The 110,916-nt window shown below is 68.8% G+C and carries 112 protein-coding genes and 1 pseudogene (2 of these 113 cut by a window edge); 46 read left to right on the top strand and 67 right to left on the bottom strand.

The genetic code is table 11. The features are described from left to right. Positions 1 to 411, bottom strand: partial view of a LacI family DNA-binding transcriptional regulator gene (locus BOSE46_RS04215; RefSeq protein ID WP_159538528.1) — the 5' end (the start) only. Its footprint begins 642 nt before the window's first position; 411 of the gene's 1,053 nt are visible here — the first part of the coding sequence; its start codon is at positions 409 to 411; its stop codon lies beyond the left edge, outside the window. Between the two features lie 213 nt (positions 412 to 624). Here BOSE46_RS04215 and BOSE46_RS04210 point away from each other — a divergent pair, with 213 nt between their 5' ends. The 5 genes from BOSE46_RS04210 to rbsD are packed head-to-tail and all read left to right on the top strand — an operon-like array spanning position 625 to position 4,766. Then, on the top strand, positions 625 to 1,659 hold the full coding sequence (locus tag BOSE46_RS04210) for a substrate-binding domain-containing protein (RefSeq protein WP_159538527.1): 1,035 nt from the start codon (positions 625 to 627) through the stop codon (positions 1,657 to 1,659). Positions 1,660 to 1,667: 8 nt separating this feature from the next. Further along, entirely contained in the window at positions 1,668 to 2,663 is a 996-nt protein-coding gene (locus BOSE46_RS04205; RefSeq protein WP_201299518.1) for an ABC transporter permease, read from the top strand. A gap of 8 nt (positions 2,664 to 2,671) precedes the next feature. Then, entirely contained in the window at positions 2,672 to 3,436 is a 765-nt protein-coding gene (locus tag BOSE46_RS04200) for an ATP-binding cassette domain-containing protein (protein ID WP_159538526.1), read from the top strand. Continuing rightward, complete coding sequence (locus tag BOSE46_RS04195) at positions 3,426 to 4,370, top strand: ribokinase (RefSeq protein WP_159538525.1); 945 nt, start codon at positions 3,426 to 3,428, stop codon at positions 4,368 to 4,370. Before BOSE46_RS04200 ends, BOSE46_RS04195 begins: the two co-directional genes overlap by 11 nt. A 9-nt stretch (positions 4,371 to 4,379) precedes the next feature. Continuing rightward, complete coding sequence (gene rbsD, locus BOSE46_RS04190; RefSeq protein WP_159538524.1) at positions 4,380 to 4,766, top strand: D-ribose pyranase; 387 nt, start codon at positions 4,380 to 4,382, stop codon at positions 4,764 to 4,766. A 9-nt stretch (positions 4,767 to 4,775) separates the two neighbouring features. Here rbsD and dprA read toward each other — a convergent pair whose 3' ends face one another. From dprA to BOSE46_RS04175, 3 genes are read right to left on the bottom strand one after another with little or no spacing between them, the layout of a single operon-like run. Beyond that, positions 4,776 to 5,915 carry a DNA-processing protein DprA gene (dprA, locus tag BOSE46_RS04185; RefSeq protein WP_159538523.1) on the bottom strand — a complete coding sequence of 380 codons (1,140 nt, stop codon included), beginning with the start codon at positions 5,913 to 5,915 and terminating at the stop codon, positions 4,776 to 4,778. Continuing rightward, positions 5,912 to 7,492, bottom strand: a complete 1,581-nt coding sequence (locus BOSE46_RS04180; protein WP_201299517.1) for a YifB family Mg chelatase-like AAA ATPase — start codon at positions 7,490 to 7,492, stop codon at positions 5,912 to 5,914. The genes dprA and BOSE46_RS04180 overlap by 4 nt, the downstream gene beginning before the upstream one ends. Further along, entirely contained in the window at positions 7,492 to 7,854 is a 363-nt protein-coding gene (locus BOSE46_RS04175) for a YraN family protein (protein ID WP_159538522.1), read from the bottom strand. The genes BOSE46_RS04180 and BOSE46_RS04175 overlap by 1 nt, the downstream gene beginning before the upstream one ends. 133 nt (positions 7,855 to 7,987) lie before the next feature. On the opposite strand from BOSE46_RS04175, the gene BOSE46_RS04170 reads away from it, so the two are divergent. Together BOSE46_RS04170 and BOSE46_RS04165 are read left to right on the top strand one after the other, a co-directional pair. Continuing rightward, positions 7,988 to 9,724, top strand: a complete 1,737-nt coding sequence (locus BOSE46_RS04170; RefSeq protein ID WP_159538521.1) for a hypothetical protein — start codon at positions 7,988 to 7,990, stop codon at positions 9,722 to 9,724. A 53-nt stretch (positions 9,725 to 9,777) separates the two neighbouring features. Beyond that, complete coding sequence (locus BOSE46_RS04165) at positions 9,778 to 10,338, top strand: hypothetical protein (protein ID WP_159538520.1); 561 nt, start codon at positions 9,778 to 9,780, stop codon at positions 10,336 to 10,338. On the opposite strand, the gene BOSE46_RS04160 is transcribed toward BOSE46_RS04165, so the two are convergent. After that, on the bottom strand, positions 10,319 to 10,930 hold the full coding sequence (locus BOSE46_RS04160; protein ID WP_159538519.1) for a TetR/AcrR family transcriptional regulator: 612 nt from the start codon (positions 10,928 to 10,930) through the stop codon (positions 10,319 to 10,321). The two genes, BOSE46_RS04165 and BOSE46_RS04160, sit on opposite strands and share 20 nt — an antisense overlap. A gap of 68 nt (positions 10,931 to 10,998) precedes the next feature. On the opposite strand from BOSE46_RS04160, the gene BOSE46_RS04155 reads away from it, so the two are divergent. Both BOSE46_RS04155 and BOSE46_RS04150 read left to right on the top strand, forming a co-directional pair. Next, a complete protein-coding gene (locus BOSE46_RS04155; RefSeq protein WP_159538518.1) occupies positions 10,999 to 11,490 on the top strand; it encodes a cupin domain-containing protein in 492 nt (163 codons plus the stop codon). A 30-nt stretch (positions 11,491 to 11,520) separates the two neighbouring features. Then, entirely contained in the window at positions 11,521 to 12,120 is a 600-nt protein-coding gene (locus BOSE46_RS04150; protein ID WP_159538517.1) for a GNAT family N-acetyltransferase, read from the top strand. Here BOSE46_RS04150 and BOSE46_RS04145 read toward each other — a convergent pair. From BOSE46_RS04145 to BOSE46_RS04110, 8 genes and pseudogenes are all read right to left on the bottom strand, one after another. Beyond that, positions 12,095 to 12,409, bottom strand: coding sequence for a DUF2469 domain-containing protein (locus tag BOSE46_RS04145; RefSeq protein WP_056215024.1), 315 nt, complete (start codon positions 12,407 to 12,409; stop codon positions 12,095 to 12,097). The genes BOSE46_RS04150 and BOSE46_RS04145 overlap by 26 nt on opposite strands. Next, positions 12,399 to 13,055 carry a ribonuclease HII gene (locus tag BOSE46_RS04140; RefSeq protein ID WP_159538516.1) on the bottom strand — a complete coding sequence of 219 codons (657 nt, stop codon included), beginning with the start codon at positions 13,053 to 13,055 and terminating at the stop codon, positions 12,399 to 12,401. The genes BOSE46_RS04145 and BOSE46_RS04140 overlap by 11 nt, the downstream gene beginning before the upstream one ends. A 52-nt stretch (positions 13,056 to 13,107) precedes the next feature. Then, the gene (rplS, locus tag BOSE46_RS04135; RefSeq protein ID WP_159538515.1) at positions 13,108 to 13,458 is read right to left on the bottom strand and encodes a 50S ribosomal protein L19; all 351 of its coding nucleotides are present in this window, start codon (positions 13,456 to 13,458) and stop codon (positions 13,108 to 13,110) included. A gap of 149 nt (positions 13,459 to 13,607) precedes the next feature. Continuing rightward, positions 13,608 to 14,288 (bottom strand): tRNA (guanosine(37)-N1)-methyltransferase TrmD, encoded by a 681-nt coding sequence (gene trmD, locus BOSE46_RS04130; protein WP_159538514.1) that lies wholly within the window; start codon positions 14,286 to 14,288, stop codon positions 13,608 to 13,610. 1 nt (position 14,289) lies between these two features. Then, positions 14,290 to 14,823 carry a ribosome maturation factor RimM gene (gene rimM / locus BOSE46_RS04125; RefSeq protein WP_159538513.1) on the bottom strand — a complete coding sequence of 178 codons (534 nt, stop codon included), beginning with the start codon at positions 14,821 to 14,823 and terminating at the stop codon, positions 14,290 to 14,292. A gap of 5 nt (positions 14,824 to 14,828) precedes the next feature. Next, on the bottom strand, positions 14,829 to 15,068 hold the full coding sequence (locus tag BOSE46_RS04120) for an RNA-binding protein (RefSeq protein WP_159539368.1): 240 nt from the start codon (positions 15,066 to 15,068) through the stop codon (positions 14,829 to 14,831). A gap of 137 nt (positions 15,069 to 15,205) precedes the next feature. Continuing rightward, a pseudogene (rpsP, locus tag BOSE46_RS04115) lies at positions 15,206 to 15,637 on the bottom strand (30S ribosomal protein S16); the annotation flags it as partial. A gap of 187 nt (positions 15,638 to 15,824) precedes the next feature. Next, the gene (locus tag BOSE46_RS04110; protein WP_159538511.1) at positions 15,825 to 16,595 is read right to left on the bottom strand and encodes a crotonase/enoyl-CoA hydratase family protein; all 771 of its coding nucleotides are present in this window, start codon (positions 16,593 to 16,595) and stop codon (positions 15,825 to 15,827) included. 102 nt (positions 16,596 to 16,697) lie between these two features. Here BOSE46_RS04110 and BOSE46_RS04105 point away from each other — a divergent pair, with 102 nt between their 5' ends. Both BOSE46_RS04105 and BOSE46_RS04100 read left to right on the top strand, forming a co-directional pair. Continuing rightward, entirely contained in the window at positions 16,698 to 17,171 is a 474-nt protein-coding gene (locus tag BOSE46_RS04105; protein WP_159538510.1) for a hypothetical protein, read from the top strand. Beyond that, positions 17,168 to 17,467, top strand: coding sequence for a transcriptional regulator (locus tag BOSE46_RS04100; RefSeq protein WP_159538509.1), 300 nt, complete (start codon positions 17,168 to 17,170; stop codon positions 17,465 to 17,467). The genes BOSE46_RS04105 and BOSE46_RS04100 overlap by 4 nt, the downstream gene beginning before the upstream one ends. 3 nt (positions 17,468 to 17,470) lie before the next feature. Here BOSE46_RS04100 and BOSE46_RS04095 read toward each other — a convergent pair whose 3' ends face one another. Further along, positions 17,471 to 18,382, bottom strand: coding sequence for a sterol desaturase family protein (locus BOSE46_RS04095; protein WP_159538508.1), 912 nt, complete (start codon positions 18,380 to 18,382; stop codon positions 17,471 to 17,473). Positions 18,383 to 18,477: 95 nt separating this feature from the next. Here BOSE46_RS04095 and BOSE46_RS04090 point away from each other — a divergent pair, with 95 nt between their 5' ends. From BOSE46_RS04090 to BOSE46_RS04080, 3 genes are all read left to right on the top strand, one after another. Beyond that, on the top strand, positions 18,478 to 19,203 hold the full coding sequence (locus tag BOSE46_RS04090; RefSeq protein WP_159538507.1) for a septum formation family protein: 726 nt from the start codon (positions 18,478 to 18,480) through the stop codon (positions 19,201 to 19,203). A gap of 35 nt (positions 19,204 to 19,238) precedes the next feature. Further along, positions 19,239 to 19,595, top strand: a complete 357-nt coding sequence (locus BOSE46_RS04085; protein WP_159538506.1) for an ArsC/Spx/MgsR family protein — start codon at positions 19,239 to 19,241, stop codon at positions 19,593 to 19,595. A gap of 79 nt (positions 19,596 to 19,674) precedes the next feature. Continuing rightward, the gene (locus BOSE46_RS04080; RefSeq protein ID WP_159538504.1) at positions 19,675 to 20,418 is read left to right on the top strand and encodes a DUF4190 domain-containing protein; all 744 of its coding nucleotides are present in this window, start codon (positions 19,675 to 19,677) and stop codon (positions 20,416 to 20,418) included. Here BOSE46_RS04080 and BOSE46_RS04075 read toward each other — a convergent pair. The 4 genes from BOSE46_RS04075 to BOSE46_RS04060 form a co-directional block, all read right to left on the bottom strand. Then, the gene (locus tag BOSE46_RS04075) at positions 20,395 to 22,335 is read right to left on the bottom strand and encodes an ABC transporter ATP-binding protein (RefSeq protein ID WP_201299516.1); all 1,941 of its coding nucleotides are present in this window, start codon (positions 22,333 to 22,335) and stop codon (positions 20,395 to 20,397) included. The genes BOSE46_RS04080 and BOSE46_RS04075 overlap by 24 nt on opposite strands. A 76-nt stretch (positions 22,336 to 22,411) precedes the next feature. Beyond that, positions 22,412 to 24,145 (bottom strand): ABC transporter ATP-binding protein, encoded by a 1,734-nt coding sequence (locus BOSE46_RS04070; protein WP_159538502.1) that lies wholly within the window; start codon positions 24,143 to 24,145, stop codon positions 22,412 to 22,414. Positions 24,146 to 24,351: 206 nt separating this feature from the next. Then, a complete protein-coding gene (locus BOSE46_RS04065) occupies positions 24,352 to 25,737 on the bottom strand; it encodes a gluconate:H+ symporter (RefSeq protein WP_159538500.1) in 1,386 nt (461 codons plus the stop codon). Then, positions 25,734 to 26,249: a gluconokinase gene (locus BOSE46_RS04060; protein ID WP_159538498.1), complete on the bottom strand. Its 516-nt coding sequence runs from the start codon at positions 26,247 to 26,249 to the stop codon at positions 25,734 to 25,736. Before BOSE46_RS04060 ends, BOSE46_RS04065 begins: the two co-directional genes overlap by 4 nt. A 120-nt stretch (positions 26,250 to 26,369) precedes the next feature. Between BOSE46_RS04060 and BOSE46_RS04055 the strand changes: the two genes are divergently transcribed. Then, positions 26,370 to 27,338 (top strand): hypothetical protein, encoded by a 969-nt coding sequence (locus tag BOSE46_RS04055; RefSeq protein WP_159538496.1) that lies wholly within the window; start codon positions 26,370 to 26,372, stop codon positions 27,336 to 27,338. Here the strand turns inward: BOSE46_RS04055 and ffh are convergent. The 12 genes from ffh to nagA all read right to left on the bottom strand — a co-directional run bounded on the left by ffh (position 27,335) and on the right by nagA (position 41,240). Then, on the bottom strand, positions 27,335 to 28,870 hold the full coding sequence (gene ffh, locus BOSE46_RS04050; RefSeq protein WP_159538494.1) for a signal recognition particle protein: 1,536 nt from the start codon (positions 28,868 to 28,870) through the stop codon (positions 27,335 to 27,337). The two genes, BOSE46_RS04055 and ffh, sit on opposite strands and share 4 nt — an antisense overlap. Positions 28,871 to 29,039: 169 nt before the next feature. Next, positions 29,040 to 31,328 carry a [protein-PII] uridylyltransferase gene (locus BOSE46_RS04045; RefSeq protein WP_159538492.1) on the bottom strand — a complete coding sequence of 763 codons (2,289 nt, stop codon included), beginning with the start codon at positions 31,326 to 31,328 and terminating at the stop codon, positions 29,040 to 29,042. 111 nt (positions 31,329 to 31,439) lie between these two features. Next, the gene (locus BOSE46_RS04040) at positions 31,440 to 31,778 is read right to left on the bottom strand and encodes a P-II family nitrogen regulator (protein WP_056397808.1); all 339 of its coding nucleotides are present in this window, start codon (positions 31,776 to 31,778) and stop codon (positions 31,440 to 31,442) included. Positions 31,779 to 31,780: 2 nt separating this feature from the next. Next, positions 31,781 to 33,043 carry an ammonium transporter gene (locus BOSE46_RS04035; RefSeq protein WP_159538490.1) on the bottom strand — a complete coding sequence of 421 codons (1,263 nt, stop codon included), beginning with the start codon at positions 33,041 to 33,043 and terminating at the stop codon, positions 31,781 to 31,783. A gap of 185 nt (positions 33,044 to 33,228) precedes the next feature. Next, a complete protein-coding gene (gene ftsY / locus BOSE46_RS04030; RefSeq protein WP_159539366.1) occupies positions 33,229 to 34,314 on the bottom strand; it encodes a signal recognition particle-docking protein FtsY in 1,086 nt (361 codons plus the stop codon). Between the two features lie 100 nt (positions 34,315 to 34,414). Next, positions 34,415 to 34,972, bottom strand: a complete 558-nt coding sequence (locus BOSE46_RS04025) for an NYN domain-containing protein (RefSeq protein ID WP_159538488.1) — start codon at positions 34,970 to 34,972, stop codon at positions 34,415 to 34,417. A gap of 26 nt (positions 34,973 to 34,998) precedes the next feature. After that, positions 34,999 to 35,436 (bottom strand): thioesterase family protein, encoded by a 438-nt coding sequence (locus tag BOSE46_RS04020; protein WP_159538486.1) that lies wholly within the window; start codon positions 35,434 to 35,436, stop codon positions 34,999 to 35,001. Continuing rightward, positions 35,433 to 38,987, bottom strand: coding sequence for a chromosome segregation protein SMC (smc, locus tag BOSE46_RS04015; protein WP_159538484.1), 3,555 nt, complete (start codon positions 38,985 to 38,987; stop codon positions 35,433 to 35,435). The genes BOSE46_RS04020 and smc overlap by 4 nt, the downstream gene beginning before the upstream one ends. Before the next feature lie 52 nt (positions 38,988 to 39,039). Beyond that, entirely contained in the window at positions 39,040 to 39,240 is a 201-nt protein-coding gene (locus BOSE46_RS04010; RefSeq protein WP_056207586.1) for a hypothetical protein, read from the bottom strand. Positions 39,241 to 39,353: 113 nt separating this feature from the next. Next, a complete protein-coding gene (locus BOSE46_RS04005) occupies positions 39,354 to 39,800 on the bottom strand; it encodes a PTS glucose transporter subunit IIA (protein ID WP_159538482.1) in 447 nt (148 codons plus the stop codon). Further along, entirely contained in the window at positions 39,797 to 40,027 is a 231-nt protein-coding gene (locus tag BOSE46_RS04000; protein ID WP_159538480.1) for a glucose PTS transporter subunit EIIB, read from the bottom strand. The genes BOSE46_RS04005 and BOSE46_RS04000 overlap by 4 nt, the downstream gene beginning before the upstream one ends. A gap of 10 nt (positions 40,028 to 40,037) precedes the next feature. Beyond that, positions 40,038 to 41,240, bottom strand: coding sequence for an N-acetylglucosamine-6-phosphate deacetylase (gene nagA, locus BOSE46_RS03995; protein WP_159538478.1), 1,203 nt, complete (start codon positions 41,238 to 41,240; stop codon positions 40,038 to 40,040). 117 nt (positions 41,241 to 41,357) lie between these two features. Between nagA and BOSE46_RS03990 the strand changes: the two genes are divergently transcribed. The 4 genes from BOSE46_RS03990 to BOSE46_RS03975 are packed head-to-tail and all read left to right on the top strand — an operon-like array spanning position 41,358 to position 45,272. After that, positions 41,358 to 42,083 (top strand): GntR family transcriptional regulator, encoded by a 726-nt coding sequence (locus BOSE46_RS03990; RefSeq protein ID WP_201299515.1) that lies wholly within the window; start codon positions 41,358 to 41,360, stop codon positions 42,081 to 42,083. 35 nt (positions 42,084 to 42,118) lie between these two features. After that, the gene (locus BOSE46_RS03985; protein ID WP_159538476.1) at positions 42,119 to 43,423 is read left to right on the top strand and encodes a PTS transporter subunit EIIC; all 1,305 of its coding nucleotides are present in this window, start codon (positions 42,119 to 42,121) and stop codon (positions 43,421 to 43,423) included. 57 nt (positions 43,424 to 43,480) lie between these two features. Further along, positions 43,481 to 43,972, top strand: a complete 492-nt coding sequence (locus BOSE46_RS03980; protein ID WP_201299514.1) for a PH domain-containing protein — start codon at positions 43,481 to 43,483, stop codon at positions 43,970 to 43,972. Beyond that, positions 43,965 to 45,272, top strand: coding sequence for a PH domain-containing protein (locus BOSE46_RS03975; protein ID WP_236551609.1), 1,308 nt, complete (start codon positions 43,965 to 43,967; stop codon positions 45,270 to 45,272). The genes BOSE46_RS03980 and BOSE46_RS03975 overlap by 8 nt, the downstream gene beginning before the upstream one ends. Positions 45,273 to 45,347: 75 nt before the next feature. Here the strand turns inward: BOSE46_RS03975 and dusB are convergent, their stop codons facing one another. From dusB to BOSE46_RS03940, 7 genes are all read right to left on the bottom strand, one after another. Beyond that, positions 45,348 to 46,499 (bottom strand): tRNA dihydrouridine synthase DusB, encoded by a 1,152-nt coding sequence (dusB, locus tag BOSE46_RS03970; protein ID WP_159538463.1) that lies wholly within the window; start codon positions 46,497 to 46,499, stop codon positions 45,348 to 45,350. Positions 46,500 to 46,616: 117 nt separating this feature from the next. Further along, a complete protein-coding gene (locus tag BOSE46_RS03965) occupies positions 46,617 to 47,231 on the bottom strand; it encodes a response regulator transcription factor (RefSeq protein WP_159538461.1) in 615 nt (204 codons plus the stop codon). After that, positions 47,228 to 48,328 carry a sensor histidine kinase gene (locus BOSE46_RS03960; RefSeq protein WP_201299513.1) on the bottom strand — a complete coding sequence of 367 codons (1,101 nt, stop codon included), beginning with the start codon at positions 48,326 to 48,328 and terminating at the stop codon, positions 47,228 to 47,230. The genes BOSE46_RS03965 and BOSE46_RS03960 overlap by 4 nt, the downstream gene beginning before the upstream one ends. Positions 48,329 to 48,345: 17 nt before the next feature. Further along, entirely contained in the window at positions 48,346 to 49,125 is a 780-nt protein-coding gene (locus BOSE46_RS03955) for an ABC transporter permease (protein WP_159538457.1), read from the bottom strand. Beyond that, entirely contained in the window at positions 49,122 to 50,045 is a 924-nt protein-coding gene (locus BOSE46_RS03950) for an ABC transporter ATP-binding protein (protein WP_159538455.1), read from the bottom strand. The genes BOSE46_RS03955 and BOSE46_RS03950 overlap by 4 nt, the downstream gene beginning before the upstream one ends. A 331-nt stretch (positions 50,046 to 50,376) precedes the next feature. After that, positions 50,377 to 50,964: a hypothetical protein gene (locus BOSE46_RS03945; RefSeq protein WP_159538453.1), complete on the bottom strand. Its 588-nt coding sequence runs from the start codon at positions 50,962 to 50,964 to the stop codon at positions 50,377 to 50,379. 25 nt (positions 50,965 to 50,989) lie between these two features. Continuing rightward, positions 50,990 to 52,375, bottom strand: coding sequence for a glycine--tRNA ligase (locus BOSE46_RS03940; protein WP_159538451.1), 1,386 nt, complete (start codon positions 52,373 to 52,375; stop codon positions 50,990 to 50,992). A gap of 190 nt (positions 52,376 to 52,565) precedes the next feature. On the opposite strand from BOSE46_RS03940, the gene BOSE46_RS03935 reads away from it, so the two are divergent. The 7 genes from BOSE46_RS03935 (at position 52,566) to nagB (ending at position 60,004) form a co-directional block, all read left to right on the top strand. Beyond that, positions 52,566 to 53,684, top strand: coding sequence for an ROK family transcriptional regulator (locus BOSE46_RS03935; protein WP_236551607.1), 1,119 nt, complete (start codon positions 52,566 to 52,568; stop codon positions 53,682 to 53,684). 66 nt (positions 53,685 to 53,750) lie between these two features. Beyond that, positions 53,751 to 55,004 (top strand): extracellular solute-binding protein, encoded by a 1,254-nt coding sequence (locus BOSE46_RS03930; protein ID WP_159538449.1) that lies wholly within the window; start codon positions 53,751 to 53,753, stop codon positions 55,002 to 55,004. A 162-nt stretch (positions 55,005 to 55,166) separates the two neighbouring features. After that, positions 55,167 to 56,069 carry a carbohydrate ABC transporter permease gene (locus tag BOSE46_RS03925; RefSeq protein WP_159538447.1) on the top strand — a complete coding sequence of 301 codons (903 nt, stop codon included), beginning with the start codon at positions 55,167 to 55,169 and terminating at the stop codon, positions 56,067 to 56,069. Continuing rightward, complete coding sequence (locus tag BOSE46_RS03920; RefSeq protein ID WP_159538445.1) at positions 56,066 to 56,884, top strand: carbohydrate ABC transporter permease; 819 nt, start codon at positions 56,066 to 56,068, stop codon at positions 56,882 to 56,884. Before BOSE46_RS03925 ends, BOSE46_RS03920 begins: the two co-directional genes overlap by 4 nt. Further along, entirely contained in the window at positions 56,881 to 58,317 is a 1,437-nt protein-coding gene (locus BOSE46_RS03915; protein WP_159538443.1) for a glycoside hydrolase family 3 N-terminal domain-containing protein, read from the top strand. Before BOSE46_RS03920 ends, BOSE46_RS03915 begins: the two co-directional genes overlap by 4 nt. Then, on the top strand, positions 58,314 to 59,246 hold the full coding sequence (locus tag BOSE46_RS03910) for an ROK family protein (RefSeq protein WP_159538441.1): 933 nt from the start codon (positions 58,314 to 58,316) through the stop codon (positions 59,244 to 59,246). The genes BOSE46_RS03915 and BOSE46_RS03910 overlap by 4 nt, the downstream gene beginning before the upstream one ends. Continuing rightward, on the top strand, positions 59,234 to 60,004 hold the full coding sequence (gene nagB, locus BOSE46_RS03905) for a glucosamine-6-phosphate deaminase (RefSeq protein ID WP_159538439.1): 771 nt from the start codon (positions 59,234 to 59,236) through the stop codon (positions 60,002 to 60,004). Before BOSE46_RS03910 ends, nagB begins: the two co-directional genes overlap by 13 nt. 75 nt (positions 60,005 to 60,079) lie before the next feature. Here the strand turns inward: nagB and BOSE46_RS03900 are convergent, their stop codons facing one another. Continuing rightward, the gene (locus BOSE46_RS03900; RefSeq protein ID WP_159538437.1) at positions 60,080 to 61,156 is read right to left on the bottom strand and encodes an ABC transporter ATP-binding protein; all 1,077 of its coding nucleotides are present in this window, start codon (positions 61,154 to 61,156) and stop codon (positions 60,080 to 60,082) included. A gap of 152 nt (positions 61,157 to 61,308) precedes the next feature. Here BOSE46_RS03900 and BOSE46_RS03895 point away from each other — a divergent pair, with 152 nt between their 5' ends. The 4 genes from BOSE46_RS03895 to BOSE46_RS03880 all read left to right on the top strand — a co-directional run bounded on the left by BOSE46_RS03895 (position 61,309) and on the right by BOSE46_RS03880 (position 64,337). Next, positions 61,309 to 62,229 (top strand): metal ABC transporter substrate-binding protein, encoded by a 921-nt coding sequence (locus BOSE46_RS03895; RefSeq protein ID WP_159538435.1) that lies wholly within the window; start codon positions 61,309 to 61,311, stop codon positions 62,227 to 62,229. Continuing rightward, a complete protein-coding gene (locus BOSE46_RS03890; protein WP_159538434.1) occupies positions 62,226 to 63,002 on the top strand; it encodes a metal ABC transporter ATP-binding protein in 777 nt (258 codons plus the stop codon). The genes BOSE46_RS03895 and BOSE46_RS03890 overlap by 4 nt, the downstream gene beginning before the upstream one ends. A gap of 85 nt (positions 63,003 to 63,087) precedes the next feature. Next, complete coding sequence (locus tag BOSE46_RS03885) at positions 63,088 to 63,939, top strand: metal ABC transporter permease (protein ID WP_159538432.1); 852 nt, start codon at positions 63,088 to 63,090, stop codon at positions 63,937 to 63,939. Next, on the top strand, positions 63,939 to 64,337 hold the full coding sequence (locus BOSE46_RS03880) for a Fur family transcriptional regulator (RefSeq protein ID WP_159538430.1): 399 nt from the start codon (positions 63,939 to 63,941) through the stop codon (positions 64,335 to 64,337). Before BOSE46_RS03885 ends, BOSE46_RS03880 begins: the two co-directional genes overlap by 1 nt. 1 nt (position 64,338) lies before the next feature. Here the strand turns inward: BOSE46_RS03880 and BOSE46_RS03875 are convergent, their stop codons facing one another. Further along, on the bottom strand, positions 64,339 to 64,905 hold the full coding sequence (locus BOSE46_RS03875; protein ID WP_159538428.1) for a protein-L-isoaspartate O-methyltransferase: 567 nt from the start codon (positions 64,903 to 64,905) through the stop codon (positions 64,339 to 64,341). Between the two features lie 28 nt (positions 64,906 to 64,933). On the opposite strand from BOSE46_RS03875, the gene BOSE46_RS03870 reads away from it, so the two are divergent. Next, complete coding sequence (locus BOSE46_RS03870; protein WP_159538426.1) at positions 64,934 to 65,368, top strand: GNAT family N-acetyltransferase; 435 nt, start codon at positions 64,934 to 64,936, stop codon at positions 65,366 to 65,368. On the opposite strand, the gene BOSE46_RS03865 is transcribed toward BOSE46_RS03870, so the two are convergent. From BOSE46_RS03865 to cimA, 3 genes are read right to left on the bottom strand one after another with little or no spacing between them, the layout of a single operon-like run. Continuing rightward, entirely contained in the window at positions 65,346 to 66,134 is a 789-nt protein-coding gene (locus BOSE46_RS03865) for a transmembrane domain-containing protein (RefSeq protein WP_159538424.1), read from the bottom strand. The two genes, BOSE46_RS03870 and BOSE46_RS03865, sit on opposite strands and share 23 nt — an antisense overlap. Positions 66,135 to 66,161: 27 nt before the next feature. Beyond that, positions 66,162 to 66,920: a hypothetical protein gene (locus tag BOSE46_RS03860; RefSeq protein ID WP_159538422.1), complete on the bottom strand. Its 759-nt coding sequence runs from the start codon at positions 66,918 to 66,920 to the stop codon at positions 66,162 to 66,164. 39 nt (positions 66,921 to 66,959) lie between these two features. Then, complete coding sequence (gene cimA / locus BOSE46_RS03855; RefSeq protein WP_256366693.1) at positions 66,960 to 68,567, bottom strand: citramalate synthase; 1,608 nt, start codon at positions 68,565 to 68,567, stop codon at positions 66,960 to 66,962. Positions 68,568 to 68,734: 167 nt separating this feature from the next. Here cimA and BOSE46_RS03850 point away from each other — a divergent pair, with 167 nt between their 5' ends. Beyond that, positions 68,735 to 69,430, top strand: a complete 696-nt coding sequence (locus tag BOSE46_RS03850; RefSeq protein ID WP_159538420.1) for a hypothetical protein — start codon at positions 68,735 to 68,737, stop codon at positions 69,428 to 69,430. A 2-nt stretch (positions 69,431 to 69,432) separates the two neighbouring features. Here the strand turns inward: BOSE46_RS03850 and BOSE46_RS03845 are convergent, their stop codons facing one another. The 3 genes from BOSE46_RS03845 to BOSE46_RS03835 all read right to left on the bottom strand — a co-directional run bounded on the left by BOSE46_RS03845 (position 69,433) and on the right by BOSE46_RS03835 (position 73,182). Continuing rightward, positions 69,433 to 70,854 (bottom strand): aspartate ammonia-lyase, encoded by a 1,422-nt coding sequence (locus tag BOSE46_RS03845; protein ID WP_159538418.1) that lies wholly within the window; start codon positions 70,852 to 70,854, stop codon positions 69,433 to 69,435. A gap of 125 nt (positions 70,855 to 70,979) precedes the next feature. Next, positions 70,980 to 72,080, bottom strand: coding sequence for a branched-chain amino acid aminotransferase (locus tag BOSE46_RS03840; protein WP_159538416.1), 1,101 nt, complete (start codon positions 72,078 to 72,080; stop codon positions 70,980 to 70,982). 43 nt (positions 72,081 to 72,123) lie between these two features. Beyond that, positions 72,124 to 73,182, bottom strand: a complete 1,059-nt coding sequence (locus BOSE46_RS03835; RefSeq protein WP_159538414.1) for a 3-isopropylmalate dehydrogenase — start codon at positions 73,180 to 73,182, stop codon at positions 72,124 to 72,126. Positions 73,183 to 73,669: 487 nt separating this feature from the next. Here BOSE46_RS03835 and BOSE46_RS03830 point away from each other — a divergent pair, with 487 nt between their 5' ends. Then, positions 73,670 to 74,233, top strand: coding sequence for an O-methyltransferase (locus tag BOSE46_RS03830; RefSeq protein WP_159538412.1), 564 nt, complete (start codon positions 73,670 to 73,672; stop codon positions 74,231 to 74,233). Here BOSE46_RS03830 and BOSE46_RS03825 read toward each other — a convergent pair. Continuing rightward, on the bottom strand, positions 74,230 to 75,783 hold the full coding sequence (locus tag BOSE46_RS03825; protein WP_159538410.1) for an amino acid permease: 1,554 nt from the start codon (positions 75,781 to 75,783) through the stop codon (positions 74,230 to 74,232). The two genes, BOSE46_RS03830 and BOSE46_RS03825, sit on opposite strands and share 4 nt — an antisense overlap. Positions 75,784 to 75,989: 206 nt before the next feature. On the opposite strand from BOSE46_RS03825, the gene BOSE46_RS03820 reads away from it, so the two are divergent. Further along, positions 75,990 to 78,236, top strand: a complete 2,247-nt coding sequence (locus BOSE46_RS03820; RefSeq protein WP_159538408.1) for a bifunctional diguanylate cyclase/phosphodiesterase — start codon at positions 75,990 to 75,992, stop codon at positions 78,234 to 78,236. Here BOSE46_RS03820 and BOSE46_RS03815 read toward each other — a convergent pair. Both BOSE46_RS03815 and BOSE46_RS03810 read right to left on the bottom strand, forming a co-directional pair. Beyond that, positions 78,143 to 78,838, bottom strand: coding sequence for a YitT family protein (locus BOSE46_RS03815; RefSeq protein ID WP_201299512.1), 696 nt, complete (start codon positions 78,836 to 78,838; stop codon positions 78,143 to 78,145). The genes BOSE46_RS03820 and BOSE46_RS03815 overlap by 94 nt on opposite strands. Further along, positions 78,838 to 78,999: a hypothetical protein gene (locus tag BOSE46_RS03810; protein WP_159538406.1), complete on the bottom strand. Its 162-nt coding sequence runs from the start codon at positions 78,997 to 78,999 to the stop codon at positions 78,838 to 78,840. The genes BOSE46_RS03815 and BOSE46_RS03810 overlap by 1 nt, the downstream gene beginning before the upstream one ends. Before the next feature lie 60 nt (positions 79,000 to 79,059). Between BOSE46_RS03810 and BOSE46_RS03805 the strand changes: the two genes are divergently transcribed. Next, positions 79,060 to 80,508 (top strand): PLP-dependent aminotransferase family protein, encoded by a 1,449-nt coding sequence (locus BOSE46_RS03805; RefSeq protein ID WP_159538404.1) that lies wholly within the window; start codon positions 79,060 to 79,062, stop codon positions 80,506 to 80,508. A gap of 45 nt (positions 80,509 to 80,553) precedes the next feature. Here BOSE46_RS03805 and BOSE46_RS03800 read toward each other — a convergent pair whose 3' ends face one another. The 4 genes from BOSE46_RS03800 to BOSE46_RS03785 all read right to left on the bottom strand — a co-directional run bounded on the left by BOSE46_RS03800 (position 80,554) and on the right by BOSE46_RS03785 (position 85,291). Beyond that, a complete protein-coding gene (locus tag BOSE46_RS03800; RefSeq protein WP_159538401.1) occupies positions 80,554 to 81,801 on the bottom strand; it encodes an esterase-like activity of phytase family protein in 1,248 nt (415 codons plus the stop codon). Between the two features lie 143 nt (positions 81,802 to 81,944). Then, positions 81,945 to 82,970, bottom strand: coding sequence for a ketol-acid reductoisomerase (gene ilvC, locus BOSE46_RS03795; protein WP_159538399.1), 1,026 nt, complete (start codon positions 82,968 to 82,970; stop codon positions 81,945 to 81,947). Between the two features lie 22 nt (positions 82,971 to 82,992). Beyond that, the gene (gene ilvN, locus BOSE46_RS03790; RefSeq protein WP_056207708.1) at positions 82,993 to 83,523 is read right to left on the bottom strand and encodes an acetolactate synthase small subunit; all 531 of its coding nucleotides are present in this window, start codon (positions 83,521 to 83,523) and stop codon (positions 82,993 to 82,995) included. 1 nt (position 83,524) lies between these two features. Beyond that, on the bottom strand, positions 83,525 to 85,291 hold the full coding sequence (locus BOSE46_RS03785) for an acetolactate synthase large subunit (RefSeq protein ID WP_236551606.1): 1,767 nt from the start codon (positions 85,289 to 85,291) through the stop codon (positions 83,525 to 83,527). Positions 85,292 to 85,643: 352 nt separating this feature from the next. Here BOSE46_RS03785 and BOSE46_RS03780 point away from each other — a divergent pair, with 352 nt between their 5' ends. Next, positions 85,644 to 85,949, top strand: a complete 306-nt coding sequence (locus BOSE46_RS03780) for a hypothetical protein (protein WP_159538397.1) — start codon at positions 85,644 to 85,646, stop codon at positions 85,947 to 85,949. 51 nt (positions 85,950 to 86,000) lie between these two features. On the opposite strand, the gene BOSE46_RS03775 is transcribed toward BOSE46_RS03780, so the two are convergent. Genes BOSE46_RS03775 through BOSE46_RS21605 form a run of 3 tightly spaced genes read right to left on the bottom strand, consistent with a single transcriptional unit; the run spans position 86,001 to position 89,453 of the window. Beyond that, entirely contained in the window at positions 86,001 to 86,627 is a 627-nt protein-coding gene (locus BOSE46_RS03775; RefSeq protein WP_159538395.1) for a maleylpyruvate isomerase N-terminal domain-containing protein, read from the bottom strand. After that, the gene (locus BOSE46_RS03770) at positions 86,621 to 88,084 is read right to left on the bottom strand and encodes an SDR family oxidoreductase (protein WP_159538393.1); all 1,464 of its coding nucleotides are present in this window, start codon (positions 88,082 to 88,084) and stop codon (positions 86,621 to 86,623) included. Before BOSE46_RS03770 ends, BOSE46_RS03775 begins: the two co-directional genes overlap by 7 nt. Before the next feature lie 43 nt (positions 88,085 to 88,127). Beyond that, positions 88,128 to 89,453 carry a carboxypeptidase regulatory-like domain-containing protein gene (locus tag BOSE46_RS21605; RefSeq protein WP_159538391.1) on the bottom strand — a complete coding sequence of 442 codons (1,326 nt, stop codon included), beginning with the start codon at positions 89,451 to 89,453 and terminating at the stop codon, positions 88,128 to 88,130. 162 nt (positions 89,454 to 89,615) lie between these two features. Between BOSE46_RS21605 and BOSE46_RS03760 the strand changes: the two genes are divergently transcribed. Continuing rightward, positions 89,616 to 90,932, top strand: coding sequence for an alpha/beta hydrolase (locus tag BOSE46_RS03760; RefSeq protein ID WP_159538389.1), 1,317 nt, complete (start codon positions 89,616 to 89,618; stop codon positions 90,930 to 90,932). A gap of 1 nt (position 90,933) precedes the next feature. On the opposite strand, the gene BOSE46_RS03755 is transcribed toward BOSE46_RS03760, so the two are convergent. Genes BOSE46_RS03755 through BOSE46_RS03740 form a run of 4 tightly spaced genes read right to left on the bottom strand, consistent with a single transcriptional unit; the run spans position 90,934 to position 95,014 of the window. After that, entirely contained in the window at positions 90,934 to 92,166 is a 1,233-nt protein-coding gene (locus BOSE46_RS03755; RefSeq protein WP_159538387.1) for an endonuclease/exonuclease/phosphatase family protein, read from the bottom strand. Between the two features lie 5 nt (positions 92,167 to 92,171). Further along, positions 92,172 to 93,857, bottom strand: coding sequence for a dihydroxy-acid dehydratase (gene ilvD, locus BOSE46_RS03750; RefSeq protein WP_159538385.1), 1,686 nt, complete (start codon positions 93,855 to 93,857; stop codon positions 92,172 to 92,174). Between the two features lie 42 nt (positions 93,858 to 93,899). After that, positions 93,900 to 94,445 (bottom strand): hypothetical protein, encoded by a 546-nt coding sequence (locus tag BOSE46_RS03745; RefSeq protein ID WP_159538383.1) that lies wholly within the window; start codon positions 94,443 to 94,445, stop codon positions 93,900 to 93,902. Next, on the bottom strand, positions 94,442 to 95,014 hold the full coding sequence (locus BOSE46_RS03740) for a hypothetical protein (RefSeq protein WP_159538381.1): 573 nt from the start codon (positions 95,012 to 95,014) through the stop codon (positions 94,442 to 94,444). The genes BOSE46_RS03745 and BOSE46_RS03740 overlap by 4 nt, the downstream gene beginning before the upstream one ends. Positions 95,015 to 95,136: 122 nt before the next feature. On the opposite strand from BOSE46_RS03740, the gene BOSE46_RS03735 reads away from it, so the two are divergent. Then, on the top strand, positions 95,137 to 95,988 hold the full coding sequence (locus tag BOSE46_RS03735) for a RimK family alpha-L-glutamate ligase (RefSeq protein WP_201299510.1): 852 nt from the start codon (positions 95,137 to 95,139) through the stop codon (positions 95,986 to 95,988). Between the two features lie 46 nt (positions 95,989 to 96,034). After that, positions 96,035 to 96,934: an alpha/beta fold hydrolase gene (locus tag BOSE46_RS03730; RefSeq protein ID WP_159538377.1), complete on the top strand. Its 900-nt coding sequence runs from the start codon at positions 96,035 to 96,037 to the stop codon at positions 96,932 to 96,934. Between the two features lie 55 nt (positions 96,935 to 96,989). Here BOSE46_RS03730 and gatB read toward each other — a convergent pair whose 3' ends face one another. Genes gatB through BOSE46_RS03710 form a run of 4 tightly spaced genes read right to left on the bottom strand, consistent with a single transcriptional unit; the run spans position 96,990 to position 101,112 of the window. Beyond that, positions 96,990 to 98,486, bottom strand: a complete 1,497-nt coding sequence (gene gatB, locus BOSE46_RS03725; RefSeq protein ID WP_159538375.1) for an Asp-tRNA(Asn)/Glu-tRNA(Gln) amidotransferase subunit GatB — start codon at positions 98,484 to 98,486, stop codon at positions 96,990 to 96,992. Beyond that, a complete protein-coding gene (gene gatA, locus BOSE46_RS03720) occupies positions 98,483 to 99,994 on the bottom strand; it encodes an Asp-tRNA(Asn)/Glu-tRNA(Gln) amidotransferase subunit GatA (protein WP_159538373.1) in 1,512 nt (503 codons plus the stop codon). The genes gatB and gatA overlap by 4 nt, the downstream gene beginning before the upstream one ends. After that, the gene (gatC, locus tag BOSE46_RS03715) at positions 99,994 to 100,302 is read right to left on the bottom strand and encodes an Asp-tRNA(Asn)/Glu-tRNA(Gln) amidotransferase subunit GatC (RefSeq protein WP_159538371.1); all 309 of its coding nucleotides are present in this window, start codon (positions 100,300 to 100,302) and stop codon (positions 99,994 to 99,996) included. Before gatC ends, gatA begins: the two co-directional genes overlap by 1 nt. Positions 100,303 to 100,362: 60 nt before the next feature. Next, on the bottom strand, positions 100,363 to 101,112 hold the full coding sequence (locus tag BOSE46_RS03710) for a TetR/AcrR family transcriptional regulator (RefSeq protein WP_159538369.1): 750 nt from the start codon (positions 101,110 to 101,112) through the stop codon (positions 100,363 to 100,365). Between the two features lie 61 nt (positions 101,113 to 101,173). Between BOSE46_RS03710 and BOSE46_RS03705 the strand changes: the two genes are divergently transcribed. The 4 genes from BOSE46_RS03705 to BOSE46_RS03690 are packed head-to-tail and all read left to right on the top strand — an operon-like array spanning position 101,174 to position 104,114. Continuing rightward, positions 101,174 to 102,100, top strand: coding sequence for an ATP-binding cassette domain-containing protein (locus BOSE46_RS03705; RefSeq protein ID WP_159538367.1), 927 nt, complete (start codon positions 101,174 to 101,176; stop codon positions 102,098 to 102,100). Between the two features lie 29 nt (positions 102,101 to 102,129). Next, on the top strand, positions 102,130 to 102,894 hold the full coding sequence (locus BOSE46_RS03700) for an ABC transporter permease (protein WP_201299509.1): 765 nt from the start codon (positions 102,130 to 102,132) through the stop codon (positions 102,892 to 102,894). A 25-nt stretch (positions 102,895 to 102,919) separates the two neighbouring features. Then, positions 102,920 to 103,756 (top strand): alpha/beta fold hydrolase, encoded by an 837-nt coding sequence (locus BOSE46_RS03695; protein WP_159538365.1) that lies wholly within the window; start codon positions 102,920 to 102,922, stop codon positions 103,754 to 103,756. Between the two features lie 10 nt (positions 103,757 to 103,766). Then, entirely contained in the window at positions 103,767 to 104,114 is a 348-nt protein-coding gene (locus BOSE46_RS03690) for a YrdB family protein (protein WP_159538363.1), read from the top strand. Positions 104,115 to 104,120: 6 nt separating this feature from the next. Here BOSE46_RS03690 and BOSE46_RS03685 read toward each other — a convergent pair whose 3' ends face one another. Next, the gene (locus BOSE46_RS03685; RefSeq protein ID WP_201299547.1) at positions 104,121 to 104,933 is read right to left on the bottom strand and encodes a pseudouridine synthase; all 813 of its coding nucleotides are present in this window, start codon (positions 104,931 to 104,933) and stop codon (positions 104,121 to 104,123) included. Positions 104,934 to 105,137: 204 nt separating this feature from the next. On the opposite strand from BOSE46_RS03685, the gene BOSE46_RS03680 reads away from it, so the two are divergent. Continuing rightward, positions 105,138 to 105,584 (top strand): iron chaperone, encoded by a 447-nt coding sequence (locus tag BOSE46_RS03680; RefSeq protein ID WP_159538359.1) that lies wholly within the window; start codon positions 105,138 to 105,140, stop codon positions 105,582 to 105,584. Between the two features lie 66 nt (positions 105,585 to 105,650). After that, positions 105,651 to 106,988, top strand: a complete 1,338-nt coding sequence (locus BOSE46_RS03675; RefSeq protein WP_159538357.1) for an FAD-binding oxidoreductase — start codon at positions 105,651 to 105,653, stop codon at positions 106,986 to 106,988. Positions 106,989 to 107,068: 80 nt separating this feature from the next. On the opposite strand, the gene BOSE46_RS03670 is transcribed toward BOSE46_RS03675, so the two are convergent. Beyond that, on the bottom strand, positions 107,069 to 107,452 hold the full coding sequence (locus BOSE46_RS03670) for a VOC family protein (RefSeq protein ID WP_159538355.1): 384 nt from the start codon (positions 107,450 to 107,452) through the stop codon (positions 107,069 to 107,071). Position 107,453: 1 nt separating this feature from the next. Beyond that, complete coding sequence (ligA, locus tag BOSE46_RS03665; RefSeq protein WP_159538353.1) at positions 107,454 to 109,568, bottom strand: NAD-dependent DNA ligase LigA; 2,115 nt, start codon at positions 109,566 to 109,568, stop codon at positions 107,454 to 107,456. A 70-nt stretch (positions 109,569 to 109,638) separates the two neighbouring features. On the opposite strand from ligA, the gene BOSE46_RS03660 reads away from it, so the two are divergent. Continuing rightward, positions 109,639 to 109,995 carry a DUF4381 domain-containing protein gene (locus BOSE46_RS03660; protein ID WP_159538351.1) on the top strand — a complete coding sequence of 119 codons (357 nt, stop codon included), beginning with the start codon at positions 109,639 to 109,641 and terminating at the stop codon, positions 109,993 to 109,995. A 6-nt stretch (positions 109,996 to 110,001) separates the two neighbouring features. On the opposite strand, the gene BOSE46_RS03655 is transcribed toward BOSE46_RS03660, so the two are convergent. Continuing rightward, a protein-coding gene (locus tag BOSE46_RS03655; protein WP_159538349.1) for a methionine synthase crosses the window boundary here: on the bottom strand, positions 110,002 to 110,916 show its 3' portion. The gene runs 51 nt beyond the window's last position; the window shows 915 of its 966 coding nt (coding positions 52-966); the start codon falls outside the window, past its right edge; its stop codon occupies positions 110,002 to 110,004.

The raw sequence follows: 110,916 nt of genomic DNA, 5'->3' as shown, positions 1-110,916 counted from the left end.
GGCGAACTCCTCCTCCAGCACCTCGTCCTCGGCTGTCGGGATCACGAGGATGCCCTCGACCTGACGGTCGACGAAGGCGTGGAGATAGCCGATCTCGCGCTCACTGGTGTCGGCCGCGTTGCCGACGAGCAACGGGTATCCGTGCCGGTAGGCCACCTCCTCGACGGCTCGCGCCAGCAGGGCGAAGTAGGGGTTCGAGCTGTCGGGCAGGATCAGGCCGAGCGAGTGTCCTCGGGCCATGCGAAGCGACCTCGCGACGGCATTGGGACGGTAGCCGAGCTCCTTGATCGCCAGAAGGATTCTCTCCTCGGTCGCCGGTGCGACCTTCCGCGGACCACCGTTGAGGACATAGCTCACGAGGGCTGGCGAGGTGCCCGCTCGACGTGCGACATCTGCCCTGGTCACGGCCATCTGGGTGCACCTTCCTCCGCCTGGTTGTCCTGCCGGACAACCGCCACGCTAGCGGGCGCAACGTCCTGTCCCCGGTAACGAACAAATTTCCGAAAGTTCACTGTGAGGTCTTGACGTGACCCCGATCACCCATGCAGAGTACCCAATCAACACGTGTTGATTGGCGTCATCGCAACGATCAACAGCCCCTGAGCACAACCCGAAAAGGACATCATGACCACTTCAATCCGGCGCACCGCCATGATCGGAATCGTCGCCGCGACGAGCCTCACGATGCTTGCCGCCTGCGGCCGCGGAGGCAGCGACTCGAGCTCGGCGGCCAAGAGCGACTTCACGATCGCGATCGCCACCCGCAACTTCACGAACCCCTACTGGGCGGCACTCCGCGACGGCGCGATCGCCGAGGGCAAGGCCCAGGGCGTCAAGGTCAACGTGCAGGCCGGAAGCAGCGAGACCGACGCCGACGGCGAGAACGCCAAGATCTCGACGCTGGCCACGCAGGGCTACGACTGCTTCGGCGTGGTCCCGGTCAACGCGACCAACGTCATCACGCCCCTCGTGCCGGTCGCGCGGAAGAAGACCCCCATCCTCAACCTCGACACCCAGATCGATGCGGCCGCCTCGAAGAAGGCCGGCGTCTCGTACGCCTCGTTCATCGGCTCGGACAACCTGCAGGCCGGCCAGATCGCCGGCCAGAAGATGCTCGAGGCTCTCGGCGGCAAGGGCAAGGTCGCGATCCTGCAGGGCATCGCCGGCGAGCAGAACGGCATCAACCGCAACAAGGGCTTCAGCGACACCGTCAAGGGCAAGCTCGACATCGTCCAGCGCACCCCCGCCGACTACGAGCAGGACAAGGCGCTGCAGGTGACCGAGGCGCTGCTGAAGGCACACCCGGACATCACCGGCATCTTCGCCGCGAACGACACCATGGGGCTCGGCGCAGCGCAGGCCATCAAGAACGCCGGCAAGGCCGGCAAGATCAAGGTCATCTCGGTCGACGGCATCCAGGACGCGTTGAAGGCCGTCGCGAACGGAACGCTGTACGGGACGATCACCCAGTACCCGTACGCCGAGGGCCAGCTCGCCGTCCAGGCGTGCCTCGCGCTGCACCAGGGCAGGAAGATCCCGGCCCGCGTCGTCGCCCCGATCGCCTTCATCGACAAGGCGAACGCCGCGAAGCAGATCTCCGCGTTCCCCAAGCCGATCGAGCCCTTCGACAACCCGATCGAGAAGCTGATCTCGAAGTGAACCTGCTGATGAGCCGGGCGTCGACTGGGCGCCCGGCAGCTGACCCCGACTCGACCGATGACGGCGGCAAGCAGTCGCGCCGCATCGACGCATCGATGCTGGCCGAGCTCGCCGCACCGCTCGCACTCGTGCTGGTCTGGCTCGCGTTCTTCATCGCGACGCCGGACTTCCTGACGACCGACAACATCAGCGACCTGCTCGTCGCGTCATCGATCCTCGTGGTCCTGGCGCTCGGTCAGCAGTTCGCCGTGGTCGTCGCCGGCATCGACCTGTCCGTCGGCGCCAACCTGCCCTGGGCGGCGGCGCTGCTCGGCTACACCGTGAGCCACGGTCACTCGATGGCCATCGGCGTCGCCGCTGCACTGCTCGGTGGCCTCCTCGTCGGGCTGGTCAACGGCTTCCTGATCGGCTACCTCGGGATGGTCGACTTCATCGTCACGCTCGGGACGCTCAGCGTCGTCAGCGGCATCACGCTGCTCCTGACGCAGGGCAACACCGTCGCGGTGTCCTCGAACTTCCTGCAGTCGATCGCCCTCGACGGAGCGGGACCGGTGCGCTGGTTCTGGCTGATCGCACTCGTCGGAGCCCTTGGTACGGCCTTCCTGCTGTTCCGCATGCGCATCGGCACGCACCTGCTCGCTGTCGGCGGCAACGCTGAGGGTGCTCGCGGCACGGGGATCCCGGCTCGCCGGGTCCGGATGTACGCCTACGCGGGCTCCGGACTCCTCTGCGGCCTCGCCGGCGTGATGCTGGTGGCCCGCAACGGCGGCGCCGACCCGAGCCTGCAGACCAACTACCTGCTGAGCTCGATCGCGGCGGTCGTCCTGGGCGGATCTTCGCTCTTCGGCGGCAAGGCCTCGGTCCTGGGATCGGTCACGGGAGCCGTCCTGCTGACCAGTCTGGTCAACGGCTTCACGATCCTCGGGATCTCGCAGTACTACCAGCCGATCGCGGTGGGAGCCGTGGTCCTGATGTCTGCCCTGCTCGCGCGGGTCAGGGAGTGAGGACGACCATGACGACCACGACAACTGCGCCCATGCTGGAGGCGCGCCACCTCGTCAAGACCTTCAACGCCGTACGCGCGCTCGACGACCTGTCGATCACGATCGCAGCCGGCGAGGTCACCGCGATCGTGGGCGACAACGGCGCCGGGAAGTCGACGCTGGTGCGGTGCCTGACCGGCGTCCACTCCCCCGACGACGGCGAGATCCTGTTCAAGGGCGAGCCCGCGAAGCTCAGCTCACCCGAGGACGCGCGCTCGTTCGGCGTGGAGACGGTCTACCAGGAGCTCGGCCTCGTGGAGGACCTCACGGTGTGGCAGAACCTCTACCTCAACCGCGAGCTCACCAAGCCGATCCCGCTCCTGGGCATCCTGGATCGCAAGGGGATGATCGACAAGAGCTCGGAGATCCTCGAGCGACTCGACGTCAACGTGCCGTCCGTACGTACGACAGTGCGGCGGATGTCGGGCGGTCAGCGCCAGTCGATCGCGATCGCTCGCGCCGTGACCTGGGGCGAGTCGCTCGTCATCATGGACGAGCCGACCGCAGCTCTCGGTGTCCGCGAGACCGCGGCCGTCGAGCGGCTCATCCACTCGCTGCGCGACCAGGGCGTCACGGTGCTGCTCATCAGCCACGACCTCGACCAGGTCATGCGGGTCTCGGACACCGTCGTCGCGCTCAGGCGGGGTCGCGCAGTCGCGCATCGTGCGGTGGGCGACGTGAACGGTGACCAGCTGGTCGGCCTCATCACGGGGACGATCTCCGGTGACGACTGACCCGTCGCGCCCGGCCATCGTGGTGGTCGGGTCGATCAACCTCGACGTGGTCGTCGAGCTGTCGCACCTTCCCGTGCCGGGAGAGACCATCATCGCCGACCACGTCCGGCGCAATGTCGGTGGCAAGGGAGCCAACCAGGCCGTCGCGGCCCAGCTCGCCGGCGCTGACGTCGAGTTCGTCGGCCGGGTCGGCGGTGACCCCGATGCCGAGATCCTGAGGAGCGGTCTCGAGACGTACGGGGTCGGCCATCAGCACCTCCACGTCGTGGAGGGGACCGAGAGCGGCGTGGCGTACATCAACGTCGCCGACCACGACAACACGATCGTCGTGGTCGGCGGCGCCAACTGGTCGTGGCACGACTCGCACGAGGAGTCGGACCACCTGGTGGCCGCCGCTGACGTCGTGATCTGCCAGCTCGAGGTGCCGGACGAGACGATCGAGAGGACCGCGCAGCTCACGGCGGGCCGTTTCGTCCTCAACGCCGCCCCGGCGCGCGACGTCTCCGACGCGGTGCTCCAACGTTGCGATCCGCTCGTGGTCAACGAGCACGAGCTCGCCCACCTGAGCGGCCGTGAGATCGGCAACCCGTCAGATGCGTTGGTCGCGCAGGCCGAGCTGGTACGGCGAGGAGCCCGCAGTGTCGTGACGACGTTGGGGCCTGACGGTGCAGTCTGGACGACGTCCGACGAGCAAGGGACCCAGCCTGCGCCGCAGGTCGAGGTCCGGGACACCACCGGTGCCGGCGACGTCTTCATCGGCCACCTCGCCACCCGGCTGGGCTCGGGGGCGACTCTGTCGCAGGCTGTCAGCTGGGCCACCGCAGCGGCTTCGCGTTCGGTGCAGGCGGCCGGCACCCACAGCTCGTACCCCGATCTCGCCGAGGCAGCTGAGGCTTTGCACCTGCTGCCAGAGCCGACATCCACCCCCCGATAGGAGACTCACGTGCAGTTGTCAGGACTCATCCACGCCGACCTGGTGGGTGCCCTCGCCGGCCTCCGGCACACGGACCTCTTCGCGATCAGCGACTCCGGGCTGCCGGTGCAACCTGGTGTGCCGGTCATCGATCTCGGGGTGGTCTACGGCCTGCCGGGCTTCGTCTCGGTGCTGCGGCCCGTGCTGGCCACGGTCGATGTCGAGGCCGCTTGGGTCTCCAAGGACATCGAGTCCCAGAACCCCGACATCCTCCGCGTCCTGGAGGAGCACGTGTCGCCCGAGCGGCTCGATCACGATGACTTCAAGAGCCGTATCGCGGACTGCCGGTTCGTCGTGCGTACGGGCGAGGCGACGCCGTATGCCAACGTCATCCTGCGCTCTGGAGTGCCCTGGTAGGCCGGCGGCTCAGCCCACGTCAGCACGGCGAGCGAGCAGCCACTCGGCTCCGGCCCGAAGCACCAGGCCACGTCGTTCGAGCAGGTCGAGGGCGGCCCTGACCTCTCGCGTGCCCAGTCGCACCGTGGAGGCGATCTCGGTGACGGTGCGCGCTGCGGCCCAGTCGAGGCCGTCCAACGTGGACCGGGCGGCCGGCGGCAGCCGGTCGAACTCGGTGAGCGGCAGGGACGGCTGCTCCTCGGCGACAGCACCCAAGCCCGACAGCTCCGCGATGATCTCGCGGCCACGCGTCACGACGACCGCCTTGCCGGCCCGGATCGCGGCGTGCACCCCCAGCGACTGCTTCGAGGTCACCGGGCCAGGGAGCGCCATCGTGGTGCGCCCGAGCTGATCGGCCCAGTTGAGCGTGTTGAGCGAGCCACTGCGCTCCGCCGCCTCGATCACGACCGTCCCCTGCGTCAGGGCGGCGATGAGGCGGTTGCGGGACAGGAAGCGGTTCTTGAGCGGCTTCTCCCCCGGCGCCTGCTCGCTGATGACCACGCCGACCTCGGCAATCCGGGCGATGAGCGCGCCGTGGGACTTCGGGTAGTCGAGGTCGGCGCCACACGCCAGGACCCCGGCGGTCGGTGCGTTCATCATGAACGCACCTCGGTGCGCGCAGCCGTCGACACCGTAGGCCGCTCCGCTGATCACGGTCCACCCCGCGTCGGCGCAGTCGGCCGCCAGGTCGGAAGCGCACTCCGCGCCGTACGTCGTGCACTCGCGGGCGCCGACGATCGCGACACTCTGCTCACACAGCTCGGCGAGATGGCCGACTCCGCGCAGCCACAACCCGACGGGCGCTCCGGTCGCGCCGTGCAGGGGCTCGACGTGGTCGAGGTCCGACAGCGCCATCGGCCACTCCTTGTCGCCAGGGGTGACCCAGCGCAGCCCTGCGGCCTTGGCTCTCGCGGCGGCAATCTCGGCCGTGCGATCGAGTGCGCGGCCTCGTTCGGCCCACGCGTCGGGGATCCGGATCTCGCCAAGCCGATGCCGGCCCAGGATCGCGGCGAGGATCTCCGCGGGCTCGTACGTCAGCAGGAGGTTGCGCAGTCGAGGATCGCCGGGCTCGACGACGAGGCTCAGCCCGAGCCTGTCCTGCCGCGTCATGACGCCTGCACCATGTCGCGAAGGGCGCTGCCCAGCGGGGTGCCGCGCCGGAGGGACAGCGCCGTGTCGACGTCGTCGCCTGTTGGGACGGCGTGCCCGTGCAGGTCGGCGACGCTCCACGACAGCCGCAAGATGCGGTCAGCGGACCTGGCATTGAGCTTGTTGGTGCGCAGCTGCTGGTCGACCAGGACCCGGCCTTGATCACTGACGGGCCAGTGCTTGCGCAGCTCGACACCCGGGACCTCACTGTTCAGCCGCCACGTCGTCTCACGCAGTCGGTGTGCCTGACGCTCCCTCGCCTCCGCGACGCTGGCTGCGAGCTCGGCCGTCGTCCGGCCGCCCGCCAGCGCGTTGGTGAGCTCCGGTCTCGACAGGGCGGAGAGTGAGCGGTGGATGTCGATGCGATCCCGGATCGGCCCGGAGAGCCGGTCGGAATAGCGGCGCCGCATCAACGGGGTGCACCGGCACTGGTCACTGACGGCGGAGCTGAGACCGCACGGGCACGGGTTGGCGGCGAGCAGCAGCTGGAATCGTGCCGGGTACGCCGCTGTCTGGGCCGCACGGGACACAACCACGTGACCGCTCTCCAACGGTTGCCGCAACGCCTCGAGCACGTTGCTGGCGAACTCAGGTGCTTCATCGAGGAACAGCACTCCGTGATGTGCCAACGACAGCGCGCCGGGACGAATCACCTTGCTGCCACCGCCGACGATCGACACGGCGCTCGCGGTGTGGTGCGGGTCGAGGAAGGGCGGCCGTCGCAGCAGCGGAGCATCGCTCGGCAGCACGCCGGCGACCGAGTGGACGGCGCTGACCGCCAGCGACTGCTCGTGCGTGAGATCGGGCAGCAGGCCGGGCAGGCGCTGGGCCAGCATCGTCTTGCCGATGCCGGGCGGCCCCGTCATCAACAGGTGGTGGCCGCCGGCCGCGGCCACGACAAGAGCCATCCGTGAGTCCTCCTGGCCTGCGATGTCCGCTAGGTCGAGGTGGGACAGCCGGTCCGCCGACGTCCACGACATGCCGGGGATCTCGTCCAGCGCCGGCACCGGCGGGTCGTCGGGTTCCTCACCTCCCGTCAGCAGGGCAACGGTCTGCCGCAACGAGCGGACGCCAACCACCGAGATGCCCCGGACGAGCTCGGCCTCTGGCACGTTGACCTCGGGCACGAACACCCGGTCGAAGCCCGCTTCGAGAGCGGCGAGCGTCGCCGGCAGCACTCCGCGTATGGCCCGCAGCCGCCCGTCGAGAGCGAGCTCGCCGAGGAACACCGCATCAGCGAGACGCTCAGCCGGCACGAGCGACTTGGCGGCGAACACCGCCAGGGCGATCGCCAGGTCGTAGTGCGAACCCGTCTTGGGCAGGGTCGACGGTGCCAGGTTGATCGTCACGCGTTGGTCGGGCCACGTCGTGCCGGAGTTGGAGACCGCCGAACGGCATCGGTCGCGCGCCTCGTTGACCATCGTGTCGGCGAGCCCGACCAGCACGGTGGCAGGCATCCCGCCCGAGATGTCGACCTCGACCTCGATCGGCCGCCCGGACAAGCCGTCGAGCGTGACCGAGTGCGTCGCCGCGGCCATCAGGCGACCCCGGCGATGCGATCGACGACGGGTGCACCGCGGGGCGGGACCACCACCGAGACGATGTCGATGCGCAGGCTCGGCGGTTGGACGTCGTTCACCTCGAGCCAGTGCATCGCGAGCCGACGCAGCCGCGTCGCCTTGTGGCCGGTGATCGCCTCGAACGGCCCGCCGTGATGGTTGCTCGTGCGGGTCTTGACCTCGCAGATCACGAGCGTCGACCCGTCGCGGGCGACGATGTCGATCTCGCCGAACCGGCACGTCCAGTTGCGGGCCAGCACGACCATGCCGAGTGCCTCGAGATGATCAGCGGCGACTCGTTCGCCGTAGGTGCCGAGGGCCTTGTTGCGCGCGTACGTCATCAAGCCAGCCTCACCGGGTCGGCCGACTGTTGGAGGACTCGCTGCGACTCCCTGTGGACGGCCGGAGGCGCGGCCGGGCCTGTGGACGGGCTCGGGTCGCGGGACGACTGCGGTTTCGGGCACACTGTCACCCATGGGGGGACCGTTCGAGAACTACGCCGAGCTCTATGGCGGCACGACGCCGGCCGCCATCGACGACTCGATGGAGACGCCGGCAATCAACGCCAGTCGCCTGACGGCGCTGGCCACGGAGCTGCACTCCGACGCCAGTCAGGCCGGCTCGCACACTGAGGGCAGCATCACCGGCGCCGTCATCGGCCAGGTCGTGCCGGGCCAGCAAGTCGCTGCCCGCCTCGCGAGCCATGCCTTGGTCGCGATCGGAGCGATCCGTGGCTTCGCCGCCGATGCCACCACGTTCGACGCGACCGTCAAGACGCTCAACGACGAGTACGCCACGAGGGTCTCAGCCGCCAACCGTGAGCGCCACGACCCCGACCACACCGGTCCCGATCCCGCCTCCAACAGCGCGATCGAGGCAGATCTGCGTCCGCGCTACCGCACCGCGCTCCGCAAGCTGGACGACGATGCCCATCACGCCGCCCACCTGCTCAGGAACCCCTCCGACGCCGACATCCGGCGGATGTTCGCCGACGGCCTGCTTCCTCTCGAGGCGTTGGTGCTCTACCCCACGATCACCCTCACCCGCGACGAAGCCGCACGCGCGCTCAGGCTCTTCGATCCCCCAGAGCTCGGAACCCCGCTCGAGGTGCTCCAGCTGCGTCTCGACCTCGCCCGATCGCTCGGCCTCGACCCACGCGACTACGCCCAGCTGCTGCAGGTCTACTGGCAGTCCAAGGCGTTGAAGGAAGCCGGGATCAACATCGACGACTGGGACATCACCCGGGGTGCGCCGGCGCTCAGCGACATCATCGAGAAGGTCTACGACTACTACGGCGAGCTGTTCAAGAAGAACCCCAACATGGAGTGGGCCGGACTCGCCAACCTCGTCGGACCGTCCTTCGCGGCCGGGTTCCTCGACCTCGGCACGATGCGCGAGATCCTGCAGAAGTACCAGGACGCCTCGGGCAAGATCCCCGACTGGGTGCCCCTTCCGTACCCGCTGACCCGCGAAGCCGCGGAGCAGCTGGCGAACCTCGGCGAGGACGAGGTGACGTGGTTCGAGCAGAAGTTCCTGTCGATGCAGCAGCAGATCTTCCTCGACATGGGCTCGATGAACCAGGCGTACGCCGACGGGGGTATGCCGGCCATCCAGGAGATGGCGGACGCCGGCCTGTTCGAGAAGACCACCAACCCGTACGCGACGGACGACATGCTCGACTCCTGGCGCGTCATCAACGACCCGACCTCGACGCCCGAGGAGCTGCACGAGGCCGCCTACAAGATGGCCTACCGCGAGCAGCACGACATCATCCAGGACGACTACGACGACATGCGCAACCACCCCGGCACCGGCGAGCTGGTCACCAAGATGTTCTCGACCGTCGGCCAGGTCTCGGTGCCCGGCGCGCACACCATGGGCCAGTACTCGCCGACGGAGTTCGGCGCCTCTGTCACCGTGGACCCGTGGGGTCCTGGCAAGGTCACCACATCGGTCGACGTGTCGATCCCCATCCCGACCGGCAACGTCGCCGACTGGGAGGATCGCTGGGACTACTTCACCAACGACACGCTGCCGGCCTACGTCGACCTGCTCGATCGGCCCGGTGGGCGCGAGGAACTTGCCGACATCATGGACCGTGACATGGGTGACCGCATCGACGAGTTCCGCATCCACCACCGCATCGACGATCTCGCCGAGGTGTTCGTCGAGGGCACCGACGTCGATGTCGAGGTGAAGGCGGGATGGTGAGACGGGCGATCGTGATGACGCTGGTCGGACTTCTGACGACGACAGGATGCACAGTGAGCTTCAACGGCGACGACAAGGACCCCAGTGGCAAGGAGACCCCGCACGCGACGGCGCCGACCGATGACAAGGGGGTCGAGGTGTGGGACCTGCGGACTCCTCCCTCGGCTGACGACGTCGGCTTGCGTTCCGGCAAGGACTACGTGGGCTACGAGACGAGGAAGCCGCGGCGCGTCCGCTTCCTGCTGCCGGACGATCACGAGCTGACGATCGACGCCACGCTCGTGGTGTTCGACCGGGTCATGCACAAGGATCCTGCCGATCCCACTCGCCCGACAGGCATGGACTTCCGCATGGCGCCGATGCCGCTCGAGACGGCCTACAAGGTCATGAGTACGTCCCTGAAGGCGTTCGGCATGGGCACCGAACCGGTCGACCAATGGCGGCAAGACATCGAGAACCGGCCGACCTCAGGCGTCGAGGCCAATCATCGGGTCGAAGGCGGCGGCAACACCAAGATCGGCTACCTGACCGTCGGCGTGGGCGGCGTGTTCGACCCGGTGAACCGCGACGGCTCGGCGATCATCAAGTACCACGTCAACCTGTACGAGAAGTAGCGCCGAGGGCGGCCTGCAGCATCGACTGGGCGGACCACCGCATCAGCTCGACTGCCGCCTCGCGGGACAGCCCGCCGATGTCGGTGAGCCAGACCAGCGCCTCGATCCCGGTGGCGCTGCGGATCGCCAGCACCAGCCGGTGCAGCTCGTCGTCCGACAGCTGATCGCGTAGGGGGTCTAGCGCCTCGGTGATCCAGCCGATGGCGCGTCCTTGGCGCAGTGGCTGCCCGCCGCGCGCCTCCGGGTCGTCCTCGAGCGAGAGTCGCAGCATGGTTCGCTGCTGCGCCTCGGTCTCCAGGATCACGGCGGTGAACCGGGCAATGACCTCGTCGAGCCGCTTCGCCGGATCTGTCGACGGGTTGTCCCCCAGCATGGACTCGGCCCCCGTCTCCGGATGTGCGGCCGCCAGGAGCGTGCGCTGGTTGGGGAAGTAGCGGTACGCCGTGGTGCGCGAGATCCCCGCCGCATCAGCGGTTTCAGGGACGCTCGGTGCGAGCCCGCGAGAGACCATCTCGCGCGCTGCAGTCACGAGCGCCGTGCGCGTACGGCTCTTCTGCTCGACGCGGCCACTGGCCTCGTACGGTGTTGACATACACAAGATGGTACTGCAGTCTCGTTATGGGACTGGTGTCCCACGACACGGATCAAGGAGAAGGCGTCATGAACAACACAGCCGCACCCACATCCATCGTCAAGGCCGCGACCGAGGGCGAACGTCGCTGGTTCGCCGGCGGCGGTGTGCACACGTGGAAAGTTCGGGCCAAGGACTCGGACGGCGCGTTCTTGATGTTCGAGGACCGCATGGAGCAGGGCAAGGTCACGCCCCTGCACTTCCACCCGGAGACCGATGAGATGTTCATGGTGCTCGAAGGTGAAATCCTGATGCACCTCGACGGCACCGAGCAGAGCATCGCCGAGGGCGGCATGATGCTCGCCACCCGCGGGCTCCCCCACGCGTTCATGGTCACGTCGCCGTTCGCTCGCATGCTGTGCCTGCAGACGCCCGGCAACATCGAGTCGTTCTTCTGGGACGCGAGCGATCCGATCGCCGACGACGTGAGCACCGGCGAGGTCGACTTCGACCGGATCGCCGCGTCAGGTCAGCGCAACGGCGGCATGGTGCTGCTCGGGCCACCGCCGTTCGCGCACTGACACTGTCGGGCGACATTCGTACGATGGGGCATGCCCACGATCCGCATCGAGCCGGCGACGGAGGCCCCCTGGTCCGACGTCGAGCACACCCTGACCGGCGGCGGCGACGGAGCGAGCTGTTCGTGCCAGTGGTTCATCATCCGGCGCAAGGACTTCGACGCCAGCAGCAGCGACGACAAGCGCGCCCTGCTCCGGCGTGAGCTCAAGCAGGCCGAGTCTGCTCCGGCCCTCATCGCGTACGTCGATGACGTCCCTGCCGCCTGGGTCCGGGTCGGTCCTCGACCCTCGCAGCCGGCACTGGCCCGCTCACGCATCGTCAAGGCGAGCGCCGAGCCGATCGATGACGCCGACGTCTGGGCGATCACGTGCTTCGTCGTACGCCGGGACCATCGCGGCCAAGGGCTCGCCACAGCGCTGACGGCCGCAGCGGTCGATCACGCCGCGGCTCACGGCGCGCGGGTCGTCGAGGCGTATCCGATCGACACCGACCGGCGGAAGGCGAGCAGCAACGAGCTGTTCCACGGCTCCGTGCGCCTGTTCGGCGACGCGGGCTTCCGCGAGGTCGCCCGGCCGACGGACGCGCGCGCGGTGCTGGCTCTCGACGTCAGTCGTCGGCGCCGGGCACCTTGAAGTCCGAGCCCTGCAGCTCCTCGACGTTGACGTCCTTGAACGTCAGCACCTTGACGTTCTTGGCGAAGCGAGCGGGGCGATAGATGTCCCAGACCCACGCGTCGTTCATCGAGACCTCGAAGTAGGCGTCGCCGGTCTCGGAGCGCACCTTCACGTCGACCTGGTTGCACAGGTAGAAGCGGCGGTCGGTCTCCACGACGTACTTGAAGATCGTCACGACGTCGCGGTACTCCCGGTAGAGCGCGAGCTCCATCTCCGACTCGTACCGCTCGAGATCCTCAGAGCTCATTCGTGACGCCTTCCATTGCTGCTCGTACGTTGACGTATCTGCGCCGGTGCTCGGCGCACGGCCCATGCAGCTTCAGCGCCTCCTGGTGGGTCGACGTGCTGTAGCCCTTGTGCGTGGCGAAATCGTATGCCGGATAGTCCTCGTGCATCTGGACCATCAGGCGATCGCGGGTGACCTTGGCGATGACCGATGCCGCCGCGATCGACGCCGCGACACGGTCGCCCTTCCACATCGCCAGGCCGGGAGCGCCCAGGCCGTCGACCGGGAAGCCGTCCGTGAGGACGTAGCCGGGTCGCACCGCGAGACGAGCCAGGGCCCGGCGCAGTGCCGCGATGTTGGCGACGTGCAGGCCCATGCGGTCGCACTCGGCCGCCGGGATGACGACGACCGACACGTCGACCGCGCGCTCCATGATCAGGTCGAAGCAGGCCTCACGGCGCTTCTCGGTGAGCAGCTTGGAGTCGGCGAGTCCCTTGATGGGTCGCTCGAGGACCACGGCAGACGCCACGAGAGGGCCGGCGCACGCGCCGCGGCCCGCCTCGTCCACACCCGCGACGGGGTGCAGACCCTGGCGGGCCAGCGCGCGTTCGAAGCCGTAGAGCCCGGCATCGCGCCGGATCGTTGCTCCCTTGGCCAGACGTGTCACGCAGTGAGCCTAACCCGCACCATCAACGGCGCGGCAGGCAACTCACCGGTGCTCAGACGTCGCGCTTTTCCTTGATCTTGGCAGCCTTGCCGCGCAGGTTGCGGAGGTAGTAGAGCTTGGCCCGGCGGACGTCGCCGCGCGTGGCGACCTCGATCTTCTCGATGACCGGGGTGTGCAGCGGGAACGTACGCTCCACGCCGACGCCGAAGCTGACCTTGCGGACCGTGAACGTGCGGCCGATGCCCGAGCCCTGCACCTTGATGCAGACGCCCTTGAACACCTGGATGCGCGAGCGGCTGCCCTCGATGACCTTGACGTGCACGTCGAGCGTGTCGCCGGGGCGGAAGTCAGGGAGGTCGGTGCGCAGCGATGCGCTGGCGACCTGATCGACGATGTTGGTCATGATCTACTCCTCGCCGGTGCCACAGGTCACCCACGGATAGCGTACGAATGCGGAAGTTTTGATGCGGCGGTGAACACGATTCCCCTGAGGCAGAACCGTCGGCGCCAAGGGTCAATGTTGCCACATGCGCATGCCCCGAAGGAAATCGGCTATGCGAGCAGGTCGGGCCGGCGCTGCCGCGTACGCTCGAGCGCCTGCTCGCGTCGCCATGCGGCGATCGCTGCGTGGTTGCCGGACAGCAGGATCTCTGGCACGTCGAGGCCCCGCCAGTTGGCCGGCTTGGTGTAGACGGGGTACTCCAGCAGGCCGTCGTCACCGTGCGACTCCTCGACGAGCGACTCCGGATTGCCCATGAAGCCGGGGATCAGGCGAACGACGGCCTCGATCATCGCGAGCGCGGCGACCTCCCCGCCGTTGAGCACGAAGTCGCCGAGGGAGACCTCCTCGACGCGCCACCGGCCGGCGGCGTGGTCAATGACCCGCTGGTCGATGCCTTCGTAGCGCCCGCAGGCGAACACGAGATGCTCCTCGGCGCTGAGCCGCTCAGCCATCCGCTGTGTGAACGGCGTGCCCGACGGCGTCGGCACGACGATGACGGCCGAGTCGGTGGCCAACGCGTCGAGCGCCTCGCCCCACGGCTCGGCCTTCATGACCATGCCCGCTCCCCCGCCATAGGGGGTGTCGTCGACGCTGCGGTGCTTGTCGGTGGTGAAGTCGCGCAGGTCGTGCGTCGTGACCTGAAGCAGACCGGCAACCTGCGCCTTGCCGGCGAGCGAGAGCTGCAGCGCGTCGAGGTAGGCCGGGAAGATGGAGACGACGTCGATCTGCACGTCAGTCGACCGCCACGTCCGAGGCGGCATTCTCGGCCTCGGCCGGGTCGAGCAGTCCCGCGATCTCGTTGATCGTCACGAAGCCGCCCGTGACGTCGACGACGGGCACGATCTCGGTGACGAACGGGATGAACACCTCGCGGCCGTCGATCTTGATCGCCAGCGTGTCCTGGTAGGGGCCATGCACGATGCCGGTCACGGTGCCGACGACCGCGTCGCCCGTACGCGCTTCAAGCCCGACCAGCTGGTGGTCGTAGAACTCGTCGGGATCGCCCGGGAGCTCGAGCGGGTCGATGTCGGCCTCGATGATCCGGCCGTGCAACGCCTCGGCGGCGGTGCGGTCGGGGACCTCCTCGAACGACACGACCAGGCGTCCGCTGTGGTGCCGGGCGCGCGCGATCGTGAGCGTACGGTCGCCGCAAACGACCGACGAGCCCGGGGCGAAACGCCGTTCGGGCTCGTCGGTTCGGATGTCGACGTTCAGCTCACCACGGATGCCGTGGGCCCGGCCGATGCGGCCGATGACGACCTGCATGGTTGTCAGTTGCGACGGTCGACGTCCACGAAGTCGATGCGCGCGCCGCCACGTCCGGCGATTGCGCCCGCGACCTTGCGGATGGCGGTGGCCGTGCGGCCTTGGCGACCGATGACCTTGCCGAGGTCGTCCGGGTTGACCCGGACCTCGAACAGCTCGCCGTTGCGCGTCTGCTTGGCGCGCACGTTGACATCGTCAGGGCTGTCGACGATGCCGGCGACGAGGTGCTCGATGACCTCGATCATGGGGGCTGCCACGATCAGGCCTTGGCCTCGTCGGCGGGCGCAGCGTCGGCAGGTGCCTCGTCGGCCTTGGGCTCTTCAGCCTTGGCCTCCTCGGCGGGTGCCTCTTCGGCCTTGGCCTCGTCGGCGGGCGCTTCGTCAGCCTTGGGCTCTTCAGCCTTGGCCTCCTCGGCGGGCGCTTCGTCAGCCTTGGCGGCAGCCTTCTTGGCAGCAGCGGCCTTCTTGGTCGTCGCGTCGGCCTTGGGCTCGTTGTGGAGCTCCTTGAGCGCTTCCTGGAAGATGTCTTCCTTGCTGCGCTTCTCGTCCGCGAACTTCATGGTGTTCTTGCCACCGATGTCGCCCGTGATCTTGAGCAGGGCTGCGACGGCCTCGGTCGGCTGGGCGCCGACGCCGAGCCAGTACTGGGCGCGGTCGCCGTCGACCTTGATGATCGACGGGTCTGCCTTGGGGTTGTAGGTGCCGATCTCCTCGATGACGCGTCCGTCACGCTTGGTGCGCGAGTCGGCGACGACGATGCGGTAGAACGGCGTGCGGATCTTGCCCATACGCTTCAGGCGAATCTTGACTGCCACGAGTGTGGTGTCTCCTCAGATGTGTGTTTGTGGTGACCTGCCGGAGCCGCGTGGGGACACGGCCGACGAAATCGGTGAGCCGGCGCTTGAAGATGAGAGGGTCTCCACGCGTACCGGACGCAAGGGCCCATTCTGCCAGAACACGGGCCACGGCTCCAATTCGGCCGCGCCCCAGGACTTCCCCGCCTCAGAACTCGCCGTGGCGGCCTTCGCCGCCGGCGAACCGGGCGGCTCCGGCGGCGCCTTCCTGCATCACGACCGGTACGCCGTTGGCGCCTTCGGAACGCAGCGCGGCATCGAGGGGCAGGTCCCACTGGCGATAGGCGGAGGCGCGGTCGGCCTTCATGCACTCGGCCGGGAACGCGGCGATCTGCTCGGCGAGATCGTGCGCAACGGTCAGCGACTCCCCCACCGGGACGACGCGGTTGGCCAACCCCATCTGCAGCGCCTCGTGGGCACCGACGGGACGGCCGGTGAGGATCATGTCCAGCGCCCGGCCCTGGCCGATGATCCGCGGCAGGCGCACCGTGCCGCCGTCGATCAGGGGCACACCCCAGCGCCGGCAGAACACGCCGAACACCGCGTCCTCCTCGACCACCCGCAGGTCGGCGAGCAGGGCGAGCTCCAGTCCGCCCGCGACGGCGTGACCGGAGACCGCCGCGATGACGGGCTTGGTCAGCTCCAGGCGACTGGGCCCCATGGGACCTCCGCCGAGGCCCTCGGGATCGAGCTCGTTGCGGCGCTCCGGGTCGTCGACCGCCGAGAGGTCGGCGCCCGCGCAGAACGTGCCGCCGGCACCGGTGAGCACGGCGACGGCCAGCGACTCGTCCTCCTCGAACTGCTGGAACGCCTCGCGCAGGTCGGCGGCCATCGGGCCGTCCACGGCGTTGCGCACCTCGGGCCGGTCCATCGTGATCGTGCAGATGTTCTCGTCGACGTCATACCGAACGTGATCCATGGACCCATTCTTTCCACACGACTGGTCACCCGCGATACGCGACGTTGACTTTCCCACCAGGAAACCGTAGCCTCACTTTCCTGACAGGAAAGTGGGTACGACATGACAGACGAGATCAGCGAGGCCGAGGCCCGGCTCGCACTCAAGGTGATCGCCGACCGGGAGCAGGAGGTCATCGCGCAGATCGGCATTCCGGCCTGGTACTGGTGCGGGCTCGCAGCCGGCTGGGTCGCACTCGGCGTGGCCAGCGACCTCGGCAATGCCTGGGTGATCAGCGGCGCGACCCTGGTCTTCGGTGCGGTGCACGCGGCGGTGGCGCAGCGCGTGCTGTCGGGGCGGCGGCGGTCGTCGAGTCTCACGATCCGGGCGGATGTCGTCGATCGGCACCTGCCGATCGTGCTGTTCGCCTGCATCGTGGCGCTCGGCGTCATCACCGTGGCGCTCGGCTTCCTCGCTGACGCCGACGGGGCCCGCCACGCATCGACGATGGCCAGCATCGCCCCTGCCGTCGCGATCGTGTGCGGTGGGCCCGGCCTGGTGGCCTTCCTCGCCCGGCGCTCGGCTCGGCGCGGATGAGCTCACAGCCGCAGTTCGACGAGCTGATCCACCCCGCCACGCGCCTGTCGATCGTGGCGCTCCTCGCCTCGGCGGACTGGATCGACTTCGCCTTCGTACGCGATCGGCTGAATCTTTCCGACTCAGCCCTGTCCAAGCAGTTCGCGACGCTCGAGGGTGCCGGCTACATCAGCATCGAGCGACCCCTCGAGGACCGTCGGCGACGGGTGCGCGTACGTCTGACGCCGGTCGGTCGCAAGGCGTTCGACGGCCACGTCGCCGCTCTTCGCGCCGTCATCGACCCGGCCGGCACCTGACCGTCAGGACGGGCTGACGAAGTCACGCGGCGCCGGCTGCGGCGGCTGCCAGCCGGGCGGCCCGAAGACGTACGCCAACCGGTCCCTCCATCGTGGTGCCCGCCTGACGTCGTGCCAGATCTTGACGTACTCGCCGTACTGCAGCTGCCACACGTTGTAGGTGCCGACCGGATACGTGAGCCCGTACGTCGGCCGGTGCAGCTCAGCCTGGAACGACCTGAACAGGCGGTCCCACACGATGAGGATGCCGCCGTAGTTGCGGTCGAGGTAGATCGGGTCCGAACCGTGGTGCACACGGTGGTGCGACGGGGTGTTGAACACGGCCTCCCAGCACCGGGGGAACCGGTCGATCTTCTCGGTGTGCAGGTGGAACTGCCAGATCAGGTTGATCGAGAACGTGAAGTAGATCATCCACGGCGGGACTCCCAGCAGCGGGAGCGGCAGCCAGATCAGCACCTCGAACCACTGGTTCCACTTCTGCCGCAGCGCGGTCGAGAAGTTGAAGTAGACGCTCGAGTGGTGGGCCTGGTGGCCCGCCCAGCCGAGGCGTACGCGGTGCGAGAACCGGTGGTAGGTGTACCAGAGCAGGTCGACGCCGAGCAGCACGCCGACCCACGTCCACGGGTTCCTGGCCGAGAGGTGCCACGGCGCCAGGTGGACGTAGAGGACGGTGTAGAGCAGGAATGCCGCGGTGCGGAAGATCGCCGAGAACGCGATCGAGCCGACGAACATCGTCAGGCTCGCGCGGGTGTCCTCCCTGAGGTAGCCCATCCCCCGCGGCGCCTCGCCCGCGAGCTCGCGATCCTCGCGATCCTCGCGCCTGACTGCAGCCATTTCGATGAGCATGAAGAGCAGGAAGAACGGCACGGCGGCGCCGGCCGGGTCCTTCAGGTTGTGCGAAAACGCTTCCCACATCCGGTCATGCTCGCATGCGGGCGTTCCACGGACAGCCGAATCGAACCGCGATAGCCTGTCGCAGCCATTCCCGTCACGCGACGCCCGAGGACACCATGAGCGACCAGGTTCCACCACCGACCGAGCCCCCGGCCGGTCAGCCGTACGCTCCCGCCTTCCCGAGCTACCCGACAGGCGGACCGCAGTCGTACGACCCTCGGCGCTCCATGCCGCCGCCGTCCAAGACCAAGGCCGGGTGGGCGTTGGGGCTCGCCTGCTTCCCGGGGCTCATCACCTGGATCATCTCGTTGATCCTCGCGATCCAGGTCATCAGCGACTCCAAGCACCGCCCCGGCAATGGCAAGGGCATGGCGATCGCGGCACTGGTCATCATCCCGTTGTGGATCGTCCTGATCGTCGCGGTCCTCATCGGCGATGCCGCCGACGACGCCGACCGTGACGTGTCCGGGGCGGTCACGCGGAGCGGCGAGGTCCTGGTCACCGAAGTACGGACGGGAGACTGCATCGTCAACGGATTCGACGACAAGGTGATGTACACGGTCGACGTCACGCCCTGCGCCGAACCGCACGCCCTGGAGACGTACGCCACCTTCGACCTGGAGCGCGGAGACTATCCGGGCGACAAGGAGGTCGAACGACTCACCACGATCGGTTGCGTCGACCGCTTCGGGGCATTCGTCGGGGTCGAAGCCGCTAAGTCCGAGCTCGACATCGCCTACATCCTGCCGGCCGAAAGAAGCTGGGAGAAGAACCGCAATGTCGCCTGCATGGTGTCCGTGGGCAAGCCAAGCACCGGCACCCTGAAGAACTCCCGCCGCTGAGTCCGTCTCCCGACTGACGGTCGTATGCTCGCGACATGTCTGACGTGACGATCCTGCACAACACGGCTTGCTCGACCTCGCGCCACGCGCTCGACGAAGCGTCGTCGGCCGGCGTCGAGACGGAGGTCGTCCAGTACCTCAAGAAGCCGCTCGACCATGCTGAGCTGCTCGACCTGCTGGGCAAGCTCGAGGACCCGCCGGCCGAGCTCGTGCGCAAGGACGGCTTCTTCAAGGCGCAGGGCCTCGAAGCCGACGACTACGTGACGGCCGAGGCCGTGGCGGACCTGCTCGTCGACCATCCGCGCCTGATGCAGCGGCCCGTGCTCATCCGTGGCGACCGGGCGATCATCGGCCGCCCCAAGGACCGGGTCGCGGAGTTCCTGGCGCACTGATCACCGTTTCGCCATGGAGCGGCTCCCGCTGGGTTAGCCTGTCGCGTCGGCGTACGCAGCGCCGCCTGAGGGGATTCTCATGACCGAGCAGCAGCCGCCACGTGACCCGCTCCAGCCGCCTTGGCCGGCGGCGGGACAGCCATATCCCCAGCAGCCCTATCCCGGTCAGGCGTACTCCGCACCCCAGGGCGCCTACCCCCCGCCGTCCGCAGCACCGTCGAAGGCCATGGCGATCACGGCGCTCGTGCTGGCGATCTTCGGATTCTTCGTCCTGACCCTGATCGCGGCGGTGATCCTCGCGATCATCGTGCTCGTCCGGTCGAAGGACGGTCGTCCTCATGGCAAGGGCATGGCGATCTCAGCACTCATCATCAGCGTGCTGTGGGTCGCGGGCTTCGTCATCGCGATCGTGGCCATCGTCAGCAGCCAGCCCGAACGCGACTCCTCGGGGCAGGTCGTCGAAGGTGGCCACGTGCTCGTGGGCAACATCCGCACCGGTGACTGCCTCACCAAGGAGCCGAGCGCCTCGACCCAGCTCACGGTCGAGCTCACCCCGTGCAGCAAGCCGCACCGCGAAGAGGCCTTCGCCAACTTCGATCTCGGCGACGGGGACTTCCCCGGCCAGCCCGAGGTCGACCGGCTCGCCGAGGCGGGCTGCGTGCAGCGGTACGAGGACTACGTCGGGGTGCCGGCTGACAGCACCGAGCTCGTCATCGCCTACCTGCGACCGTTCAAGGACTCCTGGAAGGTGGATCCCGAGGTCACCTGCCTCGTCTCCGAGGGTGGCACCAGCACGGGCTCACTCAAGGGCGCCAACCGCTGAGTCGGTCGCCGGGGCGGCGAACTGGGCCGAGTAGAGGCGCTCGTACGCTCCCCCGGCCGCCCGCAACGAGTCGTGGTTTCCCTGTTCGACGATCTGGCCGTCCTCCATCACGACGATGTGGTCGGCGTCGCGGATCGTGGAGAGCCGGTGCGCGATGACGAATGACGTACGGCCCGAGCGCAGCTGCTCCATCGCGCCCTGGACCAGCGATTCCGTGCGGGTGTCGACCGAGCTGGTGGCCTCGTCGAGCACGAGGATCGCCGGATCGGCGAGGAATGCCCGCGCGATCGTCAGCAGCTGGCGCTGACCGGCGCTGACGTTGGTGCCCTCGTCCTCGATCACGGTGTCGTAGCCGTCGGGCAGGGTGCGCACGAAGTGGTCGACGAACGCCGCCTCGGCCGCCGCGAGGATCTGCTCCTCCGACGCGCGGTGTGCGCCGTAGGCGATGTTGTCGCGGATCGCGCCCTTGAACAGCCAGGTGTCCTGCAGCACGACGCCGAAGTTGTCGCGCAGCAGCCCACGGTCCATCCGGGCGATGTCGACGCCGTCGAGCGTGATGCGGCCGCCCTGGATGTCGTAGAACCGGAGGACGAGGTTGGTCAGCGTCGTCTTGCCGGCGCCGGTCGGGCCGACGATCGCGACGGTCTGGCCCGGCTCGGCCGTCAGGTCGAGGTGCTCGATCAGCGGCTCGTCTGGCTGGTAGGAGAACGACACGTCGTCGAAGACGACCCGGCCGCGTATGGGGTCGGGGAACGGCGCGTCGGCCTCGTCCGGCCGCTCCTCGGGCTCGTCGAGCAGGGCGAACACCCGCTCGGCGGAGGCGACACCCGACTGCAGCAGGTTGATCATCGAGGCGACCTGCGTCAGCGGCTGGGTGAACTGCCGGGAGTACTGGATGAACGCCTGCACGTCGCCGATGCTGAGGGTGCCCGACGCGACCCGCAGGCCGCCGATGACAGCCACGAGCACGTAGTTGATGTTGGACACGAACATCATGACCGGCTGGATCACGCCGGAGATGAACTGCGCCTTGAACGACGCGGCGAACACCGCGTCGTTGCGGGTGTCGAACTCGTCGCGGGCTTCCTGCTGACGACCAAACACCTTGACCACCTCGTGGCCCGTGAAGACCTCCTCGATGTGGCCGTTGAGGCGCCCGGTGCTGGCCCACTGCTTCATGAACTCCGGCTGCGACCTCTTGGTCACCGCCTTGGTGATGGCGAACGCCAGCGGCAGCGTCAGCAGTGCGACGAGCGACAGCAACGGCGAGATGACCAGCATCATGACGAGCGTGCCGATGACCATGAGGATCGAGGTCAACAGCTGGCTCATGGTCTGCTGGAACGACTGGGCGATGTTGTCGATGTCGTTGGTGGTGCGCGAGAGCACCTCTCCGCGGTCCGTACGGTCGAAGTAGGACAGCGGGAGCCGGTTGATCTTGGCCTCGACGTCGTCGCGCAGGTCGGTGATGGTCTTCTGCACGACCGTCGTGGTGAAGACCCCCTGGAACCACTGCAGCACCGACGCGAGGACGTAGAGGACCAGCACTCCCGAGAGCACCAGCCCGAGGCCGTGGAAGTCGATGCCGGCGCCGGGCTGGAGGTCGACGGACGACACCAAGGAGGCGAGCTTGTCGTTGCCCTCGTTGCGCAGCTGCGCAACGACCTCCGTCTTGGTGGCTCCGTCAGGGAACTGGCCGTTGAGGTAGCCGGTGAACACGATGTCGGTCGCGTGTCCCAGCACCTTGGGTCCGATGACCGCCATCGTGGTGGCCACGACGCCGAACCCGACGATGCCCCAGACCATGATGCGCTGACGCAGCAGCCGGTCGATGAGGCGCCGCAGCGAGCCCTTGAAGTCCTTGGCCCGCGCCGGCGGCATCCCCATGCCCGCGAGCGCGGGGCCTCTACCGCTCATGCCGTCACCTGCAGAGAAAGGGCAAGGATCGCAGGCGACGGCCTGAGCACTCTTTCGTTTCGCTCGCTTCGCTCGCTCATGCGGCCTCCTCCTCGGTCAGCTGGGACAGCACGATCTCGCGGTAGACCTCGCAGGACTGCATCAGCTCGTGGTGCGTCCCGGTGCCGACGACCCGGCCCTCGTCGAGGACGACGATGCGGTCGGCGTCGCGGATCGTGGACACCCGCTGGGCGACGATCACGACGGTCGCCTCGGCGGTGGCCGTACGCATGGCGGCCCGCAGCGCGGCATCCGTCCCATAATCGAGCGCGGAGAACGAGTCGTCGAACAGGTAGATCGGCGGCCGCTTGACGATGGCCCGGGCGATCGCGAGCCGCTGGCGCTGCCCGCCGGAGACGTTGGTGCCGCCCTGGGAGATCGGGGCGTTGAGCTGCTCGGGCATACGCTCGACGAAGTCCTTGGCCTGCGCGATCTCGAGCGCGTCCCACAGTTCCTCATCGGTGGCGTCGGGTCGGCCGTAGCGCAGGTTGGACGCCACGGTGCCGCTGAAGAGGAACGGCCGCTGAGGCACGAGGCCGATCGACGACCAGACGTTCTCCGGGTGCAGCGAGCGTATGTCGTGACCGTCGATGCTGACCGAGCCGGCCGTGGCGTCGAACAGCCTCGGGATCAGTCCCAGCAACGTCGACTTGCCACTGCCGGTCGAGCCGATGATCGCGGTCGTCTCACCCGGCCGCGCCACCAGGTCGATCTCGTGCAGCACGTCGTGCTCGGCACCGGGGAAGGCGAAGGACGCGCCCTGGATGTCGAGCTGGCCGCGATCGAGGGTCACCTGCACCGCGTCGTCCGGCGCGAGCACGCTCGGCTCGGTGTCGAGCACCTCGGTGATCCGCTCGGCGGCGACCTCGGCGCGCGGCCACAGCATCAGCATGAACGTCGCCATCATGACCGACATCAGGATCTGGACGAGGTAGTTCTGGAACGCCGTCAGCGTGCCGACCTGCAGCTCACCGCTGCCGATGCGGTAGCCACCGAACCACGTGGCCAGGACGACCGACACGTTCATGATCAGCATGACGATCGGGAACATCATCGACGTCAGGCGACCGACGGCGATCGCGACCTCCATCGTCTCGCGGTTGGCGTCGCCGAACCGCTTCGCCTCGTAGCGCTCCTTGACGAACGCGCGGATCACGCGAATGCCCATGATCTGCTCACGCATGATGCCGTTGATGCCGTCGATCTTGACCTGCATGACCCGGAACAGCGGTCTCATCTGCCGGATGACCAGGCCAATGCTGATGATCAGCGCCGGCAGGACCAGCAGCAACAACCCGGACAGCTCGACGTCCTGGCGCAGCGCCATGAAGATGCCGCCGAAGCACATGATCGGTGCTGCCACCAGCAGCGTGAGGGCCAGGAACACGATGAGCTGGACCTGCTGGACGTCGTTGGTCGAACGGGTGATGAGCGTGGGCGCCCCGAGCTGTGCCATCTCGCGCGCGGCGAACGTCTCGACCTTGCTGAACACGCCTGCGCGCAGGTCACGGCCGAGCGCCATCGCGGTGCGGGCACCGAAGTAGACCGCGACGATCGTGCACACGACCTGGATCACGGTGACCATCAGCATCATCCCGCCGGTGCGGACGATGTAGCCGGTGTCGCCCTGGACGACGCCCTTGTCGATGATGTCGGCGTTGAGTCCGGGCAGCCAGAGGTTGGCGAGGGTCTGGATCAGCTGGAAGGTCAGGACGAGTGCGATCGGCCTCTTGTAAGGCGCAAGGTACGTCCGCAGGAGCGGAATGAGCATTGCCTCAGGGTATCTCGCCGCCCTGTCACAAATTCATGACAGATGTCCTGAGTTGAGCGAGCTCTGCGAGCGAACGCTCAGGGCAGGTTGAGCGCGTCACGCCGAAGGCGTCAGATGACGAAACCCGGTGAGATGAAGTCCCGGCGCAATCAAGGTGGTTTCGAGGCTTCGGCCGCGGGCGGCCTCCGCGCCTCAACCACCGGGACTCACACCACCAGGTTCAGGCCCAGCACGACGACGAGGCCCGTCACCGACAGGATCGTCTCCATGATCGACCAGCTCTTGATCGTCTGGACGACCGACAGCCCGAAGAACTCCTTGACCAGCCAGAAGCCGGCGTCGTTGACGTGCGAGAAGAACACCGACCCCGCACCGATCGCCAGCACGAGCAGCGACACCTCGGTACTGCCGAGGTCCTGGGCGATCGGCGACATGATGCCGGCGGCGGTGATCGTCGCCACCGTTGCGGAACCCGTCGCCACACGGATCAGCACCGCGACGAGCCACGCCAGCAGGAGGACCGAGACACCGCTGTCCTCGACGAAGTCGGCGACCACCTCGGCGATGCCGGTGTCGATCAGGGTCTGCTTGAACCCGCCGCCGGCGCCGACGATCAGGAGGATGCCGGCGATCGGGGGCAACGACTTGTTGAGGACGTCGCTGATGTCGTCCTTGTCCATCCCCGACGCCCGGCCGAGAGTGAAGATCGCGACGATCACCGAGATCAGCAGGGCGACGAACGGCTCACCGATGAAGTCGAGGACCTTGCGTGGTCCGGTCCCCTCGTCGAGGGCGATGTCGGAGTACGCCTTGCCCATCATCAGCACGACCGGCAGCAGCACCGTGGCCAGCGTGATCCCGAAGCTGGGCCGGACCTCGCGCTTCTCGGTGGTCGCGTCGTAGAGGTCGCCCGCCGGCACCGGCACCCAACGCTCGGCGAACCGGGCGAACAGCGGACCCGCGACGACGATCGTGGGGATCGCGACCAGGATGCCGAGGGCCAACGTACGTCCGAGGTCGGCGTCGACGGCCTGGATGGCCGCCAGCGGCCCGGGGTGCGGAGGTACGAACCCGTGCATCGCGGAGAGTCCGGCGAGCGCCGGAATGCCGAGCGCGATGATCGACCGCTCGGCGCGCTTGGCGACGAGGAAGATGACCGGCATCAGCAGGACCAACCCGATCTCGAAGAACATCGGCAGCCCGATGATGGCGCCGATCGCGGCCATCGACCACGGCAGCATGCGTTGGCTGGACCTCCCGACGATCGTGTCGACGATCTGGTCCGCACCGCCGGAGTCCGCGAGCAGCTTGCCGAACATCGCGCCCAGGGCGATCAGGATGCCGACACCCTTGACCGTGTCGCCGACGCCGGTGCTGAAGCTGCCCACGACGTCGAGCATGTTGCGACCGGCGATCGCGCCGACCGTGAGCGAGCCGAGGATCAGGGCGAGGAACGGGTGCAGCTTGAAGAACGTGATCAGCACGACAAGCACCGCGACACCGACGAGTGCCGCGGTGATGAGCTGGCCCGTGCCGGCCACGGCCTTGACCGGCTCGGGCGGCGCCGCGGCGATGAGCGTACTGGTGATCATGCGGTGTCCTCCTGGTCGAGGCCGGCGCGGGCGGCGAAGGCGTCCACGATCTCGGCGGGTGACGGGGTGATGTCGAAGGCCCAGCCGTTCTCGTCGTCCTGCAGCGGCTCGAGCGTCTTCTCCTGCGACTCCAGCAGCGAGGCGGGCATGAAGTGGTCGCGGTGCTCCATGCGCGACTTGATCAGGTCGTGGTCGCCGGTGAGGTGCAGGAAGTACGTACGTGGGGCGGCGTCGACGAGGACGTCACGGTAGGCGCGCTTGAGCGCCGAGCAGCTGATGACCCCGCCATCGGCGTCGTGCTCGTGCAGCCACACCCCGATGTCGGCCAGCCAGGGCCAGCGGTCCTCGTCGGTCAACGGTGTGCCGGCCGACATCTTGGCGATGTTGGCCTCGGAGTGGAAGTCGTCGCCGTCCGCGTAGTCGAGCGAGAACCGGTCAGCGAGCTCGTGCCCCACGGCAGACTTGCCGACACCCGAGATGCCCATGACCACGACGAGCGGTGGTTTCCCCATGCCCCCAACGTATGGCCGCCGGGGCCTGGGCGCACCCGCGGGAGATGTCCGACCTTCGGCGGGCCGGCGCTAGACCTCCGGCCGATGCGTGCCGGGCGATGAGATCCATACGCTCTGGCCATGCAGCCACCATCGACCCGCTGGGCACCTGTCCTCGCCCTGATGGTGATCGCCCCGTGGATGGCGGAGATGTCCTGGGGCGGCATCCCGTTCACCGAGATGCTCTGGGTCGTGCTGTTCCTGGGACCGATGTACGGCGGAGCGGCCGTGCTGATCCGCGAGGTCGCGCGCCGATCCGGCCGGGGCTGGCCGACGATCCTGCTCCTCGCCGCTGCGTTCGGGGCCTTCCAGGCCGGCGTCGTCGACCAGTCCCTGTTCAACCCTGACTACGCCCGCTACGACTTCCAGCACCCGGTCCACATCGACGGTGTCGACGTGAGCCTCTACTACCTGGTCGCATTCGTGACCGGACACGTCGTCGTCAGCATCTCGGTGCCCATCGTGATCGCCGAGGCGTGGTCCCGCCGGTCGGCTGGGCCCTGGCTCGGTCGTCGCGGCCTCTGGATCGTGGGCGTGCTGTACGTCCTGGCGACGATCGTCAACCACTTCGGCGTCAAGGACGAGGATGGGCACGGCTTCCAGGCGGCACCGCACCAGGTCGTCGTAGCGTTGGGCGTGGTCGCGCTGCTGGTCGCAGTCGCGCTGTCGTGGCAGCGGCGACCCACCACGCATCTCGCCGTCCCGCCGATCTGGCTGCTGGCTGGCCTCGGGTTCATCGCCTTCCTGTTCTACCTGCCGGCCGAGAACGGCGCGTCGCTCCTCGTTGCGGCGGCCGTGATCACCGCGGTCGTGCTGGGCGTTGGCAGGTGGTCACGCAGCAGCCGGTGGACGGCGGCCCATGCGTTCTGGCTCGCCATGGGGCCGGCACTCAACGGCGTCGTCGTGCCGTTCGTCGCCGCACCCTACGACGACGAGGTCAGTGCCCGCGCCGAGCTGCTGGCCGACTCGGTCGCCGCCGCCACGTGCCTGCTCATCGTCGCCCTCACGACATACCGCCGCTTGAGGACCAGAGCGATGCATCCTGCCTAGAGCAGGTCCTTGAGCTCCTTGGGCAGCTCGAACTCGTCGTTGCCACCAGCCGGGAAGCCGAACGCGCTCGCGCCGTCCTTCTTGGTGGCGCCTGCGGCCTCGGCAGCGCGCTTGGCGGGGTTGCCCGACACGCGCTTGCCCTTCTTCTTCTGCTGCGGCTTCTGCTTCGCACCCGCGCGCTTGCCGGCACCGGGGAGCCCCGGCATGCCGGGCATACCGGGCATGCCGCCGCCGCCCTTGGCCATCTGCTGCATCATCTTGCGGGCATCGAAGAACCGGTCGACGAGCTGGTTGACGTCCTTGACCTCGGTGCCGGAACCCTTGGAGATGCGGCTGCGACGGGAGCCGTCGATCATCTTGGGGTTGTTGCGCTCGGCCGGCGTCATCGAGCGGATGATCGCCTTGATCTTGTCGACCTCGCGCTCGTCGAAGTTGGCGAGCTGCTCCTTCATGGCGCCCATGCCCGGCAGCATCCCGACGAGCTTGGACATCGAGCCCATCTTGGAGATGGCCTCCATCTGCGCGAGGAAGTCATCGAGCGTGAACGAGCCGCCCATGAGCTTCTCGGCGGCCTTCTCGGCCTCCTGGGTGTCGATGACCTTCTCGGCCTGCTCGATCAGGGTGAGCATGTCGCCCATGTCGAGGATGCGCGACGCCATGCGGTCGGGGTGGAACGCGTCGAAGTCGGTGAGCTTCTCACCGGTCGACGCGAACATGATGGGCCGGCCGGTGATCGAGCGTACGGAGAGCGCCGCGCCACCACGGGCATCGCCGTCGAGCTTGGTCAGCACGACGCCGGTGAAGTCGACGCCCTCGAGGAACGCCTCGGCGGTGACCACGGCGTCCTGGCCGATCATCGCGTCGATGACGAACAGCACCTCGTCGGGATCGACCGCGGCACGGATGTCGGCGGCCTGCTGCATCAGCTCTTCGTCGATGCCGAGGCGGCCGGCGGTGTCGACGATGACGACGTCGTGGAGGGTGCGGCGGGCCTCGGCGAGGCCGTCGGTCGCAACCTTGACCGGGTCACCGATGCCGTTGCCGGGCTCGGGGGCGAAGACCTTGACGCCGGCCTGCTCACCGACGACCTGGAGCTGGTTGACGGCGTTGGGCCGCTGGAGGTCGGCCGCGATGAGCATCGGCGACTTGCCCTGGCCCTTGAGCCAGAGGCCGAGCTTGCCCGCAAGGGTCGTCTTGCCGGCACCCTGGAGGCCGGCGAGCATGATGACGGTCGGCGGGTTCTTGGCGTAGCGGATGCGTCGCGTCTCGCCGCCGAGGATCGTGACGAGCTCGTCGTTGACGATCTTGATGACCTGCTGGGCGGGGTTGAGCGCCTGGCTCACCTCGGCGCCGCGGGCCCGCTCCTTGACGTTGGCGATGAAGTCGCGGACCACCGGCACGGCGACATCCGCGTCGAGCAGCGCGACGCGGATCTCGCGCGCGACGGCGTCGATGTCAGCTTCGGAGAGTCGACCCTTGCCGCGCAGGTTCTTGAACGCTGACTGCAGGCGGTCTTGCAGGGTGTCGAACATACGTCGGTCGTCATCCTCGAATGGAGAGAAAGGGGTTCGGTCAACTCTAACCGAGACCCCGTGGCCCCTCCCCCTCGTGGGCGGTGACTTAGCGCCCACCGAGGCGCCGCACGTGGGCCCTGAGCCACCGCTGCTGGACGCAAGTGGGCCCTCACTCACCGCCCCAGGGTCAGGTGAGGGCCGTCGCGAGGCCGTCGCGCAGGGTCGTCGCGGTGGCATCGTCGAGGGGGTGGCCCTCGCCGTCGACGACGTAGAACACGTCGCGGACCTCGTCGCCGTACGTCGACATGTGTGCCGAGCGGATCGAGAGGCCGAGCGAGGCGATCTGGTCACAGACGGTCCACACCAGCCCTCGGCGGTCCTGCGCGCGCACCTCCACGAGCGTCGCGGTCTCCGAGAGCCGGTCGAGCAGGCGCACGCGCGCGTCGGGTGCGTCGTGGATCGACGAGAGCTCGAGGCGACCTGCCAGGTCGAGCTCTCCTGCCATCGCGGGGCGCAACCGATCGGTCAGCCGCGCCGGGTCGATGTCGGACCGCGACACCTCCCAGAGCGACACCGCAGCGCCGCCGAGCGTGACGGTGCGCGCCGACCGGATCGCCAGCCCCGCAAGCGCTAAGCCACCGGCGAGGTCGGCCATGACGCCCTGCCGGTCGGCGGTGACGATCGTCAGCAGCGAACCACCCTGGTGACCCTCGACCGTGAGCGCGAAGTCGGCCGGTCCCATGGCCCCGTGCTCGGGGATCGGCACGTCGGCGGGCCAGCCCTCGTAGTCGCCGGCGGTCGGCGTCGTGATGGTCTCGTCGAGCACCTCACGCACCTTCTCGACGAGCCCGTCGGTCAGGCCCTGCCGCCACGGCGACCATGCGGCCGGGCTGGTGGCCTGCGCGTCGGACGCGGTGAGGGCGGCCAGCAGATCGAGGAAGTCCTCGGTCTCCACGATCTCGGCGACATTGGCTGCCGTCGACGGGTCCTCGATGTCACGACGCGTGGCGATCGTCGGCAGCAGGAGGTGCCAGCGCACGAGCTTGCCGACGACGGCAGCGTCCTCGTCGCTGAAGCCCCAGCGTTGCGCGATGCGTACGGCCATCGGCTCGCCGGCCTCGGAGTGGTCGCCCTCGACGCCCTTGCCGATGTCGTGCAGCAGGGCAGCGACGGCGAGCAGGTCGGGGCGGGCCACGTCGCGCTTGACCTTGGCGGCGTACACGCAGGTCTCGAGGCTGTGCCGGTCGACGGTGAACCGGTGCACCGGCGACGAGGACCCACGCAGGCGTATCGCGACCCATTCGGGCAGCAGCAGGTCGATGACGCCGGCGAAGTCGAGCTCGTCCCACACGCGTACGAGGCCTCGGCCCGAGCTGAGCAGGTCGACCATGAGCCGGGACGACGACGGCGACCACGGATCGGGCAGCTCGCCCATCGACTGAGCGAGGCGCACGGCCGAGCCCGGACCCAGCGGGAGGCCTGCGCGCGCGGCCGCCGCAGCGGCGCGCAGGGCAACCTCGGGATCCGTCGTCGGATCGGCCTTCCCGGTCACGATGACCTCGCCGTCGAGGACGCCGACGCCCTCGGCCAGCGGTGTCACGGCCGGCCCGGTCGGGGTGATGCTGCGCTTGGCCGGCGGTGCCAGGGCGGCGTCGATCTTGTGCCACGACAGCGACGCGAGGTGGGCGATGCGGCGGCCGAGCTGACGCGTGTGCAGGTCGAGCTCCTCCGCGCCCATGCCGAGGAAGCGCGCGACGTCCGGGATGACCTCGGCGTCGAGTCGCTCGACCCGGCGACCGACCGTCTGGTGCAGCGCGTCGCGTACGTCGAGCAGGTCGGATCGCAACGCCTCGGACTCCCCGTGGGGCACGTCGATCAGCCAGGTAGCGACCAGCGCACGCAGGATCACGCTGTCGCGCAGCCCTCCCCCGGACTCCTTGAGGTCGGGCACGGCAGCGTGGGCGAGCCAGCCGGAACGCTCGATGCGGGAGTTGCGTGCGTCGCGCACCTCCTCGACCCGCGTACGCGCGTCGCGGCGCCAGTCGGCGAGCACCTGGGAGCGCAACGTCAGGACGAGTCCCGAGTCGCCGGCCACCGTACGTGCGTCGAGCATGCCCATCGCGGCGCGATGATCCGTCGCGGCAGCGGCGCGCATCTGGACCGTGTCACGCACGGAGTGGTCGAGGGCGACCCCGTCGTTCCAGAGCGGATACCAGATCGCCTCGGCGACCTCGCGGACGACGGACTCGTCGACGGACGGATCGTGGAGCAGCACGACGTCGAGGTCACTGAACGGGGAGAGCTCGGAGCGGCCGTAGCCGCCGACCGCGACCAGCGCCATGCCCGGCCCTTCGCGCGGGTCTGTGCCGTCCGCCGGCACCGCCGCGGCGAACAGCTGCCGCAGCCGGCGATCGGCCTCGAGCGCCCGGTCGCTCCGCTGCTGCGCGAGGGCGGCCTTGTCGAACTCGTGGGTCACGGTGGTGATCGTACGCAGGGGCCCGCGTGACGCAGGCGCCGGACACACAGCACAGAGCCGCCGCAGCACCCGGTCAGGTGCTGCGGCGGCTCCGTTGATGGTCGTTCAGCCCTAGAGAGCTGCCTCGTCCGTCTCGCCCGTGCGAACGCGCACGACCGAGTCGACCGGGATGACCCAGACCTTGCCGTCACCGATCTTGCCGGTCTGCGCCGAACCGGTGATCGTGCTGACCACGCTCTCGACGTCGGCGTCGTCGACGACGACCTCGAGGCGGATCTTGGGGACCAGCGAGACGTCGTACTCAGCACCGCGGTAGACCTCGGTGTGTCCCTTCTGCTGGCCATAGCCGCTCGCCTCGGTCACCGTCATGCCGGCGACGCCCGCAGCAGCGAGGGCCTCGCGGACCTCTTCCCACTTGTGCGGCTTGATGACCGCTGTAACCAGCTTCATGTTCAGACTCCCGTCTTCAGAGCGGACCCGCCGATGATTCCGGCTTCGTCGTACGCGGTCTCCAGGTGCTCGACCTGGTCGATGCCGAGAACCTCATCCTCTTCGCTGATGCGGAACCCGATCGTCACGTCGATCAACTTACCGATGATGAACGTGAGGACGAACGAATAGGCGAGGACGACGAACGCGGCGACCGCCTGCTTGCCGAACTGCTCGAAGTGACCGCCGTAGAAGATGCTGCCGATGCCGCCCGTGTTGCCCTTCGTCGCGAAGAAGCCGATCAGGAGCGTGCCGACGATGCCGCCGACCAGGTGGACACCGACGACATCGAGCGAGTCGTCGTAGCCGAACTTGTACTTCAGTCCGACAGCCAGCGCACAGAGGATGCCGGCGATGACGCCGATCGCGATCGAGCCGAGCGGCGAGACCGTGCCACAGGCGGGGGTGATCGCGACGAGCCCGGCCACGGCACCTGAGGCGCCACCGAGGCTCGTGGCCTTCTTGTCACGGACGACCTCGACGAGCAGCCAGCCGACCATGGCCGCAGCCGTGGCGACCGCGGTGTTGACGAATGCCAGGCCGGCGAGACCGTTGGCGCCCACGGCGGATCCGGCGTTGAAGCCGAACCAGCCGAACCACAGCAGACCGGCACCGAGCAGGACGAACGGCAGGTTGTGCGGACGCATCGGGTCGCGCTTCCAGCCGACGCGCTTGCCGAGCACCAGCGCGAGGGCGAGTCCGGCGGCACCAGCGTTGATGTGGACCGCCGTACCACCGGCGAAGTCGAACGCCTTGAGCTTGGTCGCGATCCAGCCACCGTTCTCGCCGAAGTCGAAGACCCAGTGCGCGACCGGGAAGTAGACGACCGTCATCCAGATCACGATGAACAGCGCCCAGGCGCCGAACTTGGCGCGGTCGGCGATCGCACCGCTGATCAGCGCGACCGTGATGATCGCGAACATCAGCTGGAAGGCCACGAAGACGTACTCGGGGATCGTGCCGTAGGCCGTGCCCACGCTGACGTGGTCGAGGCCGAGCCGCTTGAAGCCACCGAGGAACTGGTTGCCGTCAGGGCTGAACGAGAGGGAGTAGCCGTAGAGGACCCACAGCACCGGCACGATTGCCAGGGCGAGGAAGCTCATCATCATCATGTTGAGCACGGTCTTGGAGCGGACCATGCCGCCGTAGAAGAACGCCAGTCCTGGCGTCATGAGCAGGACCAGGGCCGAGCTGGCCAGAATCCACGCGGTATCGCCGGTATCCATGAAACCTCCGAAAGAAGTGTGTGCAGCAGCAGGACGAGGGACGAACTGCTGCCGAACAGACTGGCGTCGGAGGGTTTCGGTATTCGCCCACCCATGTTGCATCCGGATCACGAATGCGGGCGCTGTGTAAACACCGTGTTACGTCGAGCGTGAGCCCCCGATCGGAGGCGTGTGAGATCTTTCGGTCAGGACAGCAGCGCGTCGACGAACTCTTCGGCGTCGAACGGGGCCAGGTCGTCCGCGCCCTCGCCGAGGCCGACGAACTTGACCGGCACGCCGAGCTCGCGCTGCACCGCGATGACGATGCCGCCCTTGGCGGTGCCGTCGAGCTTGGTCAGCACGATGCCCGTGACGTCGACGACCTCGCCGAACACCCGCGCCTGCGTCAGGCCGTTCTGGCCCGTCGTGGCGTCGATGACGAGCAGCACCTCGGTCACGGGAGCCTGCTTCTCGATGACGCGCTTGACCTTGCCGAGCTCGTCCATCAGCCCGGCCTTGGTGTGCAAACGACCGGCCGTGTCGACCAGCACGACGTCGGTGCCGTCGGCGATGCCACGCTGAACGGTCTCGAAGCCGACGCTCGCCGGGTCGCCACCCTCGGGGCCGCGGACGGTCGGGACGCCGACGCGCTCCCCCCACGTCTGCAGCTGGTCGGCGGCGGCAGCGCGGAACGTGTCGGCGGCACCGAGCACGACGGTCTTCTCCTCTGCGACGAGGACGCGCGCCAGCCGGCCAACGGTCGTGGTCTTGCCGGTGCCGTTGACGCCGACGACCAGCACGACGCCGGGCTTGCCGTCAGCGCCGGTCGAGTCGAGCGTTCGGTCGTACGAGGGGTCGATCAGTGCCACGAGCTCTTCGCGAAGCGCGGCCTTGGCGGCCGCGGGGTCGTCGATGCCCTCGACGCGTACGCGAGTCTTCAGGTTGGCGACGAGCTCGTCCGTGGCAGTGACGCCGACATCGGCAGCGAGCAGCGTGTCCTCGACCTCCTCCCACGCATCGTCGTCGAGCGTCGAACGGCTGAGCACCACCAGCAGCCCCTTGCCGAGGGTGCCCTGCGATCGGGCGAGCCGGGCGCGAAGACGTACGAGACGACCTTGAGGCGCCTCCGGCCGCTCGATCGTGTCGACGGCGGCAGCGGGCTCCTCGTCCTCGAGGTGCGGCTCGGGGTGCTCCGGATGGTCGATGACCTCCTCGGTGACCCGATCGAGCTCCGACGGAGGCGGGAGCTCCTTGCGACCGCGGCCCATCACGAGGCTGATGCCGACGCCCATCAGGACGATGACGGCGAGGATGATCAGGAGCAGCACAGGCAGGGTCACGCAACGATCCTATGCAGAAGCGCCGCGGTTGCCATCAGGGCGCGGCGAGGACTCAGAGGAACTCGTTGGGGTCGAACTCATCGATCGGGATGATGCGGATGCGTGGCAGCCGGTCGTTGAACGCCTTGACGTCGTACTCCAGGTCGTGGAATTCCAACCCCCGCTCGAACAGGGGCACGAAGCCGGCGTTGCGGAACTCGCGGAACGCGAGCAGGGCCGTACGCCGATCGGTCCCGACCAGCGGCTCGAGCTCCTCGATGAAGTCGCCGTCGTTGCTCGCCAGCATGACGTCGGCGTCACGGTGCGACAGCTCGGCGAGGGTGCGCTGGATCGCGATGTCGACGACCTTGTCGTCAGCGTCGCCCGACAACGCGATCGGGCGGAAGCCGATCGCGGTCAGCGCCTGCACGAACGGCATCGGCAGCTCACCGTTGGCGGCGAGGAAGAACAGGCCCGTCGCCGGCTGGCCCCACGTGTCCTCGGCGAACTGCAGGAGCCGGTCCCATCGCGGGCGCTCGTGCGGGTTGGGCCGGCGGCCGAGGATCGACTGCCCCAGGGTCGCGTCGATGTTCTCGCCGTCGACGAGGACGTACGTGGTCCGGTCGCTCATGCTCGGACCCTACGCCTCGAGAACCCTCATGCAGTGACCAGCGGGGTGACTGCTGCGCGGATCGCGTCGGGCACCGGCGTGACCTTGCGCGTGATCGCATCGACGTAGACGTGGACGAAGCGACCGATCGCGGCCGGCTCGTCAGAGCTCCCCTGGAACAGGCCGATGCGGTAGACGATGCTCGACGTGCCCAGCCGGGTGACGGCGAGCCCGGCCTGCACGTCGCCCGGGAAGCCGAGCTCGCGCAGGAACTCGCACTGCGTCTCGGCGACCAGGCCGACGGCGTCGAGCGTACGGATGTCGGTGCCGGTCGCCTCGATCAGGAAGCCATTGACCGCGGTGTCGAAGAACGAGTAGTAGACGACGTTGTTGACGTGACCGTAGACGTCCTCGTCCTCCCACCGCGTCGTGATCGTGCGCAGGACCGTGAAGTCCGAACGCAGCCGCGGACCCTCTTCGGTCAAGAGGCCGTTTCTTCCTCGCGCAGGCGCTGGCTGATGACCGCCGAGACCCCGTCACCGCGCATTGAGACGCCGTAGAGCGCGTCGGCGACCTCCATCGTGCGCTTCTGGTGCGTGATGACGACGAGCTGGGAGTTGGCCCGCAGCTCTTCGTAGAGCTCGAGGAGACGACCGAGGTTGGCGTCGTCGAGCGCCGCCTCGACCTCATCGAGGATGTAGAACGGGCTGGGCCGCGCCTTGAACAGCGCCACGAGGAACGCGACCGCGACCAGGGACCGCTCGCCACCGGACAGCAGTGACAGGCGCTTGACCTTCTTGCCCGCCGGGCGGGCCTCGACGTCGATGCCGGTCGTCAGCATGTTCTGCGGGTCGGTGAGGATCAGCGCGCCCTCGCCGCCGGGGAACAGCCGGCTGAAGACGTGCTGGAACGCGCTCTCGACGTCGTACCAGGCCTCGGTGAAGACCTGCTCGACCTTGGCGTCGACCTCCTCGACGATCTCGAGCAGGTCCTGACGGGTCTTGCGCAGGTCGTCGAGCTGCTCGGAGAGGAACTGGTGCCGCTCCTCGAGGGCAGTGAACTCCTCGAGCGCGAGCGGGTTGACCTTGCCGAGCATGGCCATCGACCGTTCGGCGTTGCGCAGGCGCTTGACCTGCGCCTCGCGCTCGTAGGGCACCGCCTCGGCCGGCAGGGAGTCGTCCTCGCCCTCGACCGTGATGGGTGGCACGAGCTGGTCGGGGCCGTAGTCGGCGACGAGAGTCTCGACCTCGAGGCCGAGCTCCTCGAGCGCGCGCCCTTCGAGACCTTCGAGGCGCAGCCGCATCTCGGCGCGCGCCATCTCGTCCTTGTGCACCGAGTCGGTCAGGCCGTCGAGCTCGGCGATCTGCTCGCGCAGCTGAACGCGTACGCCTCGCAGTGTCTCCTCACGCCCCGTGCGGGATGCCTCGATCTCGGTGCGCAGCGTCGACGCCTGCGCGATCGACTGCTCGAGACGGGCCAGCACCAGGTCGCTGGCATAGATCACGGCCTTGGCGGTCTCGGCCTCGCGGAGCTGGCGCTCACGCCGCTCCTTGGCCTTGATGCGTGCCTCGCGCTCGGCCTCGGCGGCCTCGAACAGCGCCGTGACCTGGCCCTCGAGCGCGCGGGCCCGCTCCTCGTTGGTACGCAGCGCGAGTCGTGCATCGGTCTCGGCGCGGCGGGCGCCCGACGCCTTGTCGGCCAGCTCCTCGAGCAGGGCCGTGTCGGGCTCCTCCTCGGGCGCGGCCTCAGCCTGAGCCAGCCGATCCTCGAGCTCGGCGAGCCCGGACAGGTCGCCGGCCTGTGACTCCTCGGCCTTGGTGATCGCGGCAGCGAGGCGGTCCGCCTCGCCTCGTGCGGCTCGCGCGGTGGCTCCGAGGTGACCGAGGTTCTCGGCGACTGCGGCCATCGTGGCGTCCGACTCGTGCAGCCGGCCGAGAGCCGCGTCGACCCGCTCCTGGGCGGCAGCGCGCTTGGTGTCGGCGGCCTCGTGCTCGAAACGCAGCCGCTCGAGCGTGTGCTGTGCGCGCGTCAGGTCCTCGTCGGCCTGCGAGATCGCAGCCTTGACCTCGATCAGGCTCTGCTTGGAGGTCGAGCCACCGGCCGCGAAGTGCGCGCCCAGGACGTCGCCGTCATGCGTCACGGCCGTGACGTCGGGTGCGTGGCGGATCAGGTCCTGCGACTGCTCGAGGCTGTCGACGACCGCGACCTTGAACAGCAGCCGACGCAGCGCGCCCTGCAGCGAGGCAGGCCCGTCGACCACGTCGATCGCGTACGTCGCGTAGTCGGGCAGTCCCGGCCACGTGGAGTCGTCGACCTCGCCGCCACCCAGAAGCATGCCGGCCCGGCCGAGGTCCTCGGACTTGAGCTTCTCCATCGCCGACACCGCGGTGTCGAGGTGGTCGACGGCGACCGCATCGGCAGCCGAGCCGAGCGCAGAGGCGATCGCGGTCTCGAACCCGGCGCGTACGGTCAGGAGTGCGGCGACCGAGCCCAGCAGACCGCTGATCTCGTCGGTCGCGGCCAGCAAAGCACCGGCGCCGTCCTTGCGGGCCAGGCCCAGCTCGAGCGCCTCCTTGCGGGCGGCGAACGCAGCCTGCTGGCGCTCGGCCTCCTGCGACTGCGCCGTCAGAGAGGCGAGGTGCTCGGTGATCTCGGCGAGCCCGTCCTCGGCCGCCTCGAGCTCCTCGTCGAGCCCCGACTCCCCGGCGTTGAGGCCGGCGATCTGGTTCTCGAGGTTGGTGAACTCGCGGTGCGCCTCGACGGCGCGGTTCTCGGCCTCGTCGCGAGCAGCGGTGAGCCGGCCGATCTCCTCGCCCGCGGCGGTGGCCCGGCTCTTGAGCGCGTTGACCTGGCCGTGGAGCCTCGCGAGGCCCTCACGCTGGTCTGCGGCGGCCCGCAGCAGGCCTGCAACCCGGCGCTCCTCGGCCGTGTAGGCCACCTCGGCCTCGTTGCGCTCGGCGATGACGGCCTCGAGCGACTCGGTCGCCTGCTGCACACCGGCGCTGAGCTGCTCGAGCTGCTCCTGGGCACGACGGGCGTCGGCCTCCAGCTCCTCGGGCTCGCGGCCGACGCGGCGGTCCTCGGCCTCGACGGCGGCCAGGCGTACGCGCTCGTTGGCCAGCCCCGCGGTGCCCCGGATGCGCTCGCGCAGGCCCGAGAGGCTGTACCAGGTCTCCTGCGCGGCGGACAGCCGTGGCGAGTCCTCGCGCAGCTGGTCCTCGAGCTCGGTCTCCTGCTCGCGGGCTGCGGCGATCGTCTGCTCGACGGCCTGGCGGCGCTCCTTGAGCGCGGTCTCGTCGGCGAGCTCCTCGGCGATGACGGTTCGGGCGCTCACGATGTCGTCGGCCAGGATGCGAGCCCTCGCGTCACGGACCTCCGCCTGGATCACCGCGGCGCGGCGGGCCACCTCGGCCTGCCGGCCCAGCGGCTTGAGCTGGCGACGCAGCTCGGTGAGCACGTCGTTGAGCCGGGTCAGGTTGCCCTGGGTGGCGTCGAGCTTGCGGAGCGCCTTCTCCTTGCGCTTGCGGTGCTTGAGGACGCCTGCGGCCTCCTCGATGAAGCCACGGCGCTCCTCGGGGGTCGCCCGCAGCACGCTGTCGAGCTGGCCCTGGCCGACGATGACGTGCATCTCGCGGCCGATGCCGGAGTCGCTCAGCAGCTCCTGGACGTCGAGGAGACGGCAGGTGTTGCCGTTGATGGCGTACTCGGACCCGCCGTTGCGGAACATCGTCCGCGAGATCGTGACCTCGGTGTACTCGATCGGGAGCGCGCCGTCGGTGTTGTCGATCGTGAGGACGACCTCAGCGCGACCCAGCGGCGGACGGCCGGACGTACCGGCGAAGATGACGTCCTCCATCTTGCCGCCGCGCAGCGACTTGGCGCCCTGCTCGCCCATGACCCACGACAAGGCGTCGACGACGTTGGACTTGCCGGAGCCGTTGGGACCGACGACGCACGTGATGCCGGGCTCGAGCTGAAGGGTCGTCGAGGACGCAAAGGACTTGAACCCACGCAACGTGAGGCTCTTGAGGTACAACGCTGACTCCTACGACGGCAACTGATTGAGGTCAGCGTAGACCGCTGGGACTTCAGTGAGCGGCAGGCTCCATCAAGTCGCCGGCGGTGACGTTGTCGACGCGCTCACGGATTGTCCGGAGCAAGCCGTCGTTCTCGACCTTGAGGCGCATGATCTCGGCCTCGAGGTCGGCGATGCGACGGTGGAGTGCGGCGGTTTCGCGCAGCTGATCGGAGGTCGGGCCTCCGATGTAGCCGATGAGTGCTTTGGCCATGAAGAATCTCCGCGGAATGGAACTGAGGGGAAGGGGCAGATGAGGCTGATCTGCGTCTGCCAGTCTCCCACCGCAGCCGATTCGGGTCAACTTCCAGACAGGCTGCTCGCTCGTCAGAGCGTGAAGATCTCGTCCCCCACGCGTACCGCGCCGGTGACGTCCGAGTGAACGCTGTCGGGTGCCGTGTCCATCACGACGACGGGCACGATCGGCGACCGTCCGCCGGCCTCGATCGCCACCGGGTCCCAACGGACGATCGAGGTGCCGGCCGTCACCTCGTCACCCTCTGCGACGAGCAGCTCGAACCCCTCGCCCTCGAGCTGCACCGTGTCGATGCCGAGGTGCACCAGCAAGCCCTTGCCGGCGGCGGTGAGCAGCACGAACGCGTGCGGGTGGAGCTTGAGCAGCTTGCCGTCCGCAGGCGCCACGACGGTCGACTCGGCGCGCTCGGGGTCGATCGCGATGCCCGAGCCCACGATCTGCTGGGCGAACACCGGATCAGGCACGTCCGCGAGCGCGACGACCGTGCCCGCGACGGGGGCGACCACCACGGTGGTCAATCGAGGTCCTCGATGTCGCTCGCCAGCGTGTCGGCGACCGGACCGACGACGACCTGCACGACGTTGCCAGAGATCACCACGCCGTACGCGCCGGCAGCCTTGAGCGCGGCCTGGTCGACGAGCGACGCGTCCTCGACCTCGGTGCGCAGCCGCGTGATGCACGGCTCGATCTCGACGATGTTGTCGCGGCCACCAAGTCCCGCGACGATCTCTTCAGCTGTGACCATGGGATTCCTCCTAGAACGTCCCGGAGGCCACGGTGGCTCCCGGTCCTTCGTGCATCGTGTCATCGGCCGACCAGACCCGGACACCGCCGAGCCAGGTCGTGCGGGCGCGCAGGTCATCGCCCAGCAGCACGAGGTCGGCCCGAGCGCCCGGCTCGATCCGGCCGAGGTCGGTCAACCCCAGGGCGTCGGCGGGCGTACGTGTTGCCGCGCGGATCGCCTCGACCAGGTCGATGCCGAAGCTCGTGGCGTGACCGAGATCGGCGTCGAGGGTCTCGGCAGCTCCGGCGATCGTGCCGTCAGCACGGAAGGCGGGCTGGCCGGCGGTCACCTCGAGCTGGTCGCCGCCCAGCTCGTAGACACCGGGGGGCATGCCCAGCGCGGCCACGGCGTCCGTCACGAGCATGATCCGGCCGGGCGCCGCCGCGAAGGCCAGGCGTACGGCCGTCGGTTCGACATGATGCCCGTCCACGATCATCCCGACAGTCAGCCGCGGGTCGGTGAGCGCTGCGCCCACGACACCGGGCGCCCGGTGATGGAACGGGCTCTGCGCGTTGTAGAGGTGCGTGACGAGCGTGGCTCCGGCGTCGGCAGCGAGACGGACCTGGTCGTCGGTGGCGTCGCTGTGCCCGACGGCGACCCGGATGCCCGCGGCGACGAACGCCCTGATCGCCTCGAGCGCACCCTCGCGCTCGGGCGCCAGCGTCACGTACGAGATCGCGTCGCTCAGCTCGATCAGCGGCGCGATGTGTTCGGGTGTCGGATCGACAAGCAGCGCCTCGCGGTGGGCACCGCGTCGCCTCGGTGAGAGGAACGGACCCTCGACGTGGGCAGGCAGGAGCCGCGTCGCCGATCCGGCCGTGTTGCTGGCCCGGCGAGCTGCGCCGTAGCGGCTGACCTGCTCGACGAGCTGCTCCACCGTCGCGGTGATGAAGGTCGGCACCATGGCCGTGACGCCGGTCGACAGCATGCGCTCGGCAACCGTGCGGACCTCGTCGGCGTCCGCGTCGGCGAAGTCGATCGAGAACGCACCGTTGATCTGCGCGTCGACGAGACCCGGTGCCAGCACGCCATCGGCGAGGGCGACATCGGGCGTACGAGGTGGTGCTCCGCGCCCGGCGTCGCTGATCCGGTCTCCGGCGACCTCGAGCCAGCCCTGACCCGACTCGTCGTCAGGCAGCCCCACGAGTCGCCGGGCCTCCACGAGTGTTGTCACCGTCTGGGCCTCGATTCGTGTGCGTAGGGGTTGACATGCCGGGCGATTCGCGTCCATCCTCACTGGTACGTACCGGATCGTACCAGCGGTTCGGGCACCCGTCGAGAGGAGCTGATCGTGCTGAACGACAGCCTGCTGCCGAAGCACGCGCAGCTTCGCGCCGCCCTGCTGAAGACGATCGACGAGGAGCTCCAGCCCGGCGCGATGATCCCGTCCGAGCGCGACCTGACGACGCGCTACGACGTCAGCCGGGCGACGGTCCGCGCCGCGATCAGCAGCCTCGTCAACGAAGGGCGACTGACGACGGTGCCGGGCCGCGGGACCGTCGTCACCCGGCCGCGTGTCGAGAGCAACCTGCACCTCGCATCGTTCACGCAGGACATGCGACAGCGCGGCCACCGGCCCAGCACCGAGGTGCTCTCGTGTGCCGTCGTCGCGGCCGGCGAGGCGACCGCCAAGGTGCTCGGCCGGAGTCCCGGCGACCAGCTCTGGGAGATCGAGCGCCTGCGCCTGGCCGACGACGAGCCGATGGCGCACGAGATCAGCTGGTACCCACACGACCTGTTCCCGGCGCTCGGCGACGAGGACCTGAGCGGCTCGATCTACGCGGTCCTCGAGGCGACGTACGGCCTCGTGATCACCGACGCCCAGCAGACCGCGTGGGCCGAGCAGGCCGGCCATACGTACGCCCACCTGCTCGAGGTCGCCGAGACCGCGCCCGTCATGGTCTTCGACCGCGTCGCGTCGTCGACGAACGGTCCCGTCGAACAGACGATCAGCCGCTATCGCGGCGATCGCTACCAGTTGTCGATGAGCCTCCAACGAGGCCCGTCCGCACGTTGAGTCCGCAGCACCACCAACACCGAGGGGAAATCAAGATGACCAGCACGACAGCGGGAAGGCGAGGCTTCAACCTCGCGCCCCTACAGAAGTTCGGTCGCAGCCTCATGCTGCCGATCGCCGCCCTGCCAGCAGCGGCCTTGTTGCTCCGCCTCGGACAACCGGACCTGCTCGGTGCTGACGGCTGGGGCTGGGTCAAGGTCGCCGCCGTGATGGGCGCAGCCGGCAACGCACTCTTCGCCAACCTGCCGCTGCTCTTCGCGGTCGGCGTGGCGATCGGCCTGGCGAAGAAGGCCGACGGCTCCACCGCACTCGCAGCCGTCGTCGGCTACCTCGTGTTCAAGGGCGTCGGCGACGCGATGTCGCCGTTCGTCCTGGACCCGCCGGCCAAGGGCGGCACCCAGGAGCTGGTCAACTACGGCGTCCTGGGCGGCATCGTCATGGGCATCACCGCAGGTCTGTTGTGGCAGCGCTACTACCGGATCAAGCTGCCCGACTACCTGGCGTTCTTCGGAGGGCGGCGTTTCGTCCCCATGATCACGGCGCTCGCGGCGATCATCATCTCGGTCCTGTTCAGCCTGATCTACCCGGCGTTCAACGAAGGCCTCAAGAACGTCTCCGACTGGGTTGCCGACAACGACGTCATCGGTGGCTTCGTCTACGGCACGCTCAACCGGCTGCTGATCCCGTTGGGCCTGCACCACATCCTCAACTCCGGACCGTGGTTCCTGTTCGGCGAGTACAAGACCGGCGGGGTCACGTACGCCGGCGACATCCAGCGGTTCCTCCACGGCGACCCGGAGGCCGGATCGTTCATGACCGGCTTCTTCCCGATCATGATGTTCGCCCTGCCGGCCGCCGCCCTGGCGATCTGGCAGGAGGCCAAGCCCGCGCAGAAGAAGGCCGTCGGCGGCATCATGATCGGCGCCGCGCTGACCAGCTTCCTGACCGGCGTGACCGAGCCGCTCGAGTTCTCGTTCATGTTCGTCGCCTGGCCGCTGTACGTCATTCACGCCGTGCTGACCGGCACGTCGATCGCCCTGACCAACGCGCTGGACATCCACGACGGGTTCGGATTCTCCGCAGGCCTGTTCGACTTCCTGCTCAACTGGAACATCGCGACCAAACCGGGTCTCTTGATACTGATCGGCCTCGGATACGCCGCGATCTACTACTTCTTGTTCCGGTTCGTGATCCGCAAGTGGAACCTGCGGACACCAGGCCGCGACGAGGACGGGGACAACTCGTCGATGGAGGGTCTCATCGACCAGCCGATGGACACCCCGGCAACCGCGACGAGCGCGGCCTCGCCGGACCCGACTCCACCACCAGCGACAACCTGATCGACCGGAGCGCCCGCCGTGCACACGTACGGCGGGCGCTCCGCGTAAGGTCGCGACGTGGACGAACTCTTCACTCCCCCGTCAGGCACCTGGCAGCGCGTCTCGCCCAAGCTCGCGACGATCCGGCGCATCCTGATCCTGATCCCGGTCAGCGTGATCGCCCTTGCCGGCGTCCTGCTGCTCCTCATGCTCTCCGACCTCCGGTGGATCGGCGCACTGCTGATCGCGCTCGCGCTCGTCGGCGCGGTGTGGGGTTGGGCGTGGGCGGGTCGCAACCAGCGCAGCTGGGGCTACACGGAGAACGACGACGACCTGCTCGTGACGAGCGGCGTGATGTTCAAGCGCCTCGTCGCGATCCCCTATGGACGCATGCAGTTCGTCGACGTCGAGGCCGGGCCGCTCGCCCGGGCGTACGGCGTCGCCACCGTCACGCTGCACACCGCGAGCGCCGAGACCGCGGCGGACATACCGGGCCTGCCGGCAGCCGAGGCGACGCGGCTGCGCAACCGCTTGACGGAGCTCGGCGAGGCCCATGGTGCCGGTGTCTGACGTCCAGCCGGAGGCCGTCGGCGTCCGTACGCATCCACTGACGTCGGTCGTCCAGGGCGCACTGTGGGCCGCCGCAGCGTCGTTCGGCCTGATCAGCTCGATCTTCACCGGCGACGGCTGGGGCGACATGAGCGCGGTGCTCAGCCTGGTGATTTCCCTCGGCGGTGGGCTCGTCGTCGGGATGCTGGTCGGCTACTTGAGCTGGCGTTTCACCCGCTACGTCATCGACGGCACCGAGCTGCGCATCAACAGCGGCATCGTCACCAAGGCGTCACGCCGCATCCCGTACGAACGCATCCAGTCCGTCGACATCGCCGAGCCACTCGTCGCCCGCGTCTTCGGCCTCGCCGAGCTGCGGATCGAGATGGCCGGCGGCAAGGACTCGCGTACGTCGTTGCGCTTCCTCGCCCTCGCCGATGCGCGCGACCTGCGCCGGGTGCTGCTGGCGCGAGCACACGGTGAGACGCACGAGGGCGAAGCGGTCGAGGAGCAGCGCACGATCATCACGGTGGTGCCGCCCGAGCGCGTCATGATCGGCACGGTGCTCTCGCTGGACTTCCTCTTCGCTGCCATCGGCTCGATCGTGCTGATCGTCGGCGCGATCTGGTTCGGCGAGTTCGTCGTCGCGCTTGGCGGCATCATCCCGCTCGGCACGTGGCTCGCGCAGATCATCGCGAAGCGGATCCTGCAGCAGTGGGACTTCACCCTGTCCCGCGGTCAAGGTGGTCTGCGCATCGAGCGTGGGCTGCTGTCGCGTACGTCCCAGACCATCCCGTTCTCGCGGGTCCAAGGCATCGCGATCAAGGAGCCGTTCGTGTGGCGCAGGTTCGGCTGGCTGCGGCTCGAGGTCGACATCGCCGGCTATGCCGCGCACGGTGACGACGAAGGGGTCGACTCGTCGTCGATCCTGCTGCCGATCTCCGACCGGATCCTGGCCGATGCCGTGATCGCCGAGCTCATCCCGGGATCGGCCGTCGACGACGTGCCGCAGACCGCGGCGCCCAAGCGTTCGCGCATGTTCGCCCCGATCGGCTGGCGCTATCGATGGGTCGGCGCCAACGAGCGTACGTTCGTGGCCCGCGAGGGCTGGATCGAGCGCACGACCAGCATCGTCCCGCACCACAAGACGCAGTCCGTCGAGCTGCGGCAGGGACCACTGCAGCGCCGCCGACGACTCGCGACGATCGAGGTGCACACGCCACAGGGCCCCGTCGATGCCGACGGCCGCAACCTCGACGAGCGCGACGCCCGAGCGATCGTGCTGGCCCAGCTCGACCGCGCTCGCGCAGCTCGGGCCTAACGCACCGAGATTTGGATCGCGATGCACCACGCGAACAGCTTCGGTGGTGCATCTGACTCCAAATCTCGGGGAGACTCAGCCGCCTGAGGTGCCGTCCTCGGCGTCGGGATCCATCGGCACGACGATGTCTCGCGAGTCGAGCCAGCCGTCAGGCACCGACACCTTCTTGGGCGTGCCCTGCCTGCCGCGGGGCGTGCCGAGCTCGTGGAGCGGGTAGGACTCCGTCGGGTCGAGCCGGCCGAGGAGGTCGTCGAGGTCGGCGTACGACGACACCATGCCGAGCCGGCTGCGTACGTCCTTGCCGGCAGCAAATCCCTTGAGGTACCAAGCAATGTGCTTGCGGAACTCGATGCAGCCGCGCTCCTCGCCCATCAGGTCGCCGAGCAGCTCGGCGTGCCGGCGCATGACCCCGGCGACCTCGCCCAGCGTCGGCAGCTCCACGACCTGCTCGCCGGCGAACGCCGCGGCGAGGTCACGGAACAGCCAGGGACGGCCGAGGCAGCCACGCCCCACCACGACACCGTCGCAACCGGTCTCCTCGACCATGCGGATCGCGTCGGCGGCCTCCCAGATGTCACCGTTGCCGAGCACGGGGATGTCGACCGCAGCCTTGAGCTCGGCGATCGACTGCCAGTCGGCGCGGCCCGAGTAGTGCTGCACCGCGGTACGCCCGTGCAGCGCGATCGCGGCGCACCCGGTGTCCTGCGCGATGCGACCGGCATCGAGGTAGGTCAGGTGGTCGTCGTCGATGCCCTTTCGGGTCTTCATCGTGACCGGCACGCCGTACGGGCTCGCGGCCTTCACCGAGGCTGTGAGGATCTCGCCGAGGAGGGTGTCCTTCCAGGGCAGTGCGGCTCCCCCGCCCTTGCGCGTCACCTTGGGGACCGGGCAGCCGAAGTTGAGGTCGACGTGGTCGACGCCGTGGTCGGCGCACAGGATCTCGACGGCCCGGCCGATCGTGTGCGGGTCGATGCCGTAGAGCTGCACCGATCGGAAGGTCTCGTTGGCGGCGAAGGTGAGCATCGCGAGGCTCGTCTTGTCGCCCTCGACGATGCCTCGAGAGGTGATCATCTCGCAGACGTACAGGCCGGCGCCCTGCTCGGCGCACAGCTGACGGAACGCCGCATTCGTCACACCCGCCATGGGCGCGAGCACGACCGGGTTGGGGACCTCGAGGTCCCCGAGCCGGAGCGTGCGCGGCAGCGTGGCGGTGGACATGCCACCCATTGTCTCAGGCCTCCTCCTAACCCCGAAGCGGTGACTTAGGGCCCACCTGCGCCGACCTCTTGGGCCCTAAGTCACCGCCCCTCGATCTGCTTGGGCGCTAGGTCACCGCCCGACGGGTCAGTGCGGGAGGAGCCAGCCGTTGTCGACGGCGACGCGTACGGCTTCGGCGCGCGTACGGGCGCCGGTCTTGCCGATCGCGCTGGACAGGTGGTTGCGCACCGTGCCCTCGGACAGGAACAGCGTCTTGGCGATCACGGCGACCGTGCCACCGCTCCGTGCGGCCTGCAGCACGTCAGCCTCACGCTCGGTCAACGGCGAGTCGCCCTGGGTCAGCGACTCGGCGGCGAGTGTCGGGTCGACGACCCGCAGTCCGCTGTGCACCCTGCGGACCGCGTCGGCGAGCTGCCTGGCCGGGGTGTCCTTGACGACGAATCCACTCGCGCCCGCCGACATCGCCTGCTTGAGGTAGCCCGGCCGCCCGAACGTCGTCACCATCAGGACGCGGCACGTCGGCACGGCATCCCGCAGCAGGCGTGCTGCCGCGAGACCGTCGATGCCGGGCATCTCGACATCGAGCAGCGCGACATCAGGTGTGCTCTCGCGAGCCGCGTCGACGACCTCGTCGCCGCGGGACACCTCGGCCACGACCTCGAGGTCGTCCTCGAGCTGGAGCAACGCTGCGAGGGCACCGCGCACGAGTGCCTGGTCGTCGGCCAGCAGCAGGCGGATCATGCCGGCACCGTCACCGTCAACGAGAAGCCGCGTTCACCAGGGCCGGCGCTGGTCGTCACAGTCGCCCCGGCGAGCCGGGCACGCTGTCGCAACCCCTCGAGACCGTTGCCGCTGCCGTCGTCGGGGCAGGGTCCGCGACCGTCGTCGGTCACGCGGATGCGATCGGCGTCGAGCTCGACCTCGCACGTCGACGCCTCGCTGTGCCGGATGACGTTGGTGACGCCCTCGCGCAATGTCCAGGCGAACAGCTCGCGCCACCTCGACGGCACCTCGTCGGCAACGGTCGGCAGCAGCGGCTCGATCCCGGCCGACTCCAGCGCCATGCGTGCGGACGCGATCTCACCCGGCAACGAGATGCCGCGGATGCCCTGGGCGGTCGAACGTACGTCGGCCAGTGCGTCGCGGGAGAGCCGCTGCAGGTCCTCGAGCTCCGCCTTCGCGCGTACGGGATCGTCGTCGAACAGCCGCTCGGCGAGCTCGGCCTTGACCGAGATGACCGTCAGGGAGTGGCCCAGGATGTCGTGCAGGTCTCGGGCGATGCGGGCGCGCTCCTCCTCGACGGCCAGCTCGGAAAGATCGCGCTCGGCCGCCATGAGCTTGGCCTGGCGCTGCCAGGCGAGGCGGAACGACCACACAGCCGCTGCGGCCAGGAGCACCGCGAAGTTGTTGCCGTGCGCCGACCAGCCGTCGACCCAGAAGCCGGCCGCGGTGATCGCCGCGAACGTCACGACGACCACCCCGCCCGCCTGCCACTTGGGCAGGATCGCCACAGCCAAGGCCGAGATGAACACCAGGCACGTCATCGACTGGTCGCCGGCGCCGGGAATCGTGACGGCGAAGCAGGCCAGCAGCACCGAGACGTACGTCCAGGCGGCGAGGTACCTGCGCTCGATGTGGAACCGCGGGATCTGGCCCAGACCGTAGAGGTAGACCGGGACGAACACGACCAGAGCGACGACACCGCTGTAGCGCTCGAGCTGGTTGTCGTTCCGGAACAGGGCCCCCAACGGGTTGCCGAGGAAGAACAGCCAGATACCGGCCCCCAGGAGGCGCCCGAAGCGGGCGCGGTCCTGGGGGTCGGTGTCGTGTGTGGCCACGGGGCCAAGGCTAGTCATCAGACTCGCTTCGTGTCCTTGCTCATCCGCCACGCCGCACCGCCGACGAAGATCGCGACCCAGGCCAGGACGTTGACGACGGCGAGAGCGACGTTGCCGTCGTGCTCCATCGGCCAGCGGGCGATGACACCGACGCCGTACGCGGGGGTGAACTTGGCGATGTCGGCGAAGACGTCGCTCATCTGGTTGAGCGGCACGAACAACCCGCCGGCGAAGGACAGCAGCGCCAATGAAGGACCGAGCAGCTGCATGACGTTCTCGCTCGGCAGCAGGTAGCCCATGAACAGCCCGAACGCCGCGAACACCAGCGTGCACAGCCAGCCGAGCACGCCGCACAGCAAGAGCCTTCCGAACGGCAGCTCGGCGCCTGAGAGGTCACCGACGATGAACACGGCGACGATCGCCGCCAGGCCCATCGTCATCGCGACCGCGACCTTGACCGCGACGTACGCCACCGGCTGCAACGGGGTCAGCCGCAGCTGACGACTCCAGCCGAGAGCGCGCTCCGTCGCGACCATCGCGCCGCCGCTGGTCGTCGCGATCATCGCTCCGTACACAGCCATGCTGACCATCACGTACGCGGTGACGTTGCCGTGGCCCGCCGACTCGGTCTTGTACTTGCCGTCGGTGCCGAACAGCAGGAAGAACGCGCTCGGCATGATCAAGGTGAAGATCACCGACCGGCGGTTGCGCAGCATGCGGCGGAACTCCAGGCGCAGGAACGCCGGTGAGAAGCCGCCGAGCGGCGGGATCGTACGCGTGGTTGCCATGGTGGTCATGCGAGTGCTCCTTCGGGGGTCCGGACCTCGGCGCCGTCGCCGGTCAGGGCGATGAAGGCGTCTTCGAGGTTGCGCGACGTGATCTCCAGGTCGCGCGCTGTGGTGTGGTTGAGCAGGTAGCGCGCGATCGCGTCGCTGTCGGATCCGTGGACCAGGACCGAGTCACCGCGTACGTCGACCGAGTCGACGCCAGCGACCTTCGCCAACGCGTCGGTGTCGGCTCCCTCGAGGGTCGCCCTGACCGTACGCCCGGCGGCCAGCGCCTTGATCTCGGCAGCCGTGCCGTCCGCGACGATCTTGCCCTTGCGGACCAGGACGATGCGGTCGGCGTAGGCGTCGGCCTCCTCGAGGTAGTGCGTCGCGAACACGGTCGTACGACCGCCAGCGGCGTCCGAACGGATCGCGTTCCAGAACTCACGGCGCCCCTGCACGTCCATGCCGGTCGTGGGCTCGTCGAGTATCAGCAGGTCGGGGTCGGACAGCAGCGCGAGCGCGAATCGCAGCCGCTGCTGCTGGCCTCCTGACGCCTTGCCGACCATGCGGTCCGCGACGTCGAGGATGCCGGCGCGGTCGAGCACCTCGTCGACCGGCCGGGACGGCCTGAACAGCGAGGCGGTGAGCTCGACGGTCTCGCGAATCGTGAAGTCCTTGAGCAGGCCGCCGGTCTGCATCACGGCGGCGACCCGGCCCAGGGCCACGGCCTTGCGTGCGTCGCCGCCGAAGATCTGGACCGAACCCTCGGTCGGGGTGGACAGGCCCAGGATCATGTCGACCGTCGTGGTCTTGCCGGCGCCGTTGGGGCCGAGGAAGGCCACGACCTCGCCGGGCTGGATCTGCAGGCTCAGGCCGTCAACCGCAGTGACCGCGCCGAACCTCTTGACGACGCCGTCGATGCTGACGGCAGGAATGGAAGAGTTCATGCCTTCACTGTCTGCGGTTTCGAGGCCTCGACCCTCGACCTTCGGTCACGAGTCCCCCATGACAGGTGTCATGCGATTCGGTGGTTCGGCCTCCCGGCGTTCGCGCCTTCACCTCACGGCGCCAGGCGCTCACCAGCGCTCACGGGTCAGTTATCGCCCATCGACAAGCGTCGCAACGTCGTCGTCTCGCGCCGCGTCGCCGGCTCGTCGACGGGCCATAACGGACCCCTGAGCTCGGCGCCCTCCCGCAGCAGGCTCAACACCTCACCGCGATGGCACCAGCAAGCCTGCATCCCTCACCGCGTCCTTCCGCAGCGAGTCCAGCACGGTCCTATGGCGTCCAGGTGATGGCGTCCTTGGCTGAACCGGTCTGCAGGTCGACCGATTGCAGGGCCTTGCCCTTGGGGACCAGGTAGACGAGGCAGAGCTTGGCAGTGGAGCCGGGCAGGAAGGTCTTGGGCAGCGTCGGGCGGGGGCACGGGTTGAACGTGCCGACGATCTGGTTGGCCGGCAGGTTGGTGTTGCTGGAGTCGTGCGCGTAGATCGGGAGCGCCGCACCACCGAGCCCCGCGGGGCCCTCGTTCTTGACCGTGATGTCGACGTAGAACGGGCTCGATGCCTTGCTCTCGTCGTCGAGGGAGAAGAACGCGAAGTCTCGCTTGATCGAGCCTTTGCGCACCGACGACACGGTCACCGTGATCGCGCTGGCCGCCTTGTCGCCGACCTGGTAGATCACGCTCGCCGGCTTGTCCTCGGTCAGCGTCGTGCCGCCCTTGGTCAGCGTGACCCCAGCAGGCAGGTCGAAGCCCTTGGGCACCGGCACGGCGTCGGACTTCTTGTCACCGCCGTCCGACGACCCCGAGCAGCCTGCGACGAGCAGGACTGACGCAACGGCAGCAACGATCTTGGTTGGCGACACGTGCCGATTGTCGCTCACCAGCGGATCAGCAACCGGGCAGGCGCGCCGCGAGCCACGAGGTGACCTGGTCCAGCGCGATGCGCTCCTGCGTCATCGAGTCGCGCTCACGAATCGTGACGGCCTGGTCGTCGAGCGTCTCGAAGTCGACCGTGATGCAGTACGGCGTACCGATCTCGTCCTGCCGGCGATAGCGCTTGCCGATGGCCTGCGCATCGTCGAAGTCGACGTTCCAGAAGCCACGGAGCTCGGCCGCGAGGGCCCGCGCCTTGGGCGAGAGATCCTCGTTGCGGGACAGCGGCAGCACCGCGGCCTTGACCGGCGCGAGGCGCTTGTCGAGCTTCAGCACGGCGCGCTTGTCGGTGCCCCCCTTGGCGTTGGGCACATCCTCCTCGACGTAAGCGTCGATCAGGAACGCCATCATCGAACGGTTGACGCCCGCTGCGGGCTCGATGACGTACGGCGTCCAGCGCTCGTTGTTGGGCTGGTCGAAGTACTGCAGGTCCTTGCCCGAGTGCTCGCTGTGCGTCTTGAGGTCGAAGTCGGTGCGGTTGGCGATGCCCTCGAGCTCGCCCCAGGTCGAACCGGCGAACTCGAAGCGGTACTCGATGTCGACCGTGCGCTTGGAGTAGTGCGAGAGCTTCTCCTGCGCGTGCTCGTAGAGGCGCAGGTTGTCAGGATCGATGCCGAGCCCTACGTACCAATCAAATCGTTCCTTGATCCAGTACTCGTGGAAGTCCTCATCGGTCCCAGGGGCTACGAAATATTCCATCTCCATCTGCTCGAACTCGCGGGTGCGGAAGATGAAGTTGCCCGGCGTGATCTCGTTGCGGAAGCTCTTGCCGATCTGGCCGATGCCGAACGGCGGCTTCTTGCGCGACGTAGTCATGACCTGCGCGAAGTTGATGAAGATGCCCTGTGCCGTCTCGGGACGCAGGTAGTGCAGCCCCTCCTCGGACTCGACCGGGCCGAGGTACGTCTTGAGGAGCCCGTTGAACATGCGGGGCTCGGTCCACTCTCCGCGCGTGCCGCAGTTGGCGCACACGATGAGGTCCATGCCGACCTCGTCGGGATCGGCGAGGCCCTTCTTCTCGGCGTACGCCTCCTGCAGGTGGTCCTGGCGGTAGCGCTTGTGGCAGTTGCGGCACTCGACCAACGGGTCGACGAACGCCGACAGGTGGCCCGAGGCCTTCCAGACGTCGGTCGGCAGGATGACCGACGAGTCGAGACCGACGACGTCGTCACGGCCCTGCACCATCGAGCGCCACCACTGGCGCTTGATGTTGTCCTTGAGCTCGACACCGAGCGGGCCGTAGTCCCAGGCGGACTTGGTGCCGCCGTAGATCTCCCCGCACTGGTAGACGAAGCCGCGGCGCTTGCTGAGACTGATGACGTTGTCGACGGTCGATGCCATGGGGAGGTGTTTCCAATCCGGCTGGGTGTCGGCGGGCCTGTGCAGTCATCGTGATGACGTACGCCCGAGGGTTCGACCCACTTTAGTCGGCCGGGAAATCACGCCCAGCGGCGGGCGCTGCTGAGGCATTCCCCGCTTTTCTTGCCGGAATCCCTTGACCCCGACTTTGTTAGTACGCTTTATTAACTATGTGACCCAGATCAATGAGGCCCGAACGCGCAGCACTGCCGGCCGTCGACCCGTCGGCAAGGTACGCCCCGCCGACACCCGGCGGCATCACCGCGCGCTGATCCTCCAGCAGCTCGTCGACGACGGCGCGCGGAGCCGTGCCGACCTCGCCCGCGAGACGTCCCTGACGCGGGTCACGATCTCCGACCTGGTGGCCGAGCTCATCGACGAAGGGTTCATCAGTGAGCTGGGCACCAGGCCCGGCACCCACATGGGCAAGCCCGCAACGCTGGTCGGGCTCTCGGGGGACGCCCCCGTCACGATCGCGCTCGACCTGTCCGCCGACGGCCAGCTGTCCGGCGGTGTGGTCGACCTCGACGGCAACATCCTGGCTCGCGAGCAGGTCCCCTTCGTCCGCGGCGACGACCTCTCGGTGATCGCCGATCTCGCGATCCGCCTGCGCGACGCGACGAGCCGCCGGATCCTCGGCGTCGGCATCGGCACGCCGGGCATCGTGGACGGCGACGGCACCGTCGTCCTGGCACCCAACCTGGGCTGGACCGACCTCGACCTCACCGGCGAGCTCTCCACCCGCATCGGCCTTCCCGTGCACGCAGGAAACGACGCCAACGTCGCAGCGGTCGCCGAGAGCGCGTTCGGCGCGGGTGACGACGGCGGACTGCTGCTGCTCACGATCGGCCAGGGCGTCGGCGGCGGCGTCATGATCGACGGCCGCGCGCTCTCGGGTCCCCTGCAGTCGGCCGGCGAGATCGGCCACGTCGTGGTCGACCCCGAGGGTCGCCAGTGCGCGTGCGGCAACCGCGGGTGCCTCGAGACGTTCCTCGCCGCACCTGCCCTGCGCCAGCTCGACAGCGACGCCGCGCGGGCCGACGTCGGCACCCGGCTCGCCTCGGTGCTGACCCCGGTCGTCACGACCCTCGGGATCGCCGACGTGGTGCTCTACGGTCCCGCCGAGCTGCTCGAGGGCCCGCTCCTCGACGCCGTACGCAGCGCGCTCGCCCACCAGACCCTTCCTTTCGTCGCCCAGCGCGTCCAGATCCGCCTGGCCCCGCTCGCCGACGAGCTCGTGCTCACGGGCGCGGCCGCGCTCGTGCGCTACCGCGAGCTAGGGGTGGTGTGACCTGCACCCACAGTCCGGCCCAACTCCACGACGTACGACCAGGAACGACCCGAAAGAGGACAACTCATGAAGTTCACCAAGATCGCGGCAGCGACGGCGGCAACAGCCCTCGCCCTGACCGCACTCGCCGCCTGTGGTGGCAGCAGTGACGGCGACAAGGCAGAGGGCGGCTCGGACACCGTGACCCTGTGGCTCGCCGGCAAGGAGGACACCCCCAAGAAGGTGGAGGACTGGCTCGTCAAGGAGTTCGCCGCGCAGCACAAGGGCAAGAACCTCAAGGTGCAGCACATCGACTGGGGTGAGCTCATCCCCCGCCTCAACACCGCTCTCCAGAGCGACAAGACGCCCGACGTCGTCGAGGTCGGCAACACCCAGGCCGCGACGTTCACGAGCGTCGGCGCGTTCACCGACCTGACCGACAAGCTCGAAGACCTCGGCAGCAACATCGGTCCCAAGAGCTTCGTCGAGGCCGGCACGTACGACGGCAAGGTCTCCGCAGTCCCCTACTACTGGGGCTCGCGCTACATCTTCTACAGCAAGAAGGCGTTCAAGGACGCCGGCATCGAGGTGCCGACGACGCTCGAGGGCTTCAACAAGGCCGCGACCCAGCTCAAGTCCGAGGGCAACTCGAAGTTCTCCGGCTTCTGGCTCCCGGGGCAGGACTGGCGCAACGGCATCAGCTGGATCTTCGCCAACGGCGGTGACATCGCCAAGCAGGAGGACGGCAAGTGGGTCGCCACCCTGTCGTCGCCCGAGAGCATCAAGGGCCTGACCGAGCTGCAGGGTCTGTACGAGAAGGCGACCACAGCACCCAAGGACGGCAAGGACGCCGAGCCCTGGACCGCCTACAACAACGGCGAGGCCGCGATGTTCATGGCGCCGAGCTGGGCGCGGTGGAGTGTCGACGAGAAGCTGGCCAAGGACCTCGGCGGCTTCCCGCTCCCGGGTGTCGACGGCGGCGCCGCTCCGGTGTTCGCCGGCGGCTCCAACCTGGGCATCTCGGCGAAGTCCAAGAACCAGGACCTCTCGTTCGACCTGCTCAAGCTGATCTACAGCGACGAGTTCCAGGAGCAGCTGGCCAAGAACGGCCTCGGCCCGGCCAACGACTCGTTCACCGGCCTGATGGGCGACGACGAGTTCGCCAAGGCTGCCGTCGCAGCGGCGAGCAACTCCAAGCTGACCCCGGCATCGCCGGAGTGGGCATCGGTCGAGAGCGCCAGCGTCATGGAGGAGTTCTTCGGCAAGATCGCCAGTGGCGATGACGTCGCCTCGGCGGCCAAGGCCACCGACGACAAGCTCAACGCAGCACTCAACAAGTAGGACATGGTTTCGAGGCTCCGCTCGCAGAGCTCGCTTCGCACCTCAACCAGCGGTGGTTGAGGTGCGGAGGCCGCCCGCGGCCGGTGGGGGCACCCCCACGAGCTCTGCGAGTAGGGGGACTCGAAACCACGTCACGACGATGATCAGGAAGGGAGGGACCGCATGAGCAGCACACGTCTGAGGCGCAAGGCCGGACCGTACGCCCTGCTGGTCCCGGCCATCCTCGTGCTGGTCGTCGGCATGGCCTACCCCCTGGGCCGGCAGCTCGTCCTGTCGTTCCACGAGTTCGGTCGCGCCCAGCAGTTCGGCCAGCCCGCCCCGTGGGTCGGCCTCGACAACTATCGCGAGCTCGTCACCGACCGCACGATGTGGACCGTCATCGCCCGGTCCCTGGCGTTCTGCCTCGTCAACGCCTCGATCACGATGGTCGTCGGCATCCTCGTGGCACTCCTCATGAAGCGGGTGGCGACGGCGCCCCGGCTGATCCTGCAGGTCAGCATGCTGCTGGCCTGGGCCATGCCGGTCATTGCCGCGATGACGGCCTGGCAGTGGCTGTTCGACACCCGCTACGGCCTGGTCAACTGGTCGCTGCGCAAGCTCGGCTTCGCCAGCTTCGACGGCCACAACTGGCTCATCGACCCGCTCTCGTTCTTCTTCGTCGCGAGCGTCATCATCATCTGGATGAGCGTGCCGTTCGTCGCCTTCACGGCGTACGCGGCGCTGACGCAGGTCTCGGACGAGACGATCGAGGCGAGCCACCTCGACGGAGCGACCGCGATCCAGCGGTTCCGCCACATCGTCTACCCCACGATCAAGCCCGTGCTCACGATCGTCATGCTGCTGCAGCTCGTGTGGGACCTGCGCGTGTTCGCGCAGATCAACTTCCTGCAGAACGTCGGCGGCACCCCGAGCGAGACGCACCTGCTGGGCACCTACATCTACTCGATCGGCATTGGCCAGAACGACTACGGCTCCGCGTCCGCGATGGCCATGTTCGTCCTGGTGCTGACGCTCGCGCTGACCTTCCGCTACGTGCGGTCCCTGCTCAAGGAGGAACCCCGATGAACGCCCGAGCCCGCCTGTGGGGCGCCGTCGCGATCGTCCTCGCGCTCATCTGGGCGTTCCCGGTCTACTGGATCGCCAACAGCGCGTTCCAGCCCGTTAAGGCGCTCCGCTCCCCCAACCCGTCGTTCCTGCCCGACTTCAGCGCGTCCGGCTTCGGCCGGGTGTTCGACGAGTCGTTCGTCGACTCGCTCAAGCTGAGCCTGACCGTGACCCTGCTGGCGATCGTCGCCGCGGTGCTCTGCGGGTTCGTCGCCGCGGTCGCGATCTCCAGGTTCAGGTTCCGCGGCCGGCGCTCGTTCATCTTCACGGTGCTCGCGATCCAGATGATCCCGCCCGAGGCCCTGTTCATCTCCCAGTACAAGATGCTCAACGACTGGGGCCTGCTCAACAGCGTCGTGGGCCTCGGCCTGCTCTACACCGCGCTCATCCTGCCGTTCACGGTGTGGATCCTGCGCGGGTTCGTCGACGGCATCCCGATCGACCTGGAGGAGGCCGCGATGACGGACGGCTGCAGCCGTACGCGCGCGTTCTTCACGATCACGTTCCCGCTGCTGGCCCCCGGCCTCGTCGCGAGCAGCGTCTACGGCTTCCTGCAGGCCTGGAACGAGTACACCCTCGCGGTCGTCGTGATGGACCCGTCCAACCGCACCCTGCCGCTGTGGCTCAAGGGCCTGACCGACGTCTCCAACGAGGCAGTCGACTGGCCCGCCGTGATGGCCGGCGCCACGCTCGTCGCGGCACCCGTCATCATCTTGTTCATGATCGTGCAGAACCGGATGACCTCGGGCATGGTCGGCGGGGCGGTCAAGGGATGAGCCAGCTGCGAAGGCTCGCGTACGGTGTGATGCTCGGCGCGTTCGCCGGTCCGGAGGTGCCCGACTGGCTGCCCACGGCGTACGCCGAGGGTCTCGCCGGGATCTGCCTCTATGGCAACAACATGGCACCGTCGTCGGACCTCGCCGACCTCGCTCGCGCTGTGCGGCGGGTCGACCCGACCGCGGTGCTCGCGCTCGACGAGGAGGGCGGCGACGTCACGCGCCTGCACGCCCGCGAGGGCAGCCCCTACCCCGGCAATGCCGCCCTCGGCGCGTACGACGACGTCGACACCACGCACGTGATCGCCGCCGGGATCGGCGCCGAGCTGGCACGGGCCGGGGTGTGGCTCGACCTCGCCCCGAGCGCCGACATCAACAGCAACCCCGCCAATCCCGTGATCGGCACGCGGAGCTTCGGCGCCGATCCGGCACTCGTCGCCCGGCACACCGTCGCGTACGTCGAAGGGCTCGCCTCGCAGGGCGTCGCGGCATCGGTCAAGCACTTCCCCGGTCACGGCGACACCAGCGCCGACTCGCACCTGGGCCTCCCCCGCGTCAGCGCCTCGGCCGAGTTGCTCCGCTCCCGCGAGCTCGTACCGTTCGCCGCGGTGGTCGACACCGCCGCCACCGTCATGACGTCGCACGTGCTGCTGGAGGCGTTCGACGACCACGAACCCGCGACGCTCAGTCGCGCCGTGCTGACCGGGCTGCTGCGTGACGAGCTCTGCTTCGGTGGCGTGATCGTCACCGACGCGCTCGACATGGCCGGAGCGAGCGCCGTGCACGGCATCGGAGGTGCGGCGGTGCTCGCGCTCGCCGCCGGGGCCGACCTGCTGTGCCTCGGTCCTGAGCAGACCGACTCGCCGCGCGCCATCGAGGAAGCCGTCGAGGCGGTGTGCCGGGCGGTCGATGCCGGCGAGCTGCCGCTGAGCCGGCTCGCCGAAGCGGCGAAGCGCGTCGACGTCCTTCGCGAGACGTGGAGCAGCATCACCGTGCCGGACGACTCCGAGGAGGTCGTCACCGCGGCCCGCAAGGCGGCCGAACAGGTCGCCGCAGGCCTGGTCGCCGGCGCGCCCCGCCTCGACGGCCCGGCGACGGTCGTCCGCATCGACACCGGCACCAACCTCGCGGTCGGCGAGACGACGTGGGGCCTACTGGAGCTCGGTGGTGATCTCCTCGACCTGACCGCCGACGACGTCATCCACACCGGCGTGCTCGACGGCGAGGTCGCCGTCGTCGTCCGCCGCGCCACCGCAGTCCCGGAGGTCTGGGACTGGATCCGGCAGCAGCTCGCCACCAATCCACGTACCGTCCTGGTGGAGCTCGGCTGGCCCGATCCGGCGCTCGACGCGTACGACCGTGTGGTGCGTACGTACGGGTCGGCCACCGTGCTCACCGATGCACTGGCCATGACGATGCGGGGAGAGCGATGAAGATCCGGCTCGGCCTCGACATCGGCGGCACGACGGTTCACGGCATCGCCGTCACTGCGCACGAGCCGCACGACATCGTCACGGAGGCCACGCACCCGACCCGCAAGGGCGCGGACGGCGTCGTGGCCGTCGCGCTCGACATGGTGACGGCGTTGCGGTCAGCGCTGCCGGCCGACGCCGAGATCGTCAGCATCGGGCTCGGCGTGCCCGGCATCGTCCACGGCGGCGCCGTGACGCATGCGGTCAACCTGGGCCTCGACGGCAACCCCCTCGAGCTCGCGGCCGCCGTCTCCGCCGGGACCGGTGGCACACCGACCACCGTGGAGAACGACGTCAAGGCCGCGACGCTGGGCGGTTTGCAGTGGCTCCGAGAGCACGGATCGGACGTCGACGACCTCGCCCTGCTCAACGTGGGCACCGGGATCGCCGCCGGGCTCCTGCTCGACGGCCGCCTGCGGCACGGATCGCGCGGCATGGCCGGAGAGATCGGGCATCTCGTGCACGACCCGACCGGGCCATTGTGCCCGTGCGGGCGCCGAGGCTGCCTCGAGCTGTATGCGTCAGGCAGTGGCGTACGCCGGCAGTGGGCCGGCACCGCGGCCGAGCTGTTCGACGCCGCTGATGCCGGCGACCTCGACGCCGTGCGGATCCGCGACGAGCTGACGTCTGGGATCGCGCAGGCCATCAGCCTGCTGGCCTACAGCGTCGACGTCACCTGCGTCCTGGTGACCGGAGGCGTGGTGTCGGCGACTCCTGCGTTGCGCGACGCCATCCTGCACAAGCTCCGCAGCGACGAGAACACGTCGTTGGGACGCCTCGCCGGCATCGCCGAACGCGTACGGTGGTTGCCGGCCGGACATCCGGCCGGTGCACTGGGCGCCGCACTGTTGGGTGCGGGAGACGAGGAGGCTGGCTCGTGGAGGTCGTGATCGTCCCGGACCCGGACGCGGCAGGGGTTCTCGTCGCCGACATCGTGGTCTCGCACGTACGTCCGGGCGCCGTCCTCGGCCTGGCCACGGGCTCGTCGCCGCTCCCCGCGTACCGGGAGCTGGTGCGCCGCCGCCGTGAGGGCGCGCTCAGCCTGGCCGAGTGCCGGGCGTTCTTGCTCGACGAGTACGTCGGACTCCCCCGTACGCACCCGGAGTCCTACCACTCGGTCATCCGTCGCGAGTTCACCGACGAGGCAGGTCTGGACCGGGTCGACGGCCCCGACGGCGAGGCGCAGGACATCCCCGCGGAGGCGGCTCGCTACGAAGCGGCCATCGCCGATGCAGGCGGGGTCGACGTCCAGCTGCTCGGCATCGGCACCGACGGCCACCTCGGGTTCAACGAGCCCGGCTCGTCCCTGGCGTCGCGCACCCGGGTCAAGACCCTGACACGCCAGACTCGCGAGGACAACGCCCGCTTCTTCGACTCGATGGACGACGTGCCCCGGCACGTCCTGACGCAGGGCCTGGGCACGATCCTCGGCGCCGGGCATCTCGTGCTCATCGCCACCGGGTCTGGCAAGGCCAGTGCGGTCGCGACGGCCGTCGAGGGCCCGGTGTCAGCGTTCTGCCCGGCCTCGATCCTGCAGCTGCACCCCCGGGCCACCGTCGTGATCGACGAGGCCGCAGCGACCGAGCTGCGGCTGGCCGACTACTACCGCGAGGCCTGGGACAACAAGCCCGACTGGCAACGATTCTGAGCCGAAGCTGCTTGGGCGGACTCGGTCCTTGAGCTTGTCGAAAGGACCTTCCGACAAGCTCAAGGACCAGAGGCGTCAGCTCAGGCGCTGGCCCGAGTCAGTGGCGAAGACGTGGACCGCGGACACGTCGTCCGGAGCGAGGAAGATCGTCTCGCCCTTGGCCGGCGGCTTGCGCCAGTCGGCCCGGGCCACGATGGTGCGCTCGGAGCCACCGACGTTCGCACGCCCATAGACGTACGCGTCGGCGCCGAGCTCCTCGACGACGTCTACCTCGAGCTTGAGGCCGCTGTCGCTGACGACGAGGTTCTCCGGCCGGATGCCCAGCGTCACGCTGGCCGCATCAGCGGTCGCGAGGGTGTCGCGGGCGACCGGCACGACGAGGTCACCGAAGCTCACCCCGCCGTCGACGACCGGCAGCTCCATCAGGTTCATGCTCGGTGAGCCCATGAAGCCGGCGACGAACAGGTTGGCCGGGCGGTCGTACATCTCGCGCGGCGCGGCGCACTGCTGCAGGACGCCGTCCTTGAGCACCGCCACGCGGTCACCCATCGTCATGGCCTCGACCTGGTCGTGCGTGACGTAGACCGTCGTCGTGCCGAGCCGGCGCTGCAGCTGGGCGATCTGCGTGCGGGTCTGGACGCGCAACTTGGCGTCGAGGTTGGACAGCGGCTCGTCCATCAGGAAGACGCGGGGCGAGCGCACGATGGCGCGGCCCATGGCGACGCGCTGCCGCTGACCACCCGACAGGGCCTTGGGCTTGCGGCCGAGGTAGTCGGTGATGTCGAGCATCGCGGCCGCCTCGGCGACGCGCTTGCTGATGTCCGACTTGTTGGCGCCGGCGATCTTGAGCGCGAAGCCCATGTTCTCGGCGACCGTCATGTGCGGGTAGAGCGCGTAGTTCTGGAAGACCATCGCGATGTCGCGGGCCTTGGGCGGCAGATCGGTGACGTCCTGGTCACCGATGAGCAGGCGACCTTCGTCGACTTCCTCGAGGCCCGCCAACATGCGCAGGGAGGTGGACTTGCCGCAGCCGGAGGGGCCGACCAGGACGAGGAACTCACCGTCCTCGACGTGGAGGTCGAGCTCATTGACCGCTGGGCGGTCCTGACCCGCGAAGACGCGAGTGGCTTTTTCGAACGTTACTGAAGACATGCTGATGTTTCCCTTCACCGGCAGGTACGTGCCGGACGATCCGAGTGATGGGTGAATTACGTGGTGCCCGGACAGCATACCGTGACCCACGTCACGCCGGGTCTCCCCGTCGTCAGTTGACAATGATTCCCAACTACTTGAGAATCGTTCTCATGAAGAAGCCCCTCGCCCTGCTCGGCGCGCTGCCCCTCGTCCTCCTCCTTGCCGCGTGTGGCAGCTCCGCGAAGGGCAACGACGGCACGACCAGCGTGGTCGCGTCGTTCTACCCGTTCGCGTACGTCGCCGAGCAGGTCGGGGGCACCCATGTGGACGTCGCCAACCTGACGTCGCCGGGCGTCGAGCCGCACGACCTGGAGCTCAAGCCCAAGCAGGTCGGCGCCGTCCAGGGTGCCGATCTCGTGATCTACGAGAAGCACTTCCAGGCCGCCGTCGACGACGCCGTGAAGCAGGCCGACCGCTCCCCGAAGGACACGGTCGACGTCGCCTCCGTCATCAAGCTCAAGCCGCTCCAGGCCGGCGCCGAGGAGGAGGGTCACGGTCACGACCACGATGACATCGATCCGCACACGTGGCTGGACCCGGAGAACATGGTCGCCGTGACCAGGGCAGTCGAGGCCAAGCTGTCGGCCGTCGACCCCGATCACGCGTCCGACTACGCCGCCAATGCCTCGAAGCTGGTCTCCGACCTGCAGACGCTCGGCACGGACTTCGCCACCGGGCTCAAGACCTGCAAGACGCGCACGATCGTCACGAGCCATGCTGCGTTCCAGTACCTCGCGGCCCGCTACGACCTGACCCAGGTGCCGATCGCCGGCATCGACCCCTCCAACGAGCCGTCGCCGGCACAGCTCGCCGACATCACGGACCTCGTCCGCAAGGAGAAGATCACCACGATCTTCACCGAAGAGCTGGTCAGCCCGGCGATCGCCGACACGATCGCCAAGGAGACCGGCGCGACGACCGCTACGCTCGATCCCATCGAGGGGCTGTCCGACGCGACCAAGGACCAGACCTACCTGACGCTCATGCGCAAGAACCTCGAGACCCTGAGGAAGGCGAACTCCTGTTCATGAGCACTGACAGCACGCAGCCGCTGAAGGCACGCGGCGTGAGCGTGGCACTCGATGGTCGGCCCGTCCTGCGACAGGTCGACCTCGACGTGTCCGCCGGCGAGTTCGTGGCCCTGCTGGGCGCCAACGGTTCAGGCAAGTCGACGTTCGTCCGCGCGGCCACCGGCCTGGTCCCGATGAGCAACGGCACGGTCGAGCTGTTCGGCACGCCGCTCGACCGCTTCCACGACCGGCACCGCCTCGGGTATGTCCCGCAGCGCTCACGTGCCGTCGCTGGCGTGCCCGCGACCGTCCATGAGGTCGTGATGAGCGGCCGGCTCGCCCACCGCCGGCTCTTCGGTTGGAGCACCAAAGCCGACGCCGCAGCGGTCGACGCCGCGATCTCGCGAGTGGGACTGCCGGACCGTCATCGCTCGTCGCTCAGCGAGCTCTCGGGTGGCCAGCAACAGCGGGTGCTGATCGCCCGCGCCCTCGCCTCGCAGGCAGAGCTGCTGATCATGGATGAGCCGACGGCCGGGGTGGACCATGACAACCAGGAGTCCCTCGCCGAGCTGCTCGGTGGTCTCGTGCACGAGGGCACGTCGGTGCTGCTCGTCGCCCACGAGCTCGGCCCCCTGCGCCCACTGATCGATCGCGCCATCGTGCTGCATGCGGGCGAGGTCGCGTACGAGGGTCCGTGCGAGGGCCTCGTCGGGGAGGACCACGCCCACGTCCACGCGCACACGGGACAGCCGCCCATCCCCGAGGGGCTCACGGGCGAAGGGGTCTGGAGGTGAGGGACGTGAGCGGAGCTTGCGAAGCGAACCGACAGGCACTCATGCCGTCGCCGCGCTACCGTGCCCTTTTCTGCGAGGCGGCGGCATGACCGAGATGCTGAGCTACGAATTCATGCAACGAGCGTTGATCGCTGCGGTGTTCACGGGCCTCGCGGCTCCCGCGATCGGCACGTTCCTCGTGCAGCGCCGCCTCGCCCTGCTCGGTGACGGCATCGGTCACGTGGCACTGACCGGCGTCGCGCTGGGCCTGCTCACCGGCATCGCGCCGGTGCTGACCGCTGTCGCTGTCGCGATCGTCGGCGCCGTGGTGATCGAGCTGCTGCGCATGTTCGGTCGCACGAGCGGCGACGTGGCCCTCGCGATCCTGTTCTACGGCGGGCTCTCCGGCGGCGTCCTGCTGACGAACCTCGCCGGCGAGAGCGCGGCTTCTCTCAACACCTACCTGTTCGGCTCGATCACGACGGTGTCGGACGGCGACCTCAAGATCGTCGCGATCCTCGCGGTGCTCGTCATCAGCCTCGCCGTCGGTCTCTCGCCGCAGCTGTTCGCGGTGTGCCAGGACGAGGAGCACGCGCGGGTCAGCGGCGTCCCCGTACGCGTCTACAGCATCCTCATCGCCGTGCTCGCGGCCGTGACGATCACCGTCGCGATGCGCACCGTGGGGTTGCTGCTGGTCTCGGCACTGATGGTCGTACCCGTCGCCGCGTCGCAGCAGCTGACCCGCAGCTTCCGTACGACACATGCTGCGGCGATGGCGATCGGCCTGGTCGCGGCTCTCGGCGGCGTCGTGTCGAGCTATGAGATCAACACCCAGCCCGGGCCGACGATCGTCATGCTCGCCCTTGCCGTGTTCGCCGTGGCCGCCTTGTTCGGCGCAGCCACGAGGCGGGTCCGGAGTCGGCGCCACCCAGTAGATTTCGGACGAGGAGACATCTGATGGTCGAAGCACCCCGCAACACCCGCCAGCGCCGCGCCGTCGTCGCGATCCTCGAGGACCTCGACGGCTTCGCCAGCGCTCAGGAGATCCACGACATCCTCAAGCAGCGCGGCGAGTCCGTCGGCCTGTCGACGGTCTACCGCAGCCTGCAGGTGCTCGCCGACGCGGCCGAGGTCGACGCGTTGCGCAACGACGACGGCGAGGTGCTCTACCGCCAGTGCAGCGCCGGGCACCACCACCATCTCGTGTGCCGGTCCTGCGGACGTACGGTCGAGGTCGAGGGGCCGACCGTTGAGCGCTGGGCCGACAAGATCGCCGAGGAGAACGGCTTCCAGGACGTCGCGCACACGCTGGAGATCTTCGGCACGTGCAACACCTGCGTGGCCGCCCGCGCCTGACTCAGCGGATCAGCGGGACGAAACGATAGGTCCCGTGCCTGCTGATCCTCGGCACGCCGGCCGGGTCGACGACCACACGCGTCATCGAGCCCGCCACCGGGATGACCAGGATCCCGCCCGGCGCGACCTGCTCCACGAGCTCGTACGGAAGGCTGTCGCTCATCGCCGAGACCAGGATCCGGTCGTAGGGTGCGTTCTCAGGTCGGCCGAGCGTGCCGTGCTCGGCGGCCTCGATGCGCGTCCAGCGCATGTCCTCACCCGCGAGGTTGTCCCGTCCCCGCTCGACGAGCTCGGGCACGATCTCACACCCGATGACGCAGCCATCCGGCCCGACCAGGTGCCCCAACAGGGCCGTCGTCCAGCCGGTGCCCGAGCCGACGTCCAGCACCCGCATGCTCGGCTGCACGTCGAGCAGCTGCAACATGTCTGCGACGGTCGATGGCTGGGAACAGGTCTGCCCGTGCCCGACCTCGAGCGCCTGGTCGAGGTCGGCAGAACGGTGCTGCTCCGGCGGCAGGAAGTGCTCGCGCGGCACGGCGCGCATCGCCTCGTCCACCGACGTCCTCATCTGATGAAGGTACTTCTACGCTGGGGTCATGGGCCTGCGTTGCGTGACCGGTGATGCGCTGACAGCGCAGGACGTCTACGACATCTGGAAGATCCGCGACGCCGTCTTCGCCGTCGAGCAGCAGGTCGAGGAGGAGGACGTCGACGGCCGCGACCTGCAGCCCACGACGACCCACCTGTGGTTCGCGGATGCCGACGGTCCGACGAGCTATCTGCGGGTCTACGTCGGTGACGACGGCGTACGCCACATCGGCCGCGTGTGCACCCGCAAGGACCAACGCGGCCGCGGGCTGTCCGGTCAGCTCATGGCCGAGGTGTCGCGCCTCTGGGGTGACGGCGAGCTGCAGCTCAACGCCCAGTCGTACCTCGAGCGCTGGTACGAGATCTTCGGCTACGTGCGCTCCGGCGACGACTACTACGAGGCCGGCATCCTGCACACACCTATGTCGAGGACTGGCCGCTGACGACCGAAGCGGCTTTCTGGATCGCCGACTCGAGACGCGACTCCAGCGAACGCTCGTACGTCAGCACGGCTGAGCTGGCCGCGATGTACTCCGACCGCGCGTTGATCAGGGTGCTCCGGCCCGCATCGAGCTCGGCCGCAGCCTTCTTGCCGTCCGTGATGATGCCGTTGAGGGCCGCATCCACCTTGCGCGCGACCGACTCGCGACCCTTGGGGACCGGGACCTTGTCGAACTTCGCCATGACCTTCTTGAAACCCGGCACCAGCTTGTTGCGGAACACCGAGCCGTTGTAGAAGTACTTGCCCTTGCCGACGTAGTCGTTGATCTGCACCTTGAGCGCGGTCTTCGCAGCCTTGACGAAGGGCTGGCCGACGACCGCCTCGTCGAGCACCTTCGCGACGTCGTCGTAGGGCTCCTTGAGGGTCTTCTGGGACTTGACCGCCGCCCGGTACGACTTGGAGTGCGTCTTGCCCCACTCGGGCGCGTCGCCGAGCTCGGGGGTCTTGACGACGGCCTTGTCGAACGCGACCTTGATCTGCTGGGCGTCATCGAGCTGCCGGGTGTTGAGCGCCTGCTCGACCGACGAGCGGTAGTCCGCGACCTTCTTGTTGAAGGCCGTGGCGACACGTGCCGCCTCGGCGACGTCGTCCTGGCGGTGCTGGTTGCGCACGACGAAGAACGCCGTCGTCCCGATCACCGCCACGACCAGCAGGCTGGCGGCGACGATGCTGGCGATGATGACGTTGCGTTTCCCCCGGGAGTCCATGCGGCAACGCTATCGAAGACCGGTTGTCTACGCGTCGGCGGTCACGCCCGCGACGGCTTCGGCGATGTCGCCCTTGACCTGGGTGGCATAGTCGCTCACCGCGTCGGCCACCGCCTGGAACTCCTCGCGATAGCTGAACGAGAAGTTCTGCCGGTTCTCGATCCGTTCGGCGAGCAGCGTCGCCTGGTCGATGACGTACTGCGCGGCATCGTGCACCTTCTTCGCCAGCTCCGCCTTGCCCTTCGGCACCGGAGCACGGTCGAACTCGTCGCGCGCCCGCACGAACGCCGGGATGAGCTCGGCCCTGACCCTCGCGCTGGTCGTGATGAACCCGTAGCCGACGTAGTCGGTCGCCCGGAGCTCCAGCACCTTGCGCGCCGCCTCGATGAACGCCAACGCATCGTCGGCCTCGCGAAGCGTCGCGCTGAGCCGTCTGAAGGGCCGGAGCACGGTCGCCTCGGTCTGCGCGGCCTCGGCGTACGACGTGGAGTGCTCGCGACCGTACGCCGGCGCGTCGCCGAGGTGCGGCGGCCGGGCGATCGCCCGATCGACGACCTTGCTCAGCGCTCCCGGGTCTCCGGCGTCGGCCGCCTCCACCTTGGCGATCACCGAGGAGCGGAACTTCGCGACGTTGGCGAGGTAGTCCTGCGCGACCGTCTCGGCCTCCGACACCTGCGCCGACTGTCGCTGGTCCTGCACGACGACCAGGGCACCGATGGCGATCGCGATCACGACCGTCAGGACGACCGGCAGGGCAACCACGAGCCGGCGCGTGGGCACGTTCACCCCCACACCGTCCCAGCGCCGGGAGACCGGGTCAATCCGTCAGCCGTTGGTGCGTGACGCCACGCCGTGTCGGCGCAGGCCGTACGTCAGCGCGTCGACCAGGGCCTCCCACGACGCCTCGATGATGTTGGCGCCGACGCCGACCGTGACCCACGAGTCCTTGCCGTCGGAGGTCTCGATCAGGACCCGGGTGACGGCATCGGTGCCGTGGCCCTGGTCGAGGATGCGGACCCGGAAGTCGATCAGGTGGAACCTCGCGACGTCCGGATAGACCTGCTCGATCGCCTGGCGCAACGCGTGGTCGAGCGCGTTGACAGGACCGTTGCCCTCGCCGATGACGGCCAGGCGTACGCCACCGGCGACCAGCTTGACCGTGGCCTCGGCGACGGCGTCGTCGCCACGAGCGGACTCCGCCAGGACGCGCCACGACTCGACGTCGAAGTACGACGGGCGTACGCCGTCGATCTCCTCGGCGAGGAGCAGCTCGAACGAGGCGTCAGCGGCCTCGAACGTGTAGCCGGCCTGCTCCATGGCCTTGACCCGGTCGGTGACGCGGGCCAGGCGAACCGGATCGTCCGCGAGGTCGAAGCCCAGCTCCTTGCCCTTGAGCTCGATCGTCGCCCGACCGGCCATCTCCGACACCAACAGGCGCATGTCGTTGCCGACCAGCGCCGGGTCGATGTGTTGGTAGAGGTTGGGGTCGACCCGGATCGCGCTCGCGTGCAGGCCGGCCTTGTGCGCGAACGCCGAGACGCCGGTGTAGGGCTGGCGGGCGGACGGCGGATAGTTCGTGATCTCCGCGATCGCGTGCGAGATCCGTGACGCGTCGGCCAGCGAGCCCTCCGGGAGGACCGTCATGCCGAGCTTGAGCTCGAGGTTGGCGACGCACGTGATGAGGTCGGCGTTGCCCGTGCGCTCGCCGTAGCCGTTGACGCAGCCCTGCACGTGGGTCGCGCCGGCCTGGACGGCGGCCATCGAGTTGGCGACGGCACAGCCCGTGTCGTTGTGGGCGTGGATGCCCAGGCGTACGCCGGTCTGCGCGACGTCCGTGACGATCTCGGTGACCCAGTGCGGCAGCATGCCGCCGTTGGTGTCGCACAGGATGACGACTTCGGCACCGGCGTCACCCGCAGCGCGTACGACCTCGAGGGCGTAGTCACGATTGGCGCGATAGCCGTCGAAGAAGTGCTCGAGGTCGACGAAGACGCGCTGCCCCTCCTCGCGGAGGTAGGTCACGGTGTCGCGCACCATCGCGAGGTTCTCCTCGAGCGTCGTGCGCAGGGCTTCGGTGACGTGACGGTCGTGGCTCTTGGCGACAAGCGTCACGACCGACGCGCCGGAGTCGCGCAGCGCCTGGATCAGCGGATCCTCCGAGGCCTGGACGCCGGCGCGGCGAGTCGCACCGAACGCGGCCAGCGTCGCGTGCTTGAGGTCGAGCTCCTTGGCCGCGAGGGCGAAGAACTCGGTGTCCTTGGGGTTCGAGCCTGGCCAGCCGCCCTCGATGTAGCCGACACCGAGGTCGTCGAGGTGGCGCGCGATGTGCATCTTGTCCTGCACGGAGAGGTTGAGGCCCTCCTGCTGGGCGCCGTCGCGCATCGTCGTGTCGTAGACGTGGAAGTCGCTCACGCTCTGGTGTCCTGCGTTCACTGCGGTGTCCTTCGGTCCGGTCGGCGTCTCGGTCTGGCTGTGCTGACATAAAAAATGCCCCCCAGAACATGGGAGGCAGCGCGTCGGGGGCTTATTTCAGTGCCCGGCGCGCCTGTCGATAATGATCGAGATGCTCTGCATGCGGCTCAGTCTAGACTGATCGACCTATGACCGCCAGACCCGTCCCACTCGATGTGGAGCCGAGCGTCATGTACGCCGTCATGACCACGGAGCCCCTCGAGTCCGAGGACCTGATCGCCCCGCCCTCCCCCGAGCTGCTGCGGCACTACGGCTCGTCCGAGGTCGCGATGCGCCGCCTGCGCTCGCGGCCGCACCAGCAGCTGATCCTGCGTCAGACGACCCTCGAGGACGCCGCGTTCGCGATCCGCGACGCCCGGATCGACGCGCTCCTGCTCGCCGAGGAGAACGACGGTGTCGTGATCGACCTGAGCATCCCGCGCGTCGTCGAGCTGCGCTCCGACGAGGTCTCCCTCGCGCACGCGACGCAGTGGTACACCGTCGACTACCAGGACCTGGCCGACGGTCGGTTCCGCACCGTCGGCCTCCGGTCGTTCGGCCTGCCCGAGATCGTCCTCGATGGCGTCGACGAGTCCGCTCACGCGATGTACAGCGCGGTCCTCGCCGGCCTGGTCCATCGCCTGCTCGCCGAGTGGCCCGCCAACGATCCGGTCGGCGAGGCCACCGTCACCCTTCGCGACATCGCGTACGGCCTCGGTGATGCCCAGGCCGCCACGACGCCCAAGGGGCGATCGATCGACGTCGACATCACGTACGACGCCGACGACCAGGTCCTCGTCGTCACGCTCGACGGTGACCCCGCCGAGTCGCTGTTCGCGCCCTGACGTCAGTCCTCGCGCTTGCTCCGCTTGGGGGCCAGGTGGGCCAAGGTCTCCGGTCGCAGGATCGCCTCGAGCTTCTCGGGCGGCAGCAGCCCACGCTCGAGGACGATCTCGGCGACTCCACGACCTGTGGCGAGAGCCTCCTGAGCGACGTCGGTGGCCGCGGCGTACCCGATGTAGGGGTTGAGGGCGGTCACCAGGCCGATCGAGTTCTCGACCTCGCTGCGCAACAGCTCGACGTTGGCGGTGATGCCGTCGACGCAGCGGGTCGCGAGCACCAGGATCGCCTCACGCAACCGGGAGATGCCGGCCGACAACGAGTAGCAGATGACCGGCTCGAACGCGTTGAGCTGGAGCTGACCGCCCTCGGCGGCCATCGTGACCGTCATGTCATGGCCGATGACCTGGAACGCGACCTGGTTGACGACCTCGGGGATCACCGGGTTGACCTTGCCGGGCATGATGCTCGACCCGGCCTGCACGGCGGGGAGGTTGATCTCGTTGAAGCCGGCGCGCGGGCCGGACGACAGCAGCCGGAGGTCGTTGCAGATCTTGGACAGCTTGACCGCGACACGCTTGAGCGTGCCCGAGAGCTGCACGAAGGCGCCGCAGTCCTGCGTCGCCTCGATCAGGTCGACCGCACTCTCGAGCGGGAGGCGGGTGATCCTCGACAGGTGCTCGCACGCCGAGGGCACGTAGCCCTCCGGCGCGTTCAGCTGCGTGCCGATCGCCGTCGCGCCGAGGTTGATCTCGTGGAGCAGCAGCACAGCCTCGGACAGCCGGCTCCGGTCCTCGGAGATCATCAGCGAGTACGTCCGGAACTCCTGGCCCAGCGTCATGGGCACGGCGTCCTGCAGCTGGGTGCGACCCATCTTGAGGACGTCGTGGAACTCGTCGGCCTTGGCCGCGAACGAGTCCTCCAGGATGGCCATCGCATCGAGCAGGGCGTGCGTCGCCAGGATGATCGCGATCTTGACCGCCGTCGGGTAGACGTCGTTGGTCGACTGGCTCAGGTTGACGTGCTCGTTGGGGTGGATGACGTGATAGTCACCCTTCTTGTGCCCCATCAGCTCGAGGGCGCGGTTGGCGATGACCTCGTTGGCGTTCATGTTGGTCGACGTACCGGCACCGCCCTGGATCACGTCGACGATGAACTCGTCGTGCAGCTCTCCGCTGCGGATCTCCTCGCAGGCATCCCGGATCGCGGCGAAGCGCTCGTCGTCGAGCAGGCCCAGATCATGGTTGGCGCTCGCCGCGGCCTCCTTGACGGCCGCCAGCGCCTCGACGAGGAACGGACTCGTGCCGATCGGGATGCCGGTGATGGGGAAGTTCTCGAGCGCGCGGAGTGTGTGCACTCCCCAATAGGCCTCGAGCGGGACGTCACGGTCGCCGATCAGATCGTGTTCGGAACGCGTGGCAATGGTCATGTGCAGCCTCCAGTACGGGGCGCGTCGTTGAGCCCCACATGGCGACCATAGAGCAACCCGGTGCTCACATGCGGAAGGGGATGACTGTACTCACCGGTACAGTCATCCCCTTCGCGGGAAAGGCGTCAGGCAGGCGCGATCTGCGTCAGCCAGCCGTGCCGGTCGGCCGCGCGGCCGTACTGGATGTCGACGAGTGCCGAGCGGATGTCGGTCGTGACCTTGCCGGTCTCGCCGTCGCCGCTGACGGCCTCGCCGCCGTCCCACTTGAGCGAGCTGATCGGCGTCACGACCGCGGCCGTGCCGCACGCGAACACCTCGGTGATCGAGCCGTCGGCCGTCCCGTCGCGCCACTCGTCGATGCTCACGCGTCGCTCGATCACGTCGTAGCCGAGGTCGCGGGCGATCTGCATGATCGAGTCCCGCGTGACGCCCTCGAGGATCGAGCCGGACAGCTCCGGGGTGACGATCGAGCCGTCGGCGTGCACGAAGAACAGGTTCATGCCGCCGAGCTCCTCGACCCACGTGTGCTCCGTGGAGTCCAGGAACGCCACCTGGGCGCACCCGTGCTGGGCGGCCTCCTGCTGCGGCAGCAGGCTGGCGGCGTAGTTGCCGCCGCACTTGGCCGCGCCGGTGCCGCCGGCACCGGCGCGCGAGTACTCGGACGACAACCAGATCGACACCGCCTCGACCCCACCGGGGAAGTAGGCGCCGGCCGGCGACGCGATGACCGAGTAGGTCACGTGCTGGCTCGGGCGCACACCGAGGAAGACCTCGGAGGCGAACATGAACGGCCGCAGGTAGAGGCTCTTCTCCCCTCCTGACGGCACCCACGCGCGATCGGCGGCGACGATCTCGCGGATCGAGCCGAGGAACCAGTCGAGCGGCAGCTCCGGTAGGGCCAGGCGGTGCGCCGAGCGCTGCATGCGCTCGCCGTTGGCCTCGGGGCGGAACAGCCAGACCGAGCCGTCGTCGTGGACGTACGCCTTGAGGCCCTCGAAGATCTCCTGTGCGTAGTGCAGCACGGCGGTCGCCGGGTCGAGCATGAGCGGGCCGTAGGGCACGACGCGGGCATCGGCCCAACCCGTGTCGGGCGTCCACTCGGCCAGGAACATGTGGTCGGTGAAGTGGTTGCCGAAGCCGGGGTTGGCAAGGATGGCCTCGCGCTCGGCGTCGGACTTCGCGGCGGGGTTGGGCTCGAACCTGCTCGCGAAAAGGTTGGAAGTCATAGTAATCACGTTAGTACTTTCTGGGGTCAAAGGTAAGCGGTCATTAACCGACCGCTACGCCCTCGGCCACACGTGATGCGATGGCCTCTCCCACCTCCTCGGTGCTGCGGGGAGCAGCGCCGCGATCGGCGATGTCCGCCTCGACGGCCGAGCTGATGCGCGCGGCCGCCTCGGGAACGCCGAGGTGCTCGAGCAGGAGGGCGCCGGAGAGGATCGCGGCGGTGGGATCGGCCTTGTGCTGGCCGGCGATGTCAGGCGCCGAGCCGTGGACCGGCTCGAACATGCTGGGCGCCGTGCGGTCGGGGTTGACGTTGCCGCTGGCGGCCAGCCCGATGCCGCCGGTGATCGCCGCGGCGAGGTCGGTGAGGATGTCGCCGAAGAGGTTGTCGGTGACGATGACGTCGAACCGGCCGGGGTCGGTGACGAGGAAGATCGTCGCGGCGTCGACGTGCAGGTAGTCGACCGAGACGTCGGGGAACTCAGGCCCGATGGCGTCGACCGTGCGCGTCCAGAGGTGACCGGCGTGGACCAGCACGTTGTTCTTGTGGACCAGCGTCAGCTTCTTGCGCGGGCGGGCCTGCGCGCGGGCGAAGGCGTCACGGACGACGCGCTCGACGCCATAGGCCGTGTTGATGCTGACCTCGGTCGCGAGCTCGTGCGGCGTGCCGACACGGATCGCGCCGCCGTTGCCGACATAGGGACCCTCGGTGCCTTCGCGAACGACGACGAAGTCGATTGCGCCGGGGTTGGCAAGCGGCGTCGGGACGCCGGCGAACAGCTTGGAGGGCCGCAGGTTGACGTAGTGGTCGAGCGCGAAGCGCAGCTTGAGCAGCAGGCCGCGCTCGAGGACGCCGGACGGGACGCTCGGATCGCCCACGGCGCCGAGCAGGATCGCGTCGTGGCCGCGGATCTCCTCGAGGACCGAGTCGGGCAGGGTCTCCCCCGTCGCGTGCCAGCGCTTGGCGCCGAGGTCGTACTCGGTGCTGATGAACGCGGTGTCGTGATCCGCGGCGACGAGGTTGAGGACCTGGAGAGCCTGTGCGGTCACTTCGGGTCCGATGCCGTCTCCGGGCACCACTGCAAGGGAAAACGAGCGAGTCATGGGCGTCATTCTAGGCAGGCAAGTCTCAGGATATGAAACCCGCGTCTTGGTATGTGGTCAGTTGTCGTCGGGTCGTTCGGACGACTCGAAGTCGGGGGTCGAGGCCTCGTCGCGCAGGTGCGCGGGGCCCCACTCCATCAGCTGGGGTTCCATGGCGATCTCCTTCGGTGTGGACGGGAGCGGGGTCCGGCGGGGGTCCGCCGTTCCACCAGACACATGTCCGGAGATCATCCGAGGAGAGTACGAAAGCGAGCGATCAGATCATGATCAGCAACCCTGCGGCGGAACGGCGGGCCAACGCCGAAACTCCGCGGCAGGGTGTAGCCCTAAGAGGCCCTGCCGCGGCAAGCGATTACTACGAGCTGCTTCCGCATGATTTGGCCAGTCTAGGGGCGCATCACCGTCGTGTCCGGGAAACGTGGTCGGCGTCTCAACGCCCGAGACGAGGCGGGCGTGCTCCGTCCGTGGATCGTGACAGACTGGCCACGTGAGTGCACCCGCTGAAGTCCCCGCGCTTGTCTCGAGCACTCTCGACCTGTCCCGCCAACGCGGGTTCATCACGTCGATCCGCAACGAGACCGGCCGACTGCTGGCCTCGCTCGCCGCCTCACGCACCGGAACGCTGGCCGAGCTCGGCACGGGTTGCGGGGTCGGCTCCGCCTGGCTCTCCAGCGGCGCGCCCAAGGACGCCCGGGTCGTCAGTGCCGAGCTCGATCCGGCCCTCGCCGGCGACGTGCAGAAGATCTTCGCCGACACCGACAACGTCGACGTGATCGCCGGGGACTGGTCGACCCTCGAGCAGTACGCCCCGTTCTCGCTGCTGTTCGTCGACGTCCGCGAGGTCATGCAGGACATCGACGTCATCGCCGACCTGCTCGAGCCGGGCGGCATCGCGGTGCTCGACGATTTCGTGCCGTCAGCGTTCTGGCCGCCGATCGTCGAGGGCCGGGTCGACACGGTCCGCGAGCAGTGGCTCACCGACGAGCGGTTCGCCGCCGTCGAGATGCTGATCGACGTCGACGCCTCGCTGATCATCGCGACGCGGCGCTAGCGATATCCGGCTCGGTGGGCGCCGGGCGGTCGTGAGCCCGGTGGCCCTGGCTCCGGCTCGGGTGGAGCCGCAGGCGGCTCCTCACGATTGCCCAGGGCGCTGTGACGTCGCCCGTACGCGAAGTAGAGGACGAGCCCGGCCACCATCCAGATCGCGAAGTCGCGCCACGTGTTCGCGGCCAGGTTGAGCGACAGCCACAGCGTGGCCAGCACCGACACGATCGGGATGAAGGGAACCAGAGGGACCCGGAAACCGCGTTCCAGGTCGGGTTGTGACTTGCGCAGCCGGATGACCCCGACGGCACAGAAGGCGAACGCGAACAAGGTGCCGAGCACCAGCAGGTCCGCACGCTTGACCGTGCCGGGATCCAGGGCCAACGCGGCCGCCACGATGCCGGCAACCAGAGCCGCCCGTGACGGTGACGAGCCAGCACCGACGTGCGCGAGTCCGCGGGGCAGCAGCCCGTCACGCCCCATCGCGAACAGCACGCGGCTCTGCGCGATGAGCACCACCAGCACGACCGTCGTCAGTCCGAACAACGCGCCGATGTTGATGACGTTGGCGCTCCAGCCCGGCGATCCCGCAGCACGCAGAGCGTCCGAGACCGGCGCGGCGGTGTTGAGCTCGCCATAGGGACGGAGCCCGACGAGGACGGCACCCATCGCGACGTACAGGACCGTGACGATCCCGATCGATGCCAGCATTGCGCGAGGGATCGACCGGCGGGGGTCCTTGGCGTCCTCCGCCGCGGTGGCGATCAGGTCGAAGCCGATGAACGAGAAGACGATCGCGCCGGCAGCCGTGAAGATGCCCATCACGCCGAACGCGTCCCCCGCTCCCCCGAGCAGGCTCTGCAGGACGGTTCCGCTGGCACCGGCGCCCTCCTTGACGTCAGGCACGAACGGCGAGTAGTTGGCCTTGTCGACGTGGCGGGCGCCGACCGCGATGACCAGCACCACCGCGACGAGCTTGGCCGCGACGATCATCGCCAGCACGCGCCCCGTGAGCTTGGCCCCTGTCATCACCAGGAGCATGAGGACGACGACGAGTGCCGCCGCGATCCAGCCCGTCCCCTTGTCGACCTGCGAGTGGTCCGCCAGGAACGTCGGGATGCCGATGTCGAACCCGTCGAGCGTGGCGGTGAAGTAGGCCGCCCAGATGCGCGACACGACGGCTGCTGCCACGACGAGCTCCAGCACGAGGGCCCAGCCGACGATCCACGCCCAGAGCTCACCGAACGCGACGTACGCGAACGTGTAGACACTGCCGGCAGTGGGAAGGGTCGAGGACAGCTCGGCATACGACAGCGCGGCCAGCAGGCACACCACCGACGCGATGATGAACGAGACGATCACGGCCGGCCCGGCCATCGTCGCCGCCTGTTTGCCGGCCAGCGAGAAGATGCCGCCGCCGACCATGACCCCGATCGCGAGGACGATGAGCAGTCCCGTGCCGAACACCGCGGGCAGCCGGTGGCGAGCGTGGCTGATGCGCAGCATCGCGAGCTCGGGCGGAAGGCGGCGTGCCCTGCCGATCGGTACGTCGGCCACGCGTGTGCACCCCCTCGACACCGGACCACCGGGAGGTGACCACGTTGCGAGAAACGTACCGGCGGGAGCGTGCCGTGTCAGCCGGTGTGCGACTCCTCACGCGTGAAATCCCGCAAAGTGTCGAGGACAGCACGTCTCTTCGCGGGAAGTGGGACAAGATGGAGGTCCAGGCACCGATGGTCGGCATCGACGCGAAAGGAGCGCCCATGACCCGGATCTACCTCGTCGGCGGCACGATCGCGATCGCGATCTATCTCCTCTCGCCGACGACGCCGATCTACTTCGCGATCGGCGCCTCGTGCGTCGCGGCGATCCTGGTCGGCGTGCGGGTCAACAAACCCCTCAAGCCGCTGCCTTGGTACCTCATGGCGGCCGGTCAGGCGGCCTGGGTCGCTGGCGACCTGTTCTACGACCTGCCCGACCTCGTCCGCACCAACCCGGCGGCCTCGGACCTGGCGTACCTCTCGGCGTACCCGCTGCTCGCCGCCGGTCTCGCGGTGCTGGTCCACAGCCGTCGACCCGAACGCGACCCTGCCGGGCTGATCGACAGCGCCATCGTGACGCTCGGTGTCGGCTTGCTGGCGTGGGTCTTCGTCGCGGATCCGATCGTCGACGAATCGGGCACACCGTGGCTCGAGCGGGCCATCGCAGCGGCCTACCCGGCGGGCGACATCATCCTGCTGGCCCTCGTCGTGCGCCTGGTCGCGGCACCGGGTACCCGGTCGCCGGCATTCCGGCTCCTCGTGGGCGCCCTCGTGCCGCTGATCGTCGCCGACACGCTCTTCGCGACAGAGACCACCGACTACTGGGTCGTGCTCGACGTGCTGTGGCTCGGCTCGTACGTCCTGTGGGGTGCCGCCGCGCTGCACCCGGCGATGACGCAGCTCTCCTCGCCGACAGCCAGGACGGCACCCTTCACCGCACGTCGTCTCGGGGTGCTCGCCGCGGCGATGCTGATCGCCCCTGCCCTCGTCGTCGCGAGCCTGACCAGCGGCCTGCACGTCGACACCTGGACCGTCGTCCTCGGCGCGAGCGTCCTGTCACTGCTGGTGGTGGCGCGCATGGCGTACAACATCGAGGAGATCCGCTCCACGGTGCGGCAACGTGACCAGCTGCGTTCCGACCTGTTCCACGAGGCCTCCCACGACGCGCTCACCGGGATGTCCAACAGCCCCTACATCCGCCAACAGATCGGCGCGGCGCTGCGCCGGGGTCGCCGCGACGGCACCTCGGTGGGCCTCCTGGTCGTCGACCTGGACGACTTCGACGAGATCAACGACCGCTTCGGCCACGGGATCGGCGACCTGGTCCTGCGGGCGGTCGGCCAGCGACTGCGCGACCTGGTGCGCGACGTCGACGTCGTGGGCCGCCTGGGCGGCGACCAGTTCGTGATCCTGCTCGACTCGGTTGCCTCCGACCACGACGCGATGATTCTTGCCGCGCACCTGCTGCGGACCGTCAACCAGCCGATCGACGTCTCAGGCACGAGGATCGCGGTCAGCGCGAGCATCGGCGCCACCACCAGCATGGACGGCGGCACCGAGCCCGACCAGCTGTTGCACGAGGCCAACGTGGCGATCCGGCGGGCCAAGGCGTCCGGCCGGGGCCGGATCGAGGTGTTCGACAACCGGCTGCGGGCCGAGCTGCACGAGCGCACCACCATCGAGAAGGAGCTGCGGGCGGCGCTCGCCTCGGGTGAGATCGCGGTCCACTACCAACCCGTCGTCGCGGTGCATACACAGTTCGTCGAGGGCTACGAGGCACAGGTCCGGTGGAAGCACCCGATCCGCGGCGTGCAGCGGCCCGAGGTCTTCCTGCCCATCGCCGCCGCCACCGACCTCATCTGCGATCTCGATCGATGGACGCTCCACCAGGCCACGGTCGAGCTCGCAGAGCTGACCGCCTCCGACCCCGAACGGTTCGGCGACCTCACCGTCACCGTCAGCATCTCGGGACGCACGCTCGCCTCCCCCGGTCTGGTGCAGGAGGTCGAGGATGCCCTGGCGCGCGCCGACCTCGCCCCGCACCGTCTGACGATCGGCGTGACCGAGATGGCCCTGGTCGACGTGCCGAACGCGGCGCTCCCGCTGAGCGCCCTGCGCCACGCCGGCGTGTTCGTCAGCATCGATGACTTCGGCACGGGCCGCACGTCCATCGGACAGATCCAGCACCTGCCGGCCGACGCCATCAAGATCCACACGACGCTCGTCAACTCCGAAGAGCCGGGAGCTCGCGACCTCCTGGCGCTGCTGGTCAACGCCGCGCACGGATCAGGCCTGCTGGTCGTGGCCGAGGGTGTCGAGAACGTCGATCAGCTCGCCGACCTGAAGGTCCTCGAGTGCGACTCGGCGCAGGGCATCTACTCCGCCTCGCCCGACCCGACCTCCGGACCGGTCATCACACACCCGTCGGTGCGCAACACGCCCCGCTTGCGGATCGTGCCGGACCAATGAGGCCGGCTCGCACCGTCTGACGTACGAGCCTGCATGTGCGGCAGGAAGAACTGCACGATCGGCCCGATCGTCAGCGCGTACAACACCGTGCCGACCCCGACGGTTCCGCCGAGCAGGAACCCGACAGCAAGAACGCTGACCTCGATGACGGTGCGCCAGAGCCGCACACTGCGACCTGTCCGGCGTACGAGGCCGAGCCACAGGCCGTCGCGCGGGCCCGGACCCAGCTGGGCACCGATGTAGATCGCTCCTGCCAGACCGTTGCCGACGACACCGCCGCCGAGCAGCAGGCCGCGCAACCACAGGTTGTCGGGCTGGTTGATCGCGGCGATGCCGGCGTCCGCGGCAAGTCCGATCACGATGACGTTGAAGACCGTGCCGATCCCAGGCATCTGCCGCAGCGGGATCCACAGCAGGAGCACGATGGCACCCACCAGGATGACGACCTGCCCGAAGGTCAGCGGCAGGTGCTGCGCCAGACCTTCGTGGAAGACGTCCCACGGATCCAGCCCAAGGGTCGACTCGACCATCATCGCCATCGTGAAGCCGTAGAGGCTCAGGCCGAAGAAGAGACGAGCAAGGCGGTTGACCATGTCGGCCATCACACCAGACTCCGGTAGGGGCTCGTGCGGTCGACCTCCCCTCGATGGCTGCGCGGTGGAGGCCGCAGCCCGTATCCGTCGCTGCGGAGCGTACGGACGAGCTGGACGGCCATCGCCACCACGGTGATGACAAGGACGAGGACGGGCATGATCTGGTTCATGTATCCAGATTGCGCCCGATTGGCCTGTAAATACATAGCCAATTGTGAAACAGTGGCCTTGTGACAACTTCACTTGCCGCTGCAACGCTTGCCACCCTCCTCGGCCCAAAGGACTTCGCCGGCCCTGCCTATCGCGAGATTGCCGACCGCATCCGGCTCCTGGCGATCGACGGCCGGATTCTCGACGGCAGCCGACTGCCGTCCGAGCGCGAGCTCGCCACGGCCATGGGGGTCAGTCGCACGACGACGAGCCGGGCGTACGCCGAGCTGCGCGACTCGGGTCTGCTGGTCTCGCGACAGGGCTCGGGCAGCATCGTCCATCTGCCCATGGCCGTCTCCAACGCCAGCAGCGTGATCATGACCCCGGACGACGCGGACACGATCGCCCTGACGTACTCGGCTCCGGTCGGCCCACCCGGACTGGCCCGCGCGTTCGAGGCAGCCGCCGAGAAGCTGCCGGGCCTGCTGTCGACGACGGGCTACCTGCCCGACGGCTTGCCCGTCCTGCGGGAAGCCCTCGCCCAGCACTACACCGACGGCGGTCTGCCGACCGACCCGGACCAGATCATCGTGACCGCCGGCGCGATGGGCGCGGTCTCGCTGCTGGCCCGTACTCTGCTGGGCCCCGGACAGCGGGTCGTGGTCGAGGGCCTCAGCTATCCGCACGCCCACGAGTCGTTCGTGGCGGCAGGCGGCCGGTTGACTCCCCTGCCGATCGACGACCGGCCGTGGAGTCCCACTGCCCTGCGGGCCTCGCTCGACGGGTCGCCACACCGCGCGGCATACCTCGTGCCGGACTTCCACAACCCGACGGGAGCCGTCATGAGTGACGCCGAGCGGGGTGCCTGGGCGTACGAGATGCGTCGCCACGACGTTGTGCCGGTCGTGGACGAGTCACTGCGCGAGATGAACCTCGACGGCGTCGAGCTCCCGCCGGTCTTTGCGACGTACAGCCCCCGCGCCCTCCTGATCGGGTCGTCCTCCAAGTCGTTCTGGGGTGGCCTCCGGGTCGGCTGGATACGCGCACCCAAGGCTGCGATCATGCCGATCATCCAGGCCCGCATGATGGACGACATCGGCTCGTCGGCGTTCGACCAGCTCGTCTTCGCCGAGCTGCTCTCCGAGGGGGGACAGACCGCAGCGGCCGGACGAGCGCGGTTGCGGGCGGCCCGCGACCACCTGCTCGCGGAGCTCGCCCGCGAGCTGCCTGACATCAAGGCCCCTTGTCCCCCGGGTGGCCTCAACCTCTGGGTCACGCTCCCCGATCGCATGTCGTCGCGGCTGACCACGGCCGCCAGCGGACACGGCCTGCTGCTGACCCCCGGACCGCGCTTCTTCAGTCACGCCGGAACGGCCGGCGAACGCCACCTCCGGCTGCCTTTCACGCAGTCGCACGAGACGTTGACCGAGGCGGTCCGGCGGCTGCGCCTGGCGTACGACGACGTGGTCGCCAACACCGGTCATGACGCCCGCCGCCAACGAACCGACGTCCTCGAGCTCATCGCCTGACCGACGCTGGGAGCGGGACATCCCACTCCCAGCGTGGCCACGGGATCACTTTCCGGGATTGATGATGATCATCTCGGTGTCGTCCGGCGTGCCGGGGAATCGTGCGGAGTTGCCCGGGTAGTTGTTGTCGTTGGCGATGAGCAGGCGGCCGTGCGACAGCGGGACGAGCGTCTCGACCGACTGGAAGCCGAACGAGAACTGGGCGCCGGTGCCCCAACCGCCGCCGTTGCTGATGCCGCGACGGTCGGAGATCTTCAGCAGGTCCACGAAGAGAGACTTCGCGAGAGGCCGGCTGATGCCGGGCTTGCCGAGCTTGACCTTGTACACCCGCTTCGTCGCAGCGGCGGCACCGTCGAAGTTGTCACGCTCGAGGACCAGCAGCACACCCGGTTGGATCATCTGGGCGTCAGCGGCGGAGTTGGCCTCGACGTCGACGTGATAGTTCCACGTCTTCCCCGTGTAGCGGCCCGTACGCGTGTCGAACTCGGAGATGACGCGGCGGAGCTTGTCCGAATCGTCGACCAGAGCGCTCTCGACGATCGGGTAGAGGTAGCGACCGTCCTTGGACGCCGCCATGGCCTCGAATCCGCCACTGCGCTGGACGTTGGGCTGCGTGCCGCCGAGGAGCGGGTTCTGTGGCGACATGCCGAGCGGGAACGGCACCGCGGCCGAGAGCAGGCGGCCTCGGGAGTCCGCGTGCAGCAGGAACGGGCCGAACTCGTCGCCGATCCAGAACGATCCGTCGTGGCCGCGCTGGACCGACTCGATGTCGAAGTCGTCGCCGGTCAGCTGCCGACCGTTGCCGGTCTCGTTGACGATCGGGAAGTCGATCGTGTGGCGCGGGTCGGACAGCGTGATGTGACGCAGCACCGTGACCTTGCCGGCACCGCCCTTGGCGGTCTTCCACTGCGGCTTGACGAGGTAGAGCCGGAGCAGGAAGTCGGCCGAGTTGCCCTTGGCACCGAAGCCGTTGTCCGGCTGCGCCCAGAAGGTGCCGTCGCCGTTGTCGATCGCGGCGGAGAAGCCGGGGATCACCTGTCCGGGGAACGGGCCCTTCCGCCCGTTGGCCGGAGTCGCCAGGGCGCCCGACGGCGGGCCGGCCGCCTGGTAGTCCGCGGACAGGAGGGCCCGGGCCAGCAGCCGGGGGCCGTCGTAGGAGCTCGGGTGGTCGTGGCCCCGATGAGCCGAGGCTGCGGCCGGCGAGACCACGGCTGCCGCGAGGGCGACAGCGGCCCCGCCGGTGAGGACACGGCGAAGCGCGCGGTTGGTGATCAAGTGCTGGAGTCGATTCATGCCTCGAGCCAAGTCGCCGATGGCGACCGACTGTCGGCGCCGGGACGAACACCAGGCGAGGAGCGGCTGAACTCCACACGCGTACCGGACGACGAAGGGGCGTCACCGCTGATGCGGTGACGCCCCTGTCGCTCGAGCTGTGGCTAGCGCGCTGCCTGGCCGTCGACGTAGTCGGCGTCCTGCTGCTTCCACGAGAAGTGCGAGCGCAGGACCTTGCCGGTGGCCTCGATCGAGTGACCGGCCTCCTTCTCACGCAGTGCCAGGAACTCGGGAGCGCCGGCGTCCTGGTCGGCGATGAAGCGCGAGGCGAACGTGCCGTCCTGGATCTCCTTGAGCACGTCCTGCATGCGCTCCTTGACCGAGGCGTCGATGATGCGCGGGCCGGAGACGTAGTCGCCGTACTCAGCGGTGTCGGAGATCGACCAGCGCTGCTTGGCGATGCCGCCCTCCCACATCAGGTCGACGATGAGCTTGAGCTCGTGGAGCACCTCGAAGTAGGCGATCTCGGGCTGGTATCCGGCCTCGGTCAGCGTCTCGAAGCCGGCCTGGACCAGGTGGGAGACGCCGCCGCACAGCACAGCCTGCTCGCCGAACAGGTCGGTCTCGGTCTCCTCGGTGAACGTCGTCTTGATGACGCCCGCGCGGGTGCCGCCGATGGCCTTGGCGTACGAGAGCGCGAGGTCCCACGCCTTGCCGGTCGCGTCCTGCTCGACGCCGATGATGTCGGGGATGCCACGGCCGGCGACGAACTCACGGCGCACCGTGTGGCCGGGCGCCTTGGGCGCGACCAGCGTGACGTCGACTCCCGCGGGCGGCTTGATGTAGCCGAAGCGGATGTTGAAGCCGTGGCCGAAGACCAGCGCGTCGCCGTCGACGAGGTTGGGCTCGATCGACTCGGCGTAGACGTGACGCTGGACCTGGTCGGGCGTGAGGATGACGACGACGTCGGCCTCCTCCACCGCCTCGGCGACACCGAGGACACGAAGACCCTGCTCCTCGGCCTTGGCCCGGCTCTTGGATCCCTCGAGCAGGCCCACCCGTACGTCGACGCCGGAGTCGCGCAGGTTGAGCGCATGCGCGTGTCCCTGGCTGCCGTAGCCGATGACCGCCACATGGCGGCCCTGGATGATGCTCAGATCTGCGTCGTCGTCGTAAAACAGTTCAGCCACGGGGTAGTACTCCTTGAAGTGTTCAGCCTGCTTGCGTGCCGGGAACGGCACGAAGGGTGCGGTCTGTGATGGAACGGGATCCGCGGCCAATGGCCACGCGCCCCGACTGGGCGATCTCGCGGATGCCGAATGGTTCGAGAACGTTCAGCATCGCGGTGAGCTTGCCCGCGTCTCCGGTCGCCTCGATCGTCACGGCATCGGTGGCAACGTCGACCACTTTAGCCCTGAAGAGCTGGACGGTCTCCAGCACCTGTCCCCTCGTCTGGGCATCGGTCTTGACCTTGATCAGCATGAGCTCGCGCTCAACTGCGCTGTGCGAGTCGAGCTCGACGATCTTGAGGACGTTGACGAGCTTGTTGAGCTGCTTGGTGACCTGCTCGAGCGGCAGCTCGTCGACGTTGACCACGATCGTCATCCGTGAGATCTCGGGGATCTCGGTCGGACCCACCGCGAGCGAGTCGATGTTGAAGCCGCGGCGCATGAACAGGCTCGAGACCCGAGCAAGAACACCGGGGGTGTTTTCCACGAGAACCGAAAGGGTGTGTGAAGTCATGTCAGAGGTCCTCCTCGTCCCACTGCGGGGCCAGGTCGCGGGCGATCTGGATGGCGTCGTTGCTCGTGCCGGCGTGGACCATCGGCCACACCATCGCGTCGCGCTCGACGACGAAGTCGATCACGACCGGGCGGTCGGTGATGGCCATGGCCTTCTCGATCGTCGCGTCGAGGTCCTCCTCGCTCTCGCAGCGGAGGCCGACACAGCCGTACGCCTCTGCGAGCTTGAGGAAGTCGGGGATGCGTCGCGCCCCGATCGACTCCGGACCGGTGTTGAGGTCGGTGTTGGAGTAGCGACCTTCGTAGAGCAGGGTCTGCCACTGGCGGACCATCCCGAGCGAGGAGTTGTTGATGACCGCGACCTTGATCGGGATGCCCTCGATCGCACAGGTCGCGAGCTCCTGGTTGGTCATCTGGAAGCAGCCGTCGCCGTCGATCGCCCAGACAACGGTGCCGGGGAGCCCGACCTGGGCGCCCATCGCGGCCGGCAGGGCGTAACCCATCGTGCCGGCGCCACCGGAGTTGAGCCACTGGCGCGGGCGCTCGAAGTCGACGTAGTGCGCGGCCCACATCTGGTGCTGCCCGACACCCGCGGTGTAGGTCGCCTCCGGACCGGCGATCGCGCTGATGCGCTCGATGACGGTCTGCGGGGCGAGACCCTTCTCGGGCTTGTCGTAGCCGACCGGGTAGCGCTCCTTGATGCCCAGCATCTGGGCCTTCCACGCCGCGAAGCCGCCCTCGACGCCGTCCTCGGCCGCCTGCTTCTGCAGGGTCGCGATGAGGTCGGCGATGACCTCACGGCAGTCGCCCACGATCGGGACGTCGGCCGTGCGGTTCTTGGAGATCTCGGCCGGGTCGATGTCGGCGTGGATGATCTTGGCCAGCGGCGCGAACGACGGCAGGTGGCCGGTGACCCGGTCGTCGAACCGGGCGCCCAGCGAGATCAACAGGTCGCTCTTCTGCAGCGCCGCGACAGCCGCGACGGTGCCGTGCATGCCGGGCATGCCGAGGTGCAGCTCGTGGGAGTCCGGGAAGGCGCCGCGAGCCATGAGCGTCGTGACGACCGGGATCTGGGTCATCTCGGCGAGGACCTTGAGCTCAGCCGCCGCCTCGGCCTTGATCACGCCGCCGCCGACGTACAGCACCGGGCGCTCGGCCGCCGCGATCAGGCGCGCGGCCTCGCGGACCTGCTTGCCGTGAGGACGCGTCGTGGGCCGGTAGCCGGGCAGGGCGAGCTCGGTCGGCCAGGTGAACGTGGTCTGCGCCTGCAGCGCGTCCTTGGCGATGTCGACGAGGACGGGACCGGGCCGGCCGGTGCTGGCGATGTGGAACGCCTCGGCGATGACCAGCGGGATCTCGTCGGCGTCGGTCACGAGGAAGCTGTGCTTGGTGATCGGCATCGTGATGCCGCGGATGTCGGCCTCCTGGAAGGCGTCCGAGCCGATCGCCCCGCTGGGCACCTGGCCCGTGATCGCGACGATCGGGACCGAGTCCATGTGGGCATCGGCGATCGCCGTGACGAGGTTGGTCGCGCCCGGGCCGGAGGTCGCCATGCAGACGCCGACCTTGCCGGTGACCATGGCGTAGCCCTGCGCGGCGTGGCCGGCACCCTGCTCGTGGCGCACGAGGATGTGCCGGATCTTCTCTGAGTCGAAGAGCGGGTCGTACGCGGGCAGGATCGCGCCGCCCGGGATGCCGAAGATCGTGTCCACCTCGGCGTGCTCCAGCGCCCGCACGAGGCTCTGGGCCCCCGTGAGCTGCTCGGTCATGATGTTGTCCTTCGGTTTCGGTCCATCGTATGTCGTTCGGTGACCCGGCTGTTCGCATAAAAAAATCCCTCGGCCGTGAGGCATTCGAGGGAGACGCGGGGCCGGATCAGGCCATCGCGTCAGCGGGGTACTACAAGAATCTCTGCATGCACGCGTTCAGTCTCGTCCCCGGTCGTGGGATGGTCAAGTGGTGAGACGAGAAGTACCAACATGTGGACCACAGCGATGAGTCGCGCTCGTCACATTGCGTCACCAAAATCCTGCACCGTCTGACAGGCCGTCGGCAGACTGGCACGATGTTGGCCCTGACGATCCGCGTCATCGACGCGGGCAGCTCCCAAAGGACATCTACATGAAGAAGACACTCACCGCCGTAGCCGTTGTCGCGGCTCTCTCGCTCAGCGCGTGCGGAGGCGGCGGCGACCGCCCGAGCAAGGGCGACCTGTCGAAGGAGTTCTCCAAGAAGGACAACGTCTTCGGGCTGAAGCTCACCAAGAAGCAGGCCGACTGCATCGCCGAGGCCATCGTCGACTCCAAGCTGTCCGACAAGGCCGTCAAGGCGCTGAAGGAGCAGGACGAGGACTTCAAGCCCACCAAGGCCGACAACAAGGCACGCGACGCGATCGCCGGCGATGTCGAGAAGTGCGCCAAGCCGTAACCACCAGCACCACGTCGGCCCGGAGAGCGTGCTCTCCGGGCCGACGTGCGTTCACAGCAGGGGAAGCGCCTCGTCCTCCGAGGGCGTGCGGCCTGTAGCGGCCCGGATCCAGACGAGGTGGTCGCCGATCTCGGGCTCGCGGCCGGTGACCTCGACGTACGCCTTGACGAGCGCGCCGGAGACGGCAGCGCGTGAGACGTCGAGCAGCGGTGGAGCCTCGATCGCCGGCACCGAGCGGGCGAGGTCGTCGCCGTGCACGACCAGCTCGATCACCCTGGTGAGGATGAAGTCATCGCGGGTGATGGCGCCGCGCGGACCGCGGACGACGTCGGTGCGGAGCGCGTCGAGCGCCCGGAAGCCGATGCGGGCGCAGTTGTCGATGCCGGCGAGGACATCACCGGAGAACGAGCGCGCCAGCTGCTTGGTCCCGTCGGCGATCTCGCGTGATGCCGCGCCGTAGTCGGAGATGAACTCGCGGAGGGTTCGCGGCTCGGCCCCGGGGGCCGGACCCAGGAGTGGCACGTCGAGGAACGAGCGGCCGAGGTGCGTGACGAGCTCGTGGACGTTCCAGGCCTCCAGCACGCTCTGCTCCTGCGCGTGCTGCAGCAGGCCGGAGGACTCGATCCACCTGCGAAGCGCGGCCCACTGGGACCGCAGGATCTCCTCGTTGGTCACCACGGAGACGGCTCGTAGTCCTTGAGGAACACGCCATGAATGTCCTCGCCGGCCTCGCCCCGGATGATCGGGTCGTAGACGCGGGCTGCACCGTCGACCAGGTCGAGGGGTGCCTTGAACCCCTCCTCGGCGAGCCGCACCTTGGTCGGGTGCGGTCGCTCGTCGGTGATCCAGCCGGTGTCGACGGCGGTCATCAAGATGCCGTCCTGCTCGAGCATCTCCCCCGCGCTGGTGCGGGTCAGCATGTTGAGTGCCGCCTTGGCCATGTTGGTGTGCGGATGGCCCGGCCCCTTGTAGCGGCGGCTGAACTGGCCCTCCATCGCCGAGACGTTCACGACGTACGTACGCCGGCCCTCCGATGCCGCCATCGACGGCCGCAGGCGGCTCACGAGGATGAACGGCGCGGTCGTGTTGCAGAGCTGGACCTCGAGGAGCTCGAGCGCATCGACCTCGTGCACTCGCTGGGTCCAGCTGTTGACGTCGACCGTGTCGGGCACGAGGCCGCCGGCGTCGATGCGTTCGAGGTCCGCCGAGCCGGCGCTCAGCGCCATCGACGTGAGCTCCTCGGCGGTGTGTGCGTCGCCGGCCAGGACGGGGTGCGCGGACACCGACCCGACCAGCGCGGCCGGGTGGGCGTCGCTCGTGTGGCCGAAGGTCAGGAGCTCCGGCAGCGGCCCGTCGGGCAGCGGCGCGGACTCTGCCTCCGCCAGCGGTGCGTACGCCCCGGGTGTCCGTCGTACGGTCTGCGCGGCGTTGTTGATGAGGATGTCGAGTGGACCCTGCTCGGCGACCGAGTCCGCCAGGCCGACGACCTGGGCGGGATCACGCAGGTCGATGCCGACGATGCGGAGCCGGTCGATCCACTCGGCGCTGTCGGGCATCGCCGTGAAGCGGCGCACGGCGTCGTGCGGGAAGCGGGTCGTGATCGTCGTGTGGGCGCCGTCGCGAAGCAGCCGCAGCGCGATGTACATCCCGATCTTGGCCCGGCCGCCGGTCAGCAGCGCGCGCTTGCCCGTGAGATCCGTGCGCGCGTCACGCTTGGACCGGTTGAGCGCGGCGCAGTCGGGGCAGAGCTGGTGATAGAAGGCGTCGACGATCGTGTACTTCTGCTTGCAGATGTAGCAGGGACGGGCGACGAGCAGGGTGCCGGCGGTGGCGCCGGCGGCGTTCGAGACGAGCGGCAGACCCTCGGTCTCGTCGTCGATGCGCCGCGGAGATCCGGTCGCCGTCGCGGCGACGACGGCCTGGTCGGCGGCGGCCACCTGGGCCCGCTTGTCGAGGCGGCGGTGCTTCTTGACGTTCTTGTAGAACTTGCCGCAGGCGCGCCGCAGGGCGACGTAGTCCGCATCGTCCTCGGCGAGCCGCTCGGCAGCGGCCAGGACCTTGAGCGCGACCGCGAGCTCGTCCGGATCGATCGGGTTGTCCCGGGCCTCGGCGGGGTGGGACGGATCAGCGCTCATGACCCGCCCATCGTAGTGCGCCGGTGCCAACGCCAGCCTGCTGCTACCTGATCGTGGCGGTCCGGGGCGACGTCCGGGATGTCGAGCCGTACGCGGTCTGCGAGTAGTGGACGCGCACCGACACCTTCTTGCCCTTGTCCGCCGTGACCAGCCTGTAGGTCGACTTCGTCGCTCCACTGATCGCGACGCCGTTGCGGAGCCAGCGATAGGTGCGTGCGCCGGTCGGGACCGACGTCTTGGGACTCGCCGTCAGGATCTTGCCGACCTTGAGCGTCCCGGAGATTGTGGGGTTGCCGGCGATCCAGAACGTCCCGGCGACAACTTTGTCGGGCTTGGTCCAGGCGACCGTGGTCGGGGCGCGTCCTGGCGCCGAGGCCGTCGCACTGACGGTGATGGTGTGACCCAGCTCGGCCGGCTTCACGACGTACGTCGGACCGGTGCCGAGGGCCCTCGATCCGTCGAACCAGGCGTACGTGACGGCAGGGTTCTCCGGGCTCCATGTGCCCGGGCGACCCTCCAGCGTGTAGCCGACCTTGGGAGTGCCGACGAAGTAGGCGGTGCCGACGTTCGTGAGAGGCGGGGCCGTCCGCTTCAGCGTGGCGTCCACGCCGGTGTGCACCTGACCGGGTCGCGAGCTGAGCAGGTGCGGACTTCCCTCGTCGCAGTCCGATCCGCTGCCACCCCAGACCGTCGAGGAGTACGCCAGATCGCCAGCCGCGTTGAACTCGACGCAGAACGGGTCACCGGGGACCAGCGCCTCGATCACGTAGTGCCCGGCAGCGTCGGTGATGGCGGACTCGACGACGTCGTAGACGTGGTTCTCGAGGTGCGGGCCATCCGTGGCCGTGACTCTGACCGCCGCGAGCGGGGCGCCGCCGGTCGTTCGCACGGTGCCGCTGATCCGCGCCGGGTCGTCGAGGGCGAGGTTCCGGCCTGACGCCGTCGCGCCTGCGGCGACGGTGAAGGGGGTGCCCCAGGCATCCAGGTCCAGGGGGATGTACGAGCCGCCGGAGCACTCACCGACATGACGCCGGTCCGCAGCCGTGATCGGGCCAGGGGCCGTGTTCTCGTCGATGCGGAACGCCTGGCCGACGATGCCGCCGGCGCACACGAAGTACTCATCAGGCGCGACGGCGACCGAGTACGTCCCGTCGCCTGCCGATGTCGCCCGGTAGGCGGCGACGGGCGGGCTGCCGTCACGGCTCCGGTCCCAGATCGCGACGGTGATGCCGGCGAGCGGCTTGCCCGACGCATCCGTGATGCGGCCCGAGATGGTGGCCGATCCGGCTCCGCTCGCCGGCGGGATGACCAGCAGTCCTCCCGAGAGCAGAGCGGCGAAGACCGCAGTGACGAGACGTGATGCGCGCAAGGATGCCCCCAAGAAGAAATGATGATCCCCACTACGAGAGTCGCGGGCGCCCGGTCCATGACGCGGGGGACGTGCTGGCCTCCTCATACGGGCGGGAACCCCCACCCGTCGTGCGGCCAGCTCGGTGTCGCGACGCGGTCCCCCGCCCCTAGCGTCGACGACATGACCCCGACTTCACTCATCGAGCCCGCCGTCAACGGCGAATCTGATCTTTTGACTCCTGCCCAGCCGGTGTCCGCCCTGCGACGCCATTGGGTGTTCTTCGCCGCCATCGCAGCCGTCATGCTGCACATCGCCGACGACAACTTCCTCCAGCCCAATCCCGGGGTGTCCCCGTTCGACCACCTCGTGAGCGGTCTCGTCCCCCTCGGCCTCATCGGCCTCGGCGCCTGGGCGTACGACCGGGTCAGGGCGGGCAACCGCGCGCTCATCGCCTTCGGCACCGGCCTCACCGGACTCGTCGTCGGTCTGGTCGAGCCGATCAGCCACCTCGGCAACGTGGGTCTCCGCAACGACGACTACACCGCAGTGCTTGCGGCGCCGGCCGGTGTCGTCCTCGTGGGCCTGTCCGCAGTCACCCTGTGGATCTCGCGCCGCTTGGATGACAGCCGCAAGCGCCGATATGCGCGGCGCACGGCCAAGGGTGCCCTGATGGCGGTGGTGATGCTGGAGATCGTCGCCATCTTCGGCTTCAGCTACGTCGTCACGCATGTCTCGCGGGCCGAGCTGCAGACACCTCACCTCGGCACCGCTCATGAGAACGTCACGCTGAAGACGAGCGACGGTCTCCACCTCAAGGGCTGGTACATCCCATCGCGCAACGGGGCAGCGGTCATCGCGTTCCCGGGTCGCAAGGGGCCCCAGGCGCACGCTCGCATGCTGGCGAAGAATGGCTACGGCGTGCTGTTGTTCGACCGCCGGGGCGAGGGCGCCAGCGACGGCGACGGCAACCTGCTGGGCTGGGGCGGCGCCCGCGACATCGACGCGGCAGTCGACTTCCTCAAGAAGCGCGCAGACGTGGATCCCGGGCGCATCGGTGGCATCGGGTTCTCGGTCGGCGGGGAGCTCATGCTCGAGGCCGCGGCGGGCAACAAGGACATCGCGGCCGTCGTCTCCGAGGGCGCCGGAACGCGGGTACTGCGCGAGCAGGTCCACGAGTTCAACGGCTTCGCTCTCGTGCGAGGGTTCCACCAGATGGTGACGCTGGACGCCGGTACGGCGTTGTTCTCCAACACCGCACCGCCGACCAGCCTGGTCGATCTTGCGCCACGCATTGCACCGCGACCCGTACTCGTGATCTGGGCACCCAACGGTGGCAACCGCGAGACGATGTCGACGGTGTACGCCGACCGGATCGGCCCGTCGGCAGAGGTGTGGCAGATCGATGACGTCAAGCACATCCGCGGGCTGCAGACGCACCCCGAGGAGTACGAGCGCCGGGTCGTCGGCTTCTTCGACCGGGCCCTCCCGGCCGGCTAGGTCACGGGCGCGGTCCCTTGAGGGTGGACCAGACCAGCAGGTGGTCGGATGCCCGTGGCCGGGTGAAGCTGCCGTTCCTGGCGCCGAGAGCGGTCACCCAGCGGCTGACGGTCCAGCTCTTGGGCGCATAGATCTGGTCGATGATCCAGCTCGCGTCCTTCACCGGCCTGGTCCTCGAGTACTTCACGTACGTCGAGTACGTCGCGTTGGTGCGCTGCACGGCCGCACGGCGCACGTCCTTGAGGCCCTGGCTCGTCAGGCCGGCGAGCTGGTCGGGGGTGTTCATGTCACCACCGACGACCACGGGATAGCCACTCGACAGCTCTGCGGTGTGTCTCCCCACGGCGTAGGCCTGCTTGCGGGCGCCTGCGCGGTTGTTGTTGACCAGGTGCGTGGCGGCAACCAGGACGGGCTGGTTCGAGCCGCGGTCCTTGAAGAGCACGGGCGTCACGTGGCGAGCGGTCTTCCTGCGTGTCTCACCCGTGCCGATGCCCGGCACGACCCGGTCGGCGTACTGGACGATGAGCTCGACCCGATCGGGGCGATAGGCGATGTAGTTCTCGTTGTACTTCATCGTCGGCGTGATGAGCCGCCACTTCGACCCCAACGCCCTGAGCACGGTGCGCGCGAAGCTGGACGGCGGGTTGGTGGCGCTGTTGTGGCCCGGGCCCACGAGCTCGTTGAACGTCACGACGTCGACGTCGGCCGCCTTGATCGACAGTGCCGCCTTGATCGCCCGTGTGCTCGAGCGCGAGAGCTTGTCGGGGCCGGGGAGGTTGTACTGGCCGATGCGCAGTACGACTCCACCGACCGGCCGGTTGTCGAACACTGCAGGGCTCGACTCCACGGGAGCGATCTCCGGGCTGCCGGCCCACCGCACGCGGTAGCTGCCGTCGTCCCGCGGCGTGAGCACGACCTGCCCCGCTCCGTCGACCACGTCGACCGACGTCAGTGTCCGCCACGTCTCGAGGCCCCGTCGCCTGAAGTCCAGGGCGACCTGTCCCGAGAGCGGAGCACCATCGGCCGTGCGCTGCCACGAGACCTGCGCGGTGACCTGCGATCCGTCCTTGGCGGACGACGGCATGGTGATCGTGAGGTCGGATTGCGCAGCCTCCGCGACGACAGCTGTCCCTGCGCCGAGCGCCGCCCCGGCCTCGCCCTCAGCCGTCGCCGAGACCGAGCAGAGCAGCACGCAGGCCCCGATCAGGATCAGGAGGCGCCGCGTGCGGGTCATCTCGACTAGTTGCAGACGGCGCCGTCTGCGGCCGAGCTGACCAGCTTGCGGTACTTGGCGAGCACACCCTTGGTGTACTTCGGCGGGAGCGGCTCCCAGCCGACCTTGCGAGCCTCGATCTCGTCGTGGTCCACGTCGAGCTCGAGGGTCCGGTTGGCCATGTCGAGGATGATCGGGTCGCCGTCACGGACGAAGGCGATCGGCCCGCCGTCGACGGCCTCGGGTGCCACGTGACCGACGCAGAGGCCGGTCGTGCCGCCGGAGAAGCGGCCGTCGGTCAGCAGCAGGACGTCCTTGCCGAGGCCGGCACCCTTGATGGCACCCGTGATGGCCAGCATCTCGCGCATGCCGGGTCCACCCTTGGGGCCCTCGTAGCGGATGACGACGACGTCGCCCGCCACGATCGTGCCGTCCTCGAGGGCGTCCATCGCCTTGCGCTCGCCGTCGAAGACCCGCGCGGTGCCCCGGAAGACGTCGGAGTCGAAGCCGGCGCTCTTGACGACCGCACCGTCCGGTGCGAGTGAGCCCTTGAGGATCGTGAGGCCGCCGGTCTTGTGGATGGGGCGGTCGAGCGTACGGATGACGTCGCCGTCGAGCTTCTCGGTGATGCCGGCGAGGTTCTCGGCCATCGTCCTGCCGGTCACCGTCATGACGTCGCCGTGCATCAGGCCGGCGTCCAGGAGCGCCTTCATGATGACCGCCGTGCCGCCGGCCTTGTCGACGTCGTTCATGACGTAGCGGCCGAACGGCTTGAGGTCGCCGAGGTGCGGGACCTTGTCGCCGATGCGGTTGAAGTCGTCGAGCGTCAGCGGGACCTCGGCCTCGCGGGCGATGGCCAGCAGGTGGAGCACGGCGTTGGTCGAGCCGCCGAGCGCCATGACGACCGTGATGGCGTTCTCGAACGCCTCCTTCGTCATGATCTGCCGGGCGGTGATGCCCTTGCGGAGCAGCTCGACGACGGCCTCACCGGACTTGTGGGCGAAGTCGTCGCGACGGTTGTCGATCGCGGGCGGCGCGGCGGAGCCGGGCAGGCTCATGCCGAGGGCCTCTGCCGCAGTCGCCATCGTGTTGGCCGTGAACATACCGCCGCAGGCGCCCTCGCCGGGACAGATCGCACGCTCGATCTTGTCGACCTCTTCACGGGTGATCAGGCCCTTGATGCAGGCGCCGACAGCCTCGAACGCGTCGATGATCGTGACGTCCTTGCCGTCGACGTTGCCCGGCATGATCGAGCCGGCGTAGAGGAAGACGCTCGACAGGTCGAGCCGGGCCGCGGCCATCAGCATGCCCGGCAGGCTCTTGTCGCAACCGGCGAGCAGGACCGATCCGTCGAGGCGCTCGGCCATCATGACCGTCTCGACCGAGTCGGCGATGACCTCACGGCTGACGAGCGAGAAGTGCATGCCCTCGTGGCCCATCGAGATGCCGTCGGAGACCGAGATCGTGCCGAACTCGAGGGGGTAGCCGCCGCCGGCGTGCACGCCCACCTTGACGGCCTTGGCGAGCCGGTCGAGGGACAGGTTGCACGGCGTGATCTCGTTCCAGCTGGACGCCACGCCGATCTGGGGCTTCGCCCAGTCGTCGTCGCCCATGCCGACCGCGCGGAGCATGCCGCGCGATGCGGTGGCCTCGAGGCCATCGGTGACGGTGCGGCTGCGGGGCTTGATGTCGATGTCGTTCTCGGAGGCCATGCCCCAAGATTACGGCTCAGGACGACGAGCCGGTCGAGCCGGTCAGCCCGCGATACCCGAGGTTGCGAACCACGCCGGCGCGAAGCCCGTCGCGACGTAGGCGCACACCGCCGCCCAGAGCACGCTGACCAGGGTGCCGATGATGAAGCGCTCGGCCGTCGCCGGCCGGTCTCCGCTGCGCAGCTCGGGGTAGCGGCCGAGGCCCTTGACCGCGAGCACGAGGGCGACTCCTGACGGCATGCCCACGGCCAACGAGCCGAACACGGCAAGTCGTTCGAGCGCACCGATCCACGTGCCGCCGCGAAGGATCCGGCCGGCCGCCTCCATCGACTGGTCGGCGTCCTCGTCGGACTGCTCGTCGATCACGTGGAAGACCGCAGTCGTCACGACGGATCCACCGGCGACCGCGAGCATCGCCGCATAGAGCCCCAGGACCCCGGGGTCGACGTCGATGTCGGCCGTGACCCGAACGACGACTGCCGCGGCCAGCAGCAGCCCGGCTGCCAGTGCGCACCACGCGCGGGCCCGTCCCGTCGAGCCGACGGCGACCGGCAGCCAGGCGGCAATCACCAGGACGTAGAGAATCACGACAGCTCCCCGAGCAGATGGACGGCGAGGGCCTTTCCCCGCTGCTCCTCGACATACCCTGCCACGCGCAGCCGACGATTCATCGCCTGTGGTGAGATGCCGACCTTGGCGGCGGCCTCGGCCTGCGTCGCGGACGTCGTCATCGCGTCGACGGCCTCCCAGCCGGCTTCACTCCGCCGTTCGACGATCGTCAGGAGCAGGACGAGTGCGGTCTCGGCGTGCTCAGCGGCGTGGCCTTCGACGGCCGTCCGTACGGGCGAGGACTTGGCTCGCTCGACGGCTCGGCGGGCCGCCACGAAGGCTTCTCCACGGTTGGCACGAACCGAGTCGGCCAACGGCGTCTCGACGTCGCCGATGCCTATCCCGATCGACCAGGTCCGCGTGCGGGCCAGCGCCAGGGTCAGGTCGACGACCCCGCCCGGGTCGTCGAGCAGGCCCTGGATCTCGTCGCCGGCCGTACGTTCGAAGGCGCGGACCGGCGCACTGCCGGCGAGGAGCTCCTCCGCGGCCGGGACGGCGTCCGGGCCTGCCTGGCTCCGTCGCTGGTCGATCGTCATGACGTAGTACATGCCGCCCATACTATCAACCCTTGGGCATTGATTCCAATGAATCAATGCTCAGTCGTTGTTTTGGCCATATCAATCCTGAAACATTGATGCAGGGTGAGCGTCGCCAATGGCACGATGAGACGGTGAGCATCGCCTTCGTCAGCACGTCCTGGGCCATCGAGCTCGACCCCGACCTGCCGCTGCTGCTCGACGCCGCCGGCCGCCGCGGCATCGATGCGGAGATCACCGTCTGGGATGATCCCGCCGTCGACTGGAGCGCGTACGACGCCGTCGTCGTCCGGTCGTGCTGGGACTACTTCACGCGACGCGAGGAGTTCCTCGCGTGGGCTGCGTCGGTCCCCCGGCTCCACAACAGCCACGAGGTGCTGGCCTGGAACACCGACAAGGTCTACCTGCGCCAGATCGAGGCTGCAGGCGTGCCGATCATCGAGACACGCTGGGACGTCGCACCCGGGGACGACCTCGGCGATCACACCGAATGGGTCGTCAAGCCCACGATCTCGGCCGGATCCCGCGACACGGCGCGGTGGGGCTCGCCCGACGACGTCTACGCCCACAGCGCGGAGCTCGTCGCCGCCGGGCGCACATCGATGACGCAGCCCTACATCTCGTCGGTCGACGACGAGGGCGAGACCGCGATGCTGTTCCTCGGCGGGGAGTTCTCGCACGCCATCCGCAAGGGCCAGCTCCTGCACCGGGGCGAAGGGGTGCGCCAGGACCGCGACAGCCGCGAGTCCATCGACCCGCGCACGCCGAGCGATGCCCAGCTCGAGGTCTCCACGGCCGCGCTCGCCGCAGCTCGCGACATCCTCGGGTTCACCGAGCCCCTGCTGTACGCCCGGGTCGACCTCGTCACGGCCGATGACGGCGCGCCCGTGCTGATCGAGCTGGAGCTCGCCGAGCCGAGCCTGTTCCTGCCGCAGTCCGGCGGCGGCGCCGACCGGCTCCTCGACGCCATTGCGGCCAGGATCTAGCCATTCCGTTGCGGCCGGTGGTCGGCGCCATGGACAATCAGCGCTTGTGAAACCATCCGCGGCCGCCTTCGTCCGCTACTACGACGTCGAGAGCGCCGACGGCACTCGCCTCAGGGCCTGGACGAACGACGCCGAAGGACCAACGGTCTTCCTCTCGAACGGGCTGGGCACCAACCCGCACGCCTGGCCATCACTCCTGCGACCCGACTGCGGCGTCCACGTCGTGTCGTGGAACCACCGCGGTGTCGGTGGCTCGGACCGACCTGCAGACGGCCGGGTCGACCTCGACGCCTTCGTCGAGGATGCCCTCGCCGTGATGGACGCCGCCGGCATAGAGTCGGCAGTCGTCGCCGCCTGGTCGGCCGGCGTCACGGTGGCGTTCGAGCTGGCCGGCCGCCACCCCGAGCGCGTCACCGGCATCCTTGCCGTCGCCGGCGTGCCGGGCAACACGTTCGCGACGATGCTCGCTCCCCTGCGGATGCCGCCGGTCGTGTCGAAGCAGCTCATGGTCGGCCTCGCGCGTACGGCATCGGTGTCGGGACGGGCCCTGGCGCCACTCACGCGGCGGATCCCGTGGACCAACGCGACGGCCAACATGCTGCGCATGACCCGGCTGATCAACCCGGCAGCCGACACCGCCGAGCTCCGCACGCTGATGCAGGAGTTCTGCACGACCCATCCGTCCTGGTACGCCAAGCTCGCCCTCGGGGTGTCGGAGCATCAGCGCGTGTCGCTGTCGAACATCGCCGTGCCGGTGACGTTCATCGCCGGCAAGTGGGACATGCTGACCGGCGCCCGCGACATGCTCTCGGCCTCGGAGCGGGTCGCCGGGTCCCGCTATCGCGAACTCAGCGCGACGCACTTCATCCCGATCGAGTACCCCGACGTCGTGCTCGAGGAGCTCAAGGACCTGATCGCCCGCACCGCCATCCGCCGCGATTCGTGAACGTGAAGGCGCTACCGCGCGCGGGAAGCGCCTGTAAGTCAACGAATCGCGGAGGTCAGGTCAGCTTTTCGAGGATCAGCTCGCGTACGCGGCCGGCGTCGGCCTGACCGCGCATCTCCTTCATGACGGCACCGATCAGCGCGCCGGCGACGCCGAGGTTGCCGCCGCGGATCTTTTCCGCCGCGTCGGGATCGGCTTCGATCGCACGATCGACTGCCGCGCCGAGTGCACCGTCGTCGGAGACGACCTCGAGCTTGCGGCCGACGATGACCTCCTCGGGAGTGCCCTCGCCGGCAATGACGCCGTCGAACACCGATCGCGCGAGCTTGTCGTTGATCCGACCGGAGTCGATGAGCGCCTGGATCTCCGCGACCTGCGTCGGCGTGATGCCGAGAGCGTCGAGATCAGATCCGGTCACGTTGGCGCGTCGAGCCATCTCGCCGAGCCACCACTTCTTGGCGGCCTGCGGCGTCGTGCCCGCCTCCACCGTGGCAACGATCAGGTCGAGCGCACCCGCGCCGATCGTGTCGCGCATGTCGAGGTCGCTGAAGCCCCAGTCGGCCTGCAGGCGCGAACGACGTACGGCCGGCGGCTCGGGCAGCGTGGCCCGGAGCTCCTCGACCCACTCGCGCGACGGCGAGACCGGCGCGAGGTCCGGCTCGGGGAAGTAGCGGTAGTCGTCGGCGTCGGACTTCTCCCGACCGGACGACGTCGTGCCGGTGTCCTCGTGGAAGTGCCGGGTCTCCTGCAGCACCGAGCCACCCTCGTCGAGGATGCCCGCGTGCCGCGAGATCTCGTAGCGGACCGCGCGCTCGACCGAGCGGAACGAGTTGACGTTCTTGGTCTCCGAGCGCGTGCCCAGCGTCGTCGAGCCCTTGGGCTTGAGCGAGAGGTTGACGTCGGCGCGGAGCGAGCCCTGGTCCATCCGTACGTCCGAGACGCCCAGGCCGCCGATCAGGTCGCGGACGTACGAGACGTACGCGCGGGCGACCGCGGCAGCCTTGTCACCCGGCACCTCGATCGTGCGGGTCACGATCTCGATCAGCGGGATGCCGGCGCGGTTGTAGTCGACCAGCGAGAAGTCGGCGCCGTGGATGCGGCCCGTCGAGCCGCCCACGTGCAGCGACTTGCCGGTGTCCTCCTCCATGTGCGCGCGCTCGATGTCGATCCGGTACGTCTCGCCGTCGACCTCGACGTCGACGTGCCCGTTGAACGCGATCGGCTCGTCGTACTGCGACGTCTGGAAGTTCTTGGGCATGTCGGGATAGAAGTAGTTCTTGCGCGCGAACCGGCACCACTCGGCGATCTCGCAGTTGAGCGCGAGGCCGATGCGGATCGCCGACTCGATCGCCTTGGCGTTGACGACCGGCAGCGCACCAGGCAGCGCGAGGCACACCGGGCAGACCTGCGTGTTGGGCTCGGCGCCGAACTCGGTCGGGCAGCCGCAGAACATCTTGGTCGCGGTGTTGAGCTCGATGTGGATCTCGAGGCCCATGACCGGGTCGTATTTCTCAAGAGCCTCGTCTACGGGAACCAATGTCTCGGTCGTCATCGCACTACCTCCAGGTCGGGTGCCTGGGCCAGCATCGGGCCGCCCCACTTGTCCTCGAGCAGCTTCTCGAGGGCTGCGCCGGCGTTGTAGAGCCGGTCGTCGGCCTGCTGCGGGGCGAGGAACTGCAGGCCGACCGGTAGGCCGTCCTCCTCCGCGAGCCCGACCGGCAACGAGATGCCGGGGATGCCGGCGAGGTTGGCCGGGATCGTGGCGACGTCCTGCAGGTACATCGACAGCGGGTCGTCGAGCTTGGCGCCCAGCGGCCACGCCGTCGTCGGCGAGGTCGGCGAGACCAGCACGTCGACCTGCTCGAACGCCGACGCGAAGTCGCGCGCGAGGAGCGTACGGACCTTCTGCGCCGAGCCGTAGTAGGCGTCGTAGTAGCCGCTCGACAACGCGTACGTGCCGACGATGATGCGGCGCTTGACCTCATCACCGAAGCCGGCGTCACGGCTCGAGGCCATGACCTGCTCCGCGCTGGGGTCGTCAGCACCGGCGGGCGGCACGCGTACGCCGTAACGCATCGCGTCGAAGCGGGCGAGGTTGCTGCTCGCCTCGCTCGGCATCACGAGGTAGTAGGCCGCGAGGGCGTACTCGAGGCTCGGCAGCGAGACCTCGACGACCTCGGCACCCGCGGAGGTCAGCAGCTCGACGGCCTCGTGGAACCGGGCGCTGACGCCGGCCTGGAAGCCTTCGCCACCGAGCTCCTTGACGATGCCGATCTTGAGGCCCTTGACGTCGGCGCGACGGGCGGCCGAGACGACGAGGGGTGCCGGTGCGTCGATGCTGGTCGAGTCCATCGGGTCGTGCCCGCCCATGAGCTCGTGCAGCAGTGCCGCGTCGAGGACGGTACGCGTGACGGGGCCGGCCTGGTCGAGGCTGCTGGCGAGCGCGACGAGCCCGTAGCGGCTGATGCCGCCGTAGGTCGGCTTGACGCCGACCGTGCCGGTCAGTGCGCCGGGCTGGCGGATCGAGCCGCCGGTGTCGGTGCCGATCGCGAGTGCTGCCTCGAACGCGGCGACGGCAGCCGCCGAGCCGCCTCCGGAGCCACCGGGGATGCGGTCGCGGTCCCACGGGTTGCGGGTCGGTCCGTACGCCGAGTGCTCGGTCGAGGAGCCCATGGCGAACTCGTCCATGTTGGTCTTGCCGAGGATCGGCAGGCCGGCAGCCTTGATGCGCTGCGTGATCGTCGCGTCGTAGGGCGGGATCCAGCCGTCGAGGATCTTGGAGCCGCAGGTCGTGGGCATGCCTTTGGTCGCGACGATGTCCTTGACCGCAATGGGTACGCCGGCGAGCCCGTGCAGGCCCTCGCCCGCGGCCCGGCGCGCGTCGATGTCGGCCGCGGTGGCGAGTGCACCTTCGGCGTCGACGTGCAGGAAGGCGTGGACGTCACCGTCGACGGCGGCGATGCGGTCAAGCTGGGCCTGGGTGGCCTCGACGCTCGAGACCTCCTTGCGGGCGAGCTTGCCGGCGAGGTCGGCCGCGCTGAGCTTGGTGAGATCCGTCATCAGTCCTCCCCGAGGATCTTGGGGACCAGGAAGCGCTGCTGGTCGGACGCCGGGGCGCCGGCGAGGGCTTCCTCCGGCGTCAGGCACGGCACGACGACGTCCTCGCGGAAGACGTTGTTGACCGGAACGGGGTGGCTCATGGCCTCGACGTCGTCGCCGGCCGCCTGCTGGACGACCGCGACGTGCTCGAGGATGGCCGGCAGCTCGGCGGCGAAGTGGTCGAGCTCGGCCTCGCTGAGGTCGATGCGGGCGAGGCCGGCCAGATGGCTGACGTCGGCACGCGAAATACCCTTGGCGGGCTCAGACATACGGATCCTTGCGGGTGGAGTCGGGGGTACCGATCCATCCTAGTGACCGCTGCAGGACGCTCAGGGGCGGGCGCGTTCGATCAGGACCTCGATGCCGTCGAGCATGACCTCGAGGTCGAACCGGTACTCCGCGAAGGGGTCGCCGCCGGGCCCGGGATCGTCCGCGGCTCCGGACCAGGCGACACGATGCAGCTGCGGGAACCGCTCCTCCTCGACGACCTCGCGCAGGATCGCGGTGTAGTCGACCGGCGTGGCACCGGCGCCCATGGCCTGCTGCGCGTCGTACGCCATGCGCGCATCGATCAGTGCGTGCGACGAGATCAGGCCGAGGATGCGCATCTTGTCGCCGTCGTCCAGACCAGTGCCGTCGAGCGCCTCGAGCCCGACCTCCATCCACCGCAGCGAGTTGGGCGCCAGCGGCGGAGTGGCCATCGGCATCTGGACGATCCAGATGTTGCGTGCGATGGCCTCCCGCTGCGCCATGGCCCAGCTGCGCAACCGGGTGCGCGCGGTGTCACCGACGAGCTCGAACTCCATCACCCCGTCGGCGCTGGCGTTCCACATCAGCTGGAGCAGCTCGTCCTTGTTGGTGACGTAGCGGTAGAGCGACATCGTCGTGAAGCCCACGGCCTTGGCGACGCGTGCCATCGAGACGGCAGCGAGTCCCTCGGCGTTGGCGATGTCGATGGCTGCGGCCACGATCGCATCGACGTTGAGCCCGGGCTTGGGCCCACGACGGCCGACCTCGCGCCGGCCCCACAACAGGTCGAGGCCGGGTGGCAGGACGGTCTGGTCGTCGGGTTCAGCCATGATCACAGCCTTTCAGATGCCCTCTTGCGAGTTTCAGTGTACGTCATATACAGTTTCGTGTATGACATACACAGTTACCGCCACGGGCCTCTGCAAGGCGTACGGGGATCACGTCGTCCTGGACGGGATCGACCTCGCCGTCGCGAAGGGATCCGTGTTCTCGCTGCTCGGGCCGAACGGCGCCGGCAAGACGACCCTGGTCCGCATCCTCGCCACACTGCTGACTCCCGACTCCGGCACCGCCACGGTCGCCGGTCACGACCTGGCCACCGACCCAATCGGCGTCCGCACGGTCATCAGCCTGACCGGTCAGTACGCCGCGGTCGACGAGGTGCTGACCGCCGAGGAGAACCTGCAGATGATGGCGCAGCTGCGACATCTCCCCCGCAAGGCCGCGCGCCAGCGGGTCGAGGACCTGCTGGTCGAGTTCGACCTCGTCGAGGCGAGGTCACGCCGCGTCGGCACGTTCTCCGGCGGCATGACCCGGCGCCTCGACCTCGCGATCAGCATGATCGAGCGGCCGGAGCTGCTATTCCTCGACGAGCCGACGACGGGCCTCGATCCCCGCAGTCGCGAGCAGGTCTGGGGCACGGTCCGCCGACTGGTCGACGACGGCGTCACGATCCTGCTCACGACGCAGTACCTCGAGGAGGCCGATCAGCTGGCCGACCGCATCGCGGTGCTCGACGGCGGCTCGATCGTCGCCGAGGGCACCGCCGCCGAGCTCAAGTCGACGATCGGCGGCGAGCTGCTGCGCATCGAGCTCGCCGACGCAGCGTCGTACGCCCGCGCGGTGGCCCACCTGGGCGCCGAGCACACCGACGAGCGCCTGCTCAGCATCGAGGTCCCCACCGACGGCTCCCCCGCCGAGATCGTCACGCTGCTCGCCCGCCTCGAGCGCGAAGGCCTGGCCGTCCGCAAGGTCACGACCGTGCACCCCAGCCTCGACGACGTGTTCTTCTCGCTCACCGAGCGGTCCGCCGCATGACCATCCCGACACTGACAAGGAAACCCGTCATGACCGTCTCCACTGCCGTCCTCGACTCCCGCGTGATGGTCACGCGCAGCGTCCGCCGCTCGTTCCGAGACCCCGAGGCGTTCTTCACGGCGCTGATGCTGCCCGTGATCCTGATGCTGATGTTCGTGTACGTCTTCGGCGGCGCGATGAACACCGGTGGCGACTACGTCGACTATGTCGTGCCCGGACTGCTCCTGCTGTGTGCCGGGTTCGGCGCCGGCACCACAGCGGTGAGCGTGGCGCAGGACATGAGCAACGGCATCGTCGACCGGTTCCGCTCGATGCCGATCCACGGCTCATCGGTCATGGTCGGCCACATCGTGGCCAGCATCGTGCGCAACCTCATCGCCACGGCGCTCGTGATCGGCGTGGCGCTCCTCGTGGGGTGGCGGCCCGACGCGTCGCCGGTGGAGTGGCTCGCCTCGATCGGCGTCGTGCTGATGTTCATCCTCGCGATCTCGTGGCTGGCGGCCACCGCAGGCCTGTTCCTCGGCAGCCCGGAGGCGGCCAACGGGTTCTCGATGATCCTGATGTTCCTGCCGTACGTCAGCACGGCCTTCGTGCCGGCCGACACGATGCCGTCGTGGATGCGTGGGTTCGCGGAGCACCAGCCGCTCACCCCGGTGATCGAGACCCTGCGCGGCCTGTGGATGGGCACACCGATCGGCAACCAGGGCTGGATCGCGGCAGCGTGGTGCCTCGGCATCCTTGCCGTGTCGATCCCCCTGTCCGCACGCCTGTTCAGCCGCCGGGTATCCAGATAATCCCGTTCTCTGACATGATGAGGGCATGTCCGAGTCGCGCCTGACCCAGTTCCAGAACGGCCCCCACACGTTCGACGTCATCGACAGTGGCCCGCTGGACGGGACACCCGTGGTCCTGCTGCACGGGTTCCCCCAGCGGGCGTCGGCGTGGAACGCCGTCGCACAGCACCTGCACGAGCGCGGCCTTCGGACGTACGCGCCGGACCAGCGCGGTTACTCCCCCGGTGCCCGTCCAGCATCGCGATTCGCGTACAGCCTGGCGGCTCTGACCTCCGACGCCGTGGCGCTCATCGACGCGATCGGCGCACCTCGCGTGCACCTCGTCGGACACGACTGGGGCGCCGCCGTCGCGTGGTCGGTGGCAGCCAACCACCCCGAACGCCTCGCGACGCTGACGGCGGTCTCGGTGCCGCACCCCGGCGCGTTCGTACGGTCGATGCTGACCAGCGGCCAGGCACTGAAGTCGTACTACATGGCGCTGTTCCAGCTGCCCTACCTGCCGGAGCGCTTCCTGGCGAGCGGCCGCGCCGACAAGCTCCTGCGCGGCGCCGGGATGACCCGCGAGATGGTCGAGCAGTTCCACACCGAGATCGTCGACTACGGCGCGCTGCGCGGCGGCCTCGGCTACTACCGGTCGGTCGTACGTACGTCGCCCGGCCAGGCCGGCACCAAGATCACCGTCCCGACGACGTACGTGTGGAGCGATGGCGACGTGGCGCTCGGTCGCAAGGGCGCCGAGATCAACGAGCGCTGGATGGCCGGGCCGTACGAGCTCGAGATCGTCGAGGGGGCGAGCCACTGGCTGCTCGACGAGCGACCCGCGGAGCTGGCCGAGAGCATCATCAAGCGGGTCGGCATCTAGGCTGCTCGGCATGCCTCCACAGAAACCGCAGGACGTCGGCCCGTGGGACCTGCTCGCGTTCGTGTGCGAGCTCGCGATGATCGCGCTGCTCGTCGCGGCCGGTCACGGCATGGCGGGCGGCTGGAAGGGCTGGGCGCTCGGCGCCTTCCTGGCGTTCGTCGCGATCGGCATCTGGGCGCAGTGGATGGCCCCGACGTCGGACAAGCGGCTCGCCAACCCCACACGATTCATCGTCCAGGTCATGTTGTTCATCACGGTCGGCCTGTATGCCGCAGCAGGTGGCCTGGTGTGGTGGGGCGTGGCGTTCGCCGTCGTGTCGATCACCGCGTTCGCGGCTCGCATCCGCGCCGATCCCTGAGCCACGTCAGAGCGGCAGCGAACGTACGCTCTCGAACCGGCGAGTCGTGCCGTCGATCGGATCGGTGAGCTCGAGCTCGGCCGCCAACAGCTGCAGCGGCTTGCTGAAGTCGTCGACCTCGATGTCGTGCACGGTCGGATAGAGCGGGTCGTCGACGATCGGGATGCCGAGGCCGTGCATGTGCAGGCGAAGCTGGTGCGTGCGGCCCGTGCGCGGCGTGAGTCGGTAGACGCCCACGTCGCCGTTCCGTGACTCGAGCTCGATGCGCGTCTCGGCGTTGACCGCGGCGCCGGGGACGACCTCGGCCTGCCAGGTGCCGCGCCGCTTCGCGAGGTGGTCGCGGACGACGACGGGGAGCTCGAGGTCCGGCCGCACCGGCGCGAGGGCGCGGTACGTCTTGCGGACCGCGCCGTCCTGGAACAGCGTCTGGTACGCCCCGCGCCACCGTCGCTCCGTGGCCAGCAGCAGAAGGCCCGAGGTCACCCGGTCGAGTCGGTGCAGCGGCGAGATCTCGGGCAGCCCCAGCTCGTCCCGCAGACGTACGACGACGCTCTGCCGGACGTGGCGGCCACGCGGGATCGTCGACAGGAACGGCGGCTTGTCGACCACGACGAGCCGCTCGTCCTGGTGGATCACGTGGAGCGTGCCCGGCACATCGGCCTCGTCGGGCAGGTCACGGTGGAACCAGACGAACGTGTGCGGTGCGTATGCATGCTCCTCCCGGACCGCCTCGCCGCTGTCGTAGACGAACCGCTCGTCCGCCAGCATCCCCGCGATGTCGACCCGCTCCGGCAGCCGGTCACGCAGCCAGGCGCCCATCGTCGGCCACGGGTCGGGCCTCGGCAGGCCACGGTCGGGCGTACGCACCCATGCAGCGCCGAGCCCGTGGCGCGGCGGCAGTGGGGAGCGAGGAGGCACCTCTCGATGCTACGGGCCGGCTCGATCCGGTCAGGAATCAAGAAGCGCGGCAGGTGTCGCCGTACATACGCTCGCCACACACCCACTCACCGAAGGAGCAGGACCATGACGAAGACCCAGTCGTACGAAGGATTCACCGAGGCCGAGCGCGACGCGATGAAGGAGCGCGCCGCCGAGCTCAAGAAGTCCGCACGTGGAGGCGCGAGCGCCAAGAAGGCGGCCGCCGACGAGCAGGACCTGCGCGACAAGATCGCCGAGATGCCCGAGGCCGACCGGGTCATCGCCGAGACGCTGGACGCGATCGTGCGGGCGGCGGTGCCCGACCTCGCGCCCAAGACCTGGTACGGCATGCCGGCATATGCGCGCGACGGCAAGGTCGTGGTGTTCTTCAAGCCGGCTGCGAAGTTCAAGGTCCGGTACGCGGAGGTCGGCTTCAACGAGTGGGCGCAGCTCGACGACGGTGACATGTGGCCCACCGCGTTCGCCGTGATCGCGATGAATCCGGCTGTCGAGAAGAAGCTCACCGCGCTGGTGAAGAAGGCCGCGGGCTGACTGTCACACGAGCGCGGTCCCGTACGTCAACGGTGCATCTGGATCAATCCTTGCGGAAGGCATCTCATGAGCACATCGCTTGACACCCTTCGCCGTGACTTCAGCGGCGACATCATCGAGCCGGGTCACCCCAACTACGAGCTCGCCAGCCGATCCGTGCTGGTCGCCGGCAGTCCCACGTACGTCCTGCGGCCGGCCGGCGTGGCCGACGTGCAGTCGGCCGTCAGGTTCGCCGCCGGCACCGGGCTCCCGCTGTCGGTGCGCGGCGGCGGGCACGGCTTCGCCGGATTCGGCACCAACGACGACGGCATCGTGATCGACCTCAGCCGGATCACCGAGATCGAGGTGGTCGACGAGGACCGCCATCACGTCAGGGTCGGTGGCGGTGCGACGTGGGGCCAGGTCGTGGACGCGCTGGCGCCGTACGGGCTGTCGATCTCGTCGGGCGACACCCGCAGCGTCGGCGTCGGCGGCCTCACGCTCGCCGGCGGCATCGGCTGGAAGGTCCGCAAGTACGGCCTCGCGCTCGACAACCTGGTCGCCGCCGAGGTCGTGCTCGCTGACGGTGAGGTCGTCCACGCGAGCGCGCAGTGGAACGCCGACCTGTTCTGGGCGATCCGCGGTGGCGGAGGCAACTTCGGCGTCGTGACGGCCTTCGAGTTCGAGGCGCACGTGACGACCGACGTCTTCTTCGGGCAAATCACCTTCCCGGCGGCCGAGCTGCCGGTGGTCCTGCAGGGCTGGGCCGAGTACCTTCGCGACGCACCCGAGGAGCTCACCTCGAGCGTCGAGTTCGCGAACCCGTTCGCCGGTGGCCCGTCGGCACCAGTGGTGGTCCACGTGGCGTTCGACGGCGACGACGCCGAGCTCGCCGCGCGCGCGATCGACCCGGTTCGCGGGCTCGGCACCGTGCTCGAGGACGATGTCGCACGCATCCCGGCCGCCGACATGCTCGTCGAGGGCATGGTGCCGCCGCCCGGCCTGCAGTTCGTGACCCGAAGTGGCTTCGTCGGCAAGGAGTCGGCGGCGGACGTGCTCGGGATCCTGGCTGAGGTCGGCGCGAAGGAGGGATCGCCGATCATGGCAGTCCGCAGCGTCGGCGGTGCCGTGGCGCGCGTACCCGAGGACGCCACGGCGTACGCACACCGGCAGGCCGACCTGATGTTCGCGACGACAATGGCCGGCCCGCCCCCTGTGCTCGCAGCGGCGCAGCCGGCGTTCGACGCGGTCTGGGCGAGGCTCACCCCTCACGTCAGCGGCGCGTACTCGAACTTCCTGAGCTCAGCCGGCGATGACGACGTCGCCGCGGTCTACCCCGCTGAGACGTACGAGCGGCTCGCCGAGGCCAAGCGCGAGTACGACCCCGGCAACCTGTTCGCCGGCAACCACAACATCCGCCCGTAGGACCCGTTGAGCGTGACGTTCTGCCGCCACGTTTCGGCGTGTCGCCTGCAGAACGTCACGCCCAACGTGGATGCGGCTGGTCAGGCGGGCTGGATGAGGTCCCACGCGTTGCCGTAGAGGTCCTCGAACACCGCCACGGTGCCGTATGCCTCGTGGCGCGGCTCCTCGCGGAACGTCACCTTGGCCTTGCGCATGCGGGTGTGGTCGCGCTCGAAGTCGTCGGTCTCCAGGAAGAACAGCACGACGCCGCCGCCCTGGCGACCCACGGCCGCCCGCTGCTCGTCGGTCTCGGCGAGCTTGAGCACCAGCGCGGCGCCGGAGCTCTCGGGCGGCGCGACCACGACGCGGCGACGGCCGGAGCTGTCGTCGTCCTCGAGCACGTCGAAGCCGAGACCGCCCGCGAAATAGGCCAGGGCCTCGTCGACGTCTCGTACGAGGTAGTTGACCCCGGCGATCGACGGCACGTCAGGACTCCTCGGCCGGTTTGTCTGCCGGGCCGTCGGCGAGCAGGGCCTCGAACCCGGCCTCGTCGAGGATCGGCACCCCCAGCTGCTCCGCCTTGTCGGCCTTGGAGCCGGCCGACTCCCCCACGACGACGTAGTCGGTCTTCTTGGACACCGATCCGGATGCCTTGCCGCCGCGGGCGATGATCGCCTCCTTGACCGAGTCACGGGTGAATCGTTCGAGCGATCCGGTGACGACGATCGTGAGGCCCTCGAGAGTGCGCGGGATCGACTCGTCGCGCTCGTCCCGCATGCGTACGCCAGCCTCCCGCCACTGGCGGACGATGTTGGCGTGCCAGTCGACGGCGAACCACTCGACGACCGCCTCGGCGATCGTGGGGCCGACGCCGTCGACCGCGGAGATGGTCTGGACTGGATCGTCACCGGCCACGACGTCTTCGATCGCCTCCATCGAGGCGAAATGGGTCGCCAGCGCCCGGGCGGCCGTCGGACCGACGTGGCGGATCGACAGCGCCACGAGGACGCGCCAGAGCGGCTGGGTCTTGGCCTTCTCGAGGTTGTCGAGCAGGGCCAGCCCGTTCGCACTGAGCACCCGCCCGTCCGCGCCATCGGCGACCTCGGCCTTCTTGGCCGCGCGCGTGTAGAGCGGCACCTGCAGCAGCTGGGCGGAGTCGAGGGCGAACAGGCCGCCCTCGTCGACCAGCACCCCGGCGTCGAGCAGCGCCGTGGCACCCTCCCAACCGAAGACCTCGATGTCGAACGCTCCGCGGCCGCCGACGTGCGTCAGCCGCTCGCGCAGCTGTGACGGGCACGAGCGGGTGTTGGGACAGCGGATGTCCTTGTCGCCCTCGCGGGCCGGCGCCAGCGGGGTGCCGCACGACGGGCACTCGGTCGGCATGACGAACTCGCGCTCGGAGCCGTCGCGCAACGCGACGACCGGGCCGACGATCTCGGGGATCACGTCACCGGCCTTGCGCAGCACCACCATGTCGCCGATCAGCACGCCCTTGCGCTTGACCTCGTGCTGGTTGTGGAGGGTCGCCATCTCGACGGTCGACCCGGCGACCCGGATGGGTTCCATGACGCCGTAAGGAGTGACCCGGCCCGTGCGGCCGACGTTGACCCGGATGTCGAGGAGGCGGGTGTTGACCTCCTCGGGCGGGTACTTCCACGCGATCGCCCAGCGTGGTGCGCGAGAGGTGGATCCGAGCCGGCGCTGGAGGCCGACCTGGTCGACCTTGACGACCACGCCGTCGATCTCGTGGATGACGTCGTGCCGGTGCTCGCCGTAGTAGTCGATGAACTCCTCGACCGCCTTGAGGTCGGGCAGGACCTTGGCGCGGTCGCTGGTGGGCAGTCCCCACGCCTTGAGCGCGTCGTAGGCCTCGCTCTGCCGCTCGGGGGTGAACCCCTCGCGATAGCCCAGCCCGTGGCACACCATCGACAGCGGGCGGCTGGCCGTGACGGACGAGTCCTTCATGCGCAGCGTGCCGGCAGCCGCGTTGCGGGGGTTGGAGAACGGCGTCTTGCCGGACTCGGCCCAGGCGGCGTTGAACTCCTCGAACTCCTTGGTCGGGAAGAACACCTCGCCGCGCACCTCGACATAGGCCGGGACGGGGTACTTCTTGCTCGCCTCGAGCCGGTGCGGGATCGCGCCGATCGTGCGGACGTTGGCCGTGACGTCCTCGCCGACCCGCCCGTCGCCTCGCGTGACGCCGCGGGTCAGCACGCCGTCCTCGTACGTCAGGGAGATCGCCAGCCCGTCGACCTTGAGCTCGCAGAGGAACTCGGCGTTGTCGACGCCCTCGCGGAGGATGCGCGCGTGCCAGCTCTCGAGCTCCTCGATCGAGAACGCGTTGTCGAGGCTGTAGAGCCGTTCGCGGTGCTCGTAGGCGGCAAACGTCGACGAGATCATGCCGCCGACCTGCTGCGTCGGCGAGTCGGGCGTGCGGAGCTCGGGCAGCTGCTCCTCGAGGCCCTCGAGCTCGCGGATCAGCTGGTCGTAGTCGTAGTCGGAGATGACCGGTGCGTCGTCGCGGTGATAGCGCTGCCGATGCTCCTCGATCGTCTCGGCGAGCTCCTTGTGCCGCTGCCTCAGGTCGTCATCGGTCGCCATGGCTCGACTTTATCGTCGAGCGGTGACACCCGCTGCAGCAGAGAGCCTGTCGCCCTCCTAGTCTCTTCGCATGACGACCGCCCTGATCCTGGTGCCCCTCGCCGTCGTGGCGATCCTCGTGCTCCAACGAGTCATCGTCCGGCACGCGACCCACGCCGGCACGGTCAAACGGGTGCTGGCCGACGGTCAGCCCGCGACCGCCGTCGTCCTCGACACGTACGACACCGGCAACCGGGTCTCCTCGATCTTCCTGATGGTGCGCCTCGACCTGCGCATCGAGGAGGCGCCGGGTGTCGCGGCCTTCGAGACGCAGACGGTCGTGCCGATCAGCCCGGTCAAGCTCGCCGACTTCGCCGTCGGGCGCACCGTCAAGGTGCGGGTCGACCCCGCGACCAAGGACGTCGCGATGGACCAGCCCGTACGCTGATCCGACTCAGCCGGCCGCCACGCGCTGCGCCAGCGACAGCGCCTCGCGGGTCCACGCGGGCGAGGCGCCGGCCAGGCCACAGGTCGGCGTGACGACGAGCCGCTCGGAGTAGGCCTCCTCGTCGAATCCGAAGCGGCCGAAGAACGCCGCGATGCGGGTCACCAGCGCCTTGTCGGTGACGCCGGCGGTGTCGGTCGAGGGGACCACGCCGAGCCACAGGTCGGTGCCCTGCTCGAACGACTCGGCCCACACGTCGTCGGGCCGGGCCAGCGACAGGTCGAACGAGATCGCCGCGAAGCCCGCGCCGGCCAGCAGCTCGACCGGTACGTCCGGCGCACACGAGTGCGCGACGGGGCGTGCGCCGGCGCCCGAGATCGCGTCGGTGACGAGCCGCAGCAGGGCGTCGGCCTCCGGCGGGTGGACGCTGCGGTGGCGTGAGAAGCCACTCGCCGTCGGGATGCCGCCGGTGAGCACCGCCACGATCGACGGCTCGTCGACCTGCACGACGATGTCAGCCTGCGGGAAGCGGCGTCGCCCGTCAGCGACATGCGTACGAAGGCCTTCGGCGAGCGACTCCGCGATCTCCCGCCGTGCGCCGTGATCGGCGAGCATCTTGTCCCCACGCGGGCGCTCCACGGACGCGGCGAGGGTCAGCGGGCCGGTCACCTGCAGCTTGAGCGGGCCCTCGTGCGTACCGGCGAGCTCCTCGGCGACGTCGAGGTCCTGCGCGAGCAACGACCGGGCCCGGCGCTGGTCGGCGCCTTCGCCCACGCCGACGCGCCAGCCGTCGGGCTGCAGGTCGGCGTCGAGACCGTCGAGCACCGCGAGTGTGCGGCCGATCATGCCGGCCTGCACGCCACGCGCGGGCAGCTCCGGGACGTAGACGAAGTCGCCGACCTCACCCATGACGAGTCGCAATGA

Source organism: Aeromicrobium sp. 9AM (genome assembly GCF_902506105.1).
In the GTDB taxonomy this organism is placed as follows: domain Bacteria; phylum Actinomycetota; class Actinomycetes; order Propionibacteriales; family Nocardioidaceae; genus Aeromicrobium.
This window is presented reverse-complemented; position numbering and strand designations above follow the sequence as displayed.

What these genes read in the sequence shown, in the direction of transcription:
- BOSE46_RS04210 (WP_159538527.1), top strand. Translation starts at nt 625, where the DNA reads ATGACCACTTCAATCCGGCGCACCGCCATGATCGGAATCGTCGCCGCG.
- BOSE46_RS04205 (WP_201299518.1), top strand. Translation starts at nt 1,668, where the DNA reads ATGAGCCGGGCGTCGACTGGGCGCCCGGCAGCTGACCCCGACTCGACC.
- BOSE46_RS04200 (WP_159538526.1), top strand. Translation starts at nt 2,672, where the DNA reads ATGACGACCACGACAACTGCGCCCATGCTGGAGGCGCGCCACCTCGTC.
- dprA (WP_159538523.1), bottom strand. Translation starts at nt 5,915, where the DNA reads ATGACGCGGCAGGACAGGCTCGGGCTGAGCCTCGTCGTCGAGCCCGGC.
- BOSE46_RS04180 (WP_201299517.1), bottom strand. Translation starts at nt 7,492, where the DNA reads ATGGCCGCGGCGACGCACTCGGTCACGCTCGACGGCTTGTCCGGGCGG.
- BOSE46_RS04175 (WP_159538522.1), bottom strand. Translation starts at nt 7,854, where the DNA reads ATGACGTACGCGCGCAACAAGGCCCTCGGCACCTACGGCGAACGAGTC.
- BOSE46_RS04170 (WP_159538521.1), top strand. Translation starts at nt 7,988, where the DNA reads ATGGGGGGACCGTTCGAGAACTACGCCGAGCTCTATGGCGGCACGACG.
- BOSE46_RS04160 (WP_159538519.1), bottom strand. Translation starts at nt 10,930, where the DNA reads ATGTCAACACCGTACGAGGCCAGTGGCCGCGTCGAGCAGAAGAGCCGT.
- BOSE46_RS04155 (WP_159538518.1), top strand. Translation starts at nt 10,999, where the DNA reads ATGAACAACACAGCCGCACCCACATCCATCGTCAAGGCCGCGACCGAG.
- BOSE46_RS04150 (WP_159538517.1), top strand. Translation starts at nt 11,521, where the DNA reads ATGCCCACGATCCGCATCGAGCCGGCGACGGAGGCCCCCTGGTCCGAC.
- BOSE46_RS04145 (WP_056215024.1), bottom strand. Translation starts at nt 12,409, where the DNA reads ATGAGCTCTGAGGATCTCGAGCGGTACGAGTCGGAGATGGAGCTCGCG.
- rplS (WP_159538515.1), bottom strand. Translation starts at nt 13,458, where the DNA reads ATGACCAACATCGTCGATCAGGTCGCCAGCGCATCGCTGCGCACCGAC.
- rimM (WP_159538513.1), bottom strand. Translation starts at nt 14,823, where the DNA reads ATGCAGGTCGTCATCGGCCGCATCGGCCGGGCCCACGGCATCCGTGGT.
- BOSE46_RS04120 (WP_159539368.1), bottom strand. Translation starts at nt 15,068, where the DNA reads ATGATCGAGGTCATCGAGCACCTCGTCGCCGGCATCGTCGACAGCCCT.
- BOSE46_RS04110 (WP_159538511.1), bottom strand. Translation starts at nt 16,595, where the DNA reads ATGGATCACGTTCGGTATGACGTCGACGAGAACATCTGCACGATCACG.
- BOSE46_RS04105 (WP_159538510.1), top strand. Translation starts at nt 16,698, where the DNA reads ATGACAGACGAGATCAGCGAGGCCGAGGCCCGGCTCGCACTCAAGGTG.
- BOSE46_RS04100 (WP_159538509.1), top strand. Translation starts at nt 17,168, where the DNA reads ATGAGCTCACAGCCGCAGTTCGACGAGCTGATCCACCCCGCCACGCGC.
- BOSE46_RS04095 (WP_159538508.1), bottom strand. Translation starts at nt 18,382, where the DNA reads ATGTGGGAAGCGTTTTCGCACAACCTGAAGGACCCGGCCGGCGCCGCC.
- BOSE46_RS04090 (WP_159538507.1), top strand. Translation starts at nt 18,478, where the DNA reads ATGAGCGACCAGGTTCCACCACCGACCGAGCCCCCGGCCGGTCAGCCG.
- BOSE46_RS04085 (WP_159538506.1), top strand. Translation starts at nt 19,239, where the DNA reads ATGTCTGACGTGACGATCCTGCACAACACGGCTTGCTCGACCTCGCGC.
- BOSE46_RS04080 (WP_159538504.1), top strand. Translation starts at nt 19,675, where the DNA reads ATGACCGAGCAGCAGCCGCCACGTGACCCGCTCCAGCCGCCTTGGCCG.
- BOSE46_RS04075 (WP_201299516.1), bottom strand. Translation starts at nt 22,335, where the DNA reads ATGAGCGGTAGAGGCCCCGCGCTCGCGGGCATGGGGATGCCGCCGGCG.
- BOSE46_RS04070 (WP_159538502.1), bottom strand. Translation starts at nt 24,145, where the DNA reads ATGCTCATTCCGCTCCTGCGGACGTACCTTGCGCCTTACAAGAGGCCG.
- BOSE46_RS04065 (WP_159538500.1), bottom strand. Translation starts at nt 25,737, where the DNA reads ATGATCACCAGTACGCTCATCGCCGCGGCGCCGCCCGAGCCGGTCAAG.
- BOSE46_RS04060 (WP_159538498.1), bottom strand. Translation starts at nt 26,249, where the DNA reads ATGGGGAAACCACCGCTCGTCGTGGTCATGGGCATCTCGGGTGTCGGC.
- BOSE46_RS04055 (WP_159538496.1), top strand. Translation starts at nt 26,370, where the DNA reads ATGCAGCCACCATCGACCCGCTGGGCACCTGTCCTCGCCCTGATGGTG.
- ffh (WP_159538494.1), bottom strand. Translation starts at nt 28,870, where the DNA reads ATGTTCGACACCCTGCAAGACCGCCTGCAGTCAGCGTTCAAGAACCTG.
- BOSE46_RS04040 (WP_056397808.1), bottom strand. Translation starts at nt 31,778, where the DNA reads ATGAAGCTGGTTACAGCGGTCATCAAGCCGCACAAGTGGGAAGAGGTC.
- BOSE46_RS04035 (WP_159538490.1), bottom strand. Translation starts at nt 33,043, where the DNA reads ATGGATACCGGCGATACCGCGTGGATTCTGGCCAGCTCGGCCCTGGTC.
- ftsY (WP_159539366.1), bottom strand. Translation starts at nt 34,314, where the DNA reads ATGGGCGTCGGCATCAGCCTCGTGATGGGCCGCGGTCGCAAGGAGCTC.
- BOSE46_RS04025 (WP_159538488.1), bottom strand. Translation starts at nt 34,972, where the DNA reads ATGAGCGACCGGACCACGTACGTCCTCGTCGACGGCGAGAACATCGAC.
- BOSE46_RS04010 (WP_056207586.1), bottom strand. Translation starts at nt 39,240, where the DNA reads ATGGCCAAAGCACTCATCGGCTACATCGGAGGCCCGACCTCCGATCAG.
- BOSE46_RS04000 (WP_159538480.1), bottom strand. Translation starts at nt 40,027, where the DNA reads ATGGTCACAGCTGAAGAGATCGTCGCGGGACTTGGTGGCCGCGACAAC.
- BOSE46_RS03985 (WP_159538476.1), top strand. Translation starts at nt 42,119, where the DNA reads ATGACCAGCACGACAGCGGGAAGGCGAGGCTTCAACCTCGCGCCCCTA.
- dusB (WP_159538463.1), bottom strand. Translation starts at nt 46,499, where the DNA reads ATGGGTGGCATGTCCACCGCCACGCTGCCGCGCACGCTCCGGCTCGGG.
- BOSE46_RS03965 (WP_159538461.1), bottom strand. Translation starts at nt 47,231, where the DNA reads ATGATCCGCCTGCTGCTGGCCGACGACCAGGCACTCGTGCGCGGTGCC.
- BOSE46_RS03955 (WP_159538457.1), bottom strand. Translation starts at nt 49,125, where the DNA reads ATGACCACCATGGCAACCACGCGTACGATCCCGCCGCTCGGCGGCTTC.
- BOSE46_RS03950 (WP_159538455.1), bottom strand. Translation starts at nt 50,045, where the DNA reads ATGAACTCTTCCATTCCTGCCGTCAGCATCGACGGCGTCGTCAAGAGG.
- BOSE46_RS03940 (WP_159538451.1), bottom strand. Translation starts at nt 52,375, where the DNA reads ATGGCATCGACCGTCGACAACGTCATCAGTCTCAGCAAGCGCCGCGGC.
- BOSE46_RS03930 (WP_159538449.1), top strand. Translation starts at nt 53,751, where the DNA reads ATGAAGTTCACCAAGATCGCGGCAGCGACGGCGGCAACAGCCCTCGCC.
- BOSE46_RS03925 (WP_159538447.1), top strand. Translation starts at nt 55,167, where the DNA reads ATGAGCAGCACACGTCTGAGGCGCAAGGCCGGACCGTACGCCCTGCTG.
- BOSE46_RS03920 (WP_159538445.1), top strand. Translation starts at nt 56,066, where the DNA reads ATGAACGCCCGAGCCCGCCTGTGGGGCGCCGTCGCGATCGTCCTCGCG.
- BOSE46_RS03915 (WP_159538443.1), top strand. Translation starts at nt 56,881, where the DNA reads ATGAGCCAGCTGCGAAGGCTCGCGTACGGTGTGATGCTCGGCGCGTTC.
- BOSE46_RS03910 (WP_159538441.1), top strand. Translation starts at nt 58,314, where the DNA reads ATGAAGATCCGGCTCGGCCTCGACATCGGCGGCACGACGGTTCACGGC.
- BOSE46_RS03900 (WP_159538437.1), bottom strand. Translation starts at nt 61,156, where the DNA reads ATGTCTTCAGTAACGTTCGAAAAAGCCACTCGCGTCTTCGCGGGTCAG.
- BOSE46_RS03895 (WP_159538435.1), top strand. Translation starts at nt 61,309, where the DNA reads ATGAAGAAGCCCCTCGCCCTGCTCGGCGCGCTGCCCCTCGTCCTCCTC.
- BOSE46_RS03890 (WP_159538434.1), top strand. Translation starts at nt 62,226, where the DNA reads ATGAGCACTGACAGCACGCAGCCGCTGAAGGCACGCGGCGTGAGCGTG.
- BOSE46_RS03885 (WP_159538432.1), top strand. Translation starts at nt 63,088, where the DNA reads ATGACCGAGATGCTGAGCTACGAATTCATGCAACGAGCGTTGATCGCT.
- BOSE46_RS03880 (WP_159538430.1), top strand. Translation starts at nt 63,939, where the DNA reads ATGGTCGAAGCACCCCGCAACACCCGCCAGCGCCGCGCCGTCGTCGCG.
- BOSE46_RS03875 (WP_159538428.1), bottom strand. Translation starts at nt 64,905, where the DNA reads ATGAGGACGTCGGTGGACGAGGCGATGCGCGCCGTGCCGCGCGAGCAC.
- BOSE46_RS03870 (WP_159538426.1), top strand. Translation starts at nt 64,934, where the DNA reads ATGGGCCTGCGTTGCGTGACCGGTGATGCGCTGACAGCGCAGGACGTC.
- BOSE46_RS03865 (WP_159538424.1), bottom strand. Translation starts at nt 66,134, where the DNA reads ATGGACTCCCGGGGGAAACGCAACGTCATCATCGCCAGCATCGTCGCC.
- BOSE46_RS03850 (WP_159538420.1), top strand. Translation starts at nt 68,735, where the DNA reads ATGACCGCCAGACCCGTCCCACTCGATGTGGAGCCGAGCGTCATGTAC.
- BOSE46_RS03845 (WP_159538418.1), bottom strand. Translation starts at nt 70,854, where the DNA reads ATGACCATTGCCACGCGTTCCGAACACGATCTGATCGGCGACCGTGAC.
- BOSE46_RS03840 (WP_159538416.1), bottom strand. Translation starts at nt 72,080, where the DNA reads ATGACTTCCAACCTTTTCGCGAGCAGGTTCGAGCCCAACCCCGCCGCG.
- BOSE46_RS03835 (WP_159538414.1), bottom strand. Translation starts at nt 73,182, where the DNA reads ATGACTCGCTCGTTTTCCCTTGCAGTGGTGCCCGGAGACGGCATCGGA.
- BOSE46_RS03820 (WP_159538408.1), top strand. Translation starts at nt 75,990, where the DNA reads ATGACCCGGATCTACCTCGTCGGCGGCACGATCGCGATCGCGATCTAT.
- BOSE46_RS03815 (WP_201299512.1), bottom strand. Translation starts at nt 78,838, where the DNA reads ATGGCCGACATGGTCAACCGCCTTGCTCGTCTCTTCTTCGGCCTGAGC.
- BOSE46_RS03810 (WP_159538406.1), bottom strand. Translation starts at nt 78,999, where the DNA reads ATGAACCAGATCATGCCCGTCCTCGTCCTTGTCATCACCGTGGTGGCG.
- BOSE46_RS03800 (WP_159538401.1), bottom strand. Translation starts at nt 81,801, where the DNA reads ATGAATCGACTCCAGCACTTGATCACCAACCGCGCGCTTCGCCGTGTC.
- ilvN (WP_056207708.1), bottom strand. Translation starts at nt 83,523, where the DNA reads ATGACTTCACACACCCTTTCGGTTCTCGTGGAAAACACCCCCGGTGTT.
- BOSE46_RS03785 (WP_236551606.1), bottom strand. Translation starts at nt 85,291, where the DNA reads ATGACCGAGCAGCTCACGGGGGCCCAGAGCCTCGTGCGGGCGCTGGAG.
- BOSE46_RS03780 (WP_159538397.1), top strand. Translation starts at nt 85,644, where the DNA reads ATGAAGAAGACACTCACCGCCGTAGCCGTTGTCGCGGCTCTCTCGCTC.
- BOSE46_RS03770 (WP_159538393.1), bottom strand. Translation starts at nt 88,084, where the DNA reads ATGAGCGCTGATCCGTCCCACCCCGCCGAGGCCCGGGACAACCCGATC.
- BOSE46_RS03760 (WP_159538389.1), top strand. Translation starts at nt 89,616, where the DNA reads ATGACCCCGACTTCACTCATCGAGCCCGCCGTCAACGGCGAATCTGAT.
- BOSE46_RS03755 (WP_159538387.1), bottom strand. Translation starts at nt 92,166, where the DNA reads ATGACCCGCACGCGGCGCCTCCTGATCCTGATCGGGGCCTGCGTGCTG.
- ilvD (WP_159538385.1), bottom strand. Translation starts at nt 93,857, where the DNA reads ATGGCCTCCGAGAACGACATCGACATCAAGCCCCGCAGCCGCACCGTC.
- BOSE46_RS03740 (WP_159538381.1), bottom strand. Translation starts at nt 95,014, where the DNA reads ATGTACTACGTCATGACGATCGACCAGCGACGGAGCCAGGCAGGCCCG.
- gatB (WP_159538375.1), bottom strand. Translation starts at nt 98,486, where the DNA reads ATGACGACCGAGACATTGGTTCCCGTAGACGAGGCTCTTGAGAAATAC.
- gatA (WP_159538373.1), bottom strand. Translation starts at nt 99,994, where the DNA reads ATGACGGATCTCACCAAGCTCAGCGCGGCCGACCTCGCCGGCAAGCTC.
- gatC (WP_159538371.1), bottom strand. Translation starts at nt 100,302, where the DNA reads ATGTCTGAGCCCGCCAAGGGTATTTCGCGTGCCGACGTCAGCCATCTG.
- BOSE46_RS03710 (WP_159538369.1), bottom strand. Translation starts at nt 101,112, where the DNA reads ATGGCTGAACCCGACGACCAGACCGTCCTGCCACCCGGCCTCGACCTG.
- BOSE46_RS03705 (WP_159538367.1), top strand. Translation starts at nt 101,174, where the DNA reads ATGACATACACAGTTACCGCCACGGGCCTCTGCAAGGCGTACGGGGAT.
- BOSE46_RS03700 (WP_201299509.1), top strand. Translation starts at nt 102,130, where the DNA reads ATGACCGTCTCCACTGCCGTCCTCGACTCCCGCGTGATGGTCACGCGC.
- BOSE46_RS03695 (WP_159538365.1), top strand. Translation starts at nt 102,920, where the DNA reads ATGTCCGAGTCGCGCCTGACCCAGTTCCAGAACGGCCCCCACACGTTC.
- BOSE46_RS03690 (WP_159538363.1), top strand. Translation starts at nt 103,767, where the DNA reads ATGCCTCCACAGAAACCGCAGGACGTCGGCCCGTGGGACCTGCTCGCG.
- BOSE46_RS03685 (WP_201299547.1), bottom strand. Translation starts at nt 104,933, where the DNA reads ATGGGCGCCTGGCTGCGTGACCGGCTGCCGGAGCGGGTCGACATCGCG.
- BOSE46_RS03680 (WP_159538359.1), top strand. Translation starts at nt 105,138, where the DNA reads ATGACGAAGACCCAGTCGTACGAAGGATTCACCGAGGCCGAGCGCGAC.
- BOSE46_RS03675 (WP_159538357.1), top strand. Translation starts at nt 105,651, where the DNA reads ATGAGCACATCGCTTGACACCCTTCGCCGTGACTTCAGCGGCGACATC.
- ligA (WP_159538353.1), bottom strand. Translation starts at nt 109,568, where the DNA reads ATGGCGACCGATGACGACCTGAGGCAGCGGCACAAGGAGCTCGCCGAG.
- BOSE46_RS03660 (WP_159538351.1), top strand. Translation starts at nt 109,639, where the DNA reads ATGACGACCGCCCTGATCCTGGTGCCCCTCGCCGTCGTGGCGATCCTC.